Here is a 115,343-nt window from a genome sequence, read left to right as displayed (position 1 = left end):
TTATTTATACCATATATAGACCCTGAAGAAGACGTCAGCGAAACATTGGAAATTGTATTGTTACTAACATTACAAGTAGCAGTTGCAGCAGTTGAAACATTTAGGTAGATACCACTGAAAGCACCCGGTGAAGTTCCCGTCAGCGTTAATGTTCCGCCACCTAAACTGTCTGAATATCCAATAGTATTATTGGTAATTTGCACATTATCTCCACTCCCTGAATTAGAAAAATGAATACCATACATACTCCCGGCTGCAATAAATGTGCGGACACCAGTCTGATAAATTTTATTATTGGTTATCGTCCAATCCGTACTTCCGGCAGCAGCAGAAATCGCAGCACATCCTCCTGAAAGAAAGTAATCATACAAATTACATCCGGTGATAGTTATACCGCTGTTGTTAGCTGCAACAGAGGATGTAGAACCACTTGAGAAAATTAATTTGGTAGGAAGATTAGTTCCTGCGGGACCAATATTACAGTTTGAAATCGTATTCCCATCGTTACCTGTTGTTGTTCCTGTACTAAAGAAAATCACTCCTCCTCCTTGCACGGCAAGATTCATCCAACCCGAACCTAACACTGTACAATTGGTTATTGTATTGTTAGTTGCATCCCCCATGAACTTGATTGTTGAAACTCCAACAGTATTTGTCGCGTTTGTATTGGTAATTGTCAATCCGTTACCTCCGGCATTTAATCCGTTAATGGTAACATTATCAGCACCATCCAATCGAATCAGTTCGGATGCTAAATCACCAGAAATGGTCCAGGTCCCACCGTTTGGAGTGATGGTTACCGATGCCCAATCCCCTGCGCCAAGCGAAGCAATCCCTGTTTCGTTTGTATTACCTGTTACGGTAATAACAATATTTGCCCCGGTTTGTGAAGTGCCGATAGTTGAAAAAGCAGCACCCAACGTCGGGTAACTGGCATTACCGGTAACTGCACCGGAAACCGTAACCTGACCCTGAACATTTAAAACACTGAAAAACAAAAAGAAAAGCAAAATCGTCAGCTTTTGCAGTTTGATCTGAAGTCCAACAAATTTTGCAAGCTCCATAATGTATTTTTTATACATAAAAACATTATTTAATTTCGGCGGCGAAACTACTGAGAATTACCATTGTAAAAAATTTTATTTCCCTAAAAAACAACATTTCATCCCATTTATAACAATGTTTTAAAAAAACTGCATTTTTTCATTAAACCTTATACTCAGATAAGCGGATTCATTTAAATAAACAAGAAAAAAACCCGAATCATCATAGTACAAAAATCCCTTATCCATTTGTAAGCAGGCATTTACACAAACTGTCACCTAAAAAAATATACTTATAAAAAAAGAACCGTCTGAAGCTTCAGACGGTTCTTAAAATAGGCAGATAGTAAGACGTAATTATTTTTTAATCACTTTAATCGCCTTAACGGCATCATCTGCAACAACCTTAACTAAGTATGTCCCTCCAGCCAAAGATGACATATCGATTGAAGCCGACATTGCGTTTATAGCTTTAACCATAACTCTTTGCCCTGTAACGCTAAACACCTCTACATTAGAAATAGTTTGCGTATTTTCAATATTCAAAATATCAGTAACCGGGTTCGGATATAATTTTAAATTACTCAAAGCAAAATCTTTTACACCCAAAGTAACAGTAACCGTAACCGCTAAATAAGAAGTACTTCTACAACCTCCTACAGTCTGCATCGCATAGTACACAGTTCCGCTTACCAACTGAGTGCCGGCAGGAATTGCATTCGTTCCTGCTAATGCATCGGCTGATGTTGGGTACCAGATAATATTAGATCCGCTCGCTACCAAATCTTCAATAGTAGCATCAGAAGGAGAAGCAACCGAAATTGTTTGAGTTGAGGAACCTGTTGGCGCCCCTACCACATTTACGGTTACGGAAACAACCAATCTCGGGCTCTCACATCCTGAAATCGTTTGAGTTACATAATAGTTCCCTGAAGATAGAGCAGTAGTTGATGCCAATGCCGATCCCCCTGTTGCGCCAGCGTACCACTGAATTCCGGTACCTGTAGCAGTTAAATTTGAAACTGTCGCTCCATTACAGAAAGTCTGTGCAGAAGCTGTCGGCTGAGCCGTTGTATTTACTGTTACAGAAACTGCTAATCTTGGACTCTCACATCCTGAGATAGTTTGTGTCGCATAATACGTTCCGTTTGATAAAACATCGGTTGACAACAAAGCCGAACCGCCCGTTGAACCAGCATACCATTGAACTCCAGTTCCCGTTGCTGTCAAATTCGCAACCGTGGCACCGTTACATAACGTTTGAGCAGAAGCGGTTGGCTGAGCAGTAGTGTTTACTGTTACAGAAACCGGCAATCTCGGACTCTCACATCCTGTCATCGTTTGCGTTACATAATAAGTTCCTGTTGCCAAAACATCTGTAGAAGCTAAAGCCGAACCACCTGTTGAACCTGCATACCACTGAACGGCTGTTCCTGTTGCGGTTAAATTAGCTACGGTAGCACTGTTACAGAAAGTCTGCGCCGAAGCTGTAGGCTGTGGAATTGCACCAATAGTTACCGAAACCGGCAATCTTGGGCTCTCACATCCTGAAATCGTTTGAGTAACATAATACGTGTTTGTAGATAATGCATCTGTCGACAATAAAGCCGAACCACCTGTTGAACCGGCATACCACTGAATTCCTGTTCCTGTTGCTGTTAAATTTGCAACAGTTGCAGCAGTACAGAATGATTGTGCTGAAGCCGTTGGCTGTGCCGTCGTATTAACCGTTACAGAAACAGCCATCCTCGGACTCTCACATCCTGAAATCGTTTGAGTAACGTAATATGTATTTGTAGATAATGCATCTGTCGACAATAAAGCTGAACCTCCTGTTGCACCAGCATACCACTGAATTCCGGTTCCCGTTGCCATCAAGTTTGCTACTGTTGCAGCATTACAGAACGTTTGTGCTGAAGCAGTCGGTTGAGCTGCAGTAATAATAGTTACAGGAACTCCTAATCTCGGACTTTCGCATCCTGAAATAGTTTGAGTAGCATAGTAAGTCCCGTTTGATAAAGCATCTGTTGGTAACATAGCCGAACCACCCGTTGCTGCAGCATACCATTGGATTCCTGATCCTGTTGCCGTTAAATTCGCAACTGTTGCGGTACTACAGAAAGTATGTGCAGAAGCCCCCGGCTGAGGTGTTGTATTTACGTTTACAGTTATTGGAGCCGTAGTTACCGTACATCCTCCCGCTGAAGTTAAAGTAGCCGTATAGGTTGTAGTTGCCGCTGGCGATACAGAAAGATTGTTCCCTGTTCCCACTACCGCAGTTCCGTCTGACCAAGAGTAATTCGTTATAGCCGATGGTATTCCTGAAACAACTTTCACATTATCAATCAACCAACCATAATAACTATTAGTTGCGTTTGTTGTATATCTGAAACGAATTCTGAATTGCGATGTTAAGGCCGCTGTCGGAATCGCAATGGTTTCATTCTGCCACAAAGCATTGTTTGGTGATGACCCTACTGCAGTAAATGTAGAAGTCCAGTTAGCATAACTTTTTGCCGAAAAACTTACTGCTGAATTAAACAATGTCCCCGTTCCCTGGTAGCTTGATGTAGGGAATGTAGTCCACGTAGTTCCTCCATCTGCCGAATACTGAACATAGCCAAAATCAGTTGCTGTTGTTGAGCCTTCCATTCCGGCAATATGAGAAAACGTCAGATAAGCCTGTGGCAATGCGCTTAAATCAATATTAGCCGCCGAACTTGCATTTACATCGGAAGTAGCGACTGTTGACGTTTTTAAAAGCATCGAAGCCGTTCCGTTAGATGCGTATGTGTTCGACTGCGTAAAACTAACCGTACCTGTTACAGCACTTCCTGTAAAATCAGTTATCCCAGTTTCAAAAGAATTACTGTATGGTGTTGTTTGAGGTACTATACTTGCAGATAAAACAGAAGTACCTCCTGGACAAAGGGTATTTAAAGAAGCCGAAGCAGCGCCAACCAGACCAAATAAAGGCGCATCTTTATATGCAGTCCCCACTTTTAATTTAGTCGTTACCGCATCGGTTGCATATACCTCCCAAGTAACATTCACATTAGCTATTGCAGGAATAGTTGCCGTGAAAACAGATGTTGCTCCTGCCGTTAGTGTTCCGCCCGTCATTGTAATAGGCGTTTGAGCTACTCCATTAAAATAATATTTCAATACAACCGAAGTGATCGCATTCCCTCCTGCAGTGATGTCCGCTGTAACAGTTTTGTTTACTGCAGCACATTGATTACCAGAAGGAGTAATCCCAATAGCATTGATAACCACCGCTGTAAGAGGTGTTCCCGCAAATTCATCAGCACCTAAATCCGGTGTAGTTGCATTTCTTGCATTTCCGTCAAAATCGGTTAAAACAGAAGCAATGTTTGCTCCGCCACTTTCAATTTGCGTAGGAATTGCAGGATTAATGTGCAGATAATTCGGATCTGAACCTACAGTGCTTAAGAAATTCGGATTCTCACTCACAGAAAGACCTTCTGCACCTGCTAATCTGGTTTTAAAAGTATCCAAAAGCAAATCGTTAGCTCCTGCGGCATCCGTATAATAAACAGGGGCATAAAAAAGATTGTTGTTTGATGTCGGGTCATAACCTGTAAGACCACCTCTTCTTATCACAGCTGCCACCCCCGTACCGGTAGCAACACAGTTATTTACAAAAACATTGTTACGAATAACTAACACAGGAGTTGTTCCGCTATTGATGACACTTGCTCCGAAATTAGCTCCGGAACTTGTCCCACTAAGTACAATTGTATTGTTATACAAATTCAAAGTTGGAGTTGGAGACGCTACAGTTATACCATTCACCTGAGTTGGTGTTGTTGCAAAATTTGTAGCTGGAGCAGTTATATTTCCTATAATATTATTATAGGCATTATTAGTCGTTCCACCAGCAAAATACATACCATTTAAAGAAACTGAAGCAGCCGAAGCAGTACTTAATCCGTAGATTTTGTTTTTGAATATATTGTTAGTTGTACCTCCGCCTATAGCAATGGCCTGAATTTTAACTCCCCCTGTAAATGAATAAATAGTATTACCGGAAATCTCATTTAAAGCACCACTATACGGCATTCTGATTCCGTACATCTCACCTGTGCTTGTCGCCGGAAGCGAAAAATCACTTATAGTGTTATTACGGAATGTCCTGTCCCCTGTACTTACAGATATATTATTCCAAATACCATTAATTGGAATAGCATTAGCAGACGACGATGACAAATAACTGATTGTATTATTTGTAAATGTCTCTGTTGCAGAAGCTGAACTAGCATAAAAACCGGCAAAAGTAGTTGTTCCTGTTGCAGATGTCGAACTTAAATTAGTAATGACATTCAAATCAAACGTAGCGTTTGTACACTGAGCGTAGTTAATACCATAGAAACTTCCAGTACCAGTTCTGGAAACCGTATCAATTGTATTACTATTACAATTTAATGTAGCTGCCTGTCCCGCATAAATCGGATTAACAATACCGGTAGTAGTCGTAGTTACTATATTCCTAACAACGTTACTATTTATATTGATTGTATTTGAAGCCGCTCCTGAACCATTGTAAATACCAAAAAATCTTCCTGTACTGGACGCTAATGAAATATTTGCAAACGTATTGTTATTTATATTAGACGCAGTGGCAGCCGAAGGAGAGCAGTTAAAGTAAATCCCCTGAAATTCTCCTGCAACACCGGATCCAGCCAAAACCAGATTTCCAGTTCCGGCATTGTTAGCATAACCTATAGTATTTCCCGTAATCTGTGCATTATCACCAGCTGAATTGCTAAAAGCAATACCATACAAAATCCCGGCACCCGTAAACGTACGAGTCGCCGTTTGATACATTTTGTTGTTTGTTATGATCCAATCTGTATTTCCTGCCGCTGCATAAATCGCAGAACATCCGGAAGACATAAAGTAATCGTACAAATTACAATTAGTAATTGTTATCCCGCTGTTTGCCATCGCTGTAGTTGTAGTCGAACCGATGCTTCCAATTAATTTAGACGGAAGACTTGCTCCGGCAGGACCGACATTACAATACGAAATTGTATTTGCGTCATTTCCGGTAGAAGTACCTGTTCCAAAGAAAATCACACCTCCGGCAACAGTATTGGCCACAGTCGTTGAACCCAACACCGAACAATTCGTGATAGTATTATTTGTTGCATCCGCCAGGAATTTAATAGTACCTGCAGTTGCGGTTGCATTCGTATTTGTAATAGTCAGTGAGCTTGCACCTGTATTCAATCCATTAATAGTGACATAGTCCGCACCATTGAATTGAATCAACTCAGAAGCCACGTTCCCTGAAATTGTTGCCGCAACCCCTGATGCAGGTTTAACAGTAAGGGTATTAACCGTACTGGCATCAGCATTTTGCTGGATGATAATCGGATACGTTTCAGAAGCATACGTTGTATCAAGCAACGAAAAAGTTATTGGTCCTTGCAGACATCTTACATTATAGTCTGATACTGCCGCCGTTAATGTTGGATAATTTCCCCCTGTCCCTACTGTATAAACACCAGTCATAGGAGTCTTTAGGCTTATTGGCGCTGTTGGCGCTGTCGCTGCCATAGGAGGGTTCACATTGAATCCTGCTGCTCCAAGAGAAGGATATACTGACACATTTGGAGTGGCAACATTGTCCTGCGCAACAAAATAGTAATAAACACCATCACCTGCAACACTTCCTGTACCAATGGTAAAATCGTAAGCACCCGTCCCGGCATTATACGTACCTATCGCAGCAGTATAAGCTCCTGAATTTATTCTCCAATAAGCTACCGGTAGGCCGGCACCTGTAGTAGGCACGCCCGATGCATCTGTGAAAGTTGCCGAAATGATTCTTGTCCCTGGAGCACATGATGTATCCGGAGTATGCGTAATTGCAGGCCCTGTCAAATCAAGGACTACCCCAGCAAACTCGTCAGCTCCGATATCCGGAGTAGTTGCATTTCTGGCATTCCCATCAAAATCATCAGTTACCATAGCAATCGGAGCACCACCGCTTTCAATTTGTGTAGGCACAGTAGTATTGATGTGTAAATAAGTTGCATCAGAACCTAATGTACTTACAAAAGTAGGGGTCTCTGTCACCGAGAAAGTATCACGACCTGTAGCTCTGGTTTTAAATGCAGCCAATGTTGCATCTAAATCCGTCACACCTGTTTTTGTATGAATATTAGTACCTGCGAATAAATTATTATTAGATGTTGCATCATAAGGCGATATACCACCTGCCAGTCTCAATACCACGGACACTCCTGTACCTCTGGACGGCAAATTATTGATCATGATATTGTTTCGCAATGTTAGCGGACCAGCAGTATATAATACACTCGACCCGAAATTAGTTCCTGAATTTGAACCGTTCAACACAATGGTATTATTGTAAAGATTCATAGGCATCCCCCACGAATTAATACCAATTACTATATGAGGTTCGCCTCCACCGTCAGTCGCTATTGGCGCAGTCAAATCACCTATAATATTATTATAAATATTATAGGTTCCACCACCTGTAATAGCAAAACCAATTACACCAGATGCAGCTCCTGGACCATTTAATCCATATACTTTGTTATTGTAAACATTATTAGTCGTCCCTGCTGACAAACTAATCCCGTTGATTCCACTGCCACCTCCTTTATTCGGCCCGGCAATTGTACTGATTGTATTCCCTGAAATAGTATTAAGAGCACCCGCGTTAGCCATTTGGATTCCGTGAATAGTAATCCCTGTTGACGACGCCGGAACAGTGATATTACTCACAATATTATTTTGAATAGTCTTATTTGCAGTACCCGTTCCTGTTTTAATACCATGTATCGTCTGAACAGTTGTTCCTGTTGTAGAAGAAGTCAAACCTGTAACCGTATTATTGGTCACTGTCTCTGTCATAGAGGTAGTCGACGAATAAATCCCCGCAAAGGCTGATGCATTATTAGTACTAGTTGAAGATAAATTTGTAATTGCATTAGCATTAACCGTCACATTCGTTGCCGCACCATAATTGATACCATAAAAAATTCCGTTACCAGATCTCGAAAGATTATCAATTCTGTTTCTGTTACAGTTAAGTGTGGTAGCAGCTCCTGCTAAAATACCATAAAAATTACCCGTACTGGCACCAACAGTAAAATTGCTGATTACATTATCTTCAATATTAACTGTATTGGAAGATGCTCCCGTACTACTGTTAATTCCATAATTAGCTCCACTTGTCGTAGTTGTTACAGCTATGTTAGAAATCGTATTGCCACTAATATATGTTGGACCGGACGCAGTCGAAGACGTAGCAAAAGTAATACCGCTAAAAGCAGCTGCTACACCCCCAGGAGTAATTGACAAAGTTCCACTCCCTGCACTATTTGCATATCCAATGGTATTCCCGGTGATACGTAGATTATTACCATAAGTACCATTTACAAAATAAATACCATACATTGTATAACCAGACGTAAACGAGCGCGCACCCGTTTGGTAAATTTTATTGTTTGTAATATTCCATGCAGAACTTCCCGTCGTAGCATAAATCGCCGCACTATAGTTAGTTGCTATAAAAAAATCGTACAAATTACAATCACTGATTGTTATCTCACTGTTACAAGCCGCTTCACTGGTAGTTAAACCAGATGAATAAATCAGTTTCACAGGAAGATTTGCTCCTGCCGGACCAATGTTGCAGTATGAAATTGTGTTCCCATCATTACCTGTGGTAGTTCCGGCACCAAAATAAACAACCCCCCCAGCGGTTCCAGTATTAGTTGTACTTGAACCCAATATGGAACAATTGGTTATTGTATTATTGGTTGCATCCGCCATGAACGCAATGGTAGAGGTATTGGCGGTAGCAGCCGTACTTGTATTGGAAATTGTCAATGCATTTCCACCTGAATTCAATCCGTTAATGGCGACATTGTCTGCCCCGTTGAACCGAATCAGCTCAGAAGCCAAGTTACCGGAAATAGTCCATGACCCACCGGTTGGACTAATCGTTAAGGACGACCAATCCCCTGCTCCAAGTGAAGCAACTGCAGTTTCGGTCGTATTCCCGGAAATAGCAATATTGATATTCGCTCCGGTTTGCAAAGTTCCAATAGCTGTGAACGCGGCACCCAAAGTAGTATAAGGTCCGTCACCAGTCACTGCGCCAGAAACCGTAACCTGTCCCCGAACATTTGAAACTCCAAAAAAAACGAACAAAAGCAGCACGAGCAGCTTTTGCATCTTCATCAGAAGCCCGGATGATGGCTCATCCAGCCCTTTAATGTATTTTTTCTTCATAAATTAAAATTTTTTTATTAATAGTTGGTCACGAATCTACACAGAATTAACCTTGTAAAAAATTTTATTTCCCTCAAAACAAACATTGTATCCCAGTAATAACAATATTTTAAAAAACCCATTATTTTTTAACAACATAAAAAACAATGAAAAACAAAAAGCCTTCATTTGATATCAAAACATCAAAAACCTATCACCATCACTGAGAATACCATTATAAAACCAAATTTTAAAAACAACAGAAATAAAAAAAGCCGTCTTTTCAGACAGCCCCTTTTTAACCCAAATTAAAAAACTACTTCTCAATTATTTTTAATGTTTTAACCACTACGCGATTTATTTTCAAAATAATAGCCAACAGTCAAGACACAACCTTATCTAAATCAATAAAAAACAGCTTCTTTTGAAAAAAAGCGATCCTTAAAATAAGACACATTCGATTAGATTCGAATTCGTATAAAGAAAAACAATCAGCAGAAAGCCATAATTCCCCGCAGCAGATTAATCTGATTGACGGCACGGTAGAGATTATGATCTTTGTAAGAAATTTGATAGTAGGTATCTCCGTTTAAGTAGTCGGTCAAAAAACGGATTGCCTGAATAAACACGACCACTTTAGCCGCATAATCTAAATTTTCTTTTTCTATAGGTGTAAGGACATTATCCAAAAAATACAGAAACCCTTTTTTGGTAGCCATAAACAGTTCAGGATCAAAATTGCAACTTTCAGAGATTGCACTTTCATCCGCCAAATTGGTATAGGATCGGATCATATCTCCAAAATCATACAGCAATGTCCCTTCCATAACGGTATCCAGATCAATAACCGCAATAGCTTTATGTGTAGTCTCATGAAAAAGAACGTTGCTTATTTTCGGATCGGCGTGAATGATTCTTTTGGGAAACTGCTGATTTTGCTGTAACGCTATCCAAGCATTGGGCAATCCAAGATGCTCATTAACAAACTGTATGACGGAAGCCGCAGCCGTTCTTCGTTCCTCCGATGCACGCTCAAGAGCACCTTTGTAATCAAGAATCCGTTTCTCGAAATTTATAAAATCCGGCAACACCGGCTGAAGTTTAATTTTTAACGAATCAGTGTTCACTGCTTTATAAAACCGACTGAAAGCTTTAGCTGCTTCAAATGCAAAAGCGGGAGTACCGGCTTTGTCCAAAGTCACACTGTTCTTTATATAGGTAAACATTCTCCATGGAGAACCTTCTTCATCAAAAATTAACACCTCTTCTTCTTCTTTTGTGGTTAGTATCGAACTGACTTCTAACGGATAGTCCGATTGCTGCAAAAAATCTATTACACTTGCGGTATTATGCGACAAAACCGTCGCATCCGGAAAGACGGCTGTATTTATTTTTTGAAGAATATAATCCTGATTCGTATGTAAATCCGTAACAAGATAGGTTGCATTGATCAGTCCGACTTCTATTTCGGAAATCTCAATAGCTTCCAAAGGGACCGAAAGGAATTTCGCGGCGATTTGCTGAAGGTTTTCCATATTACCAAAGCGATTTCGGATACTTGCTTTTTTTTATTTCACTTAGAAGAAACGCCTGTAGAACCTCCTTGTCTTCAGGATAGGTCAATCCCATCCACTCTGATTCGGATTGATGAACCGTAACTCTTATTGACTGATCGTCTATTAACTGCTGAATTACGGTCGGAATATAAAATTCAGCCTTTGAGAGATCTCCCTTTTGAAGAAAACGCAAAAATCCGGTCTGCAGAAAATCAAAAACGGACGGATGAAAACACCAAAAATTCATGGAAACCAAGGTGTTTTCTGCCAATACCACACTTCCTTGCGGCGTTTCCGACACTATTGCGGAATCTTCTCTTGCGATATGCGTATGTTCGACAACGGCAACCAAATGGCATTGGTCATCCAACGTACAAACTCCACGGGAAACCGGGCCGTTATCACTCAAAGTAGTATTTACAGGGAAACCGATCATTTCATACTGATCTTCTTTTATCACATCAGCGTTAATCGACTCCTGGATTTCAAAATACGATTCACGTCCGTAAAAATCATCCGCATTAATTACCACAAAAGGCTCATTCACTACGGATCTGGCGGTCAAAATTGCGTGCCCCGTTCCCCAAGGTTTGCTTCGCTCCTTTGCAGCAGCAACGAATTCATCCGGTAAAAACCCATTCATTTCCTGATGAACAAAATGCATTTCAACCTCCTTTTTTGTCCCAATTTGTTCCAACCGTTCGATATACTCCCTAGAAATATTCGGATTCACGATTAAAACAAATTTGTCAAATCCGGCTTCAATAGCATCGAAGATCGAAAACTCAAGCAAGGTTTCACCGGCAGGCAGCAAAGCATCGGTTTGTTTCAGGCCCTGATATCGGGAACCTAATCCTCCGGCCAGAATGACAATGGTCTTATGAGATTCAGAATGCTCCATCAAAGCCAAAAACAGGTTTACGCGTTTCCCAGGCGCCTTTTGTAAAATCAGGTATTTCCTGAACTGCGCCGTTGTTCTGAACAGACATTTCACTCAAAGGCGTAATGGAATACCAGGTAGCCAGATCATACACATCCAACGGGAATTCCACATTTCGTTTTATGCATTCGATAAAGGTATTATCGACGAAGAAATCCATTCCGCCATGCCCTGAATTTTCTGCATCTTTTGAATAACGTTTCCAAAGCGGATGATCGTTTTCCGTAAGCCATTTTTCAGTAGTCTCCCATTCATGGGATTTCTTCATGGCCTTCTCAAAATAAATAAAGCCTTTGTTCAGTTCGCCGGCCCCGAAATCCTGCCACAAACCTTCTGTTCCCTGCACACGGAACCCTAAATTATAAGGCCGTTGCAGACTGGTATCATGGGTCAGCAAAATAGTCTCCCCATTAGCGCATTGTATCTGAGTGGTAACAATATCGCCTTGTTTGAATTTCACTTTGGCATTCGGATGGTCCTTACCTCCTTGCGGATGTTCGCTTATGTATTTATTCAGTCCTCTTGCCTTACTTGAAAACGAAGACAATCTTAGCAATCGGTTACCTCTGTTGATATCAAACATTACAGCCACGGGACCTAAGCCGTGCGTCGGATAGAGTTCGCCGTTTCTGTTTACGTAATGATTAGTTCTCCATTTGGCTTCGCTATATCCTTTTTCGCCAAACTCTACACCTGAATGATACGCAGTTTTCCCGTCGTTAAATAAGACGCCCCGCAAATCATGCTCGTATCCTCCCTGACCATGAATCAATTCGCCAAACATTCCTTTGCGTACCATGTTCAGCACCGCCATTACATCACGACGGTAACAGACATTTTCCAGCATCATTATGGGCACTTTGGTTTCTTCGTATGCTTTTACATAATCCCAACAATCGGACAATTTCATTGCGCCACAGACCTCCATTCCAACAATCTTCCCAGCTCTCATGGCATCAATACCCTGCTCTTTATGCCACTCCCAAGGCGAGGAAATAATGACAGCATCAATATTTTTATCTTTCAGCAGATTGCGGTAATCGTAATTGCCGTTAGGGAATTCTTTAGGTGCTTTTTTGTTGTATTTCGCGACCAGTTTTTGCGCCATTTCCAACATCGCTTTATCCGGATCGGCAATCGCCACGATTTCCACGTCGTCGCGTTTTAGCATTTCCTGCATGTGCGCCTGACCACGGAGACCGGTTGCTATAAATCCCAAGCGGACTTTCTTACTGATTTTTTCATCCGAAGCAAACAGGGAATTGGGCAGGATCAAAGCCCCGAAGCCCGCAAGTGCTGTTGTTTTTATAAAATCACGACGATTGGAATTCTGATTCATAGCAGACTGATTTAGCTTCACTAAAATACTGCTTTTTAGGCGATTATTTCGACTAATGCGTGATTAATTATACTTAATGCCATTATCAAAAACAACATTGTTAACAACATTACTATTTTAATACAACAAAAAAAGGGCTGTCTTTACGGACAGCCCTTTTGTAGTATAAGAAATTAAATTCTTAGTTTTTAATCACTTTTACAGTCTTAACAGCATCGTCAGCGGTAACTTTAATTAAATAAGCACCACCTGCTAAACCTGACATATCTATCGTTGTTGAAACTGCATTTACAACTTTAACCATAACTAGTTGTCCCGTAACACTGTAGATCTCAATACCGGAAATGGCTTGTCCATTTTCAATATTTAAAACATCAGTCACTGGATTTGGATATAATTTCAAGTTATTTAAACTAAAATCTTTAACACCTAAAGTTACAGTAACCGTAACAGCTAAGGAAGAAGAACTTGTACAACCTCCTACAGTTTGCGTTGCATAGTAAATAGAACCGCTAACTAATTGTGTTCCGGCTGCAATCGCATTAGTTCCGGCTGCTGCATCTGCTGCCGTCGGATACCAGATAATATTTGATCCAGAAACTACGATATCCTCAATTGTAGCATCTGAAGCAACAGGTACAGAAATGGTTTGTGTTGCAGCACCTGTTGGAGCGCCTACAACATTTACAGTCACTGATACTGCTAATCTCGGACTTTCACATCCTGAGATCGTTTGCGTCACATAGTAGGTTCCTGTAGCCAAAACATCTGTTGATACTAAAGCCGGACCACCTACTGGACCTGCATACCATTGAACTGCTGTTCCCGTTGCTGCTAAATTGGCTACGGTCGCTGAGTTACAGAAAGTCTGAGATGAAGCAGTTGGAGCTGCCGTCTGATTAACCACAATTGAACCGGTAGCTGTAGCTGTACCACAACCCACAGGAGTAACTGTATAATTAAAAGTACCTGAAACAGTCGGAGTACCACTTATGGTAAATACGCCCGCAGCATAAGACCCGGTTACACCGGCTGGTAATCCAGTTACTGTAGCATTAGTTGCATTTCCTGTCGTGTAAACTATGTTAACAATAGCACTATTGAAGCATATTGTTTGCGCATTTGTACCCACAGCTGAACTTAAAACCACAGTACGATTAGGAGTAACCGTAACGTTAACGTTAGCTGAACTAGTACATGTCGTTGCTGCAGTAGCTGTTGCAGTGTATGACGTAGCACCTGCCGTGTTCGATTTAAAATAAACTGTAGAAGCATTTGTTCCTGTATAAGGCACAGTTCCGGCAGCATCTGTATACAAATCGGTAGTTGGTGACCACGTTATTGGGTTTACAACACTACTAGACCAGTCGAACGTAGTGTTTAACCTCTTTACACTTAAAGTTCCTGTCGGATTAGATGCCACATAAGCATTAGAACTTGCAAATGTTGTCGACGTTACCGATGTTACCGTTTTATTATCCGGTGTTGCAGTATAGTAAGTACTTGAATTATTAGTAGAATCAGCTCCCGTACTTCTAACGTCTACAATAATGTTTGAAGTTCCATCCCAAACATACGGAGTATTGAACGTGATAGTGTTAACTCCTAATTGTTGCGTATAGGTAGCTGCTGCAAACACTTCAGATATACCTGCTGTTACATAACCGGTTAACGTACTTAAACCTGTACTACCCATGTAAACTCTGTAATCCGAAACCGTGGTTGCAGAACCAATTGTAGTAATATTAAACTTAATACCGTTGATATTTCCTGCCTGTACACCTGCTGCATTTAATTCTGCTGCAGTAAATACCATCTGCATCCAATAATGCTCGTATCTGTTATTGAAAGCTGTCGGTTCTATCCCGTTTTGAGTGGTTACCGTTGTATCGGAACCAATCGTTGTAGAACCTGAACCTCCAGTGGTACCTCCGGTCGCAGTCAAGGCCTGCACTACTCCCTGACAAACTGTAGCAGGACTAGGAGAAATAGTAACAAGAGCCGGTAACTGATTCACAGTCACAGTCACAGTCGCTGAAGTCGTACATAAGCTACCTGCACTTTGTGAAGCTGTTAAAGTATAGGTTGTAGTTGCACTCGGATTAAAAATCCATCCTGAACCAGCATTACCTGAAACCCCAGTGGCCGGTGACCAAACATAAGTATCATAATCTGCTGCTCCTGTCGCAATCGTAATTGCCGGTGATGAAGCCCCTGCACAAATTGCAGTCGTACCCGTACTCAATGCAAAAGTCGGAGGTGTTGAAACCGTAGCGGCAACAGCGATTCTAGGTGATGAACACGCCACCTGAGCACCAAACATTACATTAAGTCTGTTTACTGAAGTTGACCCAGCAGTCGTTGTTCCTGTATAACTGTTTACCCAAAGCACTTTATTGTCTGCTGTGGCAGTATAATAGGTTTGAGAATTGTTTATGTTATCTGCACCATCGTGCGTCACATTGATCACGATATTAGAAACACCATCCCATACGAAAGGAGTTGCAAACGTGATGGTCTGCCATCCTGATGCCGTATGTGTATAAGTTGCCGGACCGTAAACAGTAGTATAAGCGGTGGTAGACAAGAATGTAGTATTTGCAAAATTAGCACCAGCTGTTGTACCGATCTTAATCGTAAAATTCGCATTGGTAGCAGCATCACCCAAAGTACTGATATTGTAAGCCATAGAGGTAATATTACCCGGTTTGATGCCGGCAGCAGTCAATTCCGCCGCTGTATAAATCGTTTGGCTCCAGTAATTTGGCCATCTGTTACAAAATGCCGTTGGCTGAGCTGTTGCTCCTGTCAAGGTTGTAGCCGTGCCTATGGTTGCTGTTCCAGGTGTAGGACTTTCAGCCCCAACATAATAAGTAGTAGTACTCGCGATAGAAGGCGTAGTATAGGTAGGACCTGTAGCTAGCAACGTTCCTCCGGTAGCCGCATCATACCAATTAATTGTACCCGAAGATGCAGTCGCTGCTAAATTAACAGTTCCAGCTCCACATCTTGTTGCAGGAGTAGTACCTGTTATATTGTTTGTGAATGTAATCTGTACCGGCGTCGAAGTTCCTGAAACAGGACCGGCGCTACAAGTAACCACACATTGGTAATAAGTAACAGCGGTTGGTGTAGCCACATAAGTAGTAGCAGTTGCTGTTGGAATATTAGTATAGGTTACACCATCTGGAGAACTTTGCCATTGATAAGTTACTCCGGAACCTGCAGGAATTGTAGTAATCCCTAAAGTGGTAGAACCACCTAAACAAACTGTCATAGCAGTAGCTGTTGTAGCTCCGGGAGCTGGTGTTCCCGAACAAGCGTTTGAAACCGCATAAGCCAAATAACCTGTATAACTTCCTGAAGCCAATGGCAAATTAGAAGTGATGGTATTTGGAGTACCTGCAGCATAAATAGCGGTAGAACCAAATGCACTTGTATAGATTCCGGCTGCGCTTGGCGCCTGTACCGGTATGTTTAATGCAGCAATTGCGGCATCTCCCAGTCTCACGTTTACATTTGTAACGGTTCCGCTTACTATCGGCGCTTCCCATCTTTTTGAAGACAATGACGCAATGGAAGCATCAACTGTCCCTGCATTTGTATCAAAAGCTTCTGCTTTCATAACAGTTACAGCTGTAGTAGCCGGTGCTAAAGAAACAGGATTATAAGCCGTTTTTCCTACCGGATATAAAATATAGTTTGAATTTGCATTTCCTGAAGCAATTGTTCTTGCAAATGGCCCGTTCACATAAGCCGTTGCAGAAGCTCCTGTCAACGTACCCGCTGCAGCAGCTGTACCTAATGACAACACATTACCCGCACTTGTTGTAATAATCCCCGAAGTCATTGTCAATGCTGATCCAACTTCTAAATTACCACCTGTTAGGGTAAGTCCGTTCGAATTGGCAACAGTCATGTTTGTTACCGTTCTTGTAGGCGGTACTTCAAATCCGGAAGTACGGGACACACTTTCTCCCAGATACGACAACGAATAGGTTCCCGTTCCAAGATTCCAAACCGGAGACTGATCAAAAGCTCCCCCCGGAGTTAATAGGCCAGCTTTTCCTATTTGAGCAGTTGCAGCCACAGCTGCTCCAGTACCCATAGCAAGTTTGTTACTATTAGTAATAGTCCCCGAAATTAAACTTATATTCAACACGGGTATCTGATTCGTATGAGTAATCGTCAAACCTGCTGGATTTTCTAAGGTAAAACTGTAAAAGCTACCAGCATTAAGCATAACACCTGTACCAGCTAAAGTTTGCGGCACACTACCATCAAAAATCAATTTTGCAGCAGCATTTCCACCTCCCATACTACCATTATTAGTAAGGACAGCTCCTCTTTGTCTAAGTGTTCCTAAACTCAAATTCATACCACCACCTGAATTTATGGTAGTTGCACCATTTACTATCACAACACCCGTAGTAGCTGTAGTAGCAACCTCAACATAACCGCCATTTATCACCAAATTACCGTTAATGGTCAAAGTTCCGGTCGTGATAGGTCTAAATTTAGGTCCAGAATCTGTTCCAAAATTATAATTCGTACTATTAACGATAAGGTTTCCTTGAATTGTAGGCGTTCCAGATGCAAAGAGCACAAATGAAGATGCTGCTGTCATCGCACCATTATACACCATATTACCCAAAACCGTTGAACCGGTCGTTACGCCTGTTCCTGTAGTACCACCTGTTAAAGTAGCTGTAGCCGATACTCCCCACGTAGCCGTTGGGATATATGCATTTGTAGTTGTATAACCCGAATGCGTATAATTACTTCCGTTAGCAAATACTAAAGAGGCCGCATTTCCTGTAATACACCCTGTGGTTCCAAGAATACCATTAGTAATCACACCTGTAGCAGATACTGTGAAAACAGTCCCCGTACCTCCGGTAGTCACAATATTATTTGAAGTACTTCCGCCTGCAGTATAAGTCCCTGCTATCAGACCCGTATTTCCAGCCCCTGAAAAAGCAAAAGCAACTGCATTTGCTGCATGATTTAAAATCAAAGTACTTCCTGCTTCAATAAGAAAATCATCGCCCGTTCCACCTATTAAAGTGATTGTTCGTGTAGTGGTTGCACTAGACTGCAATGTACAGGCTGTATTATTGGTTACCTTAAATTGTCCGATTGAAAAAGAAGCAACATCCACCGATATGGTGGTTGCTCCACCCGGTGTGGTCCCATCCCCATCCACAATCAAAATATCAGAAGTGTCTGATGTCACTCTTGTAGAACCTGTACCATCGGCAGCCGTATTCCAATTCGCTGCAGTACCAAGAGTACCTCCAGTAGTTCCAACCCAATAATAGGTTATACCCGCCAATGTTGCTTGTGAACCCGTGATACCTGTACTTGGCGTAGCCGCTTCCGCGGTAGATTGGATCTTATAATAGTAAGTTGTTACGGGAGATAAACCGGTCTGAGCCAAGTTATATGCTGTACCCGTAGTACCTATTGAAGTAGAATTTACTATTGCAGTTACGACATTTTGCGAAAATGCTGCATCTGTAGCCCGCGTTACAATAAAGTACGTTTCATCCGTACTGCTATCCACCCAATTAGGCGTAATTGTAGTTGCCGTGACAGCCGTAAATGTTAAATTTGTAGGGTCCGCAGGAGTAACATAGTACGGCGTAAAACGATACATCCTTCTCGAACCGTCAGTTGTTGAATGAAGATTTGGTATATTAGCACTATTTGTATAAGTATTCGTATTGAATGTAGCGCCATTACTAACCGTATTTGTAGAAGTCGTAATAGATGCAGTAGTATTCACCACTGTTCCTACGGAAAATCCGGAGTAAATTGCAGCACTCCCGATTGTACTTGCATTTTTATACATAGATCCGTAAACATATTCAATTACCCCTGTAGTTTCGTACAACCTAACCTGATAGGTCCCATCATTAGAGCCCGGAGAACCAACATACGTCAATGACATGTTATTAAATTCCACAACCAAACATCTGTTAGGTGCAGTACCTACCACCTTATAATGTACTTTTCCATTACTTCCTGTTCTTAAGTCGGCTGCAAATGCACCTATCCTGGGCGTAGTTGTACTTCCTCCGGATAAAACATAGGTAGCTGTTCCGACTGCACTGCTCCCTAATTGGATCACCCCATTGCTGCTGGCGGAAAATTGGGTATAGGAACTACCATACATGTTAAAGTTGAACCCCATGTTAGTGACTGAAGAGGACGAATTATCCAAATCTGCACCAACCAGCTGTGTGGTCCCCGAGGACATGTCAATGGCATTTCCATTAGCATCCAAAACCAACGAACTAGTCGTATTCGTTGTAAAAGCATAATTGGCAGTAGATTGTGCCCACGATAGCTGACCTATAGCCAACATCATAAACATCATCAATACCGTGCTCTTTAAGTTACCAAACAAAGAAGCGAAAGCCGACCTAAAACGGTCTTTTGCATTAACTTCAAAATCTGGATCGAAATTACTTCCGACATTTTTCGAATTGTAAAAATTCACCATATAATAAAGATTTGTTAATAATCTCCAAATATATGTATTACTTACGCCGAAAAAACACAACGCGTTCACAAAGTGTTGTATTTTCACAAAATTACACGATCTTTAATCCATTATAACATCGTGTGAGAAATGACGAATTCTTACAATTTAAAAAGTAAGAAAAATCACCATCAGCCACCAAAGAATCGGAATACTTTCCACCCAGAAATCAGTGTAGTACTTAGAACGGTTCGGAGTTGCGAAAACCGTAAAAAGAGCAATAACCACAACCAACGCCAGATTAATCCATAGCTGAAGTACATGAAAATCAGACTTTAAAAACTCCAAAAAGTAAAAAGGAAGGAGTAAAAAAAGGTTAAGTATCTTGGTTTTCCGAACACCCAATTGTTGCGGAACGGTTTGCAATGAAGCATCATCATCTTTCAGATCGATGATTTCAAAAATCAATATCAGGATGATTACCAGTAAAAAACGCTGACCAAACTTCAGCCAAACATCATGCGAAAGCGGCAAACCGGCATTGATTATAGGCAGAAAAAGCGTAATTCCCGCCCAGCAAAAAGCCACAATGTAAATCTTCACTCCCGCCCAATTGCGAGCATTACCAAGCTTGGGAAATATCGGCAAGGTATACAAAATCGTCAGTCCCAAAAAAGCAGCAGATACCAATTGCGTTCGTCTTTCCAAATGAAAGAAGAAGTACACGGTAGCTAAAAAGGAAAGTATGCTTAGTACCACAATTGCTTTTCTTTCCGCATTTATCTTCAGTTTTTTGGTTCGTACAGCGTCGTACTTTACAAAATTATACCCCACGATGGTTCCGAAAAAAGCGAACAACGCCATCGGTTTGTCATACTCAATGTAAAAGAAATGAAACGTCATGCGGACCAAAGCATAAACCGCCAAAGCCACATGAATGCTTCCGTGAAGATAAAAATCGAATAGGCGCTTGAGTAGTTGCATACTTACAAAAGTAATCAATCTGTTAACAAGTAGCCTTTTTGTTTACAAATTCCTGCAAAAATTGACGTTAAAAAACAAGTTTATTAGCAGATTAATAATTATTTTTGTGGCCGTAAAAAACACAACTTAATATCGTTTGCGGTTCTTACCCAAACACTTAAACAAACAGTAGAGAAACTGATGAAAACAGATGCATTTGCTTTAAGACACATTGGTCCGAGAGAATCGGATTTACAACACATGTTCAAAACCATTGGTGTGAAGGACATGACGCAATTACTTTACGAAACTTTTCCTGACGGAATCCGTTTAAAACAAGATATCGAATTAGACCCAGCCATGACGGAATATGAGTACGCTACTCACATTACGCAGTTGGGCGCTAAGAACAAAGTATTCAAATCGTACATCGGTTTAGGATACCACCCTGCGATCGTGCCGCCGGCTATCCAAAGAAACATTTTTGAAAACCCGGGATGGTATACGGCTTATACTCCGTACCAGGCTGAGATCGCTCAAGGTCGTTTAGAGGCTTTATTGAACTTCCAGACCACGATCATCGAATTGACAGGAATGGAAATCGCTAATGCTTCTTTGTTGGACGAAGGTACAGCAGCTGCAGAAGCAATGACTTTACTTTTTGATGTCAGAACACGTGATCAGAAGAAAAACAATGTGAGTAAATTCTTTGTATCTGAAGAAATTTTACCTCAAACATTATCGATTCTGCAGACTCGTTCAACTCCGTTAAACATTGAATTAGTTGTTGGTAATCACGAAACTTTTGACTTTTCAGCGGACTATTTCGGAGCTATTCTACAATACCCTGGAAAATACGGTCAGGTTCACGACTATTCGCAATTTATAGCTACAGCAGCACAAAATGAAATTAAAGTAGCTGTTGCTGCCGATATTTTATCATTAGCAAAACTAACTTCTCCGGGAGAATTAGGCGCTGCAGTTGTAGTAGGTACTACGCAGCGTTTCGGTATTCCAATGGGTTTCGGAGGACCTCACGCAGGTTTCTTCGCAACTAAAGAAGAATACAAACGTTCCATGCCGGGCCGTATCATCGGAGTTTCTATCGATGTTAACGGAAACCGCGCTTTACGTATGGCATTAGGTACTCGTGAGCAGCACATCAAACGTGAAAAAGCAACTTCTAACATCTGTACCGCTCAGGTATTGTTAGCAGTTATGGCAGGTATGTATGCTGTGTACCACGGACCAAAAGGTTTACAGTACATCGCTGATAAAGTACACGCTTCGGCAGTTACTGCAGCAAAAGCATTATCAATTATTGGCGTAAACCAAGTTAACTCTGCTTTCTTCGACACTATCTTAGTGAAAGCCGATGCTGCTAAAGTAAAAGCAATCGCCGAGAAAAATGAAGTAAACTTCTTCTATCCAAACAACGAAAGCGTTTCTATCTCTTTCAACGAAACAACTTCTCTTTCAGACATCAATACTATCGTAGCAATTTTTGCTGAAGCGGTTGGTAAATCTGCAGTACACGTTTCAGAATTAGCTTCAGAAGTTCAGGTTTCAGAAAAATTAATCCGTACCTCATCGTTCTTACAACACGAGGTATTCAACAACCATCATTCGGAAAGCCAATTGATGCGTTATATCAAAAAATTAGAGCGTAAAGACTTATCATTGAACCACTCAATGATCTCTTTAGGTTCTTGTACGATGAAATTGAACGCAGCAGCAGAAATGTTACCGTTATCAATGCCAAACTGGAACAGCATTCACCCATTCGCTCCGGCAGATCAGACACAAGGTTATCTGACTATGCTTAAAAAATTAGAGCAGCAGTTGAATGTAGTTACCGGTTTCAAAGGAACATCGTTACAACCAAACTCAGGAGCACAGGGAGAATACGCTGGTTTAATGGCGATTCGTGCGTACCACATCTCACGTGGTGAAGGACACCGTAACGTATGTTTAATCCCATCTTCGGCGCACGGGACCAATCCGGCTTCTGCAGCGATGGCGGGAATGAAAATCATCGTTACCAAAACTACTCCGGAAGGAAACATCGACGTAGAAGATTTAAGAGCAAGAGCTATCGAGCACAAAGACGATTTGTCTTGTTTGATGGTAACTTACCCTTCTACTCACGGAGTTTATGAATCTTCTATCATTGAAGTTACTAAATTGATCCACGATAACGGCGGATTAGTATATATGGACGGCGCGAACATGAATGCACAGGTAGGCTTAACAAACCCTGCTACTATTGGTGCTGACGTTTGTCACTTGAACTTACACAAAACCTTCGCTATCCCTCACGGTGGTGGTGGCCCTGGAGTTGGACCAATCTGTGTGAACGAGAAACTAGTTGACTTCTTACCTACTAACCCGGTTGTGGCTACAGGCGGTAAAGATGCCATCTCAGCTATCTCTGCTGCTCCTTACGGTTCGGCTTTGGTATGTTTGATCTCTTACGGATACATCACTATGTTAGGCGCTGAAGGTTTACGTTCAGCTACTGAGCACGCTATCTTAAACGCGAACTATATGAAAGCGCGTTTGGAAGAGCATTATCCAATCTTATATTCAGGTGAAATGGGACGTGCAGCTCACGAAATGATCTTAGATTGTCGTGAATTCAAACAAAACGGAATCGAAGTAACCGATATCGCTAAACGTTTGATGGACTACGGTTTCCATGCGCCAACGGTATCATTCCCAGTAGGAGGCACATTAATGGTTGAGCCTACTGAATCAGAAGATTTAGGAGAGTTAGACCGTTTCTGTGATGCGATGATTGCTATCAGAAAAGAAATCGCTGCTGCATCGGCTGAAGATACCAACAACCCATTGAAAAACTCACCTCACACGTTAGCAATGTTAACAGCTGAACGTTGGGACTTCCCTTACTCAAGAGAGAAAGCGGCTTATCCGTTGGAGTACATCGCTGACAATAAATTCTGGCCTACTGTTCGTCGTGTAGATGACGCATACGGAGACAGAAACTTAGTTTGTTCTTGTGCACCGATTGAAGCGTATATCGAGAACTAGTCGGCAGATTGCAGACAGCGGTCAGCAGACGGCAGATTGCAGAAAGCAGATAACAAATAGTAAAAACCCTTTCGGAAACGGAAGGGTTTTTCTTTTGTACTCCCTTTTGTTTCCAATAGCCGAACCACTTGATACGGTGGCTGAGGTTCTCGAAGCCACATGTTTTATAATTGTTTACTGTCTTTAGATGTGCCTTCGAGAGCCTCAGGCACCGAGCGTTATTCATAATATGGTTTTGGGGAAGGGTTTTCTTTTTGAACACAATCAAAACATTTTAGCCGTAAACAAAAAAATAAAAACACATTTAATACTTTCACTGATTTTACCCTATTTTTTTGTGAAAAAAGTTTAGAAAAGTAATTTTTAAACAGTAACTCCGACAGATTTCTTACCTTAGTAGAGTTAAAAACTACGTTATGGCCATAAAAATAACGGGATCAGGAAGTTACATCCCAACACAAGTTGTTACGAATACCGATTTCGCACGTCATCAGTTTCTAAATGAGGACGGTTCTACTTTTGCAGTTCCCAATGAAGTAATTGCCGAAAAATTTCTGGACATTACCGGAATTGAGGAACGTCGCTATGTAGCAAACGATTTAAACACTTCTGACATCGCCTTCTTCGCAGCCGAAAAAGCCATCAAAGATGCCAATCTAGATGCGGAAACACTGGATTATATTATTGTAGCCCAAAATTTTGGCGATGTACGTCATGGGGCCATACAAAGTGACACCGTACCCAGTATTGCGTCTCGCGTTAAAAACAAACTGAAAATAAAAAATCCCAAATGCGTCGCTTACGATGTTATGTTTGGTTGCCCGGGCTGGATTGAAGGCATGATTCAGGCACAAGCGTTCATAAGAGCCGGTATGGCTAAAAAATGCCTGGTAATCGGGGCCGAAACCCTTTCCAGAGTAGTAGACATGCACGACCGGGACAGCATGATCTACTCGGATGGCGCGGGTGCTACTGTTCTGGAGGAAATGGATGGCGATGACGGAATCCTTGCTCACGAAACCGCTTCTTTTACATTTGAAGAAAGCAACTTTCTGTTCTTCGGAAAATCCTATAACAAAGATCATAACCCCGATGTCCGCTACATAAAAATGTATGGCCGTAAGATTTATGAGTTTGCTTTAAATCAGGTACCGGCCGCCATGAAATCCTGTCTGGATAAAAGTGGCATCCCAATCGCTGACTTAAAAAAGATCCTGATTCATCAGGCAAATGAAAAAATGGACGAAGCCATCGTACAGCGTTTCTTTAAATTATACAAGCTTACACCACCGGAAAATGTAATGCCCATGAACATTAAAAAACTAGGCAATAGCAGCGTGGCTACCATTCCTACCTTATATGATCTGATCCTGAAAGGAGAAATCGAAAATCAGGAGATAAACAAGGGCGACGTAATTCTATTTGCTTCGGTAGGCGCGGGAATGAACATTAATGCGTTTGTTTATCGATTTTAGACAAAAGGGAGAAGAGAAAAGAAAATAGAAAATTCAGTTAATTATTTATTCACAAAAAGGGCTGCCCGTTTGAGACAGCCCTTTTTCTATATTCTATATTCTTTTCTCTATGTTCTTTATTCTTTAGAAAGTTCCTTTGTGTGCATGCTACTTCCTATTCAATAATAATTTTCTTTACGAATAACTGACCGTCTTCTTTTTTGATAGTGAGATGATAAATTCCCTTCGGACAGTCACCCATATTGATTTCGATCTTCTTGTCATTTTGTTGCACGACAACAGGATTGATTCGCTGACCAAGAAGGTTATAAACGGACAATTCACGAATATCGATATTGCTTTTGGTTTCGATGGTTATGTTGTTTTTAGCCGGAATCGGATAGACACGGATTCCCTCGGTAAATTCATTGGTAGCCACACCCAGCGCATTAAGGCTGTTTTGTAAATTACCGGTTTCCATGGTGCCTAAACCACCGGTGGCTTCCCAAAAATTGTAGGTCGATGATCCGTCAGAGGCTGTTCGTCCGAATTTTTCAGAATAGTCATCCAACAAACTCCATTGCGCGGCCGTAAGTGGTGTATCGGTCAAACAAACAACCAATAATTTGAAATTTTTCTGTGAAGTGGTGGAGGAAGGACTTCGGCTTCCCAGCAACGTTTGTAACGATGCCGATGTATAAGTAGTTCGGGTTGTGGCCTGAAAGGTATCTGTGGTGCCGTCGGTGCTTAGTGAGGTAATCCCTCTGAACACATCAAAGTTATTTACGCCCGAAAGCGGTATCATTCCCATCAAATACAATTCGAACTGAGTGTACGGAACAGAATTGCCTCCATTGGCATTCGGCCCGAAAGTACCGACACTGTAGGAACCACCTCCATTACTGACAAGTGTGCTTTGCTGAAAACCACCGAGCTGCCCTTTAGTGTCCCCCCCTGTAAATCCCCAGTGAGGCTGGTAAGCGAAAGAGGTCAAACCGGTTCCGTAGCCGGATACAGACTCTGTTTGCAGGCAAAAATTCCCCCAATTGTGCATTAATTCATGCAGAGAAGGGCCTGCGCGTAAATAATCTCTTCTGGCCAAGTGCATAACCGCTTTCAGTTTTCCGGCCGAGCCGTAACTGGCGCAATCGTTGTACGTGGACATCCCGATTCCTGTAATATTATTAGACACTTTCATCAATTGGCCCGATGCCAGGTTGGAAGGTCGGGTATCTTCATTCAGGATTAAAAAAATAAAATCGAAATGATCCTGGAACTTTACGTAGATATCCTGAAAAAGAGCCTGCCTTACTGCAGTGTTGTTAAATTGGTCGTTTGTTTTCCAGTTGCTGTACTCGGTAGGCGTCATCTGGAGTGACGCAACGCGGTTGTTTGGGTGAAGGTCAATGGGATGCGTTTGCGATTCACCCGTTTGCGTTAGCAGAAACAAGGAAAAAAGAATAGGTAATTTTAGCTTCATAGTGATTTGGTTTTGGTTTAGCGTTGGTAATGACCATTTAAAATTTGTTGTTTGATTTTTCGAATTCCTGCTCTGAACAGAACCAGTTAATCATTGTCTATATATAAAAAATTAACACAAAAATTGCTTTATTTTTTCTATTCGTCCCAAATATATGTAATTATTTCCCAATTAATATCATGAATGACTGTTTTTGAAATTTTTTGATTTGCAGGAAAAGAATGTAAGGTTTGCATTAAGAGCACTTCCTCTAATCGTATCTCTTAAGGTTATTGATTTTTAATATTATGTGGTTTATACTCGTTTTCGTTTTTTTATGTTTAACGGCGTGAACCACATTGAGAAAACCATTTTACTACGTTACCGGACGTGGTTAACCATGTTTGTAAGGTGACTTCACGATATCCGACGTGGTTTGCCACGTTACAGACTCCATTTACCACGTTACAGGACGTGGTCTACCCCGCTGGGAACGCCACTTACCCCGTTGCGGGACGTGGCAAACGGGTTTCGAAACGTCATTTACCACGTTCTGGCATTTAACATATAAGAAATGTATTGTTTGTTTTTGGAATTACACGGTTTGTTATAAGTTGACCTTTATATATTTGCGGGCTTATTCCATTTTATGCAACTATGATGACAAAATACATTGATAAATTAAAACATATAGTTCCAACATTTTTACTATTATCCTTTGGAAGTGTAATTGGACTTTTATTGATTAGATGGCTTTTTTGCATACAATTTCCACTAATTGATATAAAAGAAGAAGTTTGGGAATTTTGGATACCAATTACTTTACCTTGGATAGTAATGACTCTTTGGTTTAGACAACGGCTAAGAGTTCTAACATTCAAAAAAGATAACGATAATGGAAGAGTCTTTTTTCAATTTATTTCTTGGCTTAGCATGTTTGCAATGTTAGCGATATCCCAAAATTATTTAACTACCGCAAGTGGTAAGCTAAACACCATTGAAAGCATCGACGACATAGATAAAGTTGAAAAATCGAGATATTACAAAGTGAACAACTTTATAGTCGCAACCTATTTTGGAGGTACATATACTGATTTCAGAACAAGCGGAAAACATAATCAATATCTTAACTTTGATATTTTCTTCATTACTCCAATTGTTCCGGACTCAACGGTATTTAAAAATATTCCCAAAAAATGGTACGGTGTTAAATTCCAAAAGCAGATTAGCAACCGCATAAGTGACCAGGAGAAGGAGAAAAAATATAAAGATTTTTATAACGAGTGTACTCAGAAAATGAATAGTTATAATTTTCATTCTCTAGACCATTTTGAAAGAATACCTACTTCTGATGACAGGGAAAATTATCTAAAAGCAATTGAGGCAAGAACAAGAGAAAAAACAGATGACAGTTTTGTAGTTTTAAAGCCTGTACAGGAAGAATTCGAAAAGAGAAACGGAAATAAATTTGCTTGGATTTTCGGTTCATTCGGCATCGGTCTCGGCATTTTATTGTTTTCACTTATTTGGCCCGGTTATAGTGAAACGGAGAGAAAAAAATTTTTACAAGGCAAGAAACCAAAGCAAGATGATATTGTAGATATGTTAAATTATCTAATTCCTAAAGGAAGTCATTTTGTAACATCTATTATTTTAGATTTAAACATCTTAGTATTTCTGATAATGATTTTTTCAGGAATACATATTACTTCTCCAAACAGTCTTGAATTATTGGAGTGGGGAGGAAATAGAAGATTTGAAACGATTCACGGAGAATGGTGGCGTCTTTTCACAAGTATGTTTTTACATGGAGGAATTATGCATCTATTTTTGAACATATATGGACTTGTGATTGCAGCACTTTTTATTGAGCCAATACTCGGAAGAAAAAACTATTTCACACTATACATTTTATCAGGTCTTTGTGGTAGTCTCGCAAGTATATGGTGGTATCCAAATATGATCAGCGTTGGTGCATCAGGGGCTATTTTTGGGCTTTATGGGGCAATACTTGGTTTATTATTAACTGATGCGTTTCCAAAAGAAGGTAAAAGGCTTGTTTTTATGATGATAGGAATTTATGTCTTTATAAACCTTCTTTGGGGATTAACAGGTGGAATTGACAATGCCGCCCATATTGGTGGACTTTTAAGCGGAGCATTTATTGGTATATTATTATATAAAATTGAGTCAAAAAAGAAAAACGCAAGCTCCTTTGAGGGGCGAAGTGGGAATAATTCCAATAAATTATATACTAAAATAGTGTTGTCCATTGGAATCTTAATAATTATGTTTTGTTTAATTCCATTATTTAAAAACCGAGATACTTCCACCGAAAAACACCAACATAGCACACAAAATAAATCAAGCCTTTATAATTTGAAAAATTGTATCATTTGGAGGCAAGGTGTGAATATTAGCATTAAGGATTTTGAAATGTCCCCAGATTATAATTCTGAGCAAAACATATTTTTTTGGAATGGAATAACTGTAGAATCTAATGGTTTTGGGGATTTTGAAGCATTTGCCGTTTTTGACAAAAGCAAATCATGGACTAAAGACACAATGCAATTTAATTATAAAGAAATACTCGAAGTGCAAAAACTATCATTCGATTTAGCCGAACTGTATGCCCGAAAAATGAATATTGAAATAAGAAAAATCAGAGATAACGAAGTAAATGATACTCTTGAACTAGAAGATTTAGACAAACATTGCAAAATGATCTATGAGAATTATGAAAAAGCAAATAGCCAAATGCTATCTAACGGTGAAACAATTAGGGAAATTATTTCATATTGGAGACCAAAAATTGACCAAGGATTGTCAGAATCCAAATAAAACTACAGCTAACAGCACCGCTAGCGCGAGCATCTTGCTCGTGCCCACACAGAAGATATGAGCAGAAAATATAAATTTGGCGAAAGCCAAGGAGCTTATTTTGTTTCTTTTGCAACAGTGAACTGGATAGATGTTTTCACAAGAGATGTTTATTTCTCAGTTATAACAGAAACCCGATAGCGCGGATTTGCAATCCGTGCCCACAAACAAAAAAACAAAAACTACAACCGTAAAAAGTTGTAGTTTTCTATTTTAAAGACACCGCGTAGCGTGAGATTTTAGGATCGAAGTCACCTGCAACGCAATAAATACTTAACACACATAACGTTATCAAAAAAGAAAGATAAACGAACAGTAACGTTGTTTTAAACTGTAAGAAAAGTATTGACACTACTTTTGCCAAGTCCAACTAAAAAACTAAAACAATGAAAAGAATCGTTACTTTTTTAATTTTACTGGTCTGTGTGTCAGTAAACTCCCAAACGCTCTACCCCTATCTGCAAAATCCGATGCCGACTTCCATGTATGTGAATTGGAAAACGGACAGCAATCCGGAATCCGTTGTAGAATACGGAACCACTTCCTCAAATTTAAACGTAACCGTTACGGGTAACACCAACATTTTTACCGACTCAGGTTATCCGGGAAATTATTATTACCATTCGGTAAAACTGTCCAACCTGACCCCAAACACCAAATACTACTACAGAATCAAGACCGGCACGGCAGTTTCGGCAGTCAGTTCTTTTAAAACCCTTCCTAATCCCGGACAGGCAGCAACCGCCGATGGTCATATCCGTTTTCTGATCATGGGTGACAATCAGCTGAAAGCACAACCGCGCTACGACTCTTTGGTTTCTGCTGCCAAAAGAAAGATAAAAGAAAAGTGGGGCTCCAATTTGTCTCCGGATGATAACATTGCCATGACTTTTATGGTGGGTGATCAGGTGGATGTGGGCACACTGGATCATTATGAGAATGTGCATTTCAAGAAAAACAGAGCGCTTTCAGATCATATTCCGATTCAGACTACCGTTGGAAACCACGAAACGTATGGAACTTTAGGCATGAATTCCTATTATGATCATTTCTATATTAATGAACTTACTTACCAGGGGATTTCTTCCGGAAATGAAAATTACTACGCGCATCAGGCAGGTAATGTTTTGTTCATTAGTTTAAGTTCGGAACATACAGGAACGGCACAATATACGTGGCTGCAACAGGTTTTAAATGCCGCTAATGCCGACAATACGGTTCAATGGATCTTCTCTTTAAGCCACAGACCGTATCAGGCGGAACAATATGTGGGCGACATCTCCACCTGGGTTAGAAATAATGCTGTTCCTATGTTAGTTACCTCATCAAAATATGCCATGCATATCGGGGCACATCATCATTTGTATCACCGGGGGCAGTTAAAAAACACGCCAACCTACAATATCATATCCGGAGGAACCGCGTGGGATCAGTATTGGGGTTCATCCACAGAACAAAACTTTGAAGACGTTCAGAAAACCATCTGTAACTGGATTTATCAGATTGTGGATATCGATGTGGTGAACGGCAAAATGGATGTTGAAAGCTATTCCATCGGAAGTATTTATCAGTGGAAAAACAACCAGCTGATGGACGAATTCCACAGATACAAGAACAAACCGGCTCCGGCTAAGCCATCTATTACAAATACTTTTCCGGCGAGTTCCACACTTCCTTTGACCATTAACGGATCCGCTTTTGCAACAACCACCAACGAACTGTTGAATACGACCCAGTTTCAGATCTCCCAGACACCTACATTCGACATCATCAAAAAAGAAGTGTATCGTGATTTCGAAGATCTTTACGGACAATACGGAACCCAACGCGATTCTACCGTGAACGTAAATCTTGGCGTTGACATCACAAAAATCACCTTGGCGGGCAATTCACTTCCTAACGGGCAGTATTATGTGAAAGTACGCTACAGAGACCGTAATCTGGAATGGTCCCAATGGAGTGATGTAAAAACCTTCACTATTTCCGGTAGTGTTGTCGTAAATACGGAAATCACTACCGACGCCCTGACCTACAACCAAAACGCGCCTATTAAGGTCAACTTTACCGATGCGCCGGCAAGTACTTCAACATGGATTGGATTATATAAGGAAGGACAGACGCCGGGTGCTGCTTCACCTTCCCAGGCATGGCAATACACTAACGGAAGCCCAAGCGGGCTTATCAATTTCTCGAGTGGATTGGCAACCAAAGGACGCTATTTTGCGGCCATCTTTTCAAACGGAGGCTATACGGAAATCGCCGCAAGAAAATATTTCTATGTTGGCCCTGTACCAGTGTTAGCAACGAATCAGCCGGAATATGCCGTAGGTTCTCCGGTGATCGTTACGTTCAGCAATGGTCCGCAATTGACCAACGACTGGATCGGCATCTATAAAATGGGTGTTACACCCGGTGGCAGCGTTGCTTCAACTTCGTGGCAATACGTAACTACCGCTTCCGGCTCTAAAACCTTCAACAATCTTCCGAAAGGCTATTATTATGCGGAGTACTATTTGCAAAACGGGTACAATGCCATTGGAAATAAAGTCTTCTTTAAAGTGGGTGATTTGGTTACCGAATTATGGATCAACAAACCGGTGTATGAACTTGGGGAACAAATTACGGCTTCATGGACCGACGCTCCGGGTATTGTGAAAGACTGGTTAGGTATTTACCATCAGGGTGACAATCCGAACATCAATCCGCTGGTGAGTTATACTTACTTTAACGGAGTTGCACAGGGATCGACAAATATCACAGGAGCAAATCTTCCCACGCAGACCGGAAACTATTTTATAGTAATGTTTACCAATGATTCGTACAACGAAGTGTCTAACCGAGTGACCTTTGAAGTAATTAATCCGGCATTGAAAAGAGAGGAATTCAAAATAGACAACGGGTTGAAAGTATATCCTAACCCGGCCAGCAATGACAAGCAGACGTTTATCCAATCCGATTATCCGATCGACCAGATTGAAATTTTCAATATGGAAGGAAAATTACTGTATGCCACCAAAAACGTAAACAATAATAAGTACTCACTCATTACGCAGGATTTACCGAAAGGCACTTACATTTTAAAAATCCATTCGCGAAAACTGTTTACCGCAAAACTAGTAGTTAAGTAAGCCATAGTATTAGGGGTCGTAAGTCCCGCTTCTCGGCGGGCAGGCACTATGGTGATGTTATAATTTTCAAAACAAAAGGGACAATCTGTTTGACTGTCCCTTTTTGTTTTACTGTAATGTAACCCTGTGTGCGGTTACCGTGGTGATGAACGCTTCCACCTCATCTAATTCTTTGCTGACACGTTCGCGGTCAAGTTCTTTTTCCACCAGCGCTACCGATCCGTAGCTCTCTTTTCGGTTTTCAAGTAAGAACTTTTTGTACTCGAGCCTTTTCTTCTTTTTCTCCAAATCCTCTTTGGTAGGTCCTTCCGGTAAAATTGCCAGTACGGATGTGGTGGCATCAAGCTCTACCAATACGCCCTGCAGAATGGCTTCTATTTCTATTGAAGTACTGCTATAGTTAACGGTAAGTCGGTCTACCGATAGTTGTTTGAACACTAAATCGGCTTTTTCTTTTTGTGCCCATGTTAATAATAAATCGCAATCGGCTACTGTGGTAATTCTGTTTAATGAATACATGATTCTAAAAGTTTTAAGGGTTATTAATGCATTCACCTTTTTCAAACGATGTGCCAAAAATTTCTCACAATATCTCCTGTTTGAAATTTTAACATTTCGTAAGAAAATATATCACTTTTAAATCGCGGCCATCTACTTGTTACTCAACAACTTTTCTTACAAATTTAATTTTTTCGCAATTTTATTTTTTAACATTTCGGCGGTTTCTTTTTTTAATTGCAGCTGTTCGAAATGATGCAGACTGTTCTTGCTTAGGCTCAGTTCGACGCGGTCTTTTACATCCAATGCCAAAGCAGCAAAGGCGATATTCTCCGGAAACTGTTCTAAATAGCGCACCACCTCTAACGCAGCAAAGCAGTCTTTGCGGATATTTTCCATTACTTGTATTTTACGTTCCAGGAGTCCTATCTTATGCTGCTGTTCCAGGTATTCTTTTTTCATCCACGCTGCATGGTTCTTTTTCTCTGTTTCGATAGTTTTTTCCGTTCCTTTAGCCCCCGATTGCGATGTATGGAGCCAGGTCAGCAAATCGGCAACTATCTTACCGGAGCCCAGTGGCATATCGCGTTGCCCTATTTCAGACATAGCCCATTGCGATCGGCTCACTCCGGTGAGCTTCGCCATTTCACTTTGGGACAAACCCAAAATACTTTTTATACCTGCTTTAGATTTCATTGTGACATTTTTTTCGTGACAAAAATCCTGTCACAAATATTTTGCCACAAATTTGTGACATTTTTTTTTCGTTTGGTTTTTTTGTCACGGAATGTATTGGTAATGGTGGTGGCTGAGGCTCTCGAAGCCACACCTATTTTTCAAAAAATAACATTGTTCAAACAAATATGACAAAATCACCAATTTTAGTGATTGTGCAGGTAATTTTTTATCTTTATGTTTGATACACTAAGAAATACTAAAAATTTTAAGATAATTTATAAATTTAAACGGTATCAATATGTCAGCAATAAACAAGAAACAAGCTTTTAATCATTTAAAGAAATCATTAGATAATTTCAGTTTTAACCAAAAAGCAGAAAATTGCTCTAATGAAGCGCAGACAAAGAAATTTTTGATTGATCCTTTTTTTATGCTATTAAATTACGCGCATGAAGATTTGATACCGGAATATGAAGCTGATTTTGGAGAACGCGTAAGTAATAAGGTTGATTATGCAATTAAACTGGGAAGAAAAGATATAATTATAGTTGAATGCAAAAAGCTAACAAGCAAACTAACTGATAAGGAAGCAGGCCAACTTAGCGGTTATTTTCAAAATGCCAAAAACTCAAGGATTGCAATTTTGACAAATGGAAGAGAATATCGTTTTTATTCGGATGTCGCTTTGATAAACACAATGGATTCAAAACCTTTCTTTGTTTTTAACATCGAGAATTACACTGACAACGATATTGAAAACCTATTGAATTTTGATGCCCGAATAATTAATATCAATGAAATAATTATTAAAGCACAGGAGTCTGTTTTTATTGAAGATTTTGAAATTACTTTTTTAAAAGAAATGATAAGCCCTTCCAGTGATTTTTTGAAACTGGTGCATAAAAAAATGTCATTTAAGTCAAAATTTAATGAGGAAAAAATGAAGGAACTTATGAATTCCTCCCTTTTTAAATCACTTACTGAAAAAATAATCCTTCACGAAACCAAAACAAATTCAAAATCTGCCGGCATTATCACTACTGATGAAGAATTGCAGGCTTACCACACAATCAGAACTTTACTTATTCAGAACAAAAAAATTCCAAATTTAAGAATAGGTTACAGAGATCAAAAAGGGACATTTAATGTTCTTGTAGACGATAATCAAAAGAAAACAGTTTGTCAATTGAAATTTACCGACTCGTCTAAGAAAGTGTTTATTGGAAATAATGAATATCCAATAAATCATTTAGATGAATTATTAAACTTTAAGAATGAATTAATTGAGAGAACAATTTCTTTTATTGATTAGTTTTTTTATTTTTTTGGATAGACACCTCTTCCAATTTACTAGCTGTATCTATTAAAAAACCACCTAAACCATCAATAAAAAATGAAAGTAATTAGATTTTTAGCTAGCATTTTTATATCTATTTTGGTTATTAGTTGTTCGCCACTTAAAGAACCCACAATAGTAAAGAACGACAAAATTGAAAGATATAGGTATATATTCGTTTCTCCAACAAGCAGTTTGACTGCAAGTACCGGAAGCGTGTATGGAAACAATTATAGCGCATATGGTTCAACTCATAGTAAAAGCATTAATCCAAGCGATGTTATAAGAGGAATACTAATAAGAGAAGGCTTCATCATTTTACCTGAATTAAAAACAGAATTAACTGACGATACCCTAATAGTAAACTATGGTGAAAGTGGTAGAAGATATAGAGGATTAGGCTATACAATTGAAGTAACCATACAAATCATTGCAGCAAAATCAAATACCCCAATCTGTTCCTGTACAGCGGAAGGACAAGGTGAAACTGAAGTCGACGATGTACGACAAGCTATAAACCGTTGTTTGTCGGGATTACTAGCAAAAGAAACTGGTGACGACAAAAATGCCAGCCACTAATAGCTGCTTTAGCCCCGATAGCGCGGATTTGCAATACGTGCCCACAAACAGAATAAATAAAACTACAACGGCGACAGTTGTAGTTTTTATTTTAAAGACAGTTTCGAACTAAAATTGAAAACTTTAATTAAGCTTTTGAAGAGTTTTAGTACAAATTAGTATCTTGGTATGAAATCAGATTTTTTTGATAAAAAGTCAAACTTTGATTTTTTTGCACATATATGATTCAAATACAACTACACAAAACATGGGAAGAAAAGGAAGAGATTTTGAATTGTTAATAAAACAATTGGAAGAAGTAGTATTACCAATTGGTGCTAAAATAACTTCTCCAGGCTTTTTAAGAGATAAAATTACAGAGCATCAGAGAGAAGTCGATATCTTAATCGAACATAATATTGGAACTTCAAATATTATAATTGTTATCGAGTGTCGTGATAGAAATTCAAAGCAGGACACAACATGGATAGAGCAAATCAAAACAAAAATCGAAAATTTAAACATCCATAAAGCTATAGCTGTATCTTCAAGCGATTTTTCAGAAAATGCAAAGAAAAAAGCAAATTTCTTTGGCATTGAAACCAGAACTTTTTCTGAAATTAACAAGGATGCAATTTCAGATTGGTGTGCCTTAGAATATATCACAAACCAAATTTGTAAACCGAAATTAAGGAAATGTGAAATTGGTCTCGATGATGAAACAACAGAAATAAATCAATTCGAAAATATTATTAAAGATGCTGTACAGGATAAAAAGATTTTTTTTAAAACAATTGATGATACAGCGGTTTCTATTTCTGAAATTATACCTCATAATGAGCTTGAAAAATTCTGGAAAGAATGTATCGACAAAGATTCGATTTTAGACATCTCACTTAGAGTTAACTATTGCAATCCTAATGATCGCTTTTATGTTAAGAACAACGATAAAACATGCCATGTTCTATACATAATCTTTGATATGGAATTAAACATCTTAATACAAAAAACTCCTATTAGTCGAATAGCTAAATACAGTAACGGAGATAATACAATCTCGCAGATTATTGAATTTGAAAGCATAGATGATACTATCCCGTCTTTACAATTCATTAGAAATGAAAATGGCATATTAAATGTATCTTTTAAAGAAAAATAACTTTTAACGTCAAAACAAAAAACAAATGACCCCTCGCTGGCGCGAGCATCCTGCTCGTACCCCCAAAAGAGTTTTAACGGTTTGAAAATTGATTTGAATTAGATGATTATGGGCACGAGCAGGATGCTCGCGCCACCACGAGAACAATTATTAATGACTTTTTGTAAAAAATCATAATCGCGATAGCGCGGATTTATCCCCCCGCTAGCGCGAGCATCTTGCTCGTGCCCACATAGAAGATATGAGTAGAAAATATAAATTTGGCGAAAGCCAAGGAGCTTATTTTGTTTCTTTTGCAACAGTGAATTGGATAGATGTTTTCACAAGAGATGTCTATTTCTCAGTTATAACAGAATCTTTAGAGTATTGCAGAAAAAATAAGGGAATGGAGATTTATGGCTACTGCATAATGCCAAGCCATATTCATTTAATTTTTCGTTCTTCTTTGGGAGACCCATCGGGATTAATGAGAGATTTTAAGGGATTTACATCGAGGAAACTAATAAAAACAATTGAAGAAAATCCGCTGGAAAGCCGAAGAGATTGGCTGCTTTGGATGTTTGAAAGAGCGGGAGCAAAAAACAGCAATGTAAAATGCCGTCAGTTTTGGCAACAAAACAATAATCCGATTGAAATATGGTCATTAAAGGTATTTGAACAAAAACTAAATTATATACATAACAACCCTGTTGAAACCGGTTTTGTTACTGATTCGATAGATTGGAAATACAGCAGCGCCAGAAATTACGGCAATAATGATTCGACAGTTTTGGAAATTGATTTGAATTAGATTACGGGCACGAGCAAGATGCTCGCGCTAGCGCTGGAACATCAAATTTTCTTTGATAATAACACAGAATCAAAAGCGAATTCAAACAGACAAAAATAAAAATGAAAGTCTTTGGCATATTAAAAATCATCGGAGTAATAATAGGTATTCTAGGGACAATATTATTTCTTATTACAACTGTAACAGACTCTGGATCTTTATTAAAATTCAGTAACATATCCAAAGCACTTATGATGTTAGGACTTTTGTTCTACTTAATAGGATTATTCCCGATAAAAACTAAGTGACCCCGATAGCGCGGATTTCCAATCCATGCCCACAAACAAAAAAACAAAAGCTACAACCGTAAAAAGTTGTAGTTTTTTTTATTTAAAGACGGTTGCGAATTACGATTAAAAGTTGATAAACTTTAACCAATGTTTGAAGATTTTTAGTACAAATTAGTATCTTGCCGCGAAATCAGATCTTCTTTGATAGAAAGATCCATTTTGATTGCATACACATTCGAATTATCAGTAATTTAAAAAAATCCAAAATTTAAAAAAATGAAAAAAAAACAGTTTTTACTGAGTGTTGCATTTTTATCAGTCTCCTTCTTTTCACAAGCACAAGAAATAGAGATCAAAGATGATAAAGTACTATTAAACGGCAACGCTATATTAAAATATGAAAAAATTGATATTTTTCAGCATTCATTCTACTCCTTAGATGATAATGAGATTTTAATGTACAAATACAACAATAGTGAAACCAGGGATTATTCTGATGATGATTATATAGTTTTGAATTTTCTAACTGAAAAGAAAAAAATTGAATCAAAAAATACAAGACAGGCAATAGCAGGACTGGGTCTGAATTCCAAAAAAAATATGCAGAAACTCGTTGCGTGGCTGCTAAAAGAAAAAGTAATTAATGAAACAGGTGAGCTGAATGTTGCCAAACTAGAAACATTCTACGATAAGTATAACGAAAATATTACCGAAAGAACTATTCGATAAACCCGATAGCGCGGATTTGCAATCCGTGCCCACAAACAGAATAAACAAAAACTACAACCCAAAAAGTTGTAGTTTTTTTTATGGTGTATAATGAGATTCCTTCGTCGTGATCCCCCACCATGATTCTACAAAAAAATCACAAAATTTAGTGATTGTGTAAGTAATTTTTTATAACTAAGTTTGGTAACGCATTTAAGATGTGGGTGATTGGGTTCTCATTGTATCCTCTCAATTAAAAATAAGTCCCAATCATATGCATGCACGAATCGAACGTTAAAAAGAAAATTAAAATATGAAAATCAGAATCAGTCTAATTGTATTATTTTCTCTTGTTGGGCAATTAATCCTGGCACAGAAAAGCATTCCAACGATCAAATCGACTGTCAAAAAAATTGACATTCGGGATGGGAAAAACTTAAAAAAACAAGGTTGGACTATTTCACCGGAAATAAATCCCGATGTATACGAAACAAGTTCTTTGGGACAAAAAGTTACTTTTAAAACCGACAAAGATTCGATTACCGTAAAAATTAAAGAAGACACCGAATTTAATTTTATCGTTTTACTAAATGACTCGATAAAAGCACCTACGCAGATTAAATATAAAATGCCGTATTTGGAAAAACTGAAAAGGGCAGCAAAATATAATTATTCAGACAATCGATTTGTTCCAACTTTCAGTTATCAGTCCATGGACAATCCCAACCTGGTTAAAATCAGAAAGGATTTAAAATTAGATTCTATTGCGGGAACAGGGAATGAAACTTCAAAAATCATCAATTTAATGCATTGGGTCCACACTATTATCCGACACGACGGAAGTACGCCCACGAACCCAACTTCAAAAAATGCGATTGATATTATTAAAGTCTGCAAAACTGAAAATCGTGGGATGAACTGCAGAATGATGGCGACAGTTTTAAACGAATGTTACTTAGCGATGGGCATAAAATCAAGATTTGTAACCTGCATGCCGAAAGAAACCATTTTCGATGATTGCCATGTTATCAATATGGTTTACAGCAACGACTTTAAAAAGTGGATTTGGATGGACCCGACAAATGATGCTTATGTAATGAATGAAAAAGGAGAATTACTTGGGCTGGAAGAAGTTAGGGAACGATTAATAAACGGAAAAACATTAATCTTAAATCCGGATGCCAACTGGAACCGAATAAGTTCACAAACAAAAGAGTTTTATCTGGAAACGTATATGGCGAAAAATCTATACCGATTAAGAACACCGTTAGTCAGTGAATATGATACGGAAACCTGGAGCAACGTAAAAGAAATAACGTATGTTGAATTACTGCCTCTAGACGGTATAGAGCAATTGCCCCAGAAAAAAGAAAAAACGGATGAAAAAACAGGGACTAAATTCACTTCTTATATAACAAACAATCCGAATTTCTTTTGGACAGCACCCACTAACCAGTAAGTACAGATGAAAACAAAATTCTTTTTTATTTTATTGACTTTTACAACATTTTGCAGCGCACAAATTATCAACATACCGGATGCTAATTTCAAATTGGCTTTAACAAGTGCAACCTATCAGTTTAGTAACATTGCGCAAAATAGCAATGGTGGCAATATGACCATTGATACGAATGCAGATGGACAAATACAAGCAACAGAAGCACAACTCGTATATAAATTAAACATAAACCCTGTAAATTTCAGCCCGGATATTAATTCACTTGAAGGTATCAATAGCTTTCCCAATCTGACACAAATTAGTATAAATGGAAAAAACTTATCCGGATTAAATTTAAACGGTTTGTCGAATTTAGAAACCATTTATATAAATCAATGTAATCTAAACAATTACAGCATCATTAATTGTCCCAATTTAACTGCTGTCAATTTTGACTATAATCAGTTCACTTCTTTAAATTTTATCTCTTTACCGCAATTAAACAGTATCAATTGTAAAAACAATAATCTGACTAATTTAGTTGTTTCGGGATTACAGAATTTGACTTTTTTAGATTGCAGTAATAATCAGCTTTCTTCTTTAAATGTCCAGGGACTTTCCAGCATTAATGGAATAACATGCCACCATAACCAATTAACTAATTTGAATTTAAATGGATTACAAACTCTGCAAAGTATTGAAGCGCAAAATAATCTACTAAATTCAATTACATTAATAGGTTGCAGTAATTTACAATCTGCCTATTTTAGTGATAATCAATTGACTTTTTTAGATTTAAATCAATGTACTTCACTTGATGGTGTCCATGTATTTAACAATCCCGCACTAAGGGCTATACTATTAAAAAACGGAAGGACAGAATATGTAGGAGGACTGACTACTACGGTAAATTACATCTGCTGTGATGATTTTCAAACAGCTGATTTTCAATACAACTATCCAACTTCCGAGGTTAATACGTATTGTTCCTTTACACCCGGAGGAACCTATTTTGTAATCAATGGAAACAACAAACTTGATGTGGCCAGTAATGGATGCACAGCTTCAGATCCTAATTATCCTAATTTTAAAATAAATTTTACCGATGGTACTGTTGCCAATACGTTAATTCCAGATGCAACAGGATTTTATTCCATTCCTGTAGGAACAGGTACTTTTACACTAACACCAATCCTTGACAACCCGACTTACTATACTGTCTCCCCTACTACAGCAAATGTTAGTTTTCCTGTAGCAACCAGTCCCGCAACCCGCAACTTTTGCATTACCCCTAACGGAGTTCATCACGATGTAGAAATTTCTCTGATTCCAATAACCCGAGCGAGACCCGGTTTTGATGCAACCTATAAACTTATTTACAAAAACAAAGGAAACCAAATAGAAAGCGGTACAGTTTCATATATAATTTATAATGAAGATGTAGTAGACTATGTTTCCAGCAATCCGGTATTTAACACCCAAAATACAGTTTCAAACCAAACAACATTAGTTTGGAATTTCACCAACTTACAACAATTTGAAAGCAGGGAAATTGAAGTTGTATTAAATTTAAACTCCCCAATGGAAAACCCACCTTTATACATGGGAAGCATATTGCATTTTACAGCATCCGCCACTATCCCATCTGATGAGGCACCGAATAACAATCTTGCAACATTAGATCAGACAGTAGTTAACTCTTATGATCCAAACGACAAAACTTGCCTGGAGGGAACAACGATCACTCCAAGTACGGTAGGTGACTATGTTCATTATTTAATCCGCTTTGAAAACAACGGAACTGCAAATGCCCAAAACATTGTTGTTAAAGATATTATTGACCTTTCAAAGTTTGACATCAATTCATTAACTCCCATAAAAGGAAGTCACAACTTTGAAACAAGAATTTCAAATTCGAACCGGGTGGAATTTATTTTTCAAAACATAAATCTTCCTTTCGATAATGCAAATAATGACGGTTATATAGTATTTAAAATTAAAACGAAACCAACTTTAGTTGTCGGAAATACATTTAGTAATTCAGCAAATATTTATTTTGATTATAATTTCCCAATAGTAACAAATAACTATACGACAACAGTACAAAACAATTTGGGCTTAAACGAAAATGGAATGCTGAATGACATAAAAATGTATCCAAACCCTGTAAAAGACATAGTGCATTTCCAAACCGAAGAAAGTATTATAAAAGTTGAAATTTATGATGTTGCGGGCAGGATCGTAAGCTCAAATTCAGTTTCAGAAAAAAGAATAAACTTAAGTGAATTAAAAACTGGAAATTATATCCTAAAACTCTATACTGAAAAAGGGATACTGAATACTAAAATAATAAAGGAATAGTACCAAAACGCAATAAACATAAAAGCCACAATGATAAGTTGTGGCTTTTTACATTTGTTTGTTACTTTGATTCGCTCCACGGAGGTGTTATTCCGTTCACTCGGGCATAAGCAATTAATTGTCCGAGATGTTCATTCGAGTGCCCCAGAACAATCAAAATCGCACTCATGTTGGTAAATTCACCGGGGAATGGAAACACAACCTTATTCGCCAAAGCACCATCCTTTGTATTTTTGATCGTTTCGATTATTACATCATAGGACCTTTTCAATTCCTTTTCAATAGCCTCTTTTGTTTTGAGGTCTTTTTCAAGGGTTTCCATTTTCACATCTTCAGGGATTTTAGCACCCAGCTTCGATGCAAAAAAATAATTGGCTGAAATAATATGGCTGCAGACCTCGGCAACAGACCGAACCCCTTTTCCAGGTGAATAAGAATATTTTTCAGCCGGAATAGCCTTTGCAAGCTGCATTACATGTCCGGATACATACGTAAGGGAACCTACAGATTCTTTCTGAAACTGGCCCTGGCAAAATGCTGTTACTGTAAGCAAAAGCGCGAAAAATGTAAGTAGATATTTCATAAGCTTTCAATTTATTTTAACTATAAAGGTAGTGAAAAACGTTGAATGTTTTTTGTTTGTTAAGTGTCCCGATAGCGCGGATTTAGTTTCCCGCTCACAACAGAACAAATAAAAAACGTTCAAGAATTATGATTAAAAGTTGATAAACTTCACCTCAGGCCTGAAGAGTTTTAGCACAAATTAGTATCTTGGTACGAAATCAATTTTTCTTTGATATAAAGATTTGATTAAACACCTATTGGAGTTAGTGAAAATAGCACATCAACTTTAGCTATAGCGCAATGAGACTAATAAAGATTACCCTACTATTTCTATTCACCTTAAATGCAAGTGATGGCTATTCTCAAGAAGAAATGAAAATAGCTCCTGAACAAATTGAAGAAACTCAAATCTTTGTAAATAATGTGCTATCAAGAAAAAGATTCTTTAATCCAAAACAAGAACATTTATTCGCTAAAAATCTTCTTAATAGAGATTTAATTAAAATATACGCGGTAGAGGCAGCTTTTAATTTATATCCTGAAATTAAAAATCATAAATATCGTTTTGCAGCTGCAGAAGATAAATCAGGAAAATTATGGTTTGCCTATGTCAGCATAGAAGGAGCTTTAGATGGTTTAATAACTTTAATTTTTGTAAAAAAGGATGGCCGATTACTTTATTATACAAATCACATGTAGCAGCGGCTGTTAACAGCGGTTTTATAAAACGGCAGGATTGGAAGAGCTAGTGCTCGTGCTTGCACTTCCCACCTGTTTACTCGCGATTTCCTTTTAAACTCTACTGTATATTTGCAAACATCATCAATAAAAATGCCCACCTTCTAAAAACCAAGAGCGGCGTTAGCAACAATTTTATGAAATCAAAGCTTAAATCATTTTTCCAGTTTCTTTTCCTTCTAACAACTATTGCATGCTATAGTCAGGAGCACCCAATTTATAACATCGAAAAAAAATTAATGAAAGGCGATAAAAATGGTCTGCTTGAGATTGCTCATTACTTTGACAGTAACAAAAAACTAATCGAACATTTAGGTTACCATATAATCGAAACCAATGAAAGCGAAGTTGCCAAAAGAATTGTTCTGGAAAATTGTTCCTTCACAAAAAAAGAGATTTTGATTAATGAAAACACAACAGCTATTCAATTCTCAGATTTCATAAAATCAAATATTGCAAAAATTCATTTTTCACCTTTAGCTGATGCGTTTTTAGTAACACCTCTGGAAAACAGAAATGTAAAAGTGGAATTCAGGGAAATTTCAGATTATAAAAAGAAGGATCTCAGAAGCAGAAGCCTTACAATTTTAAGGGAAGAATGGGCAAAACAAAATGACATTTTTAATTTAATACAGGATAAAAACCCAAAGTGTTTATTGATAATCGCTTCAGAACTTTATAAAATACGCTATAGATTCAATAAGTATCATTCCAACGAAGAAGATTTTACAGATCTTTTATATTCATTGACAAATACTGAAATTGGAGTTGAAAATGAAGAAAACGAGATTACTTGGCATATTGACAAAGAATTTGATCCAGAAGCCTCTTTAAATTTGTTAATCTACTTCTCCAAATATTACAGCGATTTTAAATGGAGCTCAACAAAGAATTGCTTTGAGAACACAAACAACCAGGTAATTCCAACGGACAAAGAAAATACGCTCTTTCTTCTCCTTAGTGATGAGGATGACGAAGTTGCCTTGAACGCTTTTACAGAACTTATCAATTGCAATTCCCAAAAAATAGCACAATTATCAGATGAATATAACAGAGCACGCCTAGAAACCAATTATACTCTTCCAACATTTCCCTTTAGGTTTTTAAAACAATTGAGTCTCTTAACAGCGTATTGTAAGCATGAAAATATTGAATACTATGATAATGAAAAAGTAAAAAATTATATAAAAAAACTAACTTCAAATTTATCATTTGGAGACAGGAGAAATTTAGAAAACGAAATAATTGAGAGCCTTACATTAGAAAATATTACCTCGTTTGAATATTGGGCTTTAATTAATGGACAATCCTGGGGACTCACTTATTCGGCAGGTAGGATTCTAGACAAATTTTATTCTAATAATTTTAAAGCTCTTTTGAATAACGAAAAGCATTTAAGGCTGTATCTAAAAAAATCTTTACTTTTTGATGATATTGGCATTATTGGCATTTGCAACAACTACCTTAAAAAATTCACAAATCAACAGGACTTTGCAATAGCTAAATTGAACTCATTAGCTGATAATGACCTGATCAATCCAGTTTCAAAAGCAAAAACAATATGCCGAATTAAGATAAAAGAACCCAATGATAAATTAAAAATAAGTGAGGTAAATAAAGATTATCAAATTAAAAATCTAAAACAACAGATACGGGAAATAAACAAAATTACCGATTCAGAAAAAAGAGAAGATTCTCTAACAGCATTGTTATCAAAAATCAATTACAATCAGATAAGAGAGGCATTAGCGGAAATTGATACTATTCAATTCAAAGAAAGTGAATGGAAAAAATATTCTTTTCTTGACAGAGACTTTGGTTTTTTTATTTACGATAATTTTGATCTTCCGGTTACAAGAAATGAATTTCTAAAAGATTACAATAGCTATAGTGAATATGATTTCTATAAAAATATGCTAACTAAAGCAAAAACAGATTATTTTAAGAAAGATAATACGCTAGATTATGATCAAATATTTGACGCTCTAAAATATAATATTGTGGATGCTTTCGTTGGAGGTGGCGGTGGCCGTCAGGACAATGAAGTCTATGCAATTATTAAGCTCTTGGAATTGACCCATAATACAACTTTAGGATATCCAAAAAAATTATGCAATTCAAGAGGAATATATGGTTGTGATTCTCAATACAGAGCCAACTATTGGATGAAGTTTTTACAGGATAATCAATTATTAAAACGAAAGCATGACGAACCCGTATCGTTTCATTATGAATAAAAAATCGCGTAAAGCAAGTCAACTGTCTTATAGGAGTTAGCAATTAAATCTCATCCGATAGCGCGGATTTACTTCGTCAGTTCGGCTAAAGCCTCGGGTGTACCCGAGCATAGCGACAGCCGAAGGAATCCGTGCCCATAAACAGCATACAAAACCACAACCAAAACAAAAATATGGTAACCCAAATTAAAATATACGAAGGCAATGCTTTAGCTTTAGAATTAACCGAGCGATTTACTGAGGCTGATGCTTTATTAATAGAGCAGCTTTTCGAAGAAAAACTGAATGCAGGCTATCAACACGTTAATATATTAATCAAAGTGAAAGACCTGTCCCTACTTAAGAACATGGATTTAAAAGCTTTTTGGGAAGGTGAAATCTGGGGAATTAAGCATTTCAGTAAAATAGGCCGTTGTGCGGTAGTGGCTCACTCGAACGCAATCAAACAGGTGGTCAAAATTGAAAACAAAGCGCTTCACCTGCTAAATAATGCTCTTGAAGAAAAATACTTTGATACAGAGCAATTGGATGAAGCATTGCGATTTATCGAAGGGTAACATTCTGGATGTATCCCTCAAATTAAGATTACTTTCAAAGACCCAATAGATTTATGTCGTCAGCTCGGCTAAAGCCTCGGGTGCAGTCGAGCATAGCGACAGCCGAAAGAATCCATGCCCACAAACAGAACAAATAAAAAGCTACAATCATAAAAAGTTGTAGTTTTTTATTTTACATTTCCTGACTCTAGCGGATTAAGCATAAATTCAATTCTAAATCATTGAAAATCACATACATAAGCAATAACAAACCTGATTTTTCACTAAATTTGTTTAAATTATTATATCATGAGTAATTTATTAAAAATAGTATGTTTGGTAGGCGGCGCTATAGTGGCAGGCCTCGTCATTAAAGAATTGGGAGAATCAGAAGATGACAAATTCGCTGATTACCACAAAGGTTATGTTGACGGCTATAATGATGGTTATGATGAAGGCAGAAGCAGCTAACGACTTCCTCTCTGGCAAATATTTCGCTCCTGCCCGCAAACAGAATAAATAAAAAACTACAACCGAAAAAAGTTGTAGTTTTTTATTTTGCGGTGAAAGAGTGAGATGAAATAAACGCGCTCCACTGCGTTACGCCCGTAATGACGGTATAGAAACTTCGTCAGGCTCAGCTATCGAATAACCTGAGCCATCTAATACCATATTAAATCTATTTTTTTAAAAACCAGCAAGTTAGCTGTTGTGTAAGTGAATTTTTATAGTTAATTTTATGTACCTCAACTACTTTCTATTCGGAAAACCACTATTATCTATTGCTACTGTTTCAAAAAGCGTTATGTAAATCTCCTAAATAACACTATGATGGATAAACTGGATAATTACTCGGATAAATTTATGGATTGGCTCGTAACCTTTGGCCCAAAAGTCATTGGCGCATTACTGGTTTTTATTATCGGGCTTTACCTGATCAACCTAGTCGCGCGACTGATATCCAAAGGGCTACAGAAACGCGGACTGGATGTATCCCTACAGTCATTTCTGGGAAGCTTGGTAAGTGTCGGACTGAAAATACTGCTGCTGATTACCGTTGCCGGTATGATTGGCATTCAGACCACCTCCTTTGTGGCGGTGGTTGGGGCGTTGGGTTTGGCTGTTGGTTTGGCTTTGCAGGGCTCACTGGCCAATTTTGCGGGCGGCGTTTTAATCCTTGTTTTTAAACCTTTTAAAGTCGGAGACCTGATTGAATCTGGCGGACAAACCGGACATGTGCAGGAAATCCAGATCTTCAACACTATTTTGCTTACCGCGGAAAACAAAACCGTAATCCTTGCCAACGGAGGCGTTTCCAACAGCACTATCATAAATTACAGCCGGCACGGTAATCTGCGCGTGGATATCACCATGGCGGTAGCACCGGACAGTGATGTCGAAAAAGTACGGAACATTGCCATGCAGGCCATCGCGGCAAACCGGTTCGTTTTAAAAGAGCCTGCTCCATCGGTGAACATACTTAAAGTGGGTGACGGAATGATTACCATGGCCATTCGTCCTTATGCAGCCCCTGCCGATTACTGGGGTGCCTTTTTCTCTGTTCAGGAAGACGTGAAAAAAGCGTGGGATCAGAATAATGTTTCCGGACCTACTCCGACCCGAATTATTATTAATAAACCGTAATGGAAAATGACATGTTCGGACCTATTCACAAAAAAACTAAAAACTGCAACCTCAAAAGTTGTAGTTTTTAACTTGTAAGAAATATCCTTTTTTTAATATTACTTAAAATATGTTTTATAATTTGCATTCCTATTGTCATTCCGACAAAGGAGGAGTCGCATAAAATATGACGGACATAAAAAGACTATATTACGGGATGCTTCCTTCATCAACATGATAAAATTGATAACAAAAACCAAATACCTATGACCAATATAATGTTTGAACATACAACCGGATTTCATAATTATTATGTTTATATCTTGACAAATAAATATCGATCAACTTATTATGTTGGCATAACGAACAATTTACGAAGAAGGCTGCAGGAGCACAAAGAAAATATTGAAAAAGGAATTAAAACTTTCGCTGCGAAATATAATATTGAATTTTTAGTGTATTATGAAAAATTAGATTGGGTACAGCATGCCATTGCAAGGGAAAAAGAAATTAAAGGCTGGCGAAGAGAGAAGAAATTAGAATTAATTAGATCTGCAAATGAGAACTTTGATTTTTTAAATCATCTTTTTGAAATGGATAATGCGATTCCTCCTGCGTCGGAATGACAAGCGGGATGCAAGATCGAAGAGGGAATCCAATCATTAAAATGGCTGAAGACCATCCGAACTACTTCTTCCCGAAAAGCGATTTCGGCATCACCTCTGTAATGGGGATGATATTGAAGATTTTATTGCCAAGCGCGAAAATTACAAACGCGACCGCAGGTTTATAACAAAGCGTTACAAACTTATTGCCGAGATCCGGAAGGAGTTGCCCAACGATCAGTACGACTATCAAAAGTCCTAAAACATAAAAGTATTTACTACTGAACGGATGCACGCCGAACTTACGGTAATTGAAAACGATTTTAATCAGGTTGTAGACCGTTAGTGAAATGGAAGTTGCAATAGCTACCCCGACAATTCCCATTTTGAAAATGAGTAAAAAAATTAGGTTGTTAACAATGGTCAGTAAAGCCAATGCAATGGTGGTCGTATTGTTGAATTTGTAATATTTGGAATTGGTGATGATGTAGCCGTTGAATCCGGTAGCTAAATCGAATAGAAGCGCAAAACCAAGGATATACACCACAGGAAGCCCTTGTGCCAGTTCACTTCCGTTTTTCATTAAGAAGAACAAATCCTGAATCCCTGAAGCGACCAGTCCGAACAAAACCGCTCCCATAGTAAAGAGATACAAAGAGGTTTTATGATGGAGGTCTTTTAAATCGGACATATTCTTTTCTTCGATGTATTTTGCGATGATTGGCGCCGAAATGGTATAAACGCCCAAGGCCGGAACGGTAATCATGCGTACCAGATTGGCAGAGGTGTTGTAAATGGCAATTTGTGAAAAATCTCCAACGAATTCCCCAATCATGACGGTATCAATATTCAAGGCTACTATAGAACCTAAGCTTCCGAAAAAGGTATAAAAAGAATACTGCATCAGCTCTTTCTGGAAGTTGTTTTCTTTTAAAAAAGCAAACGAAGTTTTGCCGGTAAACCTATCCAGCCTTTGCACATAAAAGAACATTCCTATTAATGCCAAGACAAAGAACACCACTACAATCCAAATAGCATACTCTTCTTGGACATTAAAGAAAAAACAGGCGCTGAAAGCAAAAACCAATCCCAATTTCGGAAAAACATTTTCAAAAATATTAGGAACTACAATTCGCTTCTTAATGGAAATAAATCGGGAAAACAACTGCACAAGTGCCAAGCACAATATCACCGGAAAAATATATTTTGCTAAAGGGTAAAATTCCGTTTCTCTGATTTGCTCTATAAAACAGGACGATAACCAAAACAAAACGCTAACGATAGTAAAATTCCGAATGATAAACCACATGGAATACTTCAGAAGGTTATGCTGGTTTTGTGACTGTTCCATTTTCGGGTAAAACCGCACATTGGCGTGCATAATGCCAAATGTAATTAATGGTAACACAAGCAAGGCGGCAGGTAAAATGTATTGTATTTTCCCGGCAAAGTCCAAATCGTGTGGATATAAGAACACGGTTGACAGGATGCCTATCAACGTACTGAAATAGCCAACGATACTGTATTTTATGCTTTGCCTTGCTACAACGCTCATTTTTAGTTATGCCTTAAAAATTACGAGATAAAATTATAAACACCCTATAGTGCCTCTAGTCTCTTGTTTCTTCTTTCTTGTTTCCTTTTCCCTTTTCCCTTTTCCCTTTTCCCTTACCTCTTCGGAACAAAAATAAAGTTATTGATGTACAAGTTAAAATCATTCAGATACTCATCCTTCTGAAACTCCGCCATATGGTTATAATCGAACGGAACGGTTCTCAGGGTTTTTCGGTCGAAGTAAAACACCTCATATCCAAACTGCATAATGAAATCAAAAATCTCATTGATCGGGTAATGCGCGTGACGCAATTCGATTTCGATGATGAAAATCGGTTTGATGTTCTTTAAGATGTTCTCGCAACCTTTCACCGAATCAAACTCATGGCCTTCCACATCAATTTTTATGACGTCGATCTTTGACCATTGTTTTTCTTTAGCGAAATCATCCAGCGCTACCATTTGAATTTCCACTTTTTCCACGTCTTCACCCATCGCTTCCAATGAAGCACGTGTATCCTGCAATCCATTGCCTCTTTTCGGAATATTCAGTACAGCAGTTCCCGATTTGGATGAGACTGCAAACGGATAAATTTCGGTATTAGGAAATAACGGTCTGATGTAATTCACCAGACTTGTGTTGGGTTCAAAGCCGATTACCTTACCTGTTTTGATTACTTTTTCAGCCTGATACAAGTAAATCCCTTTATTCGTTCCTACATCTATAAAAACAGAATCACTTTTCAATACCTGATTCAGATAGAGTAATTCCGGTTCACATCGAAAATTATCAGTTTTCAATGAATTTAACGACTTAAAAAATCGATTTTTATAAAGTTCCGGCCAGAATTTATAGGCCAGATTGATTAAAAGTTTCAACATGCTATTTTGAATTGGCCAGTGCCAACAATTGGTTTTCTAAATTGGTTTTTACACTTTCAAAGGTGTATTGCGCCAGAAACGGCTGCAATTTTTCGTATTCCGAGGAAAGCTGTTCGATGGTCAGATTGTTCAGAATTGATTCTAAACCCGAAGCGTTTTCGTAATATAGGTTATGCCAGTTTATCTTCGTATAGGAAGTTGGGAACAAGCCTATTTTTCCATTGTGGATGCAATCGGCTTCACTTCCGCTGACTTTCGTTTTGCCGTAAACTTCATCCACCCAGTAAAAGGAAGTATGTTCTTTTATCGGACACAACAATAAATGGCATTTTGAAATTTCCCGGCTGTATTCTTCCCACGGAATGAACTGATGGAAATGCGTAATGGAAATAGTAGCATCGCATTTAGTTTGCAGTTGTTCCAATTGCTCCAATACCGTTTCGTTTTCCGGTTTGCCTAAAAAGGTAAAATGTAATTTCGACTTCGGTTTGACTTTCGGCAAGATCGAGAACAACAATGCTACATCTTTTCTTCGATTGGACACATTGCCCGGCATTACGATGCGAATAGTCTCAGAAGTTGAAAATAGGTTAGACTCGCAGTAATTCATTTGTACGATTTCAGTCCTGTCGGCATACTTTCCGTTTCGGACAACCTCATCGTACAAACTATTGGATAGCACTCCGAAGCGCTTCGATTTTAAAAGTATTTTTCTTTGCTGACCGACTTTCTCTTTGAGATACAACTTCAGGAAATAAGTAAATCGCTCTTTTTCCATGAAAATATTGCGCCAGTTGATGGTTTTTAAAAACAGGCTGAAGTTCAGGTTATGCACTAATGTCAGAACCGGTTTTTGCTGAAAAAGTGTAGTGTACTGCCCGAAATTACGATGCAGCGTATTTACCACAACAGCATCAAAACCCGCTAAGGGAATTTCCGAAACCGAGTTCACAACCGTAATTTTCTCTTTGGGAATACTGCTGAGTTTCTGCACTACTTTCTCATGCACGAAAAACTCAAATTCGACCGCTGCCATCGCTTTCAACAGGAAATACCATTGCTCCAGCAAAGCGGAGTGGGTTTCCATCTCGATAAAAGCAAATCGTTTCTTTTCCAAAGTTATTGGTTCTAATTTCCACAAAAATAAAGATATTTCCTCTATAAACTTTATTATTCAGAGGAAAGAGGGAACTTTACATAAAATTTGATATTTCGACTGAACGACCCATTTGACTAAAATTTTATGTACGTTTACACTCTACTTTTGTACAATTATGAAATATTACATCGTAATACCGTCGCACAACGAAGAAAAATTCATAGCTCTCACACTGGAATCGTTGGTAAAGCAAACCGTTTTGCCGGCTAAAGTGGTGGTAGTGAATGATAATTCTACCGACAGAACGGCGGAGATTGTTCAGGAATACGCTCAAAAATATCCGTGGATTTCCTTGGTAAACAAAACCTCAGATGCGATTCATTTACCTGGCAGCAAAGTGATTCAGGCCTTTCAGAAAGGATTGGAAACGCTTGATGACAGTTACGACCTGATGGTTAAAGCCGATGCCGACCTGATCTTCCCCGAAAATTACTTCGAAACGATTATTCGTCATTTTAAAAGTAATGACCGTATCGGAATGGCAGGCGGATTTGCCTATATCGAGAAAAACGGCGATTGGATTTTGGAAAATCTTACCGACAAAGACCACATCCGCGGGGCTTTCAAGGCGTATCGAAAAGCTTGTTTTGCGCAGATTGGCGGACTGAAACCGGCGATGGGCTGGGACACCGTTGACGAATTGCTTTGTAAATTCTACAATTGGGAAGTCGTAACCGATGAACGTCTGAAAGTAAAACATCTGAAACCCACCGGAGCCAATTACAATCAGGCATCGCGCTACAAACAGGGCGAAGCTTTTTACACCTTGGGTTATGGTTTTTTCATCACGTCCATCGCCTCTTTAAAACTGGCGATGCGAAAAGGAAAACCGCTTTTGTTCGTCGATTACCTGAAAGGTTTCTGGAAGGCAAAATCAGAACATAAAACGATGCTGGTAACTCCGGAGCAGGCGAAGTTTGTCCGCAGCTATCGTTGGAAGAAGATGAAAGAGAAGTTGTTTTAGAACTCCATGTTCCTTCATAAAAAAACAAACCATTCCTAAAATAAATTTTAAAAATGGTTTGTAATGAAAATAGTAACCCACTGCCCTAACGGCATCTTAATTCAAAAAAGTTACGTCGATGTATTTATTGACGGCTTGTTTCAAATTTGATTTATTAATTGGTTTTGAAAGGAAGTTATCAAACGCTTTTCCGAAATTCCCTTTGTCATCTTCTTTAAAGTAGGCCGATTGCGCAATAATTGGAATTTCAGGCGCTTCATTTTTGATTAACTGCGCAGCAGTGTAACCGTCTACCTGAGGCATACGGAGATCCATTAAAATCAGATTGATATTCGGATTGTTTTTGTAGATCTCGTAAGCTTCTTCGCCATTTTTAGCTCTTATCACTTGTACGTCTCCTTTTTCAAGCAATGTTTTCAGCAATAAGTAACTGATTTCTTCGTCTTCTGCAATCAAAACCGTAGTTTTTTCTCTTGCTCTACTTTTTTCTGTTTTAAATTCGGAAGGTGAAAGGATGTACGGAACGGTAAAATAAAAGGCAGTTCCAACGCCTGGTGTTGATTCTACTTCGAAGGTACCTCCTAATAAATCAACCAATCGTTTGCTGGTGGAAAGTCCTAAACCGGCACCGCTTCCTTCTCCTGACAGTCTTTCCAACTTAAACTGTGATTTTACAAGTTTTTCCTTGAATTCTTTTTCCAAACCTACCCCACTGTCTTTAACGTAAAATTCTATCTCCTCATTTACCAATTGGTATCCGATTTCTATAAAACCTTTTTCTGTGTATTTCAATGAATTATGCAACAGATTGGTTAAAACCTGAGTTACTTTTGGGGCATCAGTCAATACTTCAGCCTCTTCATCTTCTAAACCTTTTCTCAAACGGAAATTCAGTCCGTTAAAAATTACCTGTCCGGCAAATTTCACTTTCAGGTCGTCCAAAATTGCATTTAATGAAACTTTTTCTATATGAACAACCTCCTTATCTGATTCAAAAGAATTATAATTCAACAATTCCGATACGGTTCCCAACAACTCACTCGAGCAATTGGCGATAACCTCGGCGAGATTGTTTTTCTCGGTAACATCCAATTTAGAATTATTCAACAAATTGGACAACCCTACAATGGTATCCACCGGTGTTTTAATTTTATGCAGAACGGTATTCACCAATTCGGTATTCAGTGCTTTTTTAGCTGAAGCGGCTTTGCTCTCCAAAACCAATTCTGCTTCTCGTTTTTTAATATCGGTAACATCAAACCCAACAAAATAACGGCTAACAACATTTTTATTTTCAGAAGCCTCACAATTGTGCAAGGTAACGTAACGTTCCACTCCTGATTTTGTTACCGTTTTACATTCTAATTTATCCGGAAATTCTACTGACTTTTCATCAATTACAAATGTTTTCGAGGATTCAGGCTCAAACAAATCCAAAAGAAATTCGTTTTTAACTTCGTTTTTGCCGAATCCTGTCAATAGTTCCGCAGCCCGGTTGAAAAACCGGATTTTACCCTGCAAATCAGTCTCTATAAACAAAGTTGTTTCAGAATTGATCAACCCTTCCACAACAACTTTTGGCCCATTATAGGTTTCACTCAGCAACAAAGACAAGTTCACCAACTGATCATGCAACATACTCACCTGTCTTTCCAAATCTTCATATGACGGCTTGTTTGCATTCATGGTTTCTGATTTTAAATTATTATCAATTCACCTTTTTATACTCCAAAAAAAATCGGGCAAATCTAATTCGAAGCACCTAAATAAAAAAATTCAACTATTTGACATTCACAAAGTTACAACAATATAAATACAATATCAGGATTTTAAATTTTCCTTAAAACAATAATCAGAATCAGCCCTGTACCGCTTGAAAATCAGCTAAAAAATGTAAAAAAAAGCTTCTTTTCAGGGTTTACATTCAAAGCTTTCAAAATATTCATAAATCGAAATCCTAACTCATAACTATTTTCGTATTTTCGCTAAATATTTATAAGCATGATTCGATATTTATCCCAGATAGGAAAGTACTTTCTGATGTTGAAGGAAGTCTTCAACAAACCAACCAAATGGTCCATGATGAAACAGCTCATCATGAAGGAAATAGACGATTTGGTTATGGGTTCCTTAGGAATTGTAGCGTTCATTTCGTTCTTCGTGGGCGGTGTAGTTGCGATTCAGACCGCATTAAACCTTACCAATCCGTTAATCCCTAAATATCTTATTGGTTTTGCGACCCGTCAGTCGGTTATTTTGGAGTTTGCACCTACTTTTATTTCCATCATTATGGCAGGTAAAGTAGGATCGTTCATCACTTCAAGTATTGGAACCATGAGGGTTACGGAACAGATTGACGCTTTGGAGGTGATGGGAGTAAATTCCCTGAACTACTTAGTATTCCCTAAAATTGTAGCCATGATGTTATACCCGTTCGTTATCGGATTGAGTATGTTCCTTGGAATTTTAGGCGGTTGGATTGCCGGTGTTTACGGAGGTTTTGCTTCAAGTACCGAATTCCAGACCGGACTTCAGGTGGAATTCATACCGTTTCACGTAACTTATGCCTTCATCAAAACGATCTGTTTTGCATTTTTATTGGCTACCATTCCTTCCTTTCACGGTTATTTCATGAAAGGTGGTGCGTTGGAAGTTGGAAAAGCCAGTACGACTTCGTTCGTTTGGACTTCCGTAGCGATCATTTTGGTGAATTATATTTTAACACAATTACTTTTAAGCAAATAGGATGATTGAGGTAAAAAATGTAGAGAAATCCTTTGGAGAACAAAAGGTCTTAAAAGGAATCACAACCAGTTTTGAAACCGGGAAAACCAACCTGATTATTGGTCAGAGTGGATCCGGAAAGACGGTTTTGCTTAAAAGCTTATTGGGAATCCATAAAGTAGATTCGGGAACGATCTCTTTTGACGGCCGAATTTATTCTCAAATGAGTGATGATGACCGAAGAACACTTCGTACCGAAATCGGAATGGTATTTCAGGGAAGCGCCCTGTTTGACTCAATGACTGTAGAAGAAAACATCGGATTCCCGTTAAAAATGTTTTCGAATAAAAATTCCCGCGAAATCAAGGAGCGTGTTGATTTTGTAATCGATCGTGTAAAACTGATTAATGCGCACACCAAGAAACCTTCAGAGATTTCCGGAGGGATGCAGAAACGTGTGGCGATTGCGCGTGCTATCGTAAACAATCCGAAATATTTGTTTTGTGACGAACCTAACTCGGGACTGGATCCTAAAACGGCAGTCGTAATTGATAACCTGATTCAGGAAATTACAGAAGAATACAACATCACAACCGTTATCAACACCCATGATATGAACTCGGTAATGGAAATCGGAGAAAAAATCGTGTTTTTGAAAGAAGGTGTTTTGGCTTGGGAAGGAACCAAGAAAGAGATTTTCAAAACCGACAACGAAGCCATTGTGGATTTTGTTTACTCTTCGGAACTATTCAAAAAAGTAAGAAAGGCGCAAAACAGGGCCGATAAACAATAAAAAAGGAGTCGATTAAGACTCCTTTTTTTTATCTTAATAGTTGAGATACACCCAACCGGTTTTTACATCGCCTGTTTCAAATCTTACAACATAGTAATAGGTTGCCGCCGGAAGAAGATTTCCTTTTGAATCTTTACCCATCCAATCGTCTACGTAACCGTCCTTTTCAAACACGTTTACACCGTAGCGGTTGAAAATTTTCACATTGGTAATCCCGCTTAGACACGACAGATCGAAATTATCGTTCAGTCCGTCATTGTTTGCTGAAACCCCTCTTGGAATACCGCAATTGGTGCAGGCAAGCGTATAGGTATTAGTAACTGAACAACCGTTAGCACTTGTTATGGTTAAGGTATAAGATCCGGTTACATTTCCCGAAACGTTGATTGGATTTCCATTCTGAACTGTTCCGTCCGGATAGGTCCAGGTATAGGTTACTGAATCTGAATTTACCTCCGCATCCAGTAAAGTGGCAGACAGCAAAGTCATATTATCCTGGCAGTTATCCTTCATTGAGAAATAAGGCAATTTATCTATCAGAACTTCAACACTGGAGGTTTCGGACACACATCCGTTTTGGATAGCTATCACCGTATAGGTTCCCTGATTTAAAATCGTTATAGAATCCAGCACCGGATTTTGGTCGGTTGACGTAAATCCGTTCGGACCGGTCCATTGATAAGTTACGCCAGGAACATCCGACGCAAAAAGATGTAATGAATCACCTTCACAGACAGCTCCATCTCCCGAAGCCACAGGAGTTACAGGAATCGGACTAACCGTAATCTGAACGATGGATTCGTCATAATTCCCACATAATCCGTCAACGCGATAACTGAAAGTATAGGTTCCTGAAGTTATTCCGGTTGCGTTCCAGATATGGTTGATCAACATTCCGCTTGTAGAAATCTCACTCCAACTTCCGAAAGTGTCATAAGTTCCGGTCAGGTAATTATATAGATTAATATTGGTCTGCGGACCACAAAGACTCGCACTGCTTCCAGTTCCCGCTTCAGGATTATTTAACTGATTCGAAACGTTAAAATCGAGGACGATATTCATACACGAAGTGGGATTCCCCGGATTTGTTATTCTTACATGATAAATTCCGGCATCGGTTGCCAAATTAAAATTGGGGAATGTCAGTACATTTGAAGTACTTAAAATCGGAGTGGTATTAGTATCCTTCCACCATTCATAGGCCAAAAACGGAAAATTAGGTACACTTAAAGAACCCGCATGTCCGTTACACAAGTTATTGGCTGTAATAACAAAACTCACCGGAGAACTGATATCATATAACCTGTTCAAAATATTACCGCAGGCGTCCTGAATCTGAAAATTATAAACTCCGGGCTGCAATCCGCTAAATAGTGGCGAATTGTTATTGTTCACCACAAAAGGCAATCCGTCTTTAGTAGTGATCATGTACTGCAAAGGGTCGGTACCGGCAGCAGAAACAATCACATCAAAAGAAGTATTAGAGCAGGAATAACTGTAAATATTATCAATTCTAGGCGCGTTTTGGTAATCAAATTCGCGAATGGTTCGTTCACACTTAAAATTTACTTCGTTCCCATTTCCAAATACCTCAAACGTATGAACAACCCTAAACCTTCCTAAAAGGTTGAAGTTAGTACTATTCCAATTATTGTTAAGCAATAACGCATTGAACGTACTAGGTGGTAGCCCGTCATAATAACCTGACATCGGATGTACCCATCGGTTATTTTGAAAATCATACTTCTGCAGGTAATAATTATTAGGCGCTCCGTTTGATGAACAGCCCAGATAAACATCAAAAGAACTGCAGTGTTCCGTGACCGTTACCTGATCGGAGTAAATCTGAAGCCCTGCAATCGTGACGGTTCCTGATTGAGATCGGTTACAGGCATCCACACTTCTGAAGGTGTAAGTCCCGGCCGGTAGCGAGTTCATCGAAAACTCCCTCATTTCAGTAGCACGTATGTACTGACTTACATCATAAGGAAGGGTTTGTCCGAATCCTGCCGGTGCGGCATCGATATAAACATTTTGAAAGGGCTGCTGCATTCTCAACAACACAGATCCCATACCCGGCTCACACCCCTGCAGATACAGGGCTGAAAAAGGCCCAATAACAATTGGAGCTGTAGTGTATGTTCTTGTTGCGGTTCTTCCGCACTCATCGGTAATTTTAATTATATAAGTCCCTTCCGGATAGTCAACCGTGGCGTGGAAATATTCTGCTATACCGGGAAAGGGTCCGGGATGTGCTGCATTAAAAAACACGGGATTAAATCCTGCGGGCGCCGATAAAAACTCAACCGTAAAATTGACATGAACCCCTACTTCTACCACTAATTTTTTACGGCAACCTACCATAGATTCCAACACGGAAAAATCCAATGGAACCTCGCCCGTTGTATAACTGGCTGTTATTGTTCTGCCGCAGGCATCGGTAATCTTAACCGTATAGGTACCCTGAGGATAAGGCGTTGTGGGATCGGAATAAAAGGCTTCTTCATCAAATGGCCCCGGATGATCGCTATTGTACTGCACCGGATTGAACCCTGGGGGAGTTGACAGGAACGTCACATTAAAAGGAGCTACACAACCTGTAGGAGCAACCTTCAGCTTTTTAACGCAGCCGATCATCATTTCATTTACAGTTAACCCCAAATGAATATCTATTGGATTGTTATTCTGACGATACACATTGCCACAGGCATCCGTAATCTTCACATCGTGCGTATAAAACTGATCATAGTAAAAAGGAATTTGAAGCGATATGGCATCCAAAAGCAAATTCCCATTTGGGACATTCTGACTAACAATGATGTCCGGTCCTGACGGAGGATGAACGGTACATTCCACCGTAAGCGGATACGCAATTATTTTTTGAAGATCGGGGGTTCCGCTTGCAATAGCAATCCCTACCTCGATTGTATTACAAGTAAAATCACTGGCACCTATTCCGTCGAAAACAATATTGGGAATGGACGGGCGCGATATTGTCACATCCTGAACGATACCATCACCACAAGCATCAAAGACCCTAACCGAATAGAGTCCTGTTGTTAAATTGTCAAATACATTGGAAGCCTGCGGTGGGAAAATCATCGGTCCCGAAAAAATTTCATAACTAACGGGATTACCCCGTGTTACGTTTACAGTAATCTTACCATCGTTCCCACATAAGACATTCTTGTACGTAAGATTATACAATAGCTGATTAATCCGATTTACAATGGTAATGTCCTGCTGCTGTGAATTGGACTGCGCTCCAAGCGACTGTGTTGCCACCACACGGTAAGTCCCGGCGGTAAGCCCTGTAAAACTACTCGCAGCGGTTACGGAAATCGGCGTAGTGACATCCGGAAGCCTATAAATATTATAGATCATACTGGCTCCGGCTGTCGTATTGGAAACCGAAAAAAACAAAGTCCCATTACCGGCACATGTTTCATCAGAAGCTGTAACCTGCAAAGAAAAAGCAGTTAACTGTCCGAATGATAAATGAGAAATTAATAAAAGGAAAACAATCAGTAAAGCTTTTTTCATAAAGGATAGAAAGAGTGATTAACAACTTATTTCAATTCGTTTGCGATTGCCGTTATCCTCTTAATCTCCTGCTCCTTCCCTTTCGGATAAATTAACAATACATCGTCTTTGTCGACGATAATAAAATCCTGAAGCCCGTCAACAACGACAAGCTTTTTACCTTCTGTACGAATTATATTATTAGATGCATTTTCCAATATAACGGTTGCGTTAACAACAGCATTTTCCTGCTCATCTTTTGGAAGTTTGTCATAGAGAGACCCCCACGTCCCTAAATCATTCCAGTCGAATGTTGCGGGTAAAACGTATACATTCTGTGCTTTCTCGAGGATAGCATAATCGACGGAAATATTTTCGGCATTCGGGTAATTTTCTTTTATGAACAATTTCTCGTTATCCGTATTCAGACTCTCATATCCGTCCATAAATTGCGAATACATCACCGGATTAAAATGCTCATACGCTTTTAACACCGACTGTACGCTCCATACGAATATACCGGCATTCCAAAGGAAATTTCGGCTCTGAATGAACTTTCTGGCCGTAGCATAGTCCGGCTTTTCGCGGAACTGAACCACTTTTTTGATCGGACGCGAATCCAATTTATCGTATTCGATATAGCCGTAACCTGTATTTGGAAAGGTCGGCAAAATCCCGAGTGTCATTAAGGTGTCTTCGCGTTCGCAGAAATCAAAAGCACGTTGAAGATTGGCCACAAACTGCAGTTCATCCTCGATCCAGTGATCACTTGGCGCCACCACCATCACAGCATTCGGATTCTGTTTCTTTATCTTTAAGGAAGCGTACAAAATACACGGAGCGGTATTTCTCATCGCCGGTTCAAGTACGATCTGTTCCTGTTTGATGGACGGCAATTGCTCCAAAATCAAATCATTATAAAGCTCGTTGGTAAGGATCAAAATATTTTCTTTCGGAATCAACTGCGACAAACGGCTGAATGTTTTTTGGATCAGCGTTTCACCAGTTCCCAACATATCGTGGAACTGTTTTGGAAATTCAGTTGTACTCACAGGCCAAAATCGGGAACCTACCCCACCGGCCATCACTATAGCGTAATAATTTTTATTCATTTTCTTAACTTGTTGCGTAACCATGTGTTACTACTTTATCAGAGTTCTAATCTTCTTAAAAACTCCCAGAATTATATTAAATACAAATGCTAAATGGACCAATAAAAACAAAAACCCATTTAAAGCAATGATAAGATTTACATCCAAAAAATCGTTCCCTTGCGAAAGACTGCCATCAAAAAACACATTATACGGAAAAAACATTCCGACAAGCGAAACTACCGCTCCGTAAATATGAATTTTACTGAGCACTGAGAACAGTTCAATTTCAATTTTATCAAAAGCTTTATAAACTGCAAAAAGAATAAAAAAGAAAACCGCAACTACTTCAAAGATCAAACCATATGCAATTACAAAATACGTATCATGCACATTTATATCCAGTGTTGCGTCTTCCTTATAGGATATAAAAATCATAAAGAAGCAAATCACTGATGTAAAAAGCAACAACAGATCGGGTTGTTTTTTTAATATTCTCACAATCATAGGATATCAATCTTCTTTATCGAAATCAACTTGGCAGAACTTCCACTTCTGCATTGGGATTAAAAAGATAAATTCTTCCCGAATTTACCTCAATGCATTCGTATCGTTTGGTACGAAGTGCTATTTTCTTAAACACCTTTCCGTTATGAATCCGAAAAGTACTACCGTAGGGGATTTCAAAGATATAATTTTTATCGCTAACCGGATCAAATTGTTTCAAGGCTAAAGACAAAGTTGCGTCAGTATCACTACTCGCCTTTGGATTTCTGAAATGTCTTGCCAGTAAAGGCAGCAATTGCGACGGGAAAATCTCGGGACGAATAAACGGTACCATCAGACGCTGAAAAGTCAGTTTCCACTCATCCCCGTGCGGTTTGATGTTTCTCCCGTATTTCTCAAAGGCCACCAAATGGGCTATTTCATGAATCAGCGTGATTAGAAAACGGTACTTGTTCAGACTCGCGTTAACGGTAATCTGATGAAACCCATCAGGGTGACGTCGGTAATCACCATGTCGCGTGACGCGCTCGTTCACGATCTTCAGATGGACGTGATTTGTCCTGATAAGTTCAAAGACCGTATCAACTGAATGTTCCGGAATGTACTTTTCTAAAACTGATTTCATTTACGGCGTAGTTGAAGATACCTGCAACACTTTTCCGTTGTAATATTTATTTCCGGTAAGTGCAAAGTTAAAAATATAGTCGGCCATTTCTTTTGCGGAAATTGGTGCCACATATCCGGGGAAAGCTTCCTGTAGCATTTCCGTCTGCACCGCACCTAAGGCCAGAACATTAAAAGCGATGCCGTTTTCTTTGTATTCTTCCGCCAGCACTTCCGATAAGGTAATCACCGCACCTTTACTGGAACTGTAGGCCGAAAGACCCGGAAACTTCATGCTGCCCTGAATTCCGCCCATGGAACTGATTGTTACCACATGACTTCCTTTTGAAAAGTAAGGAAGACAGATGCGGGTCAAATTGGCCACACCGAAAACATTTACTTTGTATACGTTTTCAAACTCTTCCGAAGAAATTTTGCCGAACGATTTCGACAAAAGCGATCCGGCATTGTGAATCACAATATCCACCTGCTTCCAATCGGATTCGATAAATCGGGTTACCTGGTCCAAATCCACCTCTAACGACAAATCCACACTTAAGCACGTAATGTTTTCATTTCCGAGCAATTCAGGAGCAATTTTCCTGGAAATCGATAACACCCGATGACCGGCTGCGGCAAACAACAATGCTAATTCGCGTCCGATGCCGCGGGAAGTTCCGGTAATGATAATATTTTTCATAGAAATGTTGTCTTATAATTGGTCTGTGGAATTTGTATTTGGTCAACAATTACCAATAATATCAAATACGATATTTCAAAAACTAAAATACTAAAAATCCCGTTCTGAAGTTCAAAACGGGATTTAATTTATTATGAACAATCGGCTTATGCCAGCATTGTTACAGGATTTTCTAAATACTGTCTAAGTGTTTGCAGGAACTGCGCACCCGTCGCACCGTCAACCGTTCTATGGTCACAAGCCAAAGTAACAGTCATGGTATTACCAACAACAATCTGACCGTTTCTCACTACCGGTTTTTCTTCGATAGCTCCTACTGATAAAATAGCGGAATTTGGTTGGTTGATGATTGATGTGAACGACTGAATTCCGAACATACCCAAGTTGGAAACCGTAAACGTACTTCCTTCCATTTCTGCAGGAGTCAGTTTTTTGTTTTTCGCTTTGCCAGCTAAATCTTTTACGTTAGCACCGATTTGAGATAATGTCATTTGGTCTGTGAAGTTCAGAACCGGAACAACCAATCCGTCTTCAACAGCTACGGCAACACCGATATTTACATGATGATTGATGATCATCGCATCTTCTCGCCATTGTGAATTTACCTGTGGATGTTTTTTCAAAGCCATAGCACAGGCTTTTACCACCATATCATTGAACGACACTTTCGTATCAGGAATTGTATTGATCACCGCTCTCGAATTCATTGCTTCGTCCATTGCTACTTCAATAGTTAAGTAGTAATGAGGCGCAGTGAATTTCGATTCTGCCAAACGACGTGCGATCGTTTTACGCATTTGCGAATTTTTGATTTCCTCCTGGAATTTCTCTCCCGCCGGAACAAATGGTTTAACAGCCGGAGCAGCAGTTGTTGTTGCGGAAGTAGAAGCTGCTGGTGCAGCTGCAGCCTGAGGCGTAAATCCTTCAACGTCGCTTTTCACGATTCTTCCGTTTTCACCGGTACCTTTTACCTGAGACAAATCGATTCCTTTATCAGCCGCTATTTTCTTAGCCAATGGAGAAGCAAAAACTCTTCCGCCTGCATTGGTATTTTGAACCGGCGCAGCTGTTGGAGCTTCTGTTTTTGTTTCAGCAGTTTTTTCAGCAGCCGGAGCTTCAGCAGAACCACCTGCTTTGAAAGACTCTGCCACACCGGAAACATCTGTTCCCGCTGGACCAATAATTGCTAAAATACTGTCAACCGGAGCCGTCTGCCCTTCGTTAACACCGATATATAAAAGCGTTCCGGAATTGAAAGACTCAAATTCCATTGTTGCTTTATCTGTTTCAATTTCTGCAAGGATATCCCCTTCTTTAACTTCATCGCCAACTTTTTTCAACCAAGTTGCAACGGTTCCGTCCGTCATGGTATCACTTAAACGTGGCATGGTTACGACTTTCACTCCTGCAGGAAGTGCCGCAGCAGCTTTAGGAGCTTCAGTTTTAGCCTCCTCTTTTGCTTCCGATTTAGTTTCGGCTGCAGGCGCCGCTTCCGCTTTTGGAGCTGAACTACTTCCGCTCAATAAAGCAGAAATATCTTCCCCCGGAGCACCGATAATTGCTAAAAGTGAATCTACCGGAGCAGATTCTCCTTCCTGAATTCCAATATGTAAAAGCGTTCCTGCATTGAACGATTCAAACTCCATCGTAGCTTTGTCCGTTTCAATTTCGGCAAGGATATCACCTTCTTTAACAACATCCCCAACTTTTTTCAGCCAAGTTGCCACAACGCCTTCGGTCATGGTGTCGCTCAAACGCGGCATTGTAATTACTACTGCCATAATCGATTATAATTTATGTGGAATAAATGGATAATTATTCTGTTCGTAAACCACATCGTACAGTTGGTTTACTTCAGGGAACGGAGATTCTTCGGCGAATTTTTCACACTCTTCTACCAAATCTTTTACTCTTTGATCGATAGCTTCGATTTCCGCATCCGATGCATATTTATTTTCTTTGATGATATCAAGAACCTGAGTGATCGGGTCGATCTTTCTGTACTCATCCACCTCTTCTTTGGTTCTGTAGTGTTGCGCATCCGACATTGAGTGACCTCTGTATCGGTATGTTTTCATTTCCAAGAATGTTGGTCCGTCGCCGCGACGAGCTCTTTCAATAGCTTCGTGCATCGCTTCAGCAACTTTGATCGGGTTCATGGCATCAACCGGTCCGCATGGCATTTCATATCCTAATCCTAATTTCCATATATCCGTATGATTCGCCGTTCTTTCGACAGACGTACCCATTGCATAACCGTTATTTTCAACAATGAAAACTACAGGAAGTTTCCACAACATCGCCATATTGAATGCTTCATGAAGGGATCCCTGACGAGCAGCTCCGTCACCGAAATAAGTCAATGTTACTCCGCCCGTTCCGAAATATTTGTCAGCAAAAGCGATTCCGGCACCTACCGGAATTTGCGCACCAACGATTCCGTGGCCACCGTAAAAACCGTGCTCTTTATCGAAAATGTGCATTGACCCTCCCATCCCTTTTGATGTTCCGGTCACTTTCCCTAACAATTCCGCCATAACTTTTTTGGGATCAGTTCCCATTCCGATTGGCTGAACGTGGTTACGGTAAGCAGTGATCATTTTGTCTTTAGATAAGTCCATGGCATGTAAAGCACCTGCTAATACCGCCTCTTGTCCGTTATATAAATGCAAAAAACCGCGAACTTTCTGTTGAATGTATAATGCAGCGAGTTTGTCTTCGAACTTTCTCCAGAACTGCATGTCTTCGTACCATTTAAGGTAAACTTCTTTTGTAATTGGTTTCATTGTTGCTCCTTTAAGCTTTGTTACACAATTTTGCGAAGGGCAAAAATAACACATCCCGTTAAGACCTGAAAATTTAAACCCATTAAATTACTCTTTTTACAAAAAGTTTTTATCAAACATCAACGGCAGTAAATTTTTCAGCGAGTCGGATTTGAATACTTCCCCGACAGCACCCATAAAATAAATCTCGATCGGCACGTCCTGACGGATTTCATATTCCGCTATGGATTGACGGCACGCTCCGCAGGGAGGAATAGGTTCAGCTATCTCTTTACCGTCAGCAGTAGCCGAAATCGCCATTTTCAAAATTTTCGCCTCCGGATAAATTGCTCCGGCGTGAAAAATAGCCACACGTTCAGCACATAAACCGGATGGATAGGCCGCATTCTCTTGATTGGAACCCAAAACCACCTTTCCGTTATCCAATAGAATTGCCGCACCCACCCTGAATTTTGAGTAAGGCGCATATGCTTTTTTACGGACAGCCACAGCCTGTATCATCAAATCTCGTACTTCCGCAGCCAGTTCGTCAACAGAATCATAAATGTTAAATGAGGCCGTTACATTAATATTCTTCATTTGCTCAAATTATTACAGACAAAAAATCCAAACTCATTACAAGTTTGGATTTTTTATTTATTATTTTCTTTTACTAATATTCATCATAGGAATCTCCGAAACTGAACGAAAGCGAGAAACGCAATGTGTTTTCTAACGGATTTCTAACAGTTGATGTGGAGAACAGATAAGAAACATCCACTTTTACAGCATTGTATTTAAACCCGGCACCGATAGTTGCATATTGTCTCGCACCTTTATCCGGACTTTCGTGGAAATATCCCGTTCTGAAAGCGAAGGATTCCTGATACCAATATTCAGCTCCCAATGACCAGGCGATCTCTTTCATTTCTTCGCTAAATCCTCCCGGAGCATCACCAAACGATTTAAAGATCCCTTCAAACCATCCAATCTTTCTGTACTCCTCATTAGCCAAACCATAATCTGTATTATCGATATCACCATCACCATCTTCATCTCCAACTTCCTGTGGCGTCGGAACCATTAGTTTGTTAATTTCTCCAAGCGCTGTAATCTTGTTATACTCGTCTAAAATAAAATCAAAGCTACCTCCCAATTTAAAGTTCGCCGGAAGAAAATTGGAACTTCTTTCAACATCCCCATCGTAGGAAATTTTCGGACCCATATTCTGAAGGTTCAATCCGATACGGTATTTTGCATTAAAATCACTCAGTGCAAATTCTTCCGACTGGTAAAATCCGGAAACATCCACCGCAAATGAATTAGCCGCAGAAGCATCAGTGTTACCATCAGGAATTTTTAAATTGGAACGAATATAACGACCTGCTATCCCCATGGAAAACTGATCGCTTAATTTCAATGAATAAGAAAGATCAAAAGCCAATTCATTCGGACTTACCGTTCTTGGCACCTCATTAGGATCACCCGTTTCTCTTAATTCAATATCCCCTAAACCAAAATAACGCAAACTTGTTGCAAAAGCACTACGCTCGTTAAAACGATCGTAAAAAGTAACCTGTCCTAGTGAAATATCATTCGCAATACTTGTCAGGTAAGGTGTGTAACTTACCGAAAATCCATATTTGGAAGGTGCAAACGCATATTTTGAAGGATTATACTGTTGTGAAAAAACATCCGCTGAAGTGGCCGCTCCCATATCAGCAACACCTGCCGCACGGGCATCTGCCGAAATCAGCAAAAAAGGAACTCCTGTCGTAATCACATTTTCCTGCGCAGTAACTGATTGAAGCACAAACAGGAACAAGGACACTATGGCTATTTTTTTCATTTTTTTACAAGAATTTATTCAACAAATATACTATTTTCTTAAAGTATTACAAGTTTCTCAATCTTTTCAGCCGTTTTATTCGAACTTAATGATTTTACGGTGAGTTTATAAACATAAACTCCTTTTCCGATTTTATCTCCAAAATCATCTTTACCGTCCCATTTGATGCTACGGCATAAAAAGCCCTCTGTTGTTACTGACTGATTGATCGTCTTCACAACTTTACCTGTAATTGTCATAATCTGAACCTGAACATCGAGCGGATCGAACGGACGGTTATGCGAAAACCAAAACTCCGTATAATTAACAAACGGATTCGGGTAATTCAGCACATTGGAAAGCGCGACATCTTCATCGCCCATTACAACAAACTGAATATCGGCAGTAGCATAATTATTATACACATCCCAAACCTTAAGCGTTAACGTATGCAGTCCTTTCGCTAAATTTCGGAAAGGATAACGCACCTTACCTTTCGTGTAATCGTTCGGCTGGGTTTCATAATAATCATTCAGAATATAAGGCTTATTCTCATTACCATCCAGAATGGCAACTATATCATGACCGATACCGCTCGCCGTATTGATTCCGTTCTCATCCTCAAGAAAAGCCAGAAATATAGGCGATGCATTAGTAATCCCACCCGAAACAAACGATTCGTCATTCATGTACAAGCGGATTCTTGGTGGTAAATTATCAGCCACTGCATTTTCATTAATTCCGCCCACTTTAATCGATAAATCATGACCGGTATTATCAACCAAAGCATTATTCTTCGCATAAAAACTCACCCTTCCGGTTCCTACGGGAATTCTGATGTCCCTTGGCACGATAAAGCCGAATTCAAACTGACCGTTGGCTACAGAAGCATTTCCTCTGAAAACTGTTTCGCCCAGCGTTCTGAAATCCATAATAATCAACTGATTACTACTATTCGTGGTGCCATCATTCCCCAATGTCCTTCTGTTGATGTCTTTATCAAAGATCTGAACCGCCAGATCTCCGTTATAATCCGACTGCAGATTATCGAATTCATCCACAACCTCACCGGCCATCTTAATATAACTCAAGGCTTCTAAGGTATCTGTCGGCTGCGTTATTGGCACATCATTGATTTTTGTAAGCCTTACTTTTGGTTTTGGAATTGCTAATTTCAGGGCCGGATCACCAACACAAAAAACCACATTCCTATCCCTGTTGGCCGATAAATTTTTAGTTTGACGCAGCGCTTCTCCAATTGTAACATAGTTATTAGATCCGAAGGCAAACAATTTCGAATTCAGAATTTCGTTGATATCTTCTCCAGTAGTTATCCCAATTTCCCTTGTCGTGGTCACCAATGCAACGGCGCCTCCGGCCTTATTCCAATACATGTATTCCCCTGCCGTCGGTCTGTACGGATTATCGAAACGGGTAAACTCACAGGTAATGGTAACAAACAGCGGATATCGGAATCTGTTTTTCAGATTTTGGGCCATGGCTTTATCAAAAAGTCGTTCCTGAGCCAGGCCATCCTCACCTCCGTGTCCAAAATAGTTAAAAACCAATCCGCCACTTTCCATTTCATTAACAATATCCGTATTCACTGACGGATAGCGCTCTCCTCCGGCTGCGGTAACCTGTATGTAAGAATCAGAGTGAATCTTCTTCACATTGATGAATTTCTTTTGACTGTAAAGCTCCTCGGCCAGGTTATCCAAATTCTGCTGCAATGTGGCATCTGTAGTATTTTCAGCATCATCGGAAATGATCACATAGCGGTTTCGCCATCTTCCGAACGATTTCTCGTCATGGTACTCGATTATCTTATTAACCATTTCATCCGCCTGTTGCGGCGAACTGACCAACATACGTCCCACTGCGATATCAAGATCTTTAGGTATAACCATATCTCCCTCATCATCATTCATCAGCACAAAAAAATCGTCCGACATGAAAGTAAGGTAATTTGAGAAATTATCGGACAAACCACTTGTAGAAGGCGGAACATGAAATAATGACTCGAACACCGGAACCACGTTTGTATTCCCATAAATCCGGTCTTTGTAATCAAACGAAGCATCCCCAAAAAGATTCACATATTTGATTTTTCCCGCCGGAGCCGGATAAGTCGGATAACTGGTATAAATGTATTTTATGAAATTTCGGATAGCACCGATATCCTGCTTACCAGAGGAAAACTCCTGATAAATAGAACCCAAAGTCACCACCTTAACGTTCAAATTAGAATAATTGCGATGAAAATCAGCCAATCGTTCTGCTTGGGATTTTAATGATGATGGCGTCACTATCAGATAATCAATATCCGCGGGCACTCCTTGAGCGTTATTAAAAATCGTTCCTTTCAGATTCTGATTTGCTATTCTGGCATTCGATTGATTGACAGGTGTATATAAATTATTAAAATCCACAGCCACATATCGCTTTACTTCTCCCAAAGCAGCTTTAAAGGAAAAATTTGACTGACCTGCATTCTGAATTTTAGTCACATTATAGATGTCTGTTACATCCCAAACCTGCGAAATCCCACCTGCACTTGTTAACTGATATTCACCCACACCAATATTAGTTCCTGCTAAATCATTCTGAAACAAAAACTGCTGTCCATAACCTTGCAGTTTCCTTTTGGCTATCAATCGGATATTATCCAAGTAACCGTTAGACGACGGTACACCTCCGTTATTATATTCCAATTCAACAGAAACCGTAGAGGAAGAAGCAGAAAATGTTCCTTCAAAAACCTGTTCATAGGCCGAGACATGAACCCCAGCCTCTAAGGCAGCAAAAGCCATAGTGGTCAGATTCTGACCGCCCGCCTTAATTTTAAAAGTACTGGATCCGAAAGAAGCCGATACCGCATTAACCTTAATTTTAACAGGTGTCGCAGTTACAAGATTCGGAAAACTGAAATCGAAAGACTGAACATTTTCTATATTGAAATTTTCCCCCACCCATTTTCTTCCCAAACGACCTACATTGATCTTGTCCACCTCATGGTATTTATAATCATCAAAGTCGGTAAAAACCATATCCGCCGCAGCTACAGGCTGGACATTAAGATCGATTCGCTTTCCGTTGCCACCCTGAGTGGTAACATAATAATAGGACTTGGAATCATATAAATTAACACTGGTGTCGCTGTCATTATTCCAGACATCCACACCTTCTGCATAAAAAATAACATAATCATCATTGTCAAAAGAGCCGTCACTTTCCCCTATTACCTGAACGGCGTTCTCCTGCAGATCCATCGGATAGGGTACGGAGTTAAGCAACGGTATCATTCTTCCTCCATTTCCGTAGATTTTTATCCTTCGTGGATCTACATTAACATTCAAACCTAACTGCTGTAAAAAACTTTTCGACAATTTATATACGCCCGATTTCTCAATATAAAAACGATACCAGTCCCCTGTGGCCAAAACAGAATTAACGATAGGATTTCTCTGCGCATTTGTTTTTCCGGAAGTCGAAGATGAAAAGGAATAGGAGAATGATTTTACCTTTTTTACAACGCCGGCCTCCTTAATAATAGGAGAAAAAGAAAGCATGACACTTTCAACATCCCTACCCACAACATAATCAATAGCAGCATTCAGCTTTGAAGGAAGTTTAGCGAAGGACAGATCTTTTAAATCTTCTTTCGAAATGGACTCATATATAATATTCGAAACCTGCAGCGAATTTTCATCAATGATCGTTGTAACCGGAATTCGCTTTCTAAACATAAGTGTTTTTTCCAGCGGATTAAACTCCATATTTTTTACATCGAACTGAGGAATAAGAAACGGAATCGAATCAATATAATAATTTGTCGCGGTTTTCCATTCAACGGCAACATCTCCCTTTTCTTGACTAAAACATATAAAAGGAACTATCAACAGTATAAGAAGCAGGCACTTTTTCATTATATCGAAAACGTTTTATTTCTAAAGATATTACAAATAGAAAAAATATTTTCTTCAATAGCTAATTTTACACAATATATATTGACGGAAAGCGTTATCACATTGGTGTTTCACCTGAATTTGTATTTTTTTTAATAATTTGTAAAAAAGGTGTTGCTGTTTAATGGTTAATTACTATATTGCGGCACTAAATTTATTACCTACATTGAAGTATGAAAATTAGAAGAATTATGACTTTACAGATGTTTGCTGCGCTAGCGCTGGTAGCATCTTTTACTAGTTGTAGTAAAAAAGGGTCGTCCAAAGGGGGTTCTCAAGCAACTGGATGGAAAATCAACGATAAAAAAGGTGGTTTTCAGTACAACGACAAGTTCAAAAAGCAGGAAACTCCTCCGGGAATGGTTTCTATTGAAGGGGGAACCTTTACAATGGGTAAAGTTGAGGATGACGTGATGCACGACTGGAACAACACACCTAATCAACAACACGTACAGTCATTCTACATGGATGAAAGCGAGGTAACCAACATGATGTATGCTGAATACTTATTTTGGTTAAAAACCGTATTCCCTCCAGAAGACGAAAATTACAAAAACATCTATACAGGTGCTTTACCTGATACTTTAGTTTGGAGAAATCGTTTAGGATATAACGAAACGATGACAAACAACTATTTAAGACACCCAGCTTACGGAAGCTATCCGGTAGTTGGTGTTAACTGGATTCAGGCGACTGAATTCAGCAAATGGAGAACTGACCGTGTGAACGAGGCTATCCTTGAAAGAGAGCAATACTTGAAAAAAGATGCTAAAATCAATGAAGTTGACGGCACAAACACCTTCAGCACTGAAGCTTATTTAGCCAGTCCATCTACTGCGCGCGGTGGTAGCGAAGACATCGTATACCGTGGAAAAGGAGCTAAAAAAGGTAAAAATGCAAAACCTAAAACAACTAAAGACGGTAAAACAATTGAGCCTAAAAACGTATTTGCTCAAAGATCAACCGGTATCATCTTACCGGAATACAGACTACCGACTGAAGCTGAGTGGGAATATGCTGCGACATCTCTAAACGGAATCAGAGAATACAACATTTATAAAGGTAAAAAGAAATACCCTTGGAACGGACAATATACCCGTAACGGAAAAAGAGCGCAAAGAGGTGATCAATTAGCCAACTTCAAACAAGGTAAAGGAGATTACGGAGGAATTGCAGGATGGTCTGATGACGGTGCTGATATCACTAACAAAGTTAAATCTTACGCTCCGAATGACTTTGGATTGTACGACATGGCTGGTAACGTAGCAGAATGGGTACAAGACGTTTATCGTCCAATCGTTGACGACGAAGCAAACGACTTCAACTACTTCAGAGGTAACGTTTATACCAAAAATAAAATTGGTGAAGACGGAAAAGTTGAAATGGTTACACAAGAAAGCGTTAAATATGATACTTTAAGCAACGGTAAAGTAATGGCTAGAAATTTCCCTGGTCAGATCGCACAAGTACCGGTTGACGAAAACGAAACCTATTTACGTTACAACTTCTCTACTTCTGACAACAGAAACTACAGAGATGGTGATAAACAATCAACTCGTTATTTCAAATTCGCAGATACTGACGAAGGAGCTGGAGATAAAAAAGGCGCTGATAACAAAAGAATGTACGATTCACCTAAACACCAGATCTCTGTTGACAGTTTAGGAACAATGAAGAGACAATATGACAAATCATCTAAGAGAACTACACTTGTAAATGATGACGCAAGAGTTTACAAAGGTGGATCTTGGAGAGACAGAGCTTATTGGTTAGATCCTGCTTCAAGAAGATATTACCCACAAGATATGGCTACTGATTACATCGGTTTCCGTTGTGCAATGTCTAAAGTAGGTCCAAAAGACAATAAGAAAAAACCGAGAGGTTAATCTTTAAAATTTTCATACAATTATAATAAAAGCCCTAACTTAGGGCTTTTATTATTTTATACCTATTTCACATGAGAATAGAAGACATCTACCAATGCTTTTTACAAAGTACCGGAGTGTGCACTGATACCCGCAAAATAACTTCCGACTGTTTATTCGTCGCCTTAAAAGGCGATAATTTCGACGCTAACGAATTTGCGCAGCAAGCCTTAAATAACGGCGCAGCTTTTGCAATTATTGATAACAAAAAATTCTTCACAGACGAAGACAAAATGCTGCTTGTCCCGGACAGCTTAAAAGCTTTACAGGATTTAGCCCACTACCACCGTCAGGAATTAGGCCTACCTATAATAGCATTAACAGGAAGTAACGGAAAAACAACGACCAAAGAACTGATCAACACAGTCCTTTCAAAAAAATACATCACCAAAGCAACGGTTGGTAATTTAAATAACCATATTGGAGTGCCGTTAACCCTACTTTCTTTCAATGACACGACCGATATTGGTATTGTCGAAATGGGCGCCAATCATCAAAAAGAAATTGAAATGCTTTGCGAAATCGCTGAACCGGATTATGGTTATATCACCAATTTCGGAAAAGCACACTTGGAAGGTTTTGGAGGAATTGAAGGGGTAATTAAAGGAAAAAGTGAGCTTTACCATTATTTGGAAAAAAACCAAAAAACCGTATTTGTAAATCTTGACGATACAATCCAAAAAGAAAAAACAGAAACGTTTACCCGATACACTTTTTCAACAAACGAAACCAGTGATGTCAGCATAAATTCCGTTTCCGCCAACCCAATGGTTAAAATCGGATTTGACAACATGGAAATCAATTCGCACCTAATCGGAATCTATAATGCGAACAACATCAATGCGGCCATTACAATTGGAAAATACTTCAATGTAGACGATAGCGACATCAAACAGGCGATCGAAGACTACATTCCGGCAAACAACCGCTCGCAACTACTAGAGAAGAATGAAAACCATATCATATTAGACGCATACAATGCCAATCCAAGCAGTATGGCTGCCGCTATAGAAAATTTTATTCAACTGGATGGCAACGATAAAATTGCGATTTTAGGTGACATGTTTGAATTGGGCCAAGAGAGCCTTGATGAACATCAAAAAGTCATCAACCTACTCCTAAACCAGACTCAAATTGAAACCTATTTTGTTGGTAAAGATTTTTATGCCAACAAAGAAAACAGAAGTCATCTGCATTTCTATGAGACTTTCGAAAGTTTTTCAGAAGCCTTCAAAGACAGCAAACCAAATAAAAAAACCATACTCATAAAAGGCTCCAGAGGCATGGCTCTCGAACGAACTTTAGAAATTTTATAACCTTAAAAGCCGCATAAACAGCGGCTTTTTTAATTTAATTAAAAAAAATGCCATTTTATTTGTAACAATACTACTACAGTTGCATCCAAAGAGAAATTCAATTAAAAACTTAAAAAAACATATTATGAAAAAATTGATCATCTCTCTACTGGCAATTTTAGCTGCGTTAAATGTATTCGCACAAGAACACCCTTCCTTTGAAGTTAAAGTTACAGGAAAAGGAACTCCCGCAATCCTTATTCCGGGATACTCTTGCACCGGAGAAGTTTGGAACGAAACGGTAGACCATCTTAAAAACAAGTATCAGTTACACGTAATAACGATAGCCGGATTTGGAGGAGCTAAACCAATTCAAAACGAAGACATCCTGAAAACCGTCCGTAACGAAATCATCGGTTATGTAAAAGCAAACAAAATGAAGAAGCCGATTCTGATCGGCCACAGTTTGGGAGCCTTCATGACACTTTGGCTACAAAGCACAGAGCCGGATCTGTTTGGAAAAAGTATATGCGTAGACGGACTACCATTTGTTTCCGCAGTGGGAAAACCCGAAACCAAAGCAGAAGATCTGAAAACACAACCTCAATACAACAAAGAAGCGGTTATCAACAATTTCAAAGCTATTCCCACCGATGGTTACGTCAAAAGCATGACAAAAGCAATGTTATACCAGGTAAGCGATTCGATCCGCGCAAAACAAATAGCCGAGTGGAGCTTCAAAAGTGACAGATCTACATTAGGCAGCACAATAATCGAAATGTCCACAACCGATTTAAGAAAAGACATCGCCAATATAAAATCCCCTATCTTAGTCATCGCAAGTCTATGGGGTTCCAAAGAGGCCAGTGAAAAGGAATACACCATGCAATATGCAGAATTAAAAAACAAAACGATCAAGGTAGCCGATTCAAAACACTTTATCATGTATGATCAGCCGGAATGGTTTTATAGCGAAATCGACAATTTTTTACAGTCAAAATAAAACACAACCCCATAAAAAGTGACCACAAGTAATCAACAGGAAAAGCAGTTCAAGGAACTCTACGACACCTATTCTCCGAAGATTCATCGACTTTGTTTGGGATACACAGGAGACGCAATGTTGGCCGACGACTTACTGCAGGAAATATTTATCAAAGTATGGCAAAACCATGATAGATTCAGAGCCGAATCCCAGATTAGCACCTGGATCTACCGGATCGCGATGAATACCTGCCTACAGCACTTCCGCGCAGAGAAGTTTAAAAACAAAGTGGATATTGACAAAGCCGTTATTAAAAGAGAGGATGAAACCGATGAAAAAGAACAGCAAATCCAGCTTTTATATAAATGTATCAGCGAACTTTCGGAAGCCGACCGTCTGGTCATCACGCTTTTACTGGAAGAAGTTCCTTATCCGGAAATCGCAGAAATCACTTCTATTTCAGAAGGAAATCTTAGGGTAAAAATCCACCGCATCAAACATCAATTAAGCACCATTTACGCAAAGTATGAACGAATTTGATAAATTACAGAACCTATGGAAACAACAGAAGCCAAGTTCCCTTCCCGATGTTTCCGTCATCATAGAAAAAGCCAAGAAAGAAAAACAGCAGTTTGCGAATAAAATGCTGCTCCAGATTCTCACCCTCCTAGCTTCGTTAATTGGAATTGTTTGGGTAGTACGCGTAATCGATTTCAAAATGATTACGACTTATATCGGAATTGCGTTGATGTTTCTTTGCGTCTTTGGTTTTGCAGCTCTTCGCTTACACCAAATGCTATGGTTAAAACGAATCAACGTAACTGACGTACCTTCAAAAACCATCTCGGATTTGGAGCAGTTTTATAAATTCCAGCAATTCGTCGGAACTAAAGTCACCGTAACTTACTTCCTGTTGCTCAATCTGGCTTTTGTATTTTACTTCATTGAAGTTATGGCACCGATGTCTGCACTACTAAAAACTGTAGTACTTACTGTTTACATCGCCTGGATGCTATTTGCCTACTTTTATTTAGGCAAAAAACAAAAGGCCAAAGAATATGCACGTACGCAGGGCATTATTGATGCACTGAAAGAAATGGAACAAAATTACGAGAAATAAAAAAAGCACTTCGTTTGAAGTGCTTTTTTTTGTGGGCGATGAGGGGTTCGAACCCCCTCCAACCCTCTCAGTTTTATCAATACTTTACAAGGGACACAAAATAGGGTATACCTAAAAAAATGCCTTTTTATCATTTTTACACTAATAAAGAGTAATAAATTTCTCTTTTGACACTAGATTTTGCAATAATAAAAAACAAGCTTCTCAATGCTTCTACCTCAACAATAAGAATTTTATTGTTTTGTGCATAATCAGATAATTTCTCTCTACAGTTTATAGATTTATATTTAAATTTAATAATTACAGCTACTAAAATATCATAACTGAAAATTAGTTCAGTTTCATCTGTAGAATAATTCAGAAAACTATTAAACTCATTCCCAATATATCTGTAACTATCATACCCCTCTATCCTATCTAGTATAATCTCCAAATCAAATTCCCAATTTTCATACTCCATTCCTATTTTGAAGGGTATGTCTGGATATTTCATTTCTGAATTTTAAATAATATTAATACTACTTTTTAAATATGTAGGAGCAATCAAAGTTCAATTTCATATTCCTTAAAAAGCTCTTTCTTAATTTCATCATTTAACTCGTACTTTATGTATGCAAATTGATTAGTGTAAAACTCTACAGCATTAAGACCAATTACACTTCCTTTTAATGAATAACTATAGTTTTTCTCCAACTTGTTAAATGATGCAGTTTTATTTTCAAAGCCTTTAAAATAAGTTACTTTAAAATTGTCTGTAACCCAAATACTCTTCTTTCCAAAACCTTCACTATGAACTTTGGGATATGCCCCTGAACCTTCCAACTTGTAAAATTTGTTTTCTTCTACAGAGTCATAATTTGGCTTACCATACTTCTTAACAAGCAATGCCTCAATTTTATCCAAGACTCCTGTTGTAATATCCTGATTAAAAGCACTACAATAAGTTGCTTTTGTCAAATCAAACAACTCACCATTATTTTTAATCCCAATAGCTCCATTAGTATGCCCTAATAGCATGTAAATTGAAGTTATATTATTATAATCTTTATCCTTCTCTGGAACTAACAATGCATAATGATGAATATTATTTTTAGAATTTACATATTCTGAGAAATCAAAAATATCTGTATAATAAGTTTTAATCTTAGAATTTGATACTTCATTTGAACTTGTAAAAAACATTTTTGTATAAAATGATGTTGATTTCAAATTTAAACTATCACATTGTTTTTTATAATCTTCTGGTTTTAAACCCAGCTGAACACCAGCAACAACTTTTAGTTCATTTTTATCTATTCTATTACATCCATATAATAAAACCAGTATCACAGCAGCTAGTATTTTCCTCATAGTTAAAATCATTTAGTATTAATTTCTTAAAGTAAAAGGGTAAGTCCACCCTATTACAAATTTTTAAAGTGAATATGCATTTACGTTCTAAAATTGCCATATATGACATTTATATACACAAATATAACCAGTTGATTTGACTTGCCAAATATGTCAATATGGAAAAGTCAGAATTACTAAAAATTGTAGGGAAAAGAATTCAGGATATTCGAGTTAGTAAAGGTTTATCTCAAGTTGATTTAGTTGGAAAAATGCAAGGAAAAATAGATACAACAAACATTTCAAGGATTGAATCAGGCAGAACAAATCCAACTGTATTTACTCTTTACAGAATTGCAGAAGCACTAGAAGTGACTATTACTGATTTAGTTGCTACAGAAAAGCTTAAAAAATAAAATTTAGCTATTTATATACTGTAGCAAAGAGAACTATAGCTAGACAAAATTCCTTCTACACCTCATAATATATCTTGTAGCATGCTCATGCAATTCATCTCTGCAGAAATTGCAAACTTTGCAATTCTTGCAACTTTAGATAATTCCATTATCACTAAAGCTGAAGTAAGCCTCCTTTGTAATAATTAAATGATCTAGAAGAGTTAAATCTAGTACTTCGCAAGCATTTTTCAACTTTTTAGTAATTACTTTATCCTGTTCACTAGGATTTAAATTCCCACTAGGATGATTATGTATTAACACTATACTAGTAGCATTGCATTTTAAAGCCACAGCTAGAATAATCTTATTATCCACAATGCTCCCACTTATACCCCCTTTAGACATTTCGTATATTCCAATCACAATATTGGCTCTATTGAGTAGTATAACTTTTACTTCTTCCTGCAATTCAATAATATCCTTATTCCATTGTCTTATAATCAATTCGAATAAGATTTGGCTATTTGTCACTTTAATCCTATCAGGATTATGATTTGTGTACGAAACTTTAATTTCTGATACTTCCATAAACTTTGAAAAATAAAATGCGCCCAAAATGAGCGCATCCTTTGTTACTTACATTGTCTGCTCTTCTAATTGAATTTCATTTCGAGATAGTTGGATTTCATCTCCAAATAGTTTCTGAATAGCTTTATCTTCCCTTGAAAGAACACCTTCTTCAGGAGTGTACTGATAGTTGTGGCTCAAAGTGAATATTTCACCAGTATCTTTGTTGGTGTACTCATAAGGGGCACAATCTACTTTAACAACACTACCAGGCATTTCAGTTCCAACTAAGGCTTTACAAGTTACCTCATCAAAAGTAGAAGAAACATAAGCCCTTTTAGCTGTAGCATAATACCTTCCTGAACTATGACTTAATACCATTTCAACACCTCCTTGAACTTCTAAAACAAAGAAATCTTTTTCCTCTGTTTGTCTTTTTAAATAGTTTACAATTCTTACCATTTTGTTTGATTTTTGAGTTGATAAATCCTAACATGAAAACACAACTGTCCTGATAAAGCTTCAGCTATCAACTTGAAGAATTAAATCAGTCACAAAAAATATTCTCAAATAAATTAGGTGCAGGGGGACTTCCTCTGCCAAAATGGGTGGGGGTACTTTGTAGGGGAAGGTTAAACATGCAAACTGACCTCAAAAAAAATTTTTCAATTTTTTTAATATAGAAATTGATACACTTATGTTAATAACTCAGCTTGCAGAGCTATAAAATATTTCCTACTTTGGTAAAGCAATAAAGCAGCCTCAAGCTTTACTCCTACATTGCTATAAATCTCAAAACCAAAAGTTAATGAATATGGATTTATTTGAAGAAACAATAGAGATAGCTCTACTAGCTGAAGTAAAACAAAGCGACAATTTTATTAGCTATGACTTAGGAGTAAAAAAAGGAATTATTTCAAGGGAATCAGATAATGGATACTCATTTACAATTAGTGAAAGTGAAAAATATTTTTTTTCATTCAAACAATCATATTCATCTAAAGCGTATAATGGAATATTTTATGTTGACACAAAAAAGTTAAATGGTGATATCATTCCATTTATTCAAAAAGCAAAAAAACAATGCACCTCATTTAATTTTCCAAAAACAGAACAAATAGCAGACACTTGGGTAAATAATTTTAAATTTAAACAAGAAGTTCTTGATAACGATAAAAAACCAATAGAAAAAGGACTAAGACCTCCCCAGGTTGGAGCATTGCATTCCATTTTAGCACATTGGAGTATATCCAAAGATCCTGCAATTGTGGTTATGCCAACTGGAACAGGAAAAACAGAAACAATGTTATCACTATTAATTGCAAATAAGTGTGATAAAACACTTGTTATTGTTCCTTCTGATTCATTAAGAAACCAAATCTCAAAAAAATTCATCACTCTTGGAATACTAAAAGACCCAGAATTTAACATTGTTAACAATAATCTTAATCCAATAGTAGGAACAATCAAGAACTCCTTCAAAACTAAAGAAGAAGCAAATGATTTCTACAACAAATGTAATGTGATTGTTGCAACTACAGCTATATTAAACCAATGTAGCAAGAATGGAATTGGAATATTTGAAACTATTGTATCAAATTCAAATCTTTTAATAATTGACGAAGCACATCATTGCGAAGCTAATACATGGGATAGAATAGCTACTAAATTTATCAGTCAAAAAAAACCTGTTTTAAAATTTACTGCAACCCCATTTAGAAATGACAAAAAGAGGTTAAAAGGCAAAACAATTTACAACTATCCTTTATCCCTTGCTCAAAAAGATGGATCCTTTATGAACATTAATTTTATACCAATAATAGAATTTAATGAACTAAAAGTAGATACTACAATAGCTCAAAAGGCAATTGAGCAGCTTAAAAAAGACCTCGAGTTGGGTTATGATCATAAAATGATGGTGAGAGTAGAAAAGATTAAAAGAGCAAAAGAAGTTTACAAAATATATAGTGCGTTTACAGAATTCAACCCTCTTTTAGTTCACAGTGAATTAAGCAATACTGATAAAAAAGAAGCCCTAGACAAAATTAAAAATGATGATAACTGTAGAATTATTGTTTGTGTTGATATGTTAGGTGAAGGCTATGATTTACCTACCTTAAAAATATGCGCTTTACATGAAATTCATAAAAATATAACTACTTCAATTCAATTTTTTGGAAGATTTACAAGAAGCTCATCGAAAAAAGTTGGTGATGCAACAATAATAGCTAACATTGGAGACAAAGACTTAAAAGACACTTTACTTAGAAAGCTATATGCGAAAGATGCTGATTGGAATAAAATTTTAAAAATCTCAAATGAAGGTATTTTAAAAGACTTAAATAAAGAAGAAGAATTTTTCCAAAAATTTGATGAAGAAGGAATTCCATATCAAATTCCATTGAGAAATATCACACCTGCATTAAGTACTGTTGTTTACAAAGTCAATGCTTATGATCCTGTTTGGAATCCTGAAAAGCATAAAACCTTCTTTGAGAAAAAGAACAATCAATCAGTACATGCTGTTCATCAAGAAAAAGATTTATTGGTAATAATTGGTAAAAACAACTCTTCTGTTAGATGGGGCATCATTGATGACTTGATAAACAATGTCTACGATTTACACATCATTTATTTCAATAGAGAACAGAAATTACTTTTTATCAATAGCACTAATAATGGGTCTCTTTATGAAGGATTGGCAAAACTTGTTGTTGGAGACGATATTTATTTAATTAACGAGTCTGACATCTATAAATCACTCCATGAAGTCGAACAATTAGAATTATTCAATCTAGGTGTAAAACCAATTTCTGAAGAAGCTATTAGCTATACTCAATTATTTGGAAGAAATGTTGGTGAAGCTTTGGATGACATTACTAAACAAACTAAATCCAGTGCTAATCTTTTTGGAAAAGGATTTAATCAAGGTGAAAGAGTAACTATTGGTTGTTCATCTAAAGGTAGAGTTTGGTCAAGAATGATTAAAACAATTCCAGAATTTTGTGACTGGTGTGACATCATAGGTGAGAAATTGAATAACAAAGACATTGATGTAAAAAATATATTCAATTTTATAGCTAAACCTGAAAGAATTCATGAATTACCTAAAACCAACAAGCCAATTTCTATCATTTGGAATGACGACATATACTACAGAGAAACTGAATTTTTCATAAATGGTATTTCCTTTTACGAATTCAAAATAAATTTAAATTTCGATAAAATAACAAAAGATAAAATTCCATTTACAATTAAAAGTAATAGGGTTTCATCTGAATATCAACTGACATTAGATTCAAATAAAAATTCTAGAGGATATAGTTATTCTAAAATTTCAGGTACTGATTTAACCTTTACTTATGGCAAAAATGAGGATATGCCAATTGAAGATTTCTTCAACAAATACCCTCCTATTATCAGATTTTCAGATTCCTCAAAAATGTACAATGATATTTATTTTGAATTCAAACATGAGATAAAGGCATTTGACACTTCTAAAATAGAAACAAAAAATTGGGCATCATTTAATACAGATTTAAGGAAAGAATCTCAATACGATAAAAACAAGCAAACAAAAAGAGAAGACTCTATTCAATACATAATGCTTCAAGAATTAAAAAAAGATGATGAATATAAAATAATATATGACGATGACGACAAAGATGAAGTAAGTGACATAATAGCTATAAAATACTTTGAAGACAATTATGGCAAATTTGTAGTGGATTTATTCCATTGCAAATATTCATCTGAAGACAATCCTGGCTCTAGACTAAAAGATCTTTATGAAGTTTGTGGTCAGGCTCAAAGAAGTTTTCATTGGAGGCATAAAGTAGCTAATTTAATTCAACATATGAGACTACGAGAAAGTCAAAGACTAAGCAATGGAAAACCAAGCAGATATGAAAAAGGTGGAGTTGAAGAGTTGCAAACTGTAAAAAACATGATTCAATCTGGTTTTAGCAAGATCATTTTCAACATTCATATTGTTCAGCCTGGAGTTTCAAAAGCAAAAGTTTCAAATGAACAACTAAAATTATTTGGAGCAACAGAAATGCTTTTAAAAAATACTGGAAATAATTTTAAGATAATCATAAATGAGTAACAACCCTTTATAAGCTATTTACAATGAAACAATCAGACTTATTCTTCAAACGAGGCCAATTAGAAACCTACACTTACAATTTTAAACACGACAATCTAGCAATTGAAGAATACATACATTGTATTGTTTCAGAGCATTTAGAAGTTAATCATGAAAACGAACCCATCAAAATAAAAGTTTTACAAATACATAATCTTGAAGAATATCTAAACGACAACAAGGAAAATGTTAGTGAGAGAATTTTAGATGTTCAAAAAATTAATCCTAAAATTAACTATCGTACTATATAAATCCCAAAACACAACAAAAGGTAAAGTTTAAACTTTAATAGAAAATCATGCCTATACTATATCCTTCACTTGACACAATAAAAAAAATGAAAGTTCAGCCTACTGAAGGAGAATGGGCTTTACTTAATTTTTTAATTGACAATTTGGATGATACTTACGAGATTTTTTTTCAACCATATTTAAATGGTGACAGTCCAGATCTTGTAATTATGAGAGAAGGAAGTGGTATCTTAATAATAGAAGTTAAAGATTGGAATCTTCAGCATTATTACATTGATGAAAGAACTAATTGGAAACTCATAAAAAACGAAGTACCTATTAAATCTCCTCTTACTCAAGTCGAAAACTACAAGTCAAATTTATTCAATCTACATTCAGAAGAATTATTTGAAAAAAGTATTAAAAACAAAAAGCATTGGGCTATAGTAAACTGCGCAGTCTACTTTCACAATGCAACTGAAGAAAGCATTAAAAGTTTTCTACTGAGTAACTTCTCTGAAGATAAATATGAAAACTATAGAAAGTTTATAAACAAATTTAGCCTATTAGGTAATAATTCATTAAATACTCGAAATCTAAATAGTATACTGGATAAATTTTGGCTTAATCGAACTTCATACCTTTTTGACAAGAGTCTTTATAGTAGTTTCAAAAGATACTTAAAACCACCAATACATTTGATTGAAGAAGGCATTGAAATCATATACTCGAAAGAGCAACAAGAACTTACTCGAAGTGAAATTAGACCTAGAAGAAAAGTAAAAGGAGCTGCTGGCAGTGGCAAAACTCTTGTTTTGGCAAAAAGGGCTGTTAATGCCCATAAAAGGACCATGGGAAGGGTTTTAATCTTAACTTATAATATCTCTTTAAAGAACTATATTAAAGATAGAATTAATGACGTTAGAGAGGAATTTAATTGGAGTAATTTTTACATTACAAATTATCATCAATTTTTCAAATCTCAAGCAAACAACTATAATCTAGAAGCAAAAAGCATAAGCGATTGGCAAAACACACTTTTCTTTGAAAGTGTAAAAACCAATATTGAAAAATTTGATGTCATCTTAATAGATGAGATTCAAGATTACATGCAACCTTGGATTGACATAATCGCAAATTACTTCATGCATTCAGAAACAGAATTTGTTGTTTTTGGAGATGAAAAACAGAACATCTACAACAGAGAGTTAGATGAAAACAACGAACCAATAGTAAGAACAATACCTGGAGTATGGAATAAAACTTTAAATACTTCATACAGATTCTCAGGAACTATTGGAAATATAGCTACCAAATTTCAAAAAAAAGTTTTTGGTTTAAAATATGCAGTTGATGAGATAAACTTCATCTCTCAATTAGATTTTGAAAGCAGAACTATTGAATATCATTACTTCAGAACTTACTCCAAAGAAAATATCTTCCATAAGATGTATGAAATTTTGGAAAAAAATCAAATTCATTCTTCAGATGTGGGAGTTTTATGTTCTAAAGTAGAAATTCTAAGAGATTTAGACTTTTTAATAAGGACAATAAAGCATGAAAAAACAACAACTTCATTTGAAAGTCAAGAAGAATATGAATCCCTTAATGGGAATCATGACGATCTGGAAAAAATAAGGAAAATAAGAAAAAATCACTTTTGGATGAAAACAGGAACTGTAAAGCTATCTACAGTTCACAGCTTCAAAGGTTGGGAAATAAACACACTTTTTCTATTTATAAATGAAGAAGAAAATGAGAAAGAGATAACCAACGCTGAAATCATTTATACAGGATTAACAAGAGCTAGGCAAAATCTAATAGTTTTTAATTTAAACAATTCCAAATACGATAGCTTTTTCAACAATGAAATTGAAACCAAATTTAAACACGAATAATCACAACAATTAATGAGGAAGAAAATCTTTATAAGTCATTCATCTCAAGACAAGCTAATAGTAAACTCTTTTGTCGAAAACATATTAATTTCAGGATGTGGCATTCACGAGAATGATATATTTTGCACATCCATTGAAGGCTTAGGTATTAAAACAGGTAATGATTTTAGAAATCATATTATTAGAGAACTTATAAACTCTGATTTCTCATTCCTTCTGATTTCAAATAATTATAAAAAAAGTGACATCTGCCTAAATGAAATGGGGGCTTCATGGGCATTAAACAATATTGAAGTAAAGCCCTTTCTACTGCCAAATATTAACTTTGACTCTATTGGTACTGTTTACAACGTAAAACAAGCTGCGAAAATAAGTGATGGCTCTTCTTTAGATCAATTATTTGAGGAACTCACTTTAAAATATAAAATAGAAAAATCTGTAACGAGATGGAATAAATATAAAGGAGATTTCTTAAGTCAAATAGAAGAATATAAAAGACATAATTTACACCTTATAACTCCATCACCAGATGAATACTTCAGTCAATTTATAAAAGAAAATATTAGTGTCAACAATTTACTTTTAAAAGCCCACCCAACTCTTTTAGATTGTAAAGCTGTTTTTTCAAAAGAATACTATTTAAAAATGTTTCAACGATATTGTATGGAATTTGAAGGCCTTTCAAACAACCATATTGATCCTTTCTACCCAAAATATAAGACATTTAAGTATAGAACTAATAGTACAACAGAAATAATACATGGTAATAACAAATTTGCTGGTGGAATAGGAATGGCTGCTGAAAAGGGAGCTTATAATTATGACATTATGTTCTACAAAGTAGATTTTTTAAAAAATGAACTATCTGATGCAGGTTTCTCTTATAGTGTTTTTTGTTATATAGAAAACAGATGGGTATTCTTTCCTAAACCTTGGTTTGGAATTATTTAAAAAATCACCACTGATTTTAAAACAAGCGAAGATTAAATAATTGTGATACGATTATTTTCTTTCAACTAAACGAATCTATATTAAGTTTTAATTTAATAAATTAGTAGAATTAAACTTACTGATTTAAACTACTAAGACTAAAAAGTAAAAAATACTAAATTCTATAACATTTGAATTACAATACACTTATATGAACAATACTTTAGAGCTAAAAACAGTAAATGACCTACAGACTTTCGACTTCCTAATCCCTTCATATCAAAGAGGATATAGATGGACTCCAAATCAAATTAGGGATTTACTAAATGACATTTCAGACTTCACACCTAAAGAAATTGAAAACACAAATAAAAAAACTTGGTATTGTCTCCAACCAATAGTCATTAAAAAAGTAAAAGATAATGAATTCGAAGTTATTGATGGACAACAAAGACTTACATCTATTTATATAGTCTTATATTTCTTGAATCAATACTATGCAGTAGATTTTAGACAAAAATTGTTCGATTTAAATTATGAAACAAGGCATGATTCTAGAACTTTTTTATTAGAACTTGAAAACAATAAAAATCACAACAACATTGATTATTTCTACATATCTGAAGCATATAAAACTGTAAAAGAATGGTTTAAAGAAAAAGGAAATTCTTTTAACAGAAATGAATTTGAATCTAACTTCAAGTTCAATACTAAAATCATTTGGTATGAAAGTAATGAAGATGATTCTGTAGCGATATTTACAAGGATCAATATAGGCAAGATACCTCTCACTAATTCTGAATTAATAAAAGCATTATTTTTAAATAGTTCAAATTTTGGAAGCAATACTGAGAAGTTAAAATTAAGACAGTTAGAAATTGCAACTGAGTGGGATTTTATTGAACAATCATTGCAAAGAGATAGATTTTGGTATTTTCTTACTGGGAATAAAAAATCAACAAATAGAATTGAATTCATCTTTGACTTAATGAATAATGAATACGATAAGGATGATAAATACTCTACTTTTAGATATTTTCAAAAAAAATTCCAGAATAAATCAAGCCATGATATAAACACAAATTGGCTTGAAATAAAAAAGAGATTTCAAAGGTTTAATGAATGGTATGACGAAAGAGAATTATACCATAAGATAGGATACCTTCTTTGTGTTGACTTAATAACAATTAAAGATTTGTACAACAAGTCAAATGAGATGACTAAAACTGAGTTCAAAGAACTGTTAAATCGACTTATCAAACAAAGTGTTAAAGGTATAGATTTACAAGACTTGCAATATGATGATAAAGATGATGTTAGAAAAACTCTTCTATTATATAATATAATAACCATTCTAAAATCCAATAAAGACAATTCGTATTTCCCATTTGATTCCTTTAAAAATGAAAAATGGGATATTGAGCATATTACATCTATAAAATCAAATATGCCTGAAAAAAACAGAGAACAGTGGCTGGATGAGGCAAGAATTTTTATTGACCCTTCTATTGACAAAAAGGGAGTATTAAAGAAAAACGCTGAGAATTTCAAAGATTTCAATAATGATGACTCATTCAAATCTCTTTTCGAAGATATGATTGCTCATTTTAACAGTAACCTAAAAGATCATGATGTAAATGATATTTCCAACTTAACATTACTAGATTCAGAAACAAATAGAGGATATAAAAATGCTGTATTTCCCATTAAAAGAAATATTATCATCAATAGGGACAAAATGGGAATATTTATCCCAATTTGTACAAAAAATGTATTTCTAAAATACTTCAGTGAATATCCTCCAAAAATTTCTTTCTGGACTGAAGATGATAGAGAAAACTATGAAAAAGATTTATACAATATCCTAAGCGAATACATTTCTTAAATTAAATAAAAGATGTTAGAAATTCCACAACATAAAAGCAAAATAATTTCTTTTTACGAGCTATTAAATCAAGAAACTAAAGTTGAAGTCCCAATAATTCAAAGAGATTATGCCCAAGGCAGAGAAGATAAACAAGAACTTCGAAATAACTTTTTGAACACTTTACATGAAGGGATTGAAAAAGAAATTTCAATTAAATTAGATTTCATCTATGGTAGCAAGGTAGATCGTGATTTTCAACCATTAGATGGGCAACAAAGGTTAACAACCCTTTTTCTGCTTCATTGGTATGCTTCAAACAGATGTGACATCCCTCATAATGAAAAAGAAATTTTAAACAAATTTAGTTATGAAACGAGAATAACTTCAAGAGAATTCTGTAGTTCTCTTATTTCAAACCACATAGATATTATTGAAGGAGAAAAAATAAGTTCTAAGATTCAAGATTCAAAATGGTTCTTTCTTTCTTGGAAAAATGATCCCACAATTGATGCTATGTTAAGAACAATTGATGATATTCATATTAAGTTTTTTGGGACTAATAATCTCTGGGAAAAATTAGTACAAAAGAAACTCATCTCCTTCTATTATGTAGAACTTGAAGATATTGGACTAACAGACGACTTGTATATAAAAATGAATGCCAGAGGGAAATTATTATCTCCTTTCGAAAATTTCAAAGCTGGTTTTGAAAAAAAAATTAATGACAATAAATGGGAGACTGGATATAGTCAACTAGATACTTTTGCTTACAAAATTGACACTAGTTGGACAGATTTTTTCTGGTCAAATTTCAAAAGAGATAATAGCATTGATGATGCTTTAATGAGATTCATATCAACAGTCTTAATGATTAGACAATCTATAGAAAAAGCACCATTAAGATATCAAAACATATCTCAAATACATGACAATCACAACATTACAAGACCTGAACTAATAACAGAAGACAGTTATAAATATTTGTTCAAGTGTTTTGAAATCTACACTAATTTAGATGAATCTATCGAATTAGATTTAGTTATTCCTCTTTGGAGACATAAGCCTGAAAAGACAATTTTATCAGAAATTGTCTATGAAGATAAAAACATATCGTACACTCAAAAAGTGTTGTTTTTTGCTCAAACTGAATACTTAATTAATAACCCAGAATTCAATGAGGAAAAATTTAATGAATGGATGAGAGTTATAAGAAACATTGTTTCAAGAGGAAATGTGGTTAAAGGTGGTAAACGTCCTGATATCATTAGAAGTCCTGAAACTTTTGATGGTGTAATCAACTTAATCTCAGAAATTTCAAAAGGCTGTGATGACATTTATGAGTATTTTTCAACTATAGAAAAGTTAAATTCTGCTTTTGCTAAAGAACAAATAGAGGAAGAAAAATCTAAATCTAAATTAATCCTCTTCAATGAGGATTACAAAGAAGCCATTTTCAAGATGGAGGACAACACTCTTTTCAAAGGAAGAATTGAATTTGCTTTTGACTGCGTAGATTACAAATATGATATAAATAATTTTGATTTAAAGAATTTTATCAAAGTCCAACAAATTATAGAGAAACATTTTAATGACGAAGTTTCAGACAATATCTCTAACGATATTAGAAGAGCTTTACTAACTATCGAAAATAATGGCTCATACAGATTTTATGATTATTGGTGGTCATATTGGAATGTAGGAAATGCTACCAAAAGATGCCTAATAGAGAATTTCAGAGAGCTTGAATTTTACATTTATTATACAGATTCAAAAATTTACTTAAAAAAATTAATTATAGAACTTTTAAATAGAGATTTGAAATCGATTATTGACAATTTCATTCAGCCAGACGCTATGCCTAAATGGCAGTTCAGACTAATTAAAGAGTCGAATCTTTTAGATTCTGAAAGTAAATCTAACTACATCGCTATTCCAAACTATAATGACATGTGCTATTTATTAATAAGCAAAAGACCTAGAGATTTAAGTGGCTGCTATATTGTTGAATAAATAAAACAGCCTCATAAGAGGCTGTTTCTCAACTCAAGAACCAATGGTAATCATTATCACCATTTAGCGCTTTAAGCAATGTATTCGAAAACTCAAATGCATTCAAATTCCTATCAAGGAAAGTGTCAATATAACTGGATTTATTAGCTTGTGTGAACAAGTTAAAAACATTCCACAAGTTTATATCTCCATTTACATTTCTACAGAAGCTACTATCCAAATAATAATCTCTTGCTATAGAGTTTAAATGCCCATCATTGAATTGCAAAACTGGAATTTCAGCTTTATCTTTTTTAGGTAAATAATGGTACAATCTGGACTTACCTAATAGTTGTGCAAACTGATGTTCAGTAAGATTATATTGGGTTAGAAGCTTCATATCATGGATATGCTTTTCTGCATTGTAATTCTGCATTACATTTAAAATCTGGGACTGTAATTCCTGAATGCTCCCAACACGCATTTCTTCAACAAATCCATCTGAACTTACACAAAGATTACAGCACACTTTGTTTTGAAAACCTATAAAGAACTTGAATTTTTCAAATGACTTCTTATTATATAAATTCTCCTGATTGTATGCTCTTACTCCACCTATTGTGAGCGCAATTTCATTTCCATTAATGGTATCTTTAATACTTGGAATCCTAATAATAAAAGCCATTCTTTCGTAGTAAATGGTTTTCTCATGTTCCAATAAGTCTTTTACATTCTTGTAAATTGCATTAGGAGTTCTACCTTTAATCTGATGGCTCACTCTGATTTCAGGAGCATCAATAATATGATGATTAAACACTTTTAAAGCACAATCCAAGACTATATCTATAAATTCTTGGTGAGCTATAGTTTTTTCATTATCCTTGCTAAAAACAGGTATAATGCAATCATTCTTTAAATGAAGTAAATCCACCTCAGCAGTATTAGCTTCTATAAATGGTTTTGGAATGTAAACAGGTTTAGATTTCACAATATCTTCTACCAATACAGAATCTTGTGCACTATTTTGATTTACTGGCATTAATTGTAAATCAGGTTTTCTTTCAATGAGTTGTAGTTCCATTGGTGCTAAAATTTTTAGGGTTCAACAAAATTTCCTTAGAATTGATAGTGTCCTTCTGAAGTTTAAAATCATATTCCAACAATTCTCTCCAATTACTATAATGCTCGTAAAGTCCTTTTAATTCTTCTATTGTTGTAGTAGCTTTAATTTTCTCACGTGCATCTTGCAGATTAGTTCCAGAATTACACCATTCCAAAATCTTTCTGCCTGTAGCAGAATTAATAATGAATTCAGGTTTACCCATAAACAAGCCTGTTCTATCTTTAGAAGAAACTGCGAAATGCTTAATATCTACATCAAACACAATGGTAAACTCATAATCCAAACCATCTTTTTGCACTGCTTTCAGCCCCACTTTTTCAGGAATGAATTTCCCATCTTTTTGGTTCAGCACATAATCCTGTTTAGTTCGCATAGTTGCGATAACATGAGCATCTACTTGAAGAATTCTATCTACAAAAGCTTTCTGCATTGGGGTTATTTTAGCCCAATTGGTAAATGAATTTCCAGCTAAACTCGAGTGATAGTCTAGAAGATAATCCCAACAGTGAGAAATAGAATCAATAATTATTACTTCCATCCCTGCTTTTTCACACACACCAATAGCTTTAATGTAGTTTTCAGGAGTAAAGGGAGGTGTTAATGTAAGTACGTTGTATTGCCCTAAGTGAGCATATAGGTCAGCACTTCCATTCTCTGTATCAATTACTGCTACTTTAGAAAAATCTCCATTTGTAAGCCCATGAGCTAACAATAAACTTGAATAGGTTTTCCCTGCTCCAGCAGGAGCTTGTAAAGCCATTTTTATCTTGGCTTTTTTTCTTTCTGAATGTCTTAACTGCATAATTTTAGTATTTAAAAATTTCCAATAAAAAAGGCAGATGAGTTAACACCTGCCTTTTTCCTTTTCTGCAACTTTTGCAGAATTTGCAATCTCTGCAATTTCAATTACCTTTATTTCTTTTGATACTCCCCATAGTTTATTTTATCCAACACATTTTGCTTTAACCATTTCTTCAAAAGTTCATCAAAAGTTCTTTCTGGTATCCCTAATTGTGTAGCCAGTTCCAATCCAGCTCCCCTTTTGAAAATTTGAGGTAACTGAGAAAACAAATTTCTTTCTGTTATTGTCATTTTCACTGCATTTTTTTCATAAAAACTACTAACCAACAATGAATGATCAATTAAAATTTTGACTATCTGTAAAGCTGTATTTACGTCCAAATCAATAGCAATAAGCTTTTGCTTTGAATCTGTAATTACATCCATATTTCTTAGACAAGTTAAAATCATGCATATCCTAAAAAAAATTACACCAAATCGCATAATTGTTGGCAAAAAATCTCTTTTGGGACTATCAATAATAACATTAGCAATTTCTTCCATCATCAGTTGAAAAATTGCCCATTGCGAATCTGTCAACAGAACCTCTATTTCTTCACAATTTTTAAGCCTCAAATACAGCCATTTAATGTCTTCAGCCTTCTCTTCAAATAATTGATCATAATTTACTCTATGAGCCCTAGGGGAAACATCTTTCCACTTATAATCACCTTCAAAATAATAAAACACAAAACGACTCAACAACCCATTATCTTTGCTATCAATGAGTGGTTTTAACTGATCAGGAGTACCTGACAAAACAATCGATAATTCTGGCTTTTTAATCTGAAAATACCTGCCATCACTTTGTCTACTAATTGAAACTGTTTCATGATGAAAACATTTTCTAAGGATATCAGAAAAATTGCCCCAATCCTGTTTTAGCATATTCGATAAAGAATCAGCTTCACTTTCAAAAATAAGAAGTGCTTCATTTGAATCCTGAAGATGAGCATAACATTTTGAAGAGCTTACATTTCCTGGAAGGATTTTAATTTTTTGCGAAGTACCTCGATTGTCACTCGATTCATAAATTAGTAATTCGATACTGTTTGAAGAGCTCCCCCTAACCAACAAATCGTGAATAGGATCTATCAATTTTTTAGACCAATTCATAACCCCTTTCCCTGATGCAGGAGGAGCAATCATAAAGGTATACAAATTAGGTGCATATCTTCTTCCATCATAAACTCCAAAAACATTTGGTAAACACGCGCTTATAACTCCTAAAGAGGATAAAAAAACTACGTCCTTTTCTCTCCCAGAAAAAGGATTTGTAATTTCTTTTAATGATTCTGGTAAGTTATCGTATACACTAGCTGGTATAATTTTATTTAAACTTACAAAAGCAGAAGATGTCGAATCTACAAAATCTGCATTTTCGAAATTTGGATTTACTTCTTCCATATTTACAATTATTAATGTTATGAAAATGGACTATTCCACTTTCTAAACACAAATATCAGGAGTCAGGGAAGAAAATTTTAGGACAAAAAAACAGAAAAAAATAGCCTTTTTTGTTTCAAAGATTTAATGACTTGTTTTTGGGGGACGCGACAAATAATGTTCTAAATTTCTTAAATCAAAAGATTTTAAAAACTCAGCGATATCATCATATAGCTCGATATCTGTTAAAGTGCTATTTGTTGGTATCTGAAAAATATGAAGAAAAGCACCAGTAAACTTAAGAGAATCTGCTTTTTTGTGACCAGTTCTTTTTTGTTGAAGATATTTATAAAATTCTTGAATAAATTCAGTCTTTACTTTTTCATCATATTTTTCAACTTTAAACTGATTTGTCTTTGAAAGCAATTCAGATTTCTTGCTTTGAAAATTATCTTTGGTTAAACCAAATCCTTCACAAATTGATTTATAGATTTCATTTACAACAAGAAAATTATCCACTGTTACAGTTTGTGTACGCTTAAATTTAAAAGAAACTGAATTCAAATGATGCCTTGTTGAACTAAACAAATAATCTTCTAAGACTCCTAGTAAGACAACAAAACTTTCCTTTTCAGAATTAAAATCAGACAACAATGAGTTCATTTCAACATTGGAATTTTCGCTATATTCCATTTGAAGGAAGCATCCAAGACCTAAAAACTGACCTATCAAAGATTCAAATCCTTCACGCCTTAGAAGGGCTAGTAGTAAATTGTAGTTTTCTTTTGGAATTTTAACTGAAGTATATTGTCTAAAGAACCATTTGTTTTTTGAATTAAATTCTTCTCCAAATTCTGTTGGTTCAGTAATATCAACAACAATAGTTTCAACATCACTACTAATGGCTCTATATTTCCCTGCAAAATACTCTTGCCAATTATAACTCATTGACATTTCCATAAAACTGATAATTAATACTTTGCAAAGTATGCAATACTTGCAAATTTCACAACAAGCTAATTTTCTATTTTTTTCGATCTAACTTTTTACTCAATTTCCTCATATGTTCACTGACTTTAGCCTTTACAACTTTTCCATAGTGAGCTTGAGTTATACTCATCTCTGAATGCCCTAGTAGCTCTGACACTATTTCCATAGGTACATCATTGTAAAGTAATATAGTAGTTGCGAATGTCTTCCTAGCCAAGTGATGAGTCAAGTTCTTTTCAACACCTACTATTTCAGCTATTTCTTTTAGGTAGGAGTTAAACTTTTGGTTAGAAATTACTGGCAATAACTTATTAGATTCACTTTCGTACTTAGTAAGAATTTCTTTAGCCTTAGTTAGTATTGGAATAGAAACCTCTTTGTTGGTCTTTTGTCTAACAATTTTAATCCATTCAAAACCATCAAAACCTACCTCTATATGCCTCTTTTCCAAAGTACTCATCTCATTATAGGCTAGTCCTGTATAACAACAGAACACAAACATATCCCTTACACTTTCCAATCTTTTTTGAGAAAATGAATGATTAGCTAATGTTTCTAATTCCTTTGGGTTCAAAAACACAACTTCTTTTTTAGGCTTAGGGTTTTTATGAAGCATAAAAGGATCTTTTGCGATATAATCCTTAGCCACAGCAAGCTTTACAATTTGTCTAAACCTTTGTATAGTCTTATATATAGTATGCTGTTTAAACTTCTTTTCAGCCTTTAGGTAGAATTCAAATTCTGCAATAAAGCTCATCTTTAATTGCTTTAGCATGTAATCATTCTTCTTAAATTTATACCAAATGAAAGTTTGCAAATGCTTTTTAGTTTGATAAAATTTTGCTACAGAAACTTTAGTGGTCTCAATACCTATCAACTTTTCCTGCTTCTTTATATGTTCACTAAAAACATCTAAAACTGACTTATCAATATTTAGTTTTACTCCTGCATACTGATTATAGACATCTTCAACAGTAAACTCATTACCTTGAACTTGTAGAAACAAAAAAGCCTGATTAATTTTATTCTTAATCAGGCTTAACTCACCATTTATAAATGCGCTTTCTTTTATTGTTGGCTTACTTTTTTGGGTCTTACCATCCCAGTATTTAGGACTTACAAATAACCCAGTTGCAAAAGGCTTTCTTTTCCCTAAATATGTAATCCTACACTCTATTGGGCATTCATCATTTTTATTTATTTTACTCTTCTTCAATAAGAACAGTATGTTGATTTTTGTCATAATAATTCTCGTTAAAAAAGTGGGACACCTATTATTTTTTTGGGACACCAAATGGGATACCTAAGACTATAAAATATTGGGACACCTAAATTTGGATTTTCAGGAGGTATTTTGAAGGTTTTTAAGAAAAATAGAGTTGTAAAATTGAAGTAAAGAAAGCACTGGAAAACCCAGTAAATACAAGGCATAAAAAAACCCTATACTATGTATAAGGTGTCTTTTTCTGTGGGCGATGAGGGGTTCGAACCCCCGACCCCCTCGGTGTAAACGAGGTGCTCTGAACCAGCTGAGCTAATCGCCCGATAATTCTTTTTATTATCAGTAAACAGTGATAAAAGTGGTGGGCGATGAGGGGTTCGAACCCCCGACCCCCTCGGTGTAAACGAGGTGCTCTGAACCAGCTGAGCTAATCGCCCTTTTATCTGACAATCATTTCGTGATTGCGAGTGCAAATATAGCGGTATTTTTTACTTCTCCAAAATTATTTTACACAATTTCTGCTACTACAAACGTACTTCCGCCAATATAAATGAAATCGTTTTTATCTGCTTCATGCAATGCTTCCTCATAAGCTTCTGAAACAGAATTAAATACTTTCCCATTTAATCCAAAAGTTGCTGCTTTTTCCTGAAGTTCATCTGCATCAAGTCCGCGTAAAATATTTGGTCTGCAGAAAAAATAATTTGCATCTTTCGGAAACAATGGCAATATCGAGTCCAAATCTTTATCATTAACCACGCCCAAAACGAAGAATAACCTTTCAAACTTCTCTTTCGCGATCTGGTTCAACACAATTGTAAGTCCGTGACCGTTATGCGCCGTATCACAAACTACTTTGGGTTCAGAATGAATTTGCTGCCAACGACCTAACAAACCGGTATTCTTTACCACATTCAACAATCCTTTTCTCAGGTTTTCTTCAGAAACTGTAAAAAACTCCTTTAATACCTTTATAGTCTGCACCACCGTTTTCTTATTATGAAACTGATAATCGCCTAACAGTCCGCACGGATAATCTTCCTGCACTAATTCGGATGCAAAATAAATCGGAGCACTACATTCTTCGGCCTTCGTAACAAAAACGGACTTAGTTTCATCGGTGTATTCACCAATCACAACAGGTACATTCGGTTTAATAATTCCTGCTTTTTCTCCTGCAATCGCTTCCAAGGTATTACCTAAAAACTGGGTATGGTCAAAACCGATATTGGTAATCACCGAAACCAAAGGCGTAATAATATTAGTGGAATCCAATCGACCGCCCATCCCAACTTCAATCACAGCCACATCAACCTTCTCTTTATTAAAATAATCAAAGGCCAAACCCACGGTCATTTCGAAGAAACTCAGCTGATTTTTCTCGAAAAAAGATTTGTTTTCAGCTATGAAATCAACAACAAATTGTTCTGAAATCTCTACTCCACTAATCTTTATACGCTCCCTGAAATCCTTCAAATGCGGCGAGGTATACAACCCCACTTTATACCCAGCTTCCTGTAACACGGATGCAATCATCGACGAGGTAGAACCTTTACCATTAGTCCCTGCAACGTGAATACACTTACTATTTTTTTCCGGATTCCCCAAATGGGCTGAAAGTAAAATCGTATTGGTCAAATCCTTCTTGTAGGCTGACGCTCCTTGCTGCTGAAACATCGGCAATTGGGCAAACATCCAGTCTAAAGTTTCCTGATAGGTCATTTTGGAACGCTATTTGATGTTAAAATCCGAACCCATGAAATAAATAAACTTTTTTTTAGTTTATTAGGGTATAGAAAATTATCTTTATTGCAAAATTGAGATTATTATTTAAAATAAATACAATTCCCGAGAATTTATGACTGGATTTTTTTTACAAGTGCAAAATGACACGATCACACAGGCAGCAGGCGCCGTGGTTCAGAATGTGGTAAAAGACAATGAAATTTCCGTATTGGAATTTATCTTAAAGGGAGGGATTTTCCTGATTCCGATTGCCATCCTGTTATTTTATACGATCTACATCATTATCGAAAGATTCCTATACATCAAAAAAGCCACCAAGCATGATACGCACTTGCTGAAAGATATCCGTACGCACTTAAATAACGGTAATATCGATCTTGCAATTTCTGCAGCTGAAAGAGACGGCGCAGCTTCAGCGAATGTAATCAAAGAAGGCATTCAGACAATCGGCCGACCAATCTCTGAAATCGAATCCAACATGGAAAAAGTAGCCAATATCGAAATCGGCGAAATGGAAAGAAAACTGGGTGTTCTGGGATTAATTGCCGGTATTGCACCAACGCTTGGTTTCATCGGAACGATTTCCGGGGTAATCAAAATTTTCTACAGCATTTCTGTAACCGAGAACATCAGTATCGGAAACATTTCCGGTGGTTTATACGAGAAAATGATCAGTAGTGGTGCCGGACTTATCGTGGGTATCATCGCTTATTCGGCGTATCACCTATACAACAGCATGATCGACAACTACTCATTGAACATGCAGAGACACGTATTGGAATTCGTTAACATAATCCAGAGACCAAATGCCGATAAAACGAAATAAACGATTTCATGCAGAAGTCGCCACCAGTTCGTTGAGCGACATTATGTTCTTCCTGCTTTTGTTCTTCCTGATTATTTCGACCCTGGCCAATCCGAACGTAATTAAAATGACGTTACCAAAATCGAAAAACAACGAGAAGACCAACAAGCAATTGATCAGCTTGTCCGTTACCGAAGAAAAACGATATTTCCTTGACAAACAGGAAGTCCCTTTCGACCAACTGGAAAAAACACTATTGACAAAAATAGGCGACAACAAAGAGCAAGCTGTTGTAGTGCGCATTCCTTATAATTTACAGGTACAGGATTTAGTAGACGTATTGCAGATTGGCGTAAAAAACAATTTGAAATTCGTGATTGCCACAAGCGCATCGAAATAGATTTTTTTTTAAGGGAGCTTTATCCCGCTATCCGCTAACACGAGCGAAGCGAACTGACGAAGTAATCTTTTACAAAAAATCCCATTCCTGAGCGAATGGGATTTTTTTGTAAAAGGATGCCGCTGCTATCGGGGCTAGAGCAACTGTTTTCAAAAAACTGACAAAAACAAAAAAGTCAATCCGATTTTTTTTCTAATTTCACTCTCTAAAAATCTGAATTTCAAACCAATCATGAAGCATCGCATCCTGGGCTTTGATCTCGCAAGGGCTTACGCTATTTTTGGCATGTTCATAGTAAACTTTAATTTTTGTTTTGGTTCTTTTCAGGATAACTCTCCTTTAGGTCAATTCTTAAATCTGTTTGTAGGCAACTCCACCGCTATCTTTATCTTACTAGCCGGAATGGGCGTTTCATTAATGACCAATCAAAAAGACCACAACAATGAAGAAAAAGCTAAAAAGAAAAAAATCCTTTTAAAACGTTCCTGGTTTTTGGTGGCTTTAGGACTCTTGCTGTATTCCTGGTGGCCAGGCGATATTTTGCATTTCTATGGAGGTTATTTACACATCGCCTTATTTTTGCTTTTCATTCCTAAAAAATACTATTTGTGGACCGCTTTTACTGCTTTGCTTATATTTCACATCCTTCTTTTCATAATTCCAATTGAAACCAGCTGGAACTTTACCACCTTTCAATACACTGATTTCTGGACACCAATCGGTTTTTTGAGAAACACGCTTTACAATGGCTGGAACTCCATCTTTCCTTGGCTCTCCTATTTTATGATCGGAATGTTCCTAGGTCGTTTGGACTGGCAAAAAACAATTACAAAAAAGGTAGTGTTCTTAATTGGTTTAATTGTATTTCTGCTTTTGGAAGGACTTCGCTATTTGGCCAAACAAAATCTATTCGACGCATATTGGACCAACTATATTATGAGCGAATATTTTCCTGCTTATTTACCCTTTATATTAATCACGATCGGATTTGCCTTTATGGCGATTTCGGTATGCATGTTCCTAGGTGATTATTTTTCAGATACCAAAATCCTGAAAGCCTTCGTTAAAACAGGACAGATGACCTTAAGTTTTTACGTGCTGCATGTCACATTGGGCATGCTGCTCTTTTCATGGTTAACCAATAAACCATATAGTGGGTATCTAACCCAACATGAACCTGTCAAACCTTATTATATATTAGGATTTTCAATAGTTTTCTATTCGTTATGTTTATTATTCAGCCATCTTTGGACCAAGAAATACAAAAACGGACCATTGGAATTAATCATGCGTAAAATATCCAATTCCTAAATATTATCCATAAAAAAAACCGACTAAACAGCCGGCCTTATCTATCATCTATTCTCTTTTATCTATTTTCTAATGCCTCTAATTCAAACTAAAGGTATAAATAATTTTCCCTACCTGACGTTCCGGAGCATCGACATCCGCCTGCCATCTTGTGTTCATGGCTGCAATTCGCGCCTGATCCAGTAAACATTTGGCGGTATTTGTAGTTCCTTTAATTCCGGGCGTCACTGCGATAGTTCTGCCGGTTTTATCCACCGAAACTTCCACTACTACCCTTCCTTCTTCATTACAATTATAATTCGGTGCCGGTTTGGACAAGGCTTTTCGGTTTCCTAAAGAATAACCTGCTCCGTTCCCGGTTCCTACACCACTTCCATTACCTCCGCCGGAGCCACTTCCGCTTCCCGGACCTGTTCCCGTTCCGTTCCCGGTTCCGTTACCACCTCCGGTTCCACCTCCCGAACCACCACTTCCGTAGTAGCCGCTAGAAGCAAGGTCTCCATTGGATTTCCCTTTATTACCCGCCTGGTTATCATCACCATCTCCGCCTTTTTTGGATCCGTTCATCAAACTTGCCAAAGCGTCATTGGTGTTTTTGGAAACCGTTGGTTTTTTTACCTCAACCGGTTTGGGATCGGTTTTTACAACCGGTTTTGTTTTTACCGGATTCGGATTTTTAGGGATTACCACCGCATTATCTTCCGGAGTATCGCTGGATATTATGTCTTCTTCCGGAGCCGATTGTGTAGCCACCTGTTTCACTTCATTCTTCACATTCAACACTTCACTCTGAAAGTTGTCTCCCATTCCGACATCACTGTCACCAAAGTTGATGGTCACTCCACCTCCTCCGCCACCGCCGCCTAACATGGCTAGCGTTTCCGGATTTGATGGCGGCCAAAATCGTATAAAAAACAACATCAGCAACAAGAAAGCGTAGATCAATACCGTAATCAGTAATGATTTTCTTCTTTCTGTTGCTGATATTTCTACTCGTTCCATCATAATCTTTTACTCTTAATAACAATAATAACGAAAATACAGTTTTTTTGTTATGTTTCCGGAACTTATTGCACAAGAATTATACCAATTGCTTCAACGCAATTTCGAAAGCTCTTGCACTTATGTTTTTCTTGTCAGAATTTAAAGCGTGAGTTTTCACAATTGCCGCCTTGATCACATCGGACGTATCATTAAAAATAGCCTCATCAGTCATCGCAACTTTTTTCTCCATGAAATAAGCAAAAACGCGCGCCATTCCACAGTTGGAGATAAAGTCAGGAATCAAGCTCACTTTGCTATCCACTTCTTCCATAATTGGTCCGAAGAAAATTTCTTTGTCTGCAAAAGGAACGTTAGCGCCACATGAAATAACTTCCAATCCAGCTGCAACCATATTATCCACCTGCTCTTTTGTCACTAATCTTGACGCTGCACAAGGAGCAAAAATTTCCGCACCTACGGACCAGATTTTCTCATTGATTTCGGCAAACGGAATCATTTTGTCGGATACTAAAGTATTTCCGTTTTTATTCAGGAACAACGTCCTGATTTCTTCGAAAGAGAAACCGCTTTCGTTGATCACACCACCGTCTCTGTCGATGATTCCAACTACTTTCGCTCCCATTTCCGCCAAATAAAAAGCAGCTGCAGATCCTACGTTTCCGAAACCTTGCACAATTGCTCTTTTACCGGCTACATTTCCTCCATAAATATCATAAAAATGACGTACCGCCTGAGCTACCCCATATCCGGTAATCATATCCGCTACCGTGTATTTCTTATTGATATCAGGAGAGAAAGTCGTGTTCTCAATCACTTTTACCACGCCCTGACGCAATTGCCCTATTCTGTTGATCTTGTCTGCTTCGGTTGGTTTGAAATGCCCGTTGAACACACCTTCCTGTGGGTGCCAAACACCACAAGCTTCCGTCATTGGGATTACTTCGTGAATCTCATCCACATTCAAATCACCTCCGGTTCCGTAATAACTCTTTAATAAAGGAGAAACCGCTTTATACCAACGTTGTAATACTTCCTTTTTTCTCGGATCGTTCGGATCAAAATTAATTCCGGATTTCGCTCCGCCGATGGCTGGTCCTGAAACCGAAAACTTCACTTCCATCGTTTTCGCCAAAGAAAGCACTTCGTTCATATCCAAACCTTTACGCATACGTGTTCCGCCACCGGCTGCACCTCCTCTAAGTGAGTTAATTACCGTCCAACCTTCTGCGTCCGTTTCTGCATCTTTCCAATGGAATACTACTTCAGGTTCTTTATTTTCGAATTTCTTTAATAAATCTTTCATTTTGGGATTGATTCTAAGTTAGTTTTGAGGCACAAATATACTTTGAAACTCTGAGACTCTCAAAGTTTTACAGGTTTATCATAAATTACCCCCGAACTGTGATTCCTGCTCGCACCTGTTACACTTGCCAACACATTTACTTCATTCTCAAGTCGTAAAACTCCCAATAAAGCAAAAATCAGCGCTTCCTTAAATTCGATGGTTTTGGCATCTGGGACTACAATCTCCATTTTTGGGAGATAAACCAGTATTCGTTTTATCAGAAAATCATTATAAGCGCCGCCTCCCGTAACCAAAAGCCTTGCCTCTTTAACAGGCAGCGCTGCGGCGATCTGAAAAGCTACATGTTCCGTGAATGTGCGCAGCTCATCTTCAACAGAAATCGGATACCGTTCCATCATCGGTAAGATGGTTTCTTTTACAAATTCAAAACCGAGTGATTTTGGATACTTCTTCGAGTAGAAGTCCAAAGCGTTTAATTCGGCCAACAATTCTGCGGAAATGGTTCCGCTTTTGGAAATCTGCCCTTTATCATCGTACTTCAATCCTAATCTGTCGGCATAAAAATTCAGAACTGTATTTACGGGAGAAATATCAAAAGCAATTCGGGTTCCATTGTCGTCAAAAGACACATTTGAGAATCCACCTAAATTCAGGCAATAGTCGTAATTCGAAAACAATATATGATCACCAATCGGCACTAACGGGGCACCCTGTCCGCCTAATTTAACATCCTGTACGCGAAAATCACATACCACTTTTTGATTGATCAGTTCGGCTATTTCAGGAAGATTGCCGATTTGAAGTGTGAATCCATTTTGCGGCTGATGTAAAATCGTATGTCCGTGTGAACAAACAGCATCCAGGTTTTCTATTTTATGTTTTCTGACAAAATCAGAAATAATTCCGGCAAGCAGTACTGTATACTTTTTATTAAGGTCTGTCAAATCTTCTTCTGAAAAATCGACCGCTTTTTTCAGCAAAACGACCCATTCTTCTGCATAAGCAACAGTTTCGCTTTCAAAAATCTGAAATTCCCATTTGCCGTTTTCAATAGAAAAGCGGATATGCGCCAGGTCAACACCATCGAGCGAAGTGCCTGACATTACTCCTACTACGTTATACTTCTTATTTTGCATGGGTTAAAATTATATAATCCTATTGAAAATATGATATTTATGGCGTACATTTGACAACTTTTTTTAAGGAATGTACAAACAAACATTGAAAATAAAATGAATTTTAATTTAAGCGAAGAACAGTTAATGATTCAGCAGGCAGCAAGAGATTTTGCTCAAACTGAATTGTTACCGGGAGTTATTGAAAGAGATGAGCATTCAAAATTCCCTACAGAACAAGTTAAGAAAATGGCAGAACTTGGTTTCTTGGGAATGATGGTGGATCCTAAATACGGAGGAGCTGGCTTGGACAGTGTTTCTTACGTTTTAGCAATGGAAGAAATCGCAAAAGTTGATGCTTCAGCTGCAGTTGTAATGTCGGTTAACAACTCTTTGGTTTGTGCCGGATTGGAAAAATTCTGTAACGAAGAGCAAAAAATGAAATATTTAGTGCCGCTTGCAAAAGGTGAGGTTATCGGTGCTTTCTGTTTGTCTGAGCCGGAAGCAGGTTCGGATGCTACATCACAAAAAACAACTGCAATCGATATGGGTGACCATTATTTGATGAATGGTACAAAAAACTGGATCACTAATGGTGGAACAGCTTCTACTTATATTGTAATTGCACAGACAGATATCGAAAAAGGACACAAAGGAATCAATGCTTTCATTGTTGAAAAAGGATGGGAAGGTTTCTCTGTCGGACCAAAAGAAAAGAAAATGGGTATCCGCGGATCTGACACACATTCATTAATGTTCTCGGACGTAAAAGTCCCGAAAGAAAACAGAATCGGTGCGGATGGATTCGGATTTAACTTTGCTATGGCGGTGTTAAACGGAGGTCGAATCGGTATTGCTTCTCAGGCATTGGGAATTGCATCAGGTGCTTATGAATTGGCATTGAAATACTCACAAGAGCGTGTGGCTTTCAAAAAACCAATTTTCCAACATCAGGCTATCGCTTTCAAATTGGCAGATATGGCTACGCAAATTACTGCAGCAAGAATGTTATGTTTCAAAGCAGCTTGTGAGAAAGATGCTGGTCAGGATATTTCACATTCAGGAGCTATGGCTAAATTGTATGCTTCTGAAGTAGCTATGAACACGACTGTTGAAGCGGTCCAGATTCACGGAGGAAACGGATATGTGAGTGAGTACCACGTGGAGCGTATGATGCGTGATGCGAAGATTACTCAGATCTATGAAGGAACTTCTGAAATCCAAAGAATTGTAATTTCAAGAGGATTGGTAAAATAATCAATCTCTTCATTTTATAAAAAAAAGGCTGGTATTTAAACCAGCCTTTTTAGTTACATTAAATTAAACTTATTTTGTGGATATGATTCGTTTGGTTCCTACTTCTTTGTCGGTAATCACTTTAATAATATACATTTGACCGTCACCTTGATTGAATTTAACATCAAGTCTGACTTCTTTATTAAAGTAAGCATCGGCATCGTCATAAGACATTACAAAAATTCCTTTTGCATCATATATTTCGATTCGTGCTTTTGAATGATAATCGAAATCGTATCTGATTGTTATATTATCTTTAAACGGAACCGGATAAGCACTAAACATGTTTAATGTGCTTTGACCAGCAGGATCGTTGTCAACAACCTGAACACCAGATGAACAAGCAGGTGGTAGTGGTGTATCGTCTGCACATCCAGGACGTGCTTCGATAGAGCCACTACTGTTAGCAACAGTTTGATTAACAACAGCTCCATAACTTACGTTAGTTACAAAGTCATAAGTACAAACCGGCGGTGAAACTGTATAAGTCGATCCGATTATAGATTTAGTTTCATATTTAACACCAAGAACGTATTCTACACCGGCAGTTGCTCCGCTAACGACCATACGAGCCTGACCAGTACTTGGTTCGCTCACAACAACTGAATTCACTCTTTGACAATTTGGACCAAACAATTTTATGTCTTTACCTTGCTGAACTGCAAAAAGTTTGAAATCGCCGCAAGATTTGGTTTGAACCACATTTAGCGTAAAGGTTGAGCTTGGCGCTACAACTTTAGTGTAGTAGAAGAATACTCCCGGAATTGCGTTCCACACTTTTCCGGCTCTTGGTTTATAACAAACCGCTGTTAACTCTTCCACATTTCCGGCAACAATATTACAACAAGCTGTTTGTGTTGGGAAGATGTGGCCTCCACATGGATTTGAATCTATCGTAGTTTCACCACTATCAGTACATCCGGCTAAAGGACTTGTTGCATAATTGGCATCATATACAGTCACTGTATGCGGGCCAGGAGCTACACCTGTGAATGTATGTGTAGTACCACCCGCACCATTTGGAGATACAGCCGATCCACTATCAAGTTTAATGGTATATGGCGGTGTACCACCGGAGATAGTTGCCAAGATAGTTCCATCATTAAGACCACAACTTGCGTTTGTAGGAGCTAACGATACTAAATCTAAAGCAGTATCTGGTTCTGAAATTACAATAGGATTCTCATTGTTACATGGTTCAGCACTTGTTGCGTCTGTAACCTCATAACGATAGGTACCTGCCGATAAATCAGAAAATAATTCATTTACAGTGCTTGTACTAATTCCACTTCTTGTTGCAATAGGTACAGGCGGTGCTGCATCTGGCAGTTTAAACAACTTAACAGTATAATCAGGAGTACCTCCTTGTGCTGTAACTGTAATGCTTCCTGTGCTAGCTCCTTTACATAACACATCTGTTTTGCTGTTATCACAACCAATGGTACAGTTGTAAGACAAAGCAAATGTCGCTGAACAGGAATTTTCACATAAGGTCACATTATTTTTTATCGTCCAGGTAACAAGTACGGATGTTTCTACAGAGCCCGGAACACCTAATATAGGATTTAAAGGCGCATGACCGGAAGCTGGTTCCGCTGCATCAGGAGTATAGTCATAAACCACACTCACTATACTTGTACCTGCCGGTAATGCAAAGGAATTAAGCCAGGTATTAAAAGCAGTATCTGTAGTTCCCTGAGCAACACTGGCTGATACACCACACTGAACAAGGTTATCCATTGAATCACCTGGACAGGCTACTGCCGGAAGCGGATTGACTGTAATTGTAAATGTGGTCAATCCATAACAGCCTTCGCTGCCATCACTATCATTGTCACTACGTATCCAGATTGTTTTTGGAGAATCTACTAGTGCAACGACAAAACCGGCAGGAGTCAAAGCATTCGTTCCGGCATTGGCATCTGCCAGAGAGCCAAAGTATCTAACACTTCCTCCATCGGCATTGACAAGCCCGTCAGCCAAATTAAAGGTTGCTGAACCATCTATCTCGCAAGCTGCCAAATTCTGTGCGGTCGGCGCTGGATTGTCATAAACGGTTATCGTAAATGTTGTCAATCCATAACAGCCTTCACTGCCATCACTATCATTGTCACTACGGATCCAGATTGTTTTTGGAGAATCTGCTAGTGCAAGGGCAAAACCGGCAGGAGTCAAAGCATTCGTTCCGGCATTGGCATCTGCCAGAGAACCAAAGTATCTAACACTTCCTCCATCGGCATTGACAAGCCCGCCAGCCAAATTAAAGGTCGCTGAACCGGTTTGACCGATCTGGCAAGCTGCCAAATTCTGTGCGGTCGGTCCTGGATTGTCGTAAACACTTATCGTAAATGTGGTCAATCCATAACAGCCTTCGCTGCCATCACTATCATTGTCACTACGTATCCAGATTGTTTTTGGAGAATCTGCTTTTGCAACGGCAAAACCGGCAGCAGTCAATGCATTCGTTCCGGCATTGGCATCTGCCAAAGAGCCAAAATATCTAACACTTCCTCCATCGGCATTAACAAGCCCGTCAGCCAAATTAAAAGTTGCTGAACCGGTTTGGTTTACCTCACAATCTGCCAAGTTCTGTGCGGTCGGTGCTGGATTATCATAAACGCTTATTGTAAATGTGGTCAATCCATAACAGCCTTCGCTGCCATCACTATCATTGTCGCTACGGATCCAGATTGTTTTTGGAGAATCTGCTTTTGCAACGGCAAAACCGGCAGCAGTCAATGCATTCGTTCCGGCATTGGCATCCGCCAAAGAACCAAAGTATCTAACACTTCCGCCATCGGCACTCACAAGCCCGTCAGCCAAATTAAAGGTTGCTGAACCGGTTTGGTTTACCTCGCAATCTGCCAAATTCTGAGCGGTCGGTGCTGGATTGTCATAAACGCTTATCGTAAATGTGGTCAATCCATAACAGCCTTCGCTGCCATCACTATCATTGTCACTACGGATCCAGATTGTTTTTGGAGAATCTGCTTTTGCAACGGCAAAACCGGCAGCAGTCAAAGCATTCGTTCCGGCATTGGCATCTGCCAAAGAGCCAAAGTATCTAACACTTCCTCCATCGGCACTGACAAGCCCATCAGCCAAATTAAAGGTTGCTGAACCGGTTTGGTTTACCTCACAATCTGCCAAATTCTGTGCGGTCGGTGCTGGATTGGCATATACTGTCAATACCACGGTATCAGTATCATTACCACAAGGAGGTGTTGTATTGCTCGTTGCAGTCAAACGCAGCGTAACAGTTCCGACACCGGAAACACTAACAGTGGAGGTCAATGAAGAAGGAGTCGCTATATTAGAACTTGCAGTACCGGTATGCGCTATCTCTTCCCACAACGTAGTTCCTCCGCTGGCAGTACCGGCTAGAGTAAATGAAGTTGGTCCCGACGGAGGGGTCTGACATTTATCATCATCAGGTCCTGCATCGGCCTCCGCACCTACGTTAACAGTAGTCGTGACGGGACAGGGCGTAGATGGAAGAATCTTTGTAACTACTACCGTAATTGTATAAGAGCCAGGTCCAGCCCCAGAATTTACTGTTACACTAGCGTCGGTGGCACTACCAGAAATTGAGGCTCCTGAGGTATTATTTGATAATGTCCATAAATAAGTAGCTCCTGTAATTGAAGGTGTGGAGTAAACATTTGAACTACCACCACAAACACTTGCGGGACCGGTAGCATCACATACAGGAGGAACAATAACAGCGTCCGACTTAAGCGAACGATCCATACTACCTCCTGAAAGGGTTCCTCCCATTAAACCAAGACCTACTATACGGCAGTGGTATGGTGAACCACCTGGGTGTGCTCCGCCATTCCATTCAGTTGCAGCATTGCTTGCGATATGTCCTCCCCATGCTAAAACAACAGTGGCTGCATTAGCTGTAAAGCTTATTTGTATGTTCGTTTTAGAAGCTGCACCGCTAAGTGTTTCTTGAAGTGAATAAGTAAGGGCACCAATGAATGTACCATTCCACATACTAAAATTTCGTTCACCAGCAGGTAAAGCATTAAAACTGCTTGCCGGCATACCAGCTACAGGTGTTCCTGTGTTACTGGGAACGGGAATCGCAGATGTAACAGGTCCAGAAAATGACCCGGCCAAACCAAAAAGTGGATTAACAACCTCTGCAGTATGTCCAAACTGGGCATGAGGATCAAGCCGCTGGAAGCTTGTAAAGTAATCCAGAGCCGCTGCACCTGAGTCACGGGTATCAATCCCAATTTGAATCGTGTAGTCTGTTCCAACAGTTAAACCGGTAAGTATCGCACGGTATGGTACCGAATACCCTTCCAGTAAGTGTGTATTCTCAGGACCTAAATTCCCATTAGACCAATTATTTGGTGTAGGAGTTTCACCAACCCCCCCATTTCGTAATTGATCAATGTCGGCAGCTTGCCCCCATGAAGCATTACTAAACAATAAGAAGGCAACTAGCAAACTCGTGACAGTGCGCCAATAACCGAATGTGTTTAAATGTAATTTGCTTAAGTTGAAAGAAAAACCCGTTCTGCAATTGGATTCGGGTATTTCCTCTGACTGAGATAAAATATTTTTTTTCATAATAATACGGTTTTAGAGCCATATTATCAGTAGCGTTCAGATAGAAAAAGAGCTTCAAAAGAATTTGAGAACTTTCCAATCATGAATTGAAATTCTAAGGTTTTGAAAGTAAAAAAGAAGAAAAACTGTTAATTGATTATGTGGAAGTATTATTGCACGTCGCAATCACAATTAACCATCAAACCGTCTTAGACTACTATAAATTATTTATTTATGTAGAAGTATTGCATGTCGCAATCACAATTAACCATTGAACCGTTTGAAAATAAAAAAGAAGAAAAATGTTAATTGATTATGTGGAGGTATTATTGCCCATGGCAATCACAATTAACCATCAAACCGTCTGAAACTACAATTAATTTTTGTAGAAATATTGCATGTCGCAATCAGAATTAACCATTGAACCTTCTGAAAATAATATAAAAAATGTTAATTGATTTTTGCGGAGGTATTATTGCATCAGCAACCACAATGAATCATAAAACCGTCTAATAACCTTACTAAAGTTTATTGGTACAAATTTAACACTATTTTCAATTATCGTTAGGAAAAAATTAAAACCATTTTAAGACTTTAACTTTTTTAACAATATATTGATTACCAGTGAGTTACATGTAAAAATTTACTGTAAGAAGTTTCACAGAAAATACAGCTGCCGACTGAATTTTAAAAAAGCACTTTTGTCATTTTTCAAATTTCAACCATTAAAAAAATACGAAATAACTTATAGTATTGAAATAGCTTTTAGGGAAAGAAAAAATTATTGATCTGCGATTATTTCTGATTCTCCTTCAATTTCAAAAACCAAAACAAAATCCGATTCTAAAAAACAGGTAAGAATAACAAAAGTTGTGCAAATTATCTTATCATTTAAAACCAGGATCTTAAGTTCTTTTTAGGTAGAAAAAATGCAAAATTCTGAAAATCAATAAATCTAAATAACTATAAATCAAATAACTAAAGATTTTACTTATTAATATTATGTTTAAATTTTAAAAAAGGTGTAACCCAAATCTTATAAATACTTAAAAAACGTGCATTTCATCGATTATTTTGTTAATTTCATCGATTATTTTTTCTAACTGCTTAATTTTGAACCTGTTAATAAAAAATAGTCCATGAGAAAATTAATTTGTGCTGCCCTGTTATTTACATGCACCTACGGAATCGCTCAAAGCGAAAATGCTTTATGGAAAAAGAGTACTGCAAAAGAAACTTCTGGAAAAGTTGCTCAATCTCAATTACCTCAAAAAAATATCTTCGCTTTAGATGCTCCTGCTATGAAGAAGTTGTTGGCAAAATCTCCAAAAAGAGAACTTACCAACAGTACATCTAACACGATTATTTCACTACCTACTGCGGAAGGTAAAATAGAACGTTTTAAAGTTTATGAAAACTCGGTAATGGCCCCGGAATTAGCGGCCAGATATCCGGAAATCAAATCTTATGTAGCTGTTGGTGTTGACAATAAGAATGCTCGTGCCTATTTCAGTAATTCTCCCTTAGGATTCAAATCCATGATTTTGTATCCTGATCAGTCGGCTGTTTTTATCGAACCGGCTTCAGATGATTTGAAAACGTATACAGTTTACAAAAAATCAGACCGTACAGAAGCTTTAGACAACTTTGAGTGTAAAGTAATCGATCAGGCTATAAATCCTACCCCTGCTAACAGCAATACAAGCTATGCAAGAGGAGCAGACGATGCTAAACTAAGAACTTTTAGATTGGCAATGTCATGTACTGCAGAATATGCGACTTACTTTGGCGGAACTAAAGCCGCTGCATTAGCTGCAATGAACAATACGCTTACCCGCATCAACGGAGTTTTTGAAAAAGATTTCGGTGTAAAATTGGTTCTGATCGCAAATAATGACGCAGTTATCTATACTAATGCAGCAACAGATCCTTTTTCTGATCCTGCAAGTTATACAAATTGGGGACTTGAAAGTCAAAACAACCTAACTACCGTAATTGGTGCTGCTAATTATGATATCGGACATTTATTGGGTGGCGGTGTTGCTAATAGCGGGGATGCCGGTTGTAGAGGATGTATTTGTAATGACACTTCTAAAGGTAGAGCCTACACAAGTGCTTCTTCAAGCAATTATCAAGGTGATACTTTTGATCTTGATTATGTTGCTCATGAAATGGGTCACCAATTGGGAGCGAATCACACCTTTACCCATGCGAACGAAGGAACCATCGCTCAATTAGAGCCTGGAAGTGGTACCACCATTATGAGTTATTCAGGACGTACAACTAAAGATATCCAGTCGGATTCCGATGCGTATTTTCACGCGATCAGTATTCAGCAGATAACAGACAATATTAAAACCAAAACTTGTCCGACGATCACTTCAACAGGTAATGCTGTTCCGGTTGTTAATGCAGGTTTGGATTACACTATACCAAGCGGAACACCTTTTATGCTGACTGGTTCGGCTACGGACGCTAATACTTCTGATGCTTTAACATACAACTGGGAACAGATGGATGCGGGAAGTTCAACTGCGACTGTACCAACTGCTACAGCTACTACAGGGCCTCTTTTTAGATCGTATCCATCAAGTACTTCACCTGTAAGATACTTTCCTATGATGACTTCTATCTTAGCTGGATCAACAACGACCGCCGGAAGAGAAATTGCTGCGGAAGTACTACCTACAGTTGCTAGAACTTTAAACTTCCGTTTAACAGTAAGAGATAACAGAATCGGAGGAGGCGCCAACAATGCTGACGACATGATCGTAACTGTGGATGGTACTTCAGGTCCTTTTACTGTAGATACTCAAAATACAGCAGTTTCTTATGCCGGCGGAACTGCACAGACCATTAACTGGACTGTTGCCGGTACTAATGCCAATGGCGTGAACTGTGCTAATGTTGACATTTTATTATCAACAGACGGAGGACTAACATTCGCAACCACTTTGATTGCAGGAACGCCGAATGACGGATCGCAAAATGTAGTTATTCCAAATATCCCTGGGACCACAAACAGAATCATGGTGAAAGGAAGCAACCACATTTTCTTTGATGTGAACAATGCGAACATCACTATTACTGGTTCCGGTTCTGCAGATACTGCTGCTCCGACCGTTGCAACACTTTCTGCTTCAGGAACGAGTGCTTCAGGCACTAATCTGTCTTGGACTGCAGCTACTGATAATGTAGGTATAACCGGTTACGACGTTTATCAAAACGGAGCATTAAAAACCACAACTACTGCCACAACATTAGCAGTAACCGGTTTAACTGCTTCAACATCATACAATTTCTATGTAAAAGCTAAAGATGCTGCCGGAAACGTATCATCTGCAAGTAATACGGTAAACGTAACTACACTTACTCCTGCAGATCTTGCAGTTCCAACGGCTTCAACACTATCGGCTTCGGGAACTACAACTTCAGGTACTAATCTGTCATGGACTGCAGCTACTGATAACGTAGGTGTGACCGGTTATGACGTTTACCAAAACGGAGTATTGAAAACTACCACTACTGCTACAACATTAGCTGTATCTGGTCTGTCTTCTTCGACAGCTTACAATTTCCATGTAAAAGCTAAAGATGCTGCAGGGAACATATCAAGTGCAAGTAACACGGCAAACGTAACAACACTTACTCCAGCAGATACTGCTGCTCCAACAGCTTCAACGCTTTCTGCTTCAGGAACTACTGCTTCAGGAACTAATCTTTCTTGGACTGCAGCTACTGACAACGTAGGGGTGATCGGTTATAACGTATATCAAAACGGAGTACTGAAAACTACGACTACTGTTACATCATTAGCTATTTCCGGTTTATCTGCTTCAACAACGTATTCATTCTATGTAACGGCTAAAGATGCTGCCGGAAACGTATCAACAGCAAGTAATACGGTAAACGTAACAACACTTACGCCTGCAGATGTTACTGCTCCAGTGGCTTCAACACTTTCTGCTTCGGGGACAACTACTTCTGGAACTAATTTATCTTGGACTGTAGCTACTGACAATGTAGGTGTGACCGGTTATAACGTATATCAAAACGGAGTACTGAAAACTACTACTACTGCTACATCACTAGCTGTATCTGGTTTATCTGCTTCAACAGCATATTCATTCTATATAACAGCTAAAGATGCTGCCGGAAACGTATCATCTGCAAGTAATACGGTAAACGTAACAACGCTTACAGCTTCAGACACAAACGCTCCAACGACTTCAACGCTTTCAGCTTCAGGAACTACAACTACAGGCACGAATCTGTCTTGGACCGCAGCAACTGACAATGTAAGTATTACAGGTTATAACGTATACCAAAACGGAGTACTGAAAACTACTACTACTGCTACCTCATTAGCTGTATCTGGTTTATCTGCTTCGACGGCCTATACTTTCTACGTGACAGCGAAAGATGCTGCCGGGAACGTATCATCTGCAAGTAACACCGTAAACATTACTACTTTAGGGACAAGTATTACCTACTGTACTTCTTCTGGAAGTACTGCCAGAGAGTATATTAACCGTGTTCAGGTAGGAACTATTAACAATCTTTCAGGAAACAACAACGGATATGGTAATTACACCACATTGTCAACCACTTTATCAACAAGTTCTACAGCTTCAATCACCATTACTCCGGGATGGAATGGCATGTCGTCCAATGAAGCATACTGTGTTTGGATTGACTATAACAAAGATGGAAATTTCGGATCTAATGAACTTGTATTCAGCAAAGCAAAAAGCAAATCTGCATCCGTAAGCGGTAGCTTCAACGTTCCGACTACAGCTGTAACAGGAACTACCAGAATGAGAGTTTCGATGAAATACAATGGTTTCCCGACTGCATGTGAAATATTTACAAACGGTGAGGTTGAAGATTATACCATTACTATTGTTGCCGGTGGTATTGTTAAATTTGACACCGATGCTACAACTGATGAGACAGTAAAAGTAACTAAGGAAGACAACAAACCGTCTTTCAAAGTATATCCGAATCCTGTAAAAGATGAAACACTATATTTCACAGGTTTTGAAAACAAAGCTTCATACAGAATCTTCACGGTGACAGGACAACAAGTGGCAAGTGGTAGTACTGAGAGCAATTCTGTTAATGTAAGCACATTACGTTCAGGAATCTATATCATAGAGGTTTCTGATAGTACAACGGCTGGTACGAAACGTTTTATCAAAGAATAAAGCATAAATAATTCAAAATTTCATAAGCTGTCCAGGATTGGGCAGCTTTTTTTTTGGAATAACAAAAGCTTACTGACAATTGTATTCGAAAAGTGATTACAACGCCAATCTTGTCCTGTGATAAGGAACAACGTTAATAGCATCGTCATCTCAAAACACAATAATCCGATTGGTATCTTAATAGAGTATGCAATTGGTGGACAGCCTGATACATTAAAGATTTTTTAAGGAGCGAATGGTCGTTTTTGGTTGCTATACGTCATTCCCGTGTTCCGTTCTACTTCGTGCCACTCCACCCGGGGCTAGAGAGTAATCCGTATTCGTTTGCCTTTTAATAGGTAATGATCTTCAAAAAAGCATCGCTGTATCTTTTTTGCCAAGACGTATCAGTTGATACTTAAATAATGCCATGGCAAAAAAGGATGCCGCTTCCATCCCTCACTCAAACTCCCGTTAAAAAACAAAAAATCCTCATCACATAGTAATAAGGATCTTCTAAAGCAAAGCTGCAACATAGTCTGCCGCGGGTTAGCTCTGGTTTTACCTCTATTTTTCTTAAAATAAAACCGGTATAAAACAAAAAACCCTATCCGTTTGGATAGGGTTTTCAAAAGAA

General features: G+C 37.7%; 76 protein-coding genes, 2 tRNA genes and 1 pseudogene (1 of these 79 running past the window's edge). 38 read left to right on the top strand and 41 right to left on the bottom strand.

Features of this window, described 5'->3' with window-relative positions; all coding sequences use genetic code 11:
- The 7 genes from AC3E9U_RS09910 to AC3E9U_RS09880 form a co-directional block, all read right to left on the bottom strand.
- Positions 1 to 1,064, bottom strand: the 5' portion of a protein-coding gene (locus AC3E9U_RS09910) for an Ig-like domain-containing protein (protein ID WP_488746760.1). Its footprint begins 3,349 nt before the window's first position; only the first 1,064 of its 4,413 coding nucleotides appear in the window; the start codon lies at positions 1,062 to 1,064; the stop codon falls past the left edge of the window.
- 336 nt (positions 1,065 to 1,400) lie between these two features.
- Positions 1,401 to 9,338, bottom strand: coding sequence for an Ig-like domain-containing protein (locus AC3E9U_RS09905; protein WP_488746759.1), 7,938 nt, complete (start codon positions 9,336 to 9,338; stop codon positions 1,401 to 1,403).
- Between the two features lie 470 nt (positions 9,339 to 9,808).
- Positions 9,809 to 10,852: a phosphotransferase enzyme family protein gene (locus AC3E9U_RS09900; protein WP_488746758.1), complete on the bottom strand. Its 1,044-nt coding sequence runs from the start codon at positions 10,850 to 10,852 to the stop codon at positions 9,809 to 9,811.
- Between the two features lies 1 nt (position 10,853).
- Complete coding sequence (locus AC3E9U_RS09895; protein ID WP_488746757.1) at positions 10,854 to 11,774, bottom strand: nucleotidyltransferase family protein; 921 nt, start codon at positions 11,772 to 11,774, stop codon at positions 10,854 to 10,856.
- Positions 11,761 to 13,152: a Gfo/Idh/MocA family protein gene (locus AC3E9U_RS09890; protein WP_488746756.1), complete on the bottom strand. Its 1,392-nt coding sequence runs from the start codon at positions 13,150 to 13,152 to the stop codon at positions 11,761 to 11,763. Before AC3E9U_RS09890 ends, AC3E9U_RS09895 begins: the two co-directional genes overlap by 14 nt.
- 181 nt (positions 13,153 to 13,333) lie before the next feature.
- The gene (locus AC3E9U_RS09885) at positions 13,334 to 19,660 is read right to left on the bottom strand and encodes a T9SS type A sorting domain-containing protein (protein ID WP_488746755.1); all 6,327 of its coding nucleotides are present in this window, start codon (positions 19,658 to 19,660) and stop codon (positions 13,334 to 13,336) included.
- 147 nt (positions 19,661 to 19,807) lie between these two features.
- Positions 19,808 to 20,623, bottom strand: coding sequence for a UbiA prenyltransferase family protein (locus tag AC3E9U_RS09880; RefSeq protein ID WP_488746754.1), 816 nt, complete (start codon positions 20,621 to 20,623; stop codon positions 19,808 to 19,810).
- Positions 20,624 to 20,803: 180 nt separating this feature from the next.
- Here AC3E9U_RS09880 and gcvP point away from each other — a divergent pair, with 180 nt between their 5' ends.
- Both gcvP and AC3E9U_RS09870 read left to right on the top strand, forming a co-directional pair.
- Positions 20,804 to 23,653, top strand: coding sequence for an aminomethyl-transferring glycine dehydrogenase (gene gcvP / locus AC3E9U_RS09875; protein ID WP_488746753.1), 2,850 nt, complete (start codon positions 20,804 to 20,806; stop codon positions 23,651 to 23,653).
- Positions 23,654 to 24,069: 416 nt separating this feature from the next.
- Complete coding sequence (locus tag AC3E9U_RS09870; RefSeq protein ID WP_488746752.1) at positions 24,070 to 25,128, top strand: 3-oxoacyl-ACP synthase III family protein; 1,059 nt, start codon at positions 24,070 to 24,072, stop codon at positions 25,126 to 25,128.
- Between the two features lie 154 nt (positions 25,129 to 25,282).
- Here AC3E9U_RS09870 and AC3E9U_RS09865 read toward each other — a convergent pair whose 3' ends face one another.
- Positions 25,283 to 26,587, bottom strand: coding sequence for a T9SS type A sorting domain-containing protein (locus tag AC3E9U_RS09865; RefSeq protein WP_488746751.1), 1,305 nt, complete (start codon positions 26,585 to 26,587; stop codon positions 25,283 to 25,285).
- 636 nt (positions 26,588 to 27,223) lie between these two features.
- Between AC3E9U_RS09865 and AC3E9U_RS09860 the strand changes: the two genes are divergently transcribed.
- From AC3E9U_RS09860 to AC3E9U_RS09850, 3 genes and pseudogenes are all read left to right on the top strand, one after another.
- Positions 27,224 to 29,407 (top strand): rhomboid family intramembrane serine protease, encoded by a 2,184-nt coding sequence (locus AC3E9U_RS09860; protein ID WP_488746750.1) that lies wholly within the window; start codon positions 27,224 to 27,226, stop codon positions 29,405 to 29,407.
- Positions 29,408 to 29,464: 57 nt separating this feature from the next.
- Positions 29,465 to 29,581, top strand: a pseudogene (locus tag AC3E9U_RS09855) (transposase); the annotation flags it as partial.
- A 251-nt stretch (positions 29,582 to 29,832) separates the two neighbouring features.
- Complete coding sequence (locus AC3E9U_RS09850) at positions 29,833 to 32,574, top strand: fibronectin type III domain-containing protein (RefSeq protein ID WP_488746749.1); 2,742 nt, start codon at positions 29,833 to 29,835, stop codon at positions 32,572 to 32,574.
- A gap of 108 nt (positions 32,575 to 32,682) precedes the next feature.
- Here AC3E9U_RS09850 and AC3E9U_RS09845 read toward each other — a convergent pair whose 3' ends face one another.
- Positions 32,683 to 33,093: a hypothetical protein gene (locus AC3E9U_RS09845; RefSeq protein WP_488746748.1), complete on the bottom strand. Its 411-nt coding sequence runs from the start codon at positions 33,091 to 33,093 to the stop codon at positions 32,683 to 32,685.
- 156 nt (positions 33,094 to 33,249) lie between these two features.
- Positions 33,250 to 33,768: a helix-turn-helix domain-containing protein gene (locus AC3E9U_RS09840; protein ID WP_488746747.1), complete on the bottom strand. Its 519-nt coding sequence runs from the start codon at positions 33,766 to 33,768 to the stop codon at positions 33,250 to 33,252.
- Between the two features lie 280 nt (positions 33,769 to 34,048).
- Here AC3E9U_RS09840 and AC3E9U_RS09835 point away from each other — a divergent pair, with 280 nt between their 5' ends.
- From AC3E9U_RS09835 to AC3E9U_RS09805, 7 genes are all read left to right on the top strand, one after another.
- Positions 34,049 to 35,062 carry a type I restriction enzyme HsdR N-terminal domain-containing protein gene (locus AC3E9U_RS09835; RefSeq protein WP_488746746.1) on the top strand — a complete coding sequence of 338 codons (1,014 nt, stop codon included), beginning with the start codon at positions 34,049 to 34,051 and terminating at the stop codon, positions 35,060 to 35,062.
- Positions 35,063 to 35,143: 81 nt separating this feature from the next.
- Entirely contained in the window at positions 35,144 to 35,665 is a 522-nt protein-coding gene (locus tag AC3E9U_RS09830) for a hypothetical protein (RefSeq protein WP_488746745.1), read from the top strand.
- Positions 35,666 to 35,912: 247 nt separating this feature from the next.
- Positions 35,913 to 36,803, top strand: coding sequence for a restriction endonuclease (locus AC3E9U_RS09825; protein ID WP_488746744.1), 891 nt, complete (start codon positions 35,913 to 35,915; stop codon positions 36,801 to 36,803).
- A gap of 241 nt (positions 36,804 to 37,044) precedes the next feature.
- Positions 37,045 to 37,593 carry an REP-associated tyrosine transposase gene (locus AC3E9U_RS09820; protein WP_488746743.1) on the top strand — a complete coding sequence of 183 codons (549 nt, stop codon included), beginning with the start codon at positions 37,045 to 37,047 and terminating at the stop codon, positions 37,591 to 37,593.
- A gap of 545 nt (positions 37,594 to 38,138) precedes the next feature.
- Entirely contained in the window at positions 38,139 to 38,591 is a 453-nt protein-coding gene (locus AC3E9U_RS09815; protein ID WP_488746742.1) for a hypothetical protein, read from the top strand.
- Positions 38,592 to 38,883: 292 nt separating this feature from the next.
- On the top strand, positions 38,884 to 40,029 hold the full coding sequence (locus AC3E9U_RS09810) for a transglutaminase-like domain-containing protein (RefSeq protein ID WP_488746741.1): 1,146 nt from the start codon (positions 38,884 to 38,886) through the stop codon (positions 40,027 to 40,029).
- A 6-nt stretch (positions 40,030 to 40,035) separates the two neighbouring features.
- Positions 40,036 to 42,369, top strand: coding sequence for a DUF7619 domain-containing protein (locus AC3E9U_RS09805; protein WP_488746740.1), 2,334 nt, complete (start codon positions 40,036 to 40,038; stop codon positions 42,367 to 42,369).
- 61 nt (positions 42,370 to 42,430) lie between these two features.
- Here the strand turns inward: AC3E9U_RS09805 and AC3E9U_RS09800 are convergent, their stop codons facing one another.
- On the bottom strand, positions 42,431 to 42,952 hold the full coding sequence (locus AC3E9U_RS09800) for a DinB family protein (protein WP_488746739.1): 522 nt from the start codon (positions 42,950 to 42,952) through the stop codon (positions 42,431 to 42,433).
- A gap of 281 nt (positions 42,953 to 43,233) precedes the next feature.
- On the opposite strand from AC3E9U_RS09800, the gene AC3E9U_RS09795 reads away from it, so the two are divergent.
- The 6 genes from AC3E9U_RS09795 to AC3E9U_RS09770 all read left to right on the top strand — a co-directional run bounded on the left by AC3E9U_RS09795 (position 43,234) and on the right by AC3E9U_RS09770 (position 48,693).
- Positions 43,234 to 43,632 carry a hypothetical protein gene (locus AC3E9U_RS09795; protein ID WP_488746738.1) on the top strand — a complete coding sequence of 133 codons (399 nt, stop codon included), beginning with the start codon at positions 43,234 to 43,236 and terminating at the stop codon, positions 43,630 to 43,632.
- A 176-nt stretch (positions 43,633 to 43,808) separates the two neighbouring features.
- The gene (locus tag AC3E9U_RS09790) at positions 43,809 to 45,908 is read left to right on the top strand and encodes a hypothetical protein (RefSeq protein ID WP_488746737.1); all 2,100 of its coding nucleotides are present in this window, start codon (positions 43,809 to 43,811) and stop codon (positions 45,906 to 45,908) included.
- Positions 45,909 to 46,081: 173 nt separating this feature from the next.
- Positions 46,082 to 46,465, top strand: coding sequence for a SpoIIAA family protein (locus AC3E9U_RS09785; protein ID WP_488746736.1), 384 nt, complete (start codon positions 46,082 to 46,084; stop codon positions 46,463 to 46,465).
- Between the two features lie 288 nt (positions 46,466 to 46,753).
- Positions 46,754 to 46,915 (top strand): hypothetical protein, encoded by a 162-nt coding sequence (locus AC3E9U_RS09780; protein WP_488746735.1) that lies wholly within the window; start codon positions 46,754 to 46,756, stop codon positions 46,913 to 46,915.
- A gap of 357 nt (positions 46,916 to 47,272) precedes the next feature.
- Complete coding sequence (locus tag AC3E9U_RS09775; RefSeq protein ID WP_488746734.1) at positions 47,273 to 48,088, top strand: mechanosensitive ion channel family protein; 816 nt, start codon at positions 47,273 to 47,275, stop codon at positions 48,086 to 48,088.
- Between the two features lie 245 nt (positions 48,089 to 48,333).
- Positions 48,334 to 48,693, top strand: coding sequence for a GIY-YIG nuclease family protein (locus AC3E9U_RS09770; RefSeq protein WP_488746733.1), 360 nt, complete (start codon positions 48,334 to 48,336; stop codon positions 48,691 to 48,693).
- Between the two features lie 61 nt (positions 48,694 to 48,754).
- Here the strand turns inward: AC3E9U_RS09770 and AC3E9U_RS09765 are convergent, their stop codons facing one another.
- From AC3E9U_RS09765 to AC3E9U_RS09755, 3 genes are all read right to left on the bottom strand, one after another.
- Positions 48,755 to 50,227, bottom strand: a complete 1,473-nt coding sequence (locus AC3E9U_RS09765) for a lipopolysaccharide biosynthesis protein (RefSeq protein ID WP_488746732.1) — start codon at positions 50,225 to 50,227, stop codon at positions 48,755 to 48,757.
- A 113-nt stretch (positions 50,228 to 50,340) separates the two neighbouring features.
- Positions 50,341 to 51,108: an FkbM family methyltransferase gene (locus AC3E9U_RS09760; RefSeq protein ID WP_488746731.1), complete on the bottom strand. Its 768-nt coding sequence runs from the start codon at positions 51,106 to 51,108 to the stop codon at positions 50,341 to 50,343.
- A gap of 1 nt (position 51,109) precedes the next feature.
- Positions 51,110 to 52,225 (bottom strand): hypothetical protein, encoded by a 1,116-nt coding sequence (locus AC3E9U_RS09755; RefSeq protein WP_488746730.1) that lies wholly within the window; start codon positions 52,223 to 52,225, stop codon positions 51,110 to 51,112.
- A 157-nt stretch (positions 52,226 to 52,382) separates the two neighbouring features.
- Here AC3E9U_RS09755 and AC3E9U_RS09750 point away from each other — a divergent pair, with 157 nt between their 5' ends.
- A complete protein-coding gene (locus AC3E9U_RS09750; protein WP_488746729.1) occupies positions 52,383 to 53,231 on the top strand; it encodes a glycosyltransferase family 2 protein in 849 nt (282 codons plus the stop codon).
- A 96-nt stretch (positions 53,232 to 53,327) separates the two neighbouring features.
- Here AC3E9U_RS09750 and AC3E9U_RS09745 read toward each other — a convergent pair whose 3' ends face one another.
- Positions 53,328 to 54,917 carry a hybrid sensor histidine kinase/response regulator gene (locus AC3E9U_RS09745; RefSeq protein ID WP_488746728.1) on the bottom strand — a complete coding sequence of 530 codons (1,590 nt, stop codon included), beginning with the start codon at positions 54,915 to 54,917 and terminating at the stop codon, positions 53,328 to 53,330.
- 315 nt (positions 54,918 to 55,232) lie between these two features.
- On the opposite strand from AC3E9U_RS09745, the gene AC3E9U_RS09740 reads away from it, so the two are divergent.
- Both AC3E9U_RS09740 and AC3E9U_RS09735 read left to right on the top strand, forming a co-directional pair.
- Positions 55,233 to 55,976, top strand: a complete 744-nt coding sequence (locus AC3E9U_RS09740) for an MlaE family ABC transporter permease (protein WP_488746727.1) — start codon at positions 55,233 to 55,235, stop codon at positions 55,974 to 55,976.
- Between the two features lies 1 nt (position 55,977).
- Positions 55,978 to 56,748 carry an ABC transporter ATP-binding protein gene (locus AC3E9U_RS09735; RefSeq protein ID WP_488746726.1) on the top strand — a complete coding sequence of 257 codons (771 nt, stop codon included), beginning with the start codon at positions 55,978 to 55,980 and terminating at the stop codon, positions 56,746 to 56,748.
- A gap of 33 nt (positions 56,749 to 56,781) precedes the next feature.
- Here the strand turns inward: AC3E9U_RS09735 and AC3E9U_RS09730 are convergent, their stop codons facing one another.
- The 10 genes from AC3E9U_RS09730 to porU form a co-directional block, all read right to left on the bottom strand.
- Positions 56,782 to 60,291, bottom strand: a complete 3,510-nt coding sequence (locus tag AC3E9U_RS09730) for a T9SS type B sorting domain-containing protein (RefSeq protein WP_488746725.1) — start codon at positions 60,289 to 60,291, stop codon at positions 56,782 to 56,784.
- 26 nt (positions 60,292 to 60,317) lie between these two features.
- Complete coding sequence (locus AC3E9U_RS09725; protein WP_488747152.1) at positions 60,318 to 61,382, bottom strand: mannose-1-phosphate guanylyltransferase; 1,065 nt, start codon at positions 61,380 to 61,382, stop codon at positions 60,318 to 60,320.
- A gap of 30 nt (positions 61,383 to 61,412) precedes the next feature.
- A complete protein-coding gene (locus AC3E9U_RS09720) occupies positions 61,413 to 61,868 on the bottom strand; it encodes a hypothetical protein (RefSeq protein WP_488746724.1) in 456 nt (151 codons plus the stop codon).
- Positions 61,869 to 61,893: 25 nt separating this feature from the next.
- Positions 61,894 to 62,493, bottom strand: coding sequence for a SprT-like domain-containing protein (locus AC3E9U_RS09715; protein WP_488746723.1), 600 nt, complete (start codon positions 62,491 to 62,493; stop codon positions 61,894 to 61,896).
- Entirely contained in the window at positions 62,494 to 63,171 is a 678-nt protein-coding gene (locus tag AC3E9U_RS09710) for an SDR family NAD(P)-dependent oxidoreductase (protein ID WP_488746722.1), read from the bottom strand.
- A 146-nt stretch (positions 63,172 to 63,317) separates the two neighbouring features.
- Positions 63,318 to 64,952 carry a pyruvate dehydrogenase complex dihydrolipoamide acetyltransferase gene (locus AC3E9U_RS09705; protein ID WP_488746721.1) on the bottom strand — a complete coding sequence of 545 codons (1,635 nt, stop codon included), beginning with the start codon at positions 64,950 to 64,952 and terminating at the stop codon, positions 63,318 to 63,320.
- A gap of 6 nt (positions 64,953 to 64,958) precedes the next feature.
- Entirely contained in the window at positions 64,959 to 65,957 is a 999-nt protein-coding gene (gene pdhA, locus AC3E9U_RS09700; protein WP_488746720.1) for a pyruvate dehydrogenase (acetyl-transferring) E1 component subunit alpha, read from the bottom strand.
- Between the two features lie 96 nt (positions 65,958 to 66,053).
- Positions 66,054 to 66,536 carry a cytidine deaminase gene (locus AC3E9U_RS09695; RefSeq protein ID WP_488746719.1) on the bottom strand — a complete coding sequence of 161 codons (483 nt, stop codon included), beginning with the start codon at positions 66,534 to 66,536 and terminating at the stop codon, positions 66,054 to 66,056.
- A 73-nt stretch (positions 66,537 to 66,609) separates the two neighbouring features.
- The gene (gene porV, locus AC3E9U_RS09690) at positions 66,610 to 67,785 is read right to left on the bottom strand and encodes a type IX secretion system outer membrane channel protein PorV (RefSeq protein ID WP_488746718.1); all 1,176 of its coding nucleotides are present in this window, start codon (positions 67,783 to 67,785) and stop codon (positions 66,610 to 66,612) included.
- A gap of 38 nt (positions 67,786 to 67,823) precedes the next feature.
- Positions 67,824 to 71,693 (bottom strand): type IX secretion system sortase PorU, encoded by a 3,870-nt coding sequence (porU, locus tag AC3E9U_RS09685; RefSeq protein WP_488746717.1) that lies wholly within the window; start codon positions 71,691 to 71,693, stop codon positions 67,824 to 67,826.
- 212 nt (positions 71,694 to 71,905) lie between these two features.
- Between porU and gldJ the strand changes: the two genes are divergently transcribed.
- The 5 genes from gldJ to AC3E9U_RS09660 all read left to right on the top strand — a co-directional run bounded on the left by gldJ (position 71,906) and on the right by AC3E9U_RS09660 (position 77,057).
- Positions 71,906 to 73,618, top strand: a complete 1,713-nt coding sequence (gene gldJ, locus AC3E9U_RS09680; RefSeq protein ID WP_488746716.1) for a gliding motility lipoprotein GldJ — start codon at positions 71,906 to 71,908, stop codon at positions 73,616 to 73,618.
- 71 nt (positions 73,619 to 73,689) lie between these two features.
- Positions 73,690 to 74,973 (top strand): UDP-N-acetylmuramoyl-tripeptide--D-alanyl-D-alanine ligase, encoded by a 1,284-nt coding sequence (locus tag AC3E9U_RS09675; RefSeq protein ID WP_488746715.1) that lies wholly within the window; start codon positions 73,690 to 73,692, stop codon positions 74,971 to 74,973.
- 124 nt (positions 74,974 to 75,097) lie between these two features.
- Positions 75,098 to 75,955 carry an alpha/beta fold hydrolase gene (locus AC3E9U_RS09670; protein ID WP_488746714.1) on the top strand — a complete coding sequence of 286 codons (858 nt, stop codon included), beginning with the start codon at positions 75,098 to 75,100 and terminating at the stop codon, positions 75,953 to 75,955.
- A gap of 18 nt (positions 75,956 to 75,973) precedes the next feature.
- Complete coding sequence (locus AC3E9U_RS09665; RefSeq protein ID WP_488746713.1) at positions 75,974 to 76,477, top strand: RNA polymerase sigma factor; 504 nt, start codon at positions 75,974 to 75,976, stop codon at positions 76,475 to 76,477.
- A complete protein-coding gene (locus AC3E9U_RS09660) occupies positions 76,464 to 77,057 on the top strand; it encodes a hypothetical protein (protein WP_488746712.1) in 594 nt (197 codons plus the stop codon). The genes AC3E9U_RS09665 and AC3E9U_RS09660 overlap by 14 nt, the downstream gene beginning before the upstream one ends.
- A gap of 136 nt (positions 77,058 to 77,193) precedes the next feature.
- Here AC3E9U_RS09660 and AC3E9U_RS09655 read toward each other — a convergent pair whose 3' ends face one another.
- Both AC3E9U_RS09655 and AC3E9U_RS09650 read right to left on the bottom strand, forming a co-directional pair.
- Complete coding sequence (locus AC3E9U_RS09655) at positions 77,194 to 77,550, bottom strand: hypothetical protein (protein ID WP_488746711.1); 357 nt, start codon at positions 77,548 to 77,550, stop codon at positions 77,194 to 77,196.
- A gap of 50 nt (positions 77,551 to 77,600) precedes the next feature.
- Positions 77,601 to 78,407: a hypothetical protein gene (locus tag AC3E9U_RS09650; RefSeq protein ID WP_488746710.1), complete on the bottom strand. Its 807-nt coding sequence runs from the start codon at positions 78,405 to 78,407 to the stop codon at positions 77,601 to 77,603.
- A gap of 158 nt (positions 78,408 to 78,565) precedes the next feature.
- Here AC3E9U_RS09650 and AC3E9U_RS09645 point away from each other — a divergent pair, with 158 nt between their 5' ends.
- Positions 78,566 to 78,802 (top strand): helix-turn-helix domain-containing protein, encoded by a 237-nt coding sequence (locus AC3E9U_RS09645; RefSeq protein ID WP_488746709.1) that lies wholly within the window; start codon positions 78,566 to 78,568, stop codon positions 78,800 to 78,802.
- A 135-nt stretch (positions 78,803 to 78,937) separates the two neighbouring features.
- Here the strand turns inward: AC3E9U_RS09645 and AC3E9U_RS09640 are convergent, their stop codons facing one another.
- Positions 78,938 to 79,372 (bottom strand): JAB domain-containing protein, encoded by a 435-nt coding sequence (locus AC3E9U_RS09640; RefSeq protein ID WP_488746708.1) that lies wholly within the window; start codon positions 79,370 to 79,372, stop codon positions 78,938 to 78,940.
- Positions 79,373 to 79,420: 48 nt separating this feature from the next.
- Positions 79,421 to 79,813: a hypothetical protein gene (locus AC3E9U_RS09635; protein ID WP_488746707.1), complete on the bottom strand. Its 393-nt coding sequence runs from the start codon at positions 79,811 to 79,813 to the stop codon at positions 79,421 to 79,423.
- Between the two features lie 346 nt (positions 79,814 to 80,159).
- On the opposite strand from AC3E9U_RS09635, the gene AC3E9U_RS09630 reads away from it, so the two are divergent.
- From AC3E9U_RS09630 to AC3E9U_RS09605, 6 genes are all read left to right on the top strand, one after another.
- The gene (locus AC3E9U_RS09630; RefSeq protein ID WP_488746706.1) at positions 80,160 to 83,459 is read left to right on the top strand and encodes a DEAD/DEAH box helicase; all 3,300 of its coding nucleotides are present in this window, start codon (positions 80,160 to 80,162) and stop codon (positions 83,457 to 83,459) included.
- A gap of 23 nt (positions 83,460 to 83,482) precedes the next feature.
- The gene (locus tag AC3E9U_RS09625) at positions 83,483 to 83,749 is read left to right on the top strand and encodes a hypothetical protein (protein WP_488746705.1); all 267 of its coding nucleotides are present in this window, start codon (positions 83,483 to 83,485) and stop codon (positions 83,747 to 83,749) included.
- A gap of 86 nt (positions 83,750 to 83,835) precedes the next feature.
- Positions 83,836 to 85,626 carry an AAA family ATPase gene (locus AC3E9U_RS09620; RefSeq protein WP_488746704.1) on the top strand — a complete coding sequence of 597 codons (1,791 nt, stop codon included), beginning with the start codon at positions 83,836 to 83,838 and terminating at the stop codon, positions 85,624 to 85,626.
- A gap of 12 nt (positions 85,627 to 85,638) precedes the next feature.
- Positions 85,639 to 86,577 (top strand): toll/interleukin-1 receptor domain-containing protein, encoded by a 939-nt coding sequence (locus AC3E9U_RS09615; RefSeq protein WP_488746703.1) that lies wholly within the window; start codon positions 85,639 to 85,641, stop codon positions 86,575 to 86,577.
- A 190-nt stretch (positions 86,578 to 86,767) separates the two neighbouring features.
- Entirely contained in the window at positions 86,768 to 88,441 is a 1,674-nt protein-coding gene (locus AC3E9U_RS09610; RefSeq protein WP_488746702.1) for a DUF262 domain-containing protein, read from the top strand.
- A 12-nt stretch (positions 88,442 to 88,453) separates the two neighbouring features.
- Positions 88,454 to 90,433, top strand: a complete 1,980-nt coding sequence (locus tag AC3E9U_RS09605) for a DUF262 domain-containing protein (RefSeq protein WP_488746701.1) — start codon at positions 88,454 to 88,456, stop codon at positions 90,431 to 90,433.
- 28 nt (positions 90,434 to 90,461) lie between these two features.
- On the opposite strand, the gene AC3E9U_RS09600 is transcribed toward AC3E9U_RS09605, so the two are convergent.
- The 8 genes from AC3E9U_RS09600 to AC3E9U_RS09565 all read right to left on the bottom strand — a co-directional run bounded on the left by AC3E9U_RS09600 (position 90,462) and on the right by AC3E9U_RS09565 (position 97,695).
- The gene (locus AC3E9U_RS09600) at positions 90,462 to 91,493 is read right to left on the bottom strand and encodes a DUF3871 family protein (protein WP_488746700.1); all 1,032 of its coding nucleotides are present in this window, start codon (positions 91,491 to 91,493) and stop codon (positions 90,462 to 90,464) included.
- A complete protein-coding gene (locus AC3E9U_RS09595; protein ID WP_488746699.1) occupies positions 91,474 to 92,337 on the bottom strand; it encodes an AAA family ATPase in 864 nt (287 codons plus the stop codon). Before AC3E9U_RS09595 ends, AC3E9U_RS09600 begins: the two co-directional genes overlap by 20 nt.
- 110 nt (positions 92,338 to 92,447) lie before the next feature.
- Entirely contained in the window at positions 92,448 to 93,782 is a 1,335-nt protein-coding gene (locus AC3E9U_RS09590) for a DUF3987 domain-containing protein (protein WP_488746698.1), read from the bottom strand.
- A 123-nt stretch (positions 93,783 to 93,905) separates the two neighbouring features.
- Positions 93,906 to 94,721, bottom strand: a complete 816-nt coding sequence (locus AC3E9U_RS09585; RefSeq protein WP_488746697.1) for a hypothetical protein — start codon at positions 94,719 to 94,721, stop codon at positions 93,906 to 93,908.
- A gap of 64 nt (positions 94,722 to 94,785) precedes the next feature.
- Entirely contained in the window at positions 94,786 to 95,994 is a 1,209-nt protein-coding gene (locus tag AC3E9U_RS09580; protein WP_488746696.1) for a phage integrase SAM-like domain-containing protein, read from the bottom strand.
- Positions 95,995 to 96,220: 226 nt separating this feature from the next.
- Positions 96,221 to 96,295: transfer RNA gene (locus AC3E9U_RS09575), tRNA-Val, on the bottom strand.
- Between the two features lie 37 nt (positions 96,296 to 96,332).
- Positions 96,333 to 96,410: transfer RNA gene (locus AC3E9U_RS09570), tRNA-Val, on the bottom strand.
- 70 nt (positions 96,411 to 96,480) lie between these two features.
- On the bottom strand, positions 96,481 to 97,695 hold the full coding sequence (locus AC3E9U_RS09565; protein ID WP_488746695.1) for a bifunctional folylpolyglutamate synthase/dihydrofolate synthase: 1,215 nt from the start codon (positions 97,693 to 97,695) through the stop codon (positions 96,481 to 96,483).
- A gap of 136 nt (positions 97,696 to 97,831) precedes the next feature.
- Between AC3E9U_RS09565 and AC3E9U_RS09560 the strand changes: the two genes are divergently transcribed.
- From AC3E9U_RS09560 to AC3E9U_RS09550, 3 genes are all read left to right on the top strand, one after another.
- Positions 97,832 to 98,545 (top strand): MotA/TolQ/ExbB proton channel family protein, encoded by a 714-nt coding sequence (locus AC3E9U_RS09560; protein ID WP_488746694.1) that lies wholly within the window; start codon positions 97,832 to 97,834, stop codon positions 98,543 to 98,545.
- The gene (locus tag AC3E9U_RS09555) at positions 98,526 to 98,924 is read left to right on the top strand and encodes an ExbD/TolR family protein (RefSeq protein WP_488746693.1); all 399 of its coding nucleotides are present in this window, start codon (positions 98,526 to 98,528) and stop codon (positions 98,922 to 98,924) included. Before AC3E9U_RS09560 ends, AC3E9U_RS09555 begins: the two co-directional genes overlap by 20 nt.
- Positions 98,925 to 99,155: 231 nt before the next feature.
- Entirely contained in the window at positions 99,156 to 100,235 is a 1,080-nt protein-coding gene (locus AC3E9U_RS09550; RefSeq protein WP_488746692.1) for a DUF418 domain-containing protein, read from the top strand.
- Positions 100,236 to 100,313: 78 nt separating this feature from the next.
- Here AC3E9U_RS09550 and AC3E9U_RS09545 read toward each other — a convergent pair whose 3' ends face one another.
- From AC3E9U_RS09545 to AC3E9U_RS09535, 3 genes are all read right to left on the bottom strand, one after another.
- Complete coding sequence (locus tag AC3E9U_RS09545; protein ID WP_488746691.1) at positions 100,314 to 101,240, bottom strand: energy transducer TonB; 927 nt, start codon at positions 101,238 to 101,240, stop codon at positions 100,314 to 100,316.
- A 76-nt stretch (positions 101,241 to 101,316) separates the two neighbouring features.
- Positions 101,317 to 102,543: a Glu/Leu/Phe/Val dehydrogenase dimerization domain-containing protein gene (locus tag AC3E9U_RS09540; RefSeq protein ID WP_488746690.1), complete on the bottom strand. Its 1,227-nt coding sequence runs from the start codon at positions 102,541 to 102,543 to the stop codon at positions 101,317 to 101,319.
- A 59-nt stretch (positions 102,544 to 102,602) separates the two neighbouring features.
- Positions 102,603 to 103,682 (bottom strand): anhydro-N-acetylmuramic acid kinase, encoded by a 1,080-nt coding sequence (locus AC3E9U_RS09535; RefSeq protein WP_488746689.1) that lies wholly within the window; start codon positions 103,680 to 103,682, stop codon positions 102,603 to 102,605.
- 96 nt (positions 103,683 to 103,778) lie between these two features.
- On the opposite strand from AC3E9U_RS09535, the gene AC3E9U_RS09530 reads away from it, so the two are divergent.
- Positions 103,779 to 104,918 (top strand): acyl-CoA dehydrogenase, encoded by a 1,140-nt coding sequence (locus AC3E9U_RS09530; protein ID WP_488746688.1) that lies wholly within the window; start codon positions 103,779 to 103,781, stop codon positions 104,916 to 104,918.
- Positions 104,919 to 104,987: 69 nt separating this feature from the next.
- On the opposite strand, the gene AC3E9U_RS09525 is transcribed toward AC3E9U_RS09530, so the two are convergent.
- A complete protein-coding gene (locus AC3E9U_RS09525; protein ID WP_488746687.1) occupies positions 104,988 to 109,541 on the bottom strand; it encodes a T9SS type A sorting domain-containing protein in 4,554 nt (1,517 codons plus the stop codon).
- A 1,118-nt stretch (positions 109,542 to 110,659) separates the two neighbouring features.
- On the opposite strand from AC3E9U_RS09525, the gene AC3E9U_RS09520 reads away from it, so the two are divergent.
- On the top strand, positions 110,660 to 114,727 hold the full coding sequence (locus tag AC3E9U_RS09520) for a reprolysin-like metallopeptidase (RefSeq protein ID WP_488746686.1): 4,068 nt from the start codon (positions 110,660 to 110,662) through the stop codon (positions 114,725 to 114,727).
- The last annotated feature ends 616 nt before the right edge of the window (positions 114,728 to 115,343 follow it).

The organism is Flavobacterium sp. 21.1 (assembly GCF_057801535.1).
The sequence above is the reverse complement of the archived record's forward strand: the minus strand, read 5'-3'. Positions and strand labels throughout refer to the sequence as shown.

Coding starts and splice junctions, on each gene's coding strand:
- AC3E9U_RS09745 (WP_488746728.1), bottom strand. CDS start 54,917: ATGAATGCAAACAAGCCGTCATATGAAGATTTGGAAAGACAGGTGAGT.
- AC3E9U_RS09775 (WP_488746734.1), top strand. CDS start 47,273: ATGATGGATAAACTGGATAATTACTCGGATAAATTTATGGATTGGCTC.
- AC3E9U_RS09880 (WP_488746754.1), bottom strand. CDS start 20,623: ATGCAACTACTCAAGCGCCTATTCGATTTTTATCTTCACGGAAGCATT.
- AC3E9U_RS09670 (WP_488746714.1), top strand. CDS start 75,098: ATGAAAAAATTGATCATCTCTCTACTGGCAATTTTAGCTGCGTTAAAT.
- AC3E9U_RS09585 (WP_488746697.1), bottom strand. CDS start 94,721: ATGGAAATGTCAATGAGTTATAATTGGCAAGAGTATTTTGCAGGGAAA.
- AC3E9U_RS09820 (WP_488746743.1), top strand. CDS start 37,045: ATGAGTAGAAAATATAAATTTGGCGAAAGCCAAGGAGCTTATTTTGTT.
- AC3E9U_RS09635 (WP_488746707.1), bottom strand. CDS start 79,813: ATGGTAAGAATTGTAAACTATTTAAAAAGACAAACAGAGGAAAAAGAT.
- AC3E9U_RS09900 (WP_488746758.1), bottom strand. CDS start 10,852: ATGGAAAACCTTCAGCAAATCGCCGCGAAATTCCTTTCGGTCCCTTTG.
- AC3E9U_RS09840 (WP_488746747.1), bottom strand. CDS start 33,768: ATGAAATCTAAAGCAGGTATAAAAAGTATTTTGGGTTTGTCCCAAAGT.
- gldJ (WP_488746716.1), top strand. CDS start 71,906: ATGAAAATTAGAAGAATTATGACTTTACAGATGTTTGCTGCGCTAGCG.
- AC3E9U_RS09815 (WP_488746742.1), top strand. CDS start 38,139: ATGAAAAAAAAACAGTTTTTACTGAGTGTTGCATTTTTATCAGTCTCC.
- AC3E9U_RS09845 (WP_488746748.1), bottom strand. CDS start 33,093: ATGTATTCATTAAACAGAATTACCACAGTAGCCGATTGCGATTTATTA.
- AC3E9U_RS09630 (WP_488746706.1), top strand. CDS start 80,160: ATGAATATGGATTTATTTGAAGAAACAATAGAGATAGCTCTACTAGCT.
- gcvP (WP_488746753.1), top strand. CDS start 20,804: ATGAAAACAGATGCATTTGCTTTAAGACACATTGGTCCGAGAGAATCG.
- AC3E9U_RS09860 (WP_488746750.1), top strand. CDS start 27,224: ATGATGACAAAATACATTGATAAATTAAAACATATAGTTCCAACATTT.
- AC3E9U_RS09825 (WP_488746744.1), top strand. CDS start 35,913: ATGGGAAGAAAAGGAAGAGATTTTGAATTGTTAATAAAACAATTGGAA.
- pdhA (WP_488746720.1), bottom strand. CDS start 65,957: ATGAAACCAATTACAAAAGAAGTTTACCTTAAATGGTACGAAGACATG.
- AC3E9U_RS09620 (WP_488746704.1), top strand. CDS start 83,836: ATGAAAGTTCAGCCTACTGAAGGAGAATGGGCTTTACTTAATTTTTTA.
- AC3E9U_RS09790 (WP_488746737.1), top strand. CDS start 43,809: ATGAAATCAAAGCTTAAATCATTTTTCCAGTTTCTTTTCCTTCTAACA.
- AC3E9U_RS09865 (WP_488746751.1), bottom strand. CDS start 26,587: ATGAAGCTAAAATTACCTATTCTTTTTTCCTTGTTTCTGCTAACGCAA.
- AC3E9U_RS09830 (WP_488746745.1), top strand. CDS start 35,144: ATGAAAGTAATTAGATTTTTAGCTAGCATTTTTATATCTATTTTGGTT.
- AC3E9U_RS09765 (WP_488746732.1), bottom strand. CDS start 50,227: ATGAGCGTTGTAGCAAGGCAAAGCATAAAATACAGTATCGTTGGCTAT.
- AC3E9U_RS09785 (WP_488746736.1), top strand. CDS start 46,082: ATGGTAACCCAAATTAAAATATACGAAGGCAATGCTTTAGCTTTAGAA.
- AC3E9U_RS09600 (WP_488746700.1), bottom strand. CDS start 91,493: ATGGAACTACAACTCATTGAAAGAAAACCTGATTTACAATTAATGCCA.
- AC3E9U_RS09675 (WP_488746715.1), top strand. CDS start 73,690: ATGAGAATAGAAGACATCTACCAATGCTTTTTACAAAGTACCGGAGTG.
- AC3E9U_RS09695 (WP_488746719.1), bottom strand. CDS start 66,536: ATGAAGAATATTAATGTAACGGCCTCATTTAACATTTATGATTCTGTT.
- AC3E9U_RS09720 (WP_488746724.1), bottom strand. CDS start 61,868: ATGATTGTGAGAATATTAAAAAAACAACCCGATCTGTTGTTGCTTTTT.
- AC3E9U_RS09535 (WP_488746689.1), bottom strand. CDS start 103,682: ATGCAAAATAAGAAGTATAACGTAGTAGGAGTAATGTCAGGCACTTCG.
- AC3E9U_RS09605 (WP_488746701.1), top strand. CDS start 88,454: ATGTTAGAAATTCCACAACATAAAAGCAAAATAATTTCTTTTTACGAG.
- AC3E9U_RS09580 (WP_488746696.1), bottom strand. CDS start 95,994: ATGACAAAAATCAACATACTGTTCTTATTGAAGAAGAGTAAAATAAAT.
- AC3E9U_RS09555 (WP_488746693.1), top strand. CDS start 98,526: ATGCCGATAAAACGAAATAAACGATTTCATGCAGAAGTCGCCACCAGT.
- AC3E9U_RS09800 (WP_488746739.1), bottom strand. CDS start 42,952: ATGAAATATCTACTTACATTTTTCGCGCTTTTGCTTACAGTAACAGCA.
- AC3E9U_RS09890 (WP_488746756.1), bottom strand. CDS start 13,152: ATGAATCAGAATTCCAATCGTCGTGATTTTATAAAAACAACAGCACTT.
- AC3E9U_RS09905 (WP_488746759.1), bottom strand. CDS start 9,338: ATGAAGAAAAAATACATTAAAGGGCTGGATGAGCCATCATCCGGGCTT.
- AC3E9U_RS09615 (WP_488746703.1), top strand. CDS start 85,639: ATGAGGAAGAAAATCTTTATAAGTCATTCATCTCAAGACAAGCTAATA.
- AC3E9U_RS09835 (WP_488746746.1), top strand. CDS start 34,049: ATGTCAGCAATAAACAAGAAACAAGCTTTTAATCATTTAAAGAAATCA.
- AC3E9U_RS09650 (WP_488746710.1), bottom strand. CDS start 78,407: ATGAGGAAAATACTAGCTGCTGTGATACTGGTTTTATTATATGGATGT.
- AC3E9U_RS09525 (WP_488746687.1), bottom strand. CDS start 109,541: ATGAAAAAAAATATTTTATCTCAGTCAGAGGAAATACCCGAATCCAAT.
- AC3E9U_RS09810 (WP_488746741.1), top strand. CDS start 38,884: ATGAAAATCAGAATCAGTCTAATTGTATTATTTTCTCTTGTTGGGCAA.
- AC3E9U_RS09735 (WP_488746726.1), top strand. CDS start 55,978: ATGATTGAGGTAAAAAATGTAGAGAAATCCTTTGGAGAACAAAAGGTC.
- AC3E9U_RS09770 (WP_488746733.1), top strand. CDS start 48,334: ATGACCAATATAATGTTTGAACATACAACCGGATTTCATAATTATTAT.
- AC3E9U_RS09660 (WP_488746712.1), top strand. CDS start 76,464: ATGAACGAATTTGATAAATTACAGAACCTATGGAAACAACAGAAGCCA.
- AC3E9U_RS09850 (WP_488746749.1), top strand. CDS start 29,833: ATGAAAAGAATCGTTACTTTTTTAATTTTACTGGTCTGTGTGTCAGTA.
- AC3E9U_RS09545 (WP_488746691.1), bottom strand. CDS start 101,240: ATGATGGAACGAGTAGAAATATCAGCAACAGAAAGAAGAAAATCATTA.
- AC3E9U_RS09520 (WP_488746686.1), top strand. CDS start 110,660: ATGAGAAAATTAATTTGTGCTGCCCTGTTATTTACATGCACCTACGGA.
- AC3E9U_RS09590 (WP_488746698.1), bottom strand. CDS start 93,782: ATGGAAGAAGTAAATCCAAATTTCGAAAATGCAGATTTTGTAGATTCG.
- AC3E9U_RS09705 (WP_488746721.1), bottom strand. CDS start 64,952: ATGGCAGTAGTAATTACAATGCCGCGTTTGAGCGACACCATGACCGAA.
- AC3E9U_RS09610 (WP_488746702.1), top strand. CDS start 86,768: ATGAACAATACTTTAGAGCTAAAAACAGTAAATGACCTACAGACTTTC.
- AC3E9U_RS09560 (WP_488746694.1), top strand. CDS start 97,832: ATGACTGGATTTTTTTTACAAGTGCAAAATGACACGATCACACAGGCA.
- AC3E9U_RS09710 (WP_488746722.1), bottom strand. CDS start 63,171: ATGAAAAATATTATCATTACCGGAACTTCCCGCGGCATCGGACGCGAA.
- AC3E9U_RS09870 (WP_488746752.1), top strand. CDS start 24,070: ATGGCCATAAAAATAACGGGATCAGGAAGTTACATCCCAACACAAGTT.
- AC3E9U_RS09795 (WP_488746738.1), top strand. CDS start 43,234: ATGAGACTAATAAAGATTACCCTACTATTTCTATTCACCTTAAATGCA.
- porU (WP_488746717.1), bottom strand. CDS start 71,693: ATGAAAAAGTGCCTGCTTCTTATACTGTTGATAGTTCCTTTTATATGT.
- AC3E9U_RS09625 (WP_488746705.1), top strand. CDS start 83,483: ATGAAACAATCAGACTTATTCTTCAAACGAGGCCAATTAGAAACCTAC.
- porV (WP_488746718.1), bottom strand. CDS start 67,785: ATGAAAAAAATAGCCATAGTGTCCTTGTTCCTGTTTGTGCTTCAATCA.
- AC3E9U_RS09645 (WP_488746709.1), top strand. CDS start 78,566: ATGGAAAAGTCAGAATTACTAAAAATTGTAGGGAAAAGAATTCAGGAT.
- AC3E9U_RS09805 (WP_488746740.1), top strand. CDS start 40,036: ATGAAAACAAAATTCTTTTTTATTTTATTGACTTTTACAACATTTTGC.
- AC3E9U_RS09725 (WP_488747152.1), bottom strand. CDS start 61,382: ATGAATAAAAATTATTACGCTATAGTGATGGCCGGTGGGGTAGGTTCC.
- AC3E9U_RS09780 (WP_488746735.1), top strand. CDS start 46,754: ATGAGTAATTTATTAAAAATAGTATGTTTGGTAGGCGGCGCTATAGTG.
- AC3E9U_RS09715 (WP_488746723.1), bottom strand. CDS start 62,493: ATGAAATCAGTTTTAGAAAAGTACATTCCGGAACATTCAGTTGATACG.
- AC3E9U_RS09540 (WP_488746690.1), bottom strand. CDS start 102,543: ATGAAAGATTTATTAAAGAAATTCGAAAATAAAGAACCTGAAGTAGTA.
- AC3E9U_RS09760 (WP_488746731.1), bottom strand. CDS start 51,108: ATGTTGAAACTTTTAATCAATCTGGCCTATAAATTCTGGCCGGAACTT.
- AC3E9U_RS09655 (WP_488746711.1), bottom strand. CDS start 77,550: ATGAAATATCCAGACATACCCTTCAAAATAGGAATGGAGTATGAAAAT.
- AC3E9U_RS09730 (WP_488746725.1), bottom strand. CDS start 60,291: ATGAAAAAAGCTTTACTGATTGTTTTCCTTTTATTAATTTCTCATTTA.
- AC3E9U_RS09895 (WP_488746757.1), bottom strand. CDS start 11,774: ATGGAGCATTCTGAATCTCATAAGACCATTGTCATTCTGGCCGGAGGA.
- AC3E9U_RS09640 (WP_488746708.1), bottom strand. CDS start 79,372: ATGGAAGTATCAGAAATTAAAGTTTCGTACACAAATCATAATCCTGAT.
- AC3E9U_RS09530 (WP_488746688.1), top strand. CDS start 103,779: ATGAATTTTAATTTAAGCGAAGAACAGTTAATGATTCAGCAGGCAGCA.
- AC3E9U_RS09740 (WP_488746727.1), top strand. CDS start 55,233: ATGATTCGATATTTATCCCAGATAGGAAAGTACTTTCTGATGTTGAAG.
- AC3E9U_RS09750 (WP_488746729.1), top strand. CDS start 52,383: ATGAAATATTACATCGTAATACCGTCGCACAACGAAGAAAAATTCATA.
- AC3E9U_RS09550 (WP_488746692.1), top strand. CDS start 99,156: ATGAAGCATCGCATCCTGGGCTTTGATCTCGCAAGGGCTTACGCTATT.
- AC3E9U_RS09885 (WP_488746755.1), bottom strand. CDS start 19,660: ATGGTGAATTTTTACAATTCGAAAAATGTCGGAAGTAATTTCGATCCA.
- AC3E9U_RS09595 (WP_488746699.1), bottom strand. CDS start 92,337: ATGCAGTTAAGACATTCAGAAAGAAAAAAAGCCAAGATAAAAATGGCT.
- AC3E9U_RS09565 (WP_488746695.1), bottom strand. CDS start 97,695: ATGACCTATCAGGAAACTTTAGACTGGATGTTTGCCCAATTGCCGATG.